This is a genomic window from Rhodococcus sp. UNC363MFTsu5.1, from assembly GCF_000686785.1.
GTDB lineage: Bacteria > Actinomycetota > Actinomycetes > Mycobacteriales > Mycobacteriaceae > Rhodococcus_G > Rhodococcus_G maanshanensis.
Window position 1 is genome coordinate 1 of sequence record NZ_JMLO01000019.1, and the last position, 101,042, is coordinate 101,042.

General features: G+C 69.3%; 91 protein-coding genes, 1 tRNA gene and 2 pseudogenes. 48 read left to right on the top strand and 46 right to left on the bottom strand.

What is annotated here, in order from left to right; all coding sequences use genetic code 11:
* Positions 1–488: Rieske 2Fe-2S domain-containing protein (locus BR31_RS0115915; RefSeq protein ID WP_027501913.1), on the bottom strand; the 488-nt coding region annotated here is incomplete at its 3' end.
* 246 nt (positions 489–734) lie between these two features.
* On the opposite strand from BR31_RS0115915, the pseudogene BR31_RS32275 reads away from it, so the two are divergent.
* A pseudogene (locus BR31_RS32275) lies at positions 735–830 on the top strand (thioesterase family protein); the annotation flags it as partial.
* Positions 831–883: 53 nt separating this feature from the next.
* Here the strand turns inward: BR31_RS32275 and BR31_RS0115920 are convergent.
* The 5 genes from BR31_RS0115920 to BR31_RS0115940 are packed head-to-tail and all read right to left on the bottom strand — an operon-like array spanning position 884 to position 3,809.
* A complete protein-coding gene (locus BR31_RS0115920; protein ID WP_027501830.1) occupies positions 884–1,390 on the bottom strand; it encodes a nuclear transport factor 2 family protein in 507 nt (168 codons plus the stop codon).
* The gene (locus BR31_RS0115925; RefSeq protein ID WP_027501831.1) at positions 1,387–2,178 is read right to left on the bottom strand and encodes an SDR family NAD(P)-dependent oxidoreductase; all 792 of its coding nucleotides are present in this window, start codon (positions 2,176–2,178) and stop codon (positions 1,387–1,389) included. The genes BR31_RS0115920 and BR31_RS0115925 overlap by 4 nt, the downstream gene beginning before the upstream one ends.
* Before the next feature lie 28 nt (positions 2,179–2,206).
* On the bottom strand, positions 2,207–2,434 hold the full coding sequence (locus tag BR31_RS0115930) for a hypothetical protein (protein WP_037176898.1): 228 nt from the start codon (positions 2,432–2,434) through the stop codon (positions 2,207–2,209).
* Positions 2,434–3,579: a 3-ketosteroid-9-alpha-monooxygenase, oxygenase component gene (locus BR31_RS0115935; RefSeq protein ID WP_027501833.1), complete on the bottom strand. Its 1,146-nt coding sequence runs from the start codon at positions 3,577–3,579 to the stop codon at positions 2,434–2,436. Before BR31_RS0115935 ends, BR31_RS0115930 begins: the two co-directional genes overlap by 1 nt.
* On the bottom strand, positions 3,576–3,809 hold the full coding sequence (locus BR31_RS0115940; protein WP_027501834.1) for a hypothetical protein: 234 nt from the start codon (positions 3,807–3,809) through the stop codon (positions 3,576–3,578). The genes BR31_RS0115935 and BR31_RS0115940 overlap by 4 nt, the downstream gene beginning before the upstream one ends.
* Positions 3,810–3,928: 119 nt before the next feature.
* On the opposite strand from BR31_RS0115940, the gene BR31_RS0115945 reads away from it, so the two are divergent.
* From BR31_RS0115945 to BR31_RS0115955, 3 genes are all read left to right on the top strand, one after another.
* Complete coding sequence (locus BR31_RS0115945) at positions 3,929–4,651, top strand: IclR family transcriptional regulator (protein ID WP_027501835.1); 723 nt, start codon at positions 3,929–3,931, stop codon at positions 4,649–4,651.
* A 67-nt stretch (positions 4,652–4,718) separates the two neighbouring features.
* Positions 4,719–5,234, top strand: a complete 516-nt coding sequence (locus tag BR31_RS32280) for a nuclear transport factor 2 family protein (protein WP_027501836.1) — start codon at positions 4,719–4,721, stop codon at positions 5,232–5,234.
* A gap of 56 nt (positions 5,235–5,290) precedes the next feature.
* Positions 5,291–6,349 (top strand): oxidoreductase, encoded by a 1,059-nt coding sequence (locus tag BR31_RS0115955; protein WP_231496515.1) that lies wholly within the window; start codon positions 5,291–5,293, stop codon positions 6,347–6,349.
* An 81-nt stretch (positions 6,350–6,430) separates the two neighbouring features.
* Here the strand turns inward: BR31_RS0115955 and hisG are convergent, their stop codons facing one another.
* The 4 genes from hisG to metH all read right to left on the bottom strand — a co-directional run bounded on the left by hisG (position 6,431) and on the right by metH (position 11,961).
* Positions 6,431–7,282 carry an ATP phosphoribosyltransferase gene (gene hisG, locus BR31_RS0115960; RefSeq protein WP_027501838.1) on the bottom strand — a complete coding sequence of 284 codons (852 nt, stop codon included), beginning with the start codon at positions 7,280–7,282 and terminating at the stop codon, positions 6,431–6,433.
* 67 nt (positions 7,283–7,349) lie between these two features.
* Positions 7,350–7,613 (bottom strand): phosphoribosyl-ATP diphosphatase, encoded by a 264-nt coding sequence (locus BR31_RS0115965; RefSeq protein ID WP_027501839.1) that lies wholly within the window; start codon positions 7,611–7,613, stop codon positions 7,350–7,352.
* Between the two features lie 72 nt (positions 7,614–7,685).
* Positions 7,686–8,369, bottom strand: a complete 684-nt coding sequence (locus tag BR31_RS0115970) for an HAD family hydrolase (protein WP_027501840.1) — start codon at positions 8,367–8,369, stop codon at positions 7,686–7,688.
* Positions 8,370–8,391: 22 nt separating this feature from the next.
* Complete coding sequence (gene metH / locus BR31_RS0115975) at positions 8,392–11,961, bottom strand: methionine synthase (protein WP_027501841.1); 3,570 nt, start codon at positions 11,959–11,961, stop codon at positions 8,392–8,394.
* 51 nt (positions 11,962–12,012) lie between these two features.
* Here metH and BR31_RS0115980 point away from each other — a divergent pair, with 51 nt between their 5' ends.
* From BR31_RS0115980 to BR31_RS0116030, 11 genes are all read left to right on the top strand, one after another.
* Positions 12,013–12,909, top strand: a complete 897-nt coding sequence (locus tag BR31_RS0115980; RefSeq protein ID WP_027501842.1) for a PAC2 family protein — start codon at positions 12,013–12,015, stop codon at positions 12,907–12,909.
* A 273-nt stretch (positions 12,910–13,182) separates the two neighbouring features.
* A complete protein-coding gene (nirB, locus tag BR31_RS0115985) occupies positions 13,183–15,660 on the top strand; it encodes a nitrite reductase large subunit NirB (protein ID WP_037176901.1) in 2,478 nt (825 codons plus the stop codon).
* Entirely contained in the window at positions 15,657–15,983 is a 327-nt protein-coding gene (locus tag BR31_RS0115990) for a Rieske (2Fe-2S) protein (protein ID WP_027501844.1), read from the top strand. Before nirB ends, BR31_RS0115990 begins: the two co-directional genes overlap by 4 nt.
* Before the next feature lie 75 nt (positions 15,984–16,058).
* Positions 16,059–19,772, top strand: coding sequence for a nitrate reductase subunit alpha (locus tag BR31_RS0115995; protein WP_027501845.1), 3,714 nt, complete (start codon positions 16,059–16,061; stop codon positions 19,770–19,772).
* Positions 19,773–19,780: 8 nt separating this feature from the next.
* Positions 19,781–21,406 (top strand): nitrate reductase subunit beta, encoded by a 1,626-nt coding sequence (gene narH / locus BR31_RS28920; protein ID WP_037176903.1) that lies wholly within the window; start codon positions 19,781–19,783, stop codon positions 21,404–21,406.
* Positions 21,406–22,104 carry a nitrate reductase molybdenum cofactor assembly chaperone gene (narJ, locus tag BR31_RS0116005; RefSeq protein ID WP_027501846.1) on the top strand — a complete coding sequence of 233 codons (699 nt, stop codon included), beginning with the start codon at positions 21,406–21,408 and terminating at the stop codon, positions 22,102–22,104. Before narH ends, narJ begins: the two co-directional genes overlap by 1 nt.
* Positions 22,101–22,835 carry a respiratory nitrate reductase subunit gamma gene (gene narI, locus BR31_RS0116010; RefSeq protein WP_027501847.1) on the top strand — a complete coding sequence of 245 codons (735 nt, stop codon included), beginning with the start codon at positions 22,101–22,103 and terminating at the stop codon, positions 22,833–22,835. The genes narJ and narI overlap by 4 nt, the downstream gene beginning before the upstream one ends.
* Before the next feature lie 222 nt (positions 22,836–23,057).
* On the top strand, positions 23,058–23,678 hold the full coding sequence (locus tag BR31_RS0116015) for an MspA family porin (RefSeq protein ID WP_027501848.1): 621 nt from the start codon (positions 23,058–23,060) through the stop codon (positions 23,676–23,678).
* 141 nt (positions 23,679–23,819) lie between these two features.
* Entirely contained in the window at positions 23,820–25,313 is a 1,494-nt protein-coding gene (locus tag BR31_RS0116020; protein ID WP_037176905.1) for a TIGR02677 family protein, read from the top strand.
* The gene (locus tag BR31_RS0116025) at positions 25,310–26,719 is read left to right on the top strand and encodes a TIGR02678 family protein (RefSeq protein WP_027501850.1); all 1,410 of its coding nucleotides are present in this window, start codon (positions 25,310–25,312) and stop codon (positions 26,717–26,719) included. The genes BR31_RS0116020 and BR31_RS0116025 overlap by 4 nt, the downstream gene beginning before the upstream one ends.
* 13 nt (positions 26,720–26,732) lie before the next feature.
* Complete coding sequence (locus tag BR31_RS0116030; RefSeq protein WP_027501851.1) at positions 26,733–30,911, top strand: TIGR02680 family protein; 4,179 nt, start codon at positions 26,733–26,735, stop codon at positions 30,909–30,911.
* 96 nt (positions 30,912–31,007) lie between these two features.
* Here BR31_RS0116030 and BR31_RS0116035 read toward each other — a convergent pair whose 3' ends face one another.
* From BR31_RS0116035 to BR31_RS0116065, 7 genes are all read right to left on the bottom strand, one after another.
* Entirely contained in the window at positions 31,008–31,769 is a 762-nt protein-coding gene (locus BR31_RS0116035) for a hypothetical protein (RefSeq protein WP_027501852.1), read from the bottom strand.
* A 240-nt stretch (positions 31,770–32,009) separates the two neighbouring features.
* A complete protein-coding gene (locus BR31_RS0116040; RefSeq protein WP_027501853.1) occupies positions 32,010–32,570 on the bottom strand; it encodes a sugar O-acetyltransferase in 561 nt (186 codons plus the stop codon).
* Between the two features lie 33 nt (positions 32,571–32,603).
* Positions 32,604–33,845: a cysteine--1-D-myo-inosityl 2-amino-2-deoxy-alpha-D-glucopyranoside ligase gene (gene mshC / locus BR31_RS0116045; RefSeq protein WP_027501854.1), complete on the bottom strand. Its 1,242-nt coding sequence runs from the start codon at positions 33,843–33,845 to the stop codon at positions 32,604–32,606.
* Positions 33,846–33,893: 48 nt separating this feature from the next.
* Positions 33,894–34,712: an SCO1664 family protein gene (locus BR31_RS0116050; RefSeq protein WP_051637481.1), complete on the bottom strand. Its 819-nt coding sequence runs from the start codon at positions 34,710–34,712 to the stop codon at positions 33,894–33,896.
* 3 nt (positions 34,713–34,715) lie between these two features.
* Positions 34,716–35,309, bottom strand: coding sequence for a DUF3090 domain-containing protein (locus tag BR31_RS0116055; RefSeq protein WP_027501856.1), 594 nt, complete (start codon positions 35,307–35,309; stop codon positions 34,716–34,718).
* Positions 35,310–35,424: 115 nt separating this feature from the next.
* Positions 35,425–36,117, bottom strand: a complete 693-nt coding sequence (locus BR31_RS0116060) for a histidine phosphatase family protein (RefSeq protein WP_027501857.1) — start codon at positions 36,115–36,117, stop codon at positions 35,425–35,427.
* A gap of 9 nt (positions 36,118–36,126) precedes the next feature.
* Positions 36,127–36,972: an undecaprenyl-diphosphate phosphatase gene (locus tag BR31_RS0116065; protein WP_197023635.1), complete on the bottom strand. Its 846-nt coding sequence runs from the start codon at positions 36,970–36,972 to the stop codon at positions 36,127–36,129.
* 127 nt (positions 36,973–37,099) lie between these two features.
* Between BR31_RS0116065 and BR31_RS0116070 the strand changes: the two genes are divergently transcribed.
* Genes BR31_RS0116070 through BR31_RS0116095 form a run of 6 tightly spaced genes read left to right on the top strand, consistent with a single transcriptional unit; the run spans position 37,100 to position 42,180 of the window.
* Positions 37,100–38,020: an aldo/keto reductase gene (locus BR31_RS0116070; protein ID WP_027501859.1), complete on the top strand. Its 921-nt coding sequence runs from the start codon at positions 37,100–37,102 to the stop codon at positions 38,018–38,020.
* 54 nt (positions 38,021–38,074) lie between these two features.
* Positions 38,075–38,509, top strand: coding sequence for a TIGR03668 family PPOX class F420-dependent oxidoreductase (locus tag BR31_RS0116075; RefSeq protein ID WP_027501860.1), 435 nt, complete (start codon positions 38,075–38,077; stop codon positions 38,507–38,509).
* A 41-nt stretch (positions 38,510–38,550) separates the two neighbouring features.
* Positions 38,551–39,237, top strand: a complete 687-nt coding sequence (locus BR31_RS0116080) for a biliverdin-producing heme oxygenase (RefSeq protein WP_027501861.1) — start codon at positions 38,551–38,553, stop codon at positions 39,235–39,237.
* On the top strand, positions 39,234–40,262 hold the full coding sequence (locus tag BR31_RS0116085; protein ID WP_027501862.1) for a heme/hemin ABC transporter substrate-binding protein: 1,029 nt from the start codon (positions 39,234–39,236) through the stop codon (positions 40,260–40,262). Before BR31_RS0116080 ends, BR31_RS0116085 begins: the two co-directional genes overlap by 4 nt.
* Entirely contained in the window at positions 40,259–41,335 is a 1,077-nt protein-coding gene (locus BR31_RS0116090) for a FecCD family ABC transporter permease (protein ID WP_027501863.1), read from the top strand. The genes BR31_RS0116085 and BR31_RS0116090 overlap by 4 nt, the downstream gene beginning before the upstream one ends.
* The gene (locus BR31_RS0116095; protein WP_027501864.1) at positions 41,335–42,180 is read left to right on the top strand and encodes a heme ABC transporter ATP-binding protein; all 846 of its coding nucleotides are present in this window, start codon (positions 41,335–41,337) and stop codon (positions 42,178–42,180) included. The genes BR31_RS0116090 and BR31_RS0116095 overlap by 1 nt, the downstream gene beginning before the upstream one ends.
* A gap of 66 nt (positions 42,181–42,246) precedes the next feature.
* Here BR31_RS0116095 and BR31_RS0116100 read toward each other — a convergent pair whose 3' ends face one another.
* Positions 42,247–42,600, bottom strand: a complete 354-nt coding sequence (locus tag BR31_RS0116100; protein ID WP_027501865.1) for an SDR family oxidoreductase — start codon at positions 42,598–42,600, stop codon at positions 42,247–42,249.
* 219 nt (positions 42,601–42,819) lie between these two features.
* On the opposite strand from BR31_RS0116100, the gene BR31_RS0116105 reads away from it, so the two are divergent.
* From BR31_RS0116105 to BR31_RS0116115, 3 genes are read left to right on the top strand one after another with little or no spacing between them, the layout of a single operon-like run.
* Entirely contained in the window at positions 42,820–43,833 is a 1,014-nt protein-coding gene (locus tag BR31_RS0116105; protein ID WP_027501866.1) for a YncE family protein, read from the top strand.
* Positions 43,834–43,880: 47 nt separating this feature from the next.
* Entirely contained in the window at positions 43,881–44,951 is a 1,071-nt protein-coding gene (locus BR31_RS0116110) for a quinone-dependent dihydroorotate dehydrogenase (RefSeq protein WP_027501867.1), read from the top strand.
* 9 nt (positions 44,952–44,960) lie between these two features.
* Positions 44,961–45,197 carry a hypothetical protein gene (locus tag BR31_RS0116115; protein ID WP_027501868.1) on the top strand — a complete coding sequence of 79 codons (237 nt, stop codon included), beginning with the start codon at positions 44,961–44,963 and terminating at the stop codon, positions 45,195–45,197.
* Positions 45,198–45,218: 21 nt separating this feature from the next.
* Here the strand turns inward: BR31_RS0116115 and BR31_RS0116120 are convergent.
* Positions 45,219–47,081, bottom strand: a pseudogene (locus BR31_RS0116120) (thioesterase domain-containing protein); the annotation flags it as partial.
* Positions 47,082–47,281: 200 nt separating this feature from the next.
* Between BR31_RS0116120 and BR31_RS0116125 the strand changes: the two are divergent.
* Together BR31_RS0116125 and BR31_RS31560 are read left to right on the top strand one after the other, a co-directional pair.
* Complete coding sequence (locus BR31_RS0116125) at positions 47,282–48,667, top strand: decaprenylphosphoryl-beta-D-ribose oxidase (RefSeq protein WP_197023633.1); 1,386 nt, start codon at positions 47,282–47,284, stop codon at positions 48,665–48,667.
* A gap of 206 nt (positions 48,668–48,873) precedes the next feature.
* Positions 48,874–49,818 carry a hypothetical protein gene (locus BR31_RS31560; protein ID WP_156042512.1) on the top strand — a complete coding sequence of 315 codons (945 nt, stop codon included), beginning with the start codon at positions 48,874–48,876 and terminating at the stop codon, positions 49,816–49,818.
* On the opposite strand, the gene BR31_RS31565 is transcribed toward BR31_RS31560, so the two are convergent.
* The 3 genes from BR31_RS31565 to BR31_RS0116145 form a co-directional block, all read right to left on the bottom strand.
* Positions 49,815–50,525: a hypothetical protein gene (locus BR31_RS31565; RefSeq protein ID WP_156042513.1), complete on the bottom strand. Its 711-nt coding sequence runs from the start codon at positions 50,523–50,525 to the stop codon at positions 49,815–49,817. The genes BR31_RS31560 and BR31_RS31565 overlap by 4 nt on opposite strands.
* Before the next feature lie 284 nt (positions 50,526–50,809).
* Positions 50,810–51,199: a hypothetical protein gene (locus BR31_RS0116140; RefSeq protein WP_231496511.1), complete on the bottom strand. Its 390-nt coding sequence runs from the start codon at positions 51,197–51,199 to the stop codon at positions 50,810–50,812.
* A gap of 36 nt (positions 51,200–51,235) precedes the next feature.
* Positions 51,236–51,499: a histidine phosphatase family protein gene (locus BR31_RS0116145; protein WP_081830520.1), complete on the bottom strand. Its 264-nt coding sequence runs from the start codon at positions 51,497–51,499 to the stop codon at positions 51,236–51,238.
* Between the two features lie 114 nt (positions 51,500–51,613).
* Here BR31_RS0116145 and BR31_RS0116150 point away from each other — a divergent pair, with 114 nt between their 5' ends.
* On the top strand, positions 51,614–51,898 hold the full coding sequence (locus tag BR31_RS0116150) for a hypothetical protein (protein ID WP_027501873.1): 285 nt from the start codon (positions 51,614–51,616) through the stop codon (positions 51,896–51,898).
* A 10-nt stretch (positions 51,899–51,908) separates the two neighbouring features.
* On the opposite strand, the gene BR31_RS0116155 is transcribed toward BR31_RS0116150, so the two are convergent.
* The 3 genes from BR31_RS0116155 to BR31_RS0116165 form a co-directional block, all read right to left on the bottom strand.
* Complete coding sequence (locus tag BR31_RS0116155; protein ID WP_027501874.1) at positions 51,909–52,226, bottom strand: hypothetical protein; 318 nt, start codon at positions 52,224–52,226, stop codon at positions 51,909–51,911.
* Between the two features lie 85 nt (positions 52,227–52,311).
* Positions 52,312–52,845, bottom strand: a complete 534-nt coding sequence (locus tag BR31_RS0116160) for a YbhB/YbcL family Raf kinase inhibitor-like protein (RefSeq protein WP_027501875.1) — start codon at positions 52,843–52,845, stop codon at positions 52,312–52,314.
* Between the two features lie 60 nt (positions 52,846–52,905).
* Positions 52,906–54,243: a M20/M25/M40 family metallo-hydrolase gene (locus BR31_RS0116165; protein WP_027501876.1), complete on the bottom strand. Its 1,338-nt coding sequence runs from the start codon at positions 54,241–54,243 to the stop codon at positions 52,906–52,908.
* Positions 54,244–54,407: 164 nt separating this feature from the next.
* On the opposite strand from BR31_RS0116165, the gene BR31_RS0116170 reads away from it, so the two are divergent.
* Positions 54,408–54,493, top strand: a tRNA-Leu gene (locus tag BR31_RS0116170).
* Between the two features lie 83 nt (positions 54,494–54,576).
* Here the strand turns inward: BR31_RS0116170 and BR31_RS28935 are convergent.
* Complete coding sequence (locus BR31_RS28935; RefSeq protein WP_051637485.1) at positions 54,577–55,788, bottom strand: S8 family peptidase; 1,212 nt, start codon at positions 55,786–55,788, stop codon at positions 54,577–54,579.
* A gap of 186 nt (positions 55,789–55,974) precedes the next feature.
* Between BR31_RS28935 and BR31_RS0116180 the strand changes: the two genes are divergently transcribed.
* The 3 genes from BR31_RS0116180 (at position 55,975) to BR31_RS0116190 (ending at position 60,311) form a co-directional block, all read left to right on the top strand.
* Entirely contained in the window at positions 55,975–57,414 is a 1,440-nt protein-coding gene (locus BR31_RS0116180; protein WP_027501877.1) for an SDR family NAD(P)-dependent oxidoreductase, read from the top strand.
* Positions 57,415–57,529: 115 nt separating this feature from the next.
* Positions 57,530–59,026, top strand: coding sequence for a glutamate-cysteine ligase family protein (locus BR31_RS0116185; protein ID WP_027501878.1), 1,497 nt, complete (start codon positions 57,530–57,532; stop codon positions 59,024–59,026).
* 43 nt (positions 59,027–59,069) lie between these two features.
* The gene (locus BR31_RS0116190; RefSeq protein WP_027501879.1) at positions 59,070–60,311 is read left to right on the top strand and encodes a saccharopine dehydrogenase family protein; all 1,242 of its coding nucleotides are present in this window, start codon (positions 59,070–59,072) and stop codon (positions 60,309–60,311) included.
* Here the strand turns inward: BR31_RS0116190 and BR31_RS0116195 are convergent.
* Positions 60,292–60,996 carry a lysoplasmalogenase family protein gene (locus BR31_RS0116195; protein WP_037176912.1) on the bottom strand — a complete coding sequence of 235 codons (705 nt, stop codon included), beginning with the start codon at positions 60,994–60,996 and terminating at the stop codon, positions 60,292–60,294. The genes BR31_RS0116190 and BR31_RS0116195 overlap by 20 nt on opposite strands.
* Positions 60,997–61,028: 32 nt before the next feature.
* On the opposite strand from BR31_RS0116195, the gene BR31_RS0116200 reads away from it, so the two are divergent.
* From BR31_RS0116200 to BR31_RS28945, 8 genes are all read left to right on the top strand, one after another.
* Positions 61,029–62,360 (top strand): CoA transferase, encoded by a 1,332-nt coding sequence (locus BR31_RS0116200; protein ID WP_081830521.1) that lies wholly within the window; start codon positions 61,029–61,031, stop codon positions 62,358–62,360.
* Between the two features lie 54 nt (positions 62,361–62,414).
* Positions 62,415–62,885 carry an OsmC family protein gene (locus tag BR31_RS0116205; RefSeq protein WP_027501882.1) on the top strand — a complete coding sequence of 157 codons (471 nt, stop codon included), beginning with the start codon at positions 62,415–62,417 and terminating at the stop codon, positions 62,883–62,885.
* A 1-nt stretch (position 62,886) separates the two neighbouring features.
* A complete protein-coding gene (locus tag BR31_RS0116210; RefSeq protein WP_027501883.1) occupies positions 62,887–63,939 on the top strand; it encodes a nucleoside hydrolase in 1,053 nt (350 codons plus the stop codon).
* A gap of 89 nt (positions 63,940–64,028) precedes the next feature.
* A complete protein-coding gene (locus BR31_RS32285) occupies positions 64,029–65,132 on the top strand; it encodes a BPL-N domain-containing protein (RefSeq protein WP_231496512.1) in 1,104 nt (367 codons plus the stop codon).
* 499 nt (positions 65,133–65,631) lie between these two features.
* Positions 65,632–69,549: a Pls/PosA family non-ribosomal peptide synthetase gene (locus tag BR31_RS0116220; RefSeq protein ID WP_037176914.1), complete on the top strand. Its 3,918-nt coding sequence runs from the start codon at positions 65,632–65,634 to the stop codon at positions 69,547–69,549.
* The gene (locus BR31_RS0116225; protein WP_027501885.1) at positions 69,546–70,229 is read left to right on the top strand and encodes a BPL-N domain-containing protein; all 684 of its coding nucleotides are present in this window, start codon (positions 69,546–69,548) and stop codon (positions 70,227–70,229) included. Before BR31_RS0116220 ends, BR31_RS0116225 begins: the two co-directional genes overlap by 4 nt.
* Position 70,230: 1 nt before the next feature.
* Positions 70,231–71,445: a heparan-alpha-glucosaminide N-acetyltransferase domain-containing protein gene (locus tag BR31_RS0116230; protein WP_027501886.1), complete on the top strand. Its 1,215-nt coding sequence runs from the start codon at positions 70,231–70,233 to the stop codon at positions 71,443–71,445.
* Complete coding sequence (locus tag BR31_RS28945) at positions 71,442–72,227, top strand: BPL-N domain-containing protein (RefSeq protein WP_231496513.1); 786 nt, start codon at positions 71,442–71,444, stop codon at positions 72,225–72,227. The genes BR31_RS0116230 and BR31_RS28945 overlap by 4 nt, the downstream gene beginning before the upstream one ends.
* Positions 72,228–72,235: 8 nt before the next feature.
* Here the strand turns inward: BR31_RS28945 and BR31_RS0116240 are convergent, their stop codons facing one another.
* The 4 genes from BR31_RS0116240 to BR31_RS0116255 form a co-directional block, all read right to left on the bottom strand.
* Positions 72,236–72,706: a C40 family peptidase gene (locus tag BR31_RS0116240; protein ID WP_051637491.1), complete on the bottom strand. Its 471-nt coding sequence runs from the start codon at positions 72,704–72,706 to the stop codon at positions 72,236–72,238.
* A gap of 258 nt (positions 72,707–72,964) precedes the next feature.
* Positions 72,965–73,957 carry a methylmalonyl Co-A mutase-associated GTPase MeaB gene (gene meaB, locus BR31_RS0116245; protein WP_027501888.1) on the bottom strand — a complete coding sequence of 331 codons (993 nt, stop codon included), beginning with the start codon at positions 73,955–73,957 and terminating at the stop codon, positions 72,965–72,967.
* Entirely contained in the window at positions 73,947–76,205 is a 2,259-nt protein-coding gene (gene scpA / locus BR31_RS0116250) for a methylmalonyl-CoA mutase (protein WP_027501889.1), read from the bottom strand. The genes meaB and scpA overlap by 11 nt, the downstream gene beginning before the upstream one ends.
* Positions 76,202–78,085: a methylmalonyl-CoA mutase family protein gene (locus BR31_RS0116255; protein ID WP_027501890.1), complete on the bottom strand. Its 1,884-nt coding sequence runs from the start codon at positions 78,083–78,085 to the stop codon at positions 76,202–76,204. Before BR31_RS0116255 ends, scpA begins: the two co-directional genes overlap by 4 nt.
* A 125-nt stretch (positions 78,086–78,210) precedes the next feature.
* On the opposite strand from BR31_RS0116255, the gene BR31_RS28950 reads away from it, so the two are divergent.
* Genes BR31_RS28950 through BR31_RS0116275 form a run of 4 tightly spaced genes read left to right on the top strand, consistent with a single transcriptional unit; the run spans position 78,211 to position 80,886 of the window.
* On the top strand, positions 78,211–79,080 hold the full coding sequence (locus tag BR31_RS28950) for a PaaI family thioesterase (RefSeq protein WP_081830522.1): 870 nt from the start codon (positions 78,211–78,213) through the stop codon (positions 79,078–79,080).
* Positions 79,061–79,738, top strand: coding sequence for a TVP38/TMEM64 family protein (locus tag BR31_RS0116265; RefSeq protein WP_027501891.1), 678 nt, complete (start codon positions 79,061–79,063; stop codon positions 79,736–79,738). Before BR31_RS28950 ends, BR31_RS0116265 begins: the two co-directional genes overlap by 20 nt.
* A 60-nt stretch (positions 79,739–79,798) precedes the next feature.
* Positions 79,799–80,380 (top strand): helix-turn-helix transcriptional regulator, encoded by a 582-nt coding sequence (locus BR31_RS0116270; protein ID WP_027501892.1) that lies wholly within the window; start codon positions 79,799–79,801, stop codon positions 80,378–80,380.
* On the top strand, positions 80,377–80,886 hold the full coding sequence (locus tag BR31_RS0116275) for a hypothetical protein (protein ID WP_027501893.1): 510 nt from the start codon (positions 80,377–80,379) through the stop codon (positions 80,884–80,886). Before BR31_RS0116270 ends, BR31_RS0116275 begins: the two co-directional genes overlap by 4 nt.
* On the opposite strand, the gene BR31_RS0116280 is transcribed toward BR31_RS0116275, so the two are convergent.
* Entirely contained in the window at positions 80,883–81,857 is a 975-nt protein-coding gene (locus BR31_RS0116280) for a quinone oxidoreductase family protein (RefSeq protein ID WP_156042514.1), read from the bottom strand. The genes BR31_RS0116275 and BR31_RS0116280 overlap by 4 nt on opposite strands.
* A 103-nt stretch (positions 81,858–81,960) precedes the next feature.
* On the opposite strand from BR31_RS0116280, the gene BR31_RS0116285 reads away from it, so the two are divergent.
* On the top strand, positions 81,961–82,548 hold the full coding sequence (locus BR31_RS0116285; RefSeq protein ID WP_027501895.1) for a TetR/AcrR family transcriptional regulator: 588 nt from the start codon (positions 81,961–81,963) through the stop codon (positions 82,546–82,548).
* Between the two features lie 14 nt (positions 82,549–82,562).
* On the opposite strand, the gene BR31_RS0116290 is transcribed toward BR31_RS0116285, so the two are convergent.
* The 3 genes from BR31_RS0116290 to BR31_RS0116300 form a co-directional block, all read right to left on the bottom strand.
* Complete coding sequence (locus BR31_RS0116290; protein WP_027501896.1) at positions 82,563–83,753, bottom strand: SPFH domain-containing protein; 1,191 nt, start codon at positions 83,751–83,753, stop codon at positions 82,563–82,565.
* Positions 83,754–84,185 carry an NfeD family protein gene (locus tag BR31_RS0116295; protein WP_027501897.1) on the bottom strand — a complete coding sequence of 144 codons (432 nt, stop codon included), beginning with the start codon at positions 84,183–84,185 and terminating at the stop codon, positions 83,754–83,756. It abuts the gene before it with no gap.
* Positions 84,186–84,255: 70 nt separating this feature from the next.
* A complete protein-coding gene (locus BR31_RS0116300; protein ID WP_037176917.1) occupies positions 84,256–85,071 on the bottom strand; it encodes a DUF3097 domain-containing protein in 816 nt (271 codons plus the stop codon).
* Between the two features lie 82 nt (positions 85,072–85,153).
* On the opposite strand from BR31_RS0116300, the gene BR31_RS0116305 reads away from it, so the two are divergent.
* On the top strand, positions 85,154–85,966 hold the full coding sequence (locus BR31_RS0116305) for a hypothetical protein (protein WP_027501899.1): 813 nt from the start codon (positions 85,154–85,156) through the stop codon (positions 85,964–85,966).
* 7 nt (positions 85,967–85,973) lie between these two features.
* Here the strand turns inward: BR31_RS0116305 and BR31_RS0116310 are convergent, their stop codons facing one another.
* Complete coding sequence (locus BR31_RS0116310) at positions 85,974–86,864, bottom strand: class I SAM-dependent methyltransferase (protein WP_027501900.1); 891 nt, start codon at positions 86,862–86,864, stop codon at positions 85,974–85,976.
* A 135-nt stretch (positions 86,865–86,999) separates the two neighbouring features.
* Here BR31_RS0116310 and BR31_RS0116315 point away from each other — a divergent pair, with 135 nt between their 5' ends.
* The gene (locus tag BR31_RS0116315; protein ID WP_027501901.1) at positions 87,000–87,380 is read left to right on the top strand and encodes a glyoxalase superfamily protein; all 381 of its coding nucleotides are present in this window, start codon (positions 87,000–87,002) and stop codon (positions 87,378–87,380) included.
* 9 nt (positions 87,381–87,389) lie between these two features.
* Here the strand turns inward: BR31_RS0116315 and BR31_RS0116320 are convergent, their stop codons facing one another.
* The 8 genes from BR31_RS0116320 to BR31_RS0116355 form a co-directional block, all read right to left on the bottom strand.
* A complete protein-coding gene (locus tag BR31_RS0116320; protein ID WP_027501902.1) occupies positions 87,390–88,442 on the bottom strand; it encodes a ferrochelatase in 1,053 nt (350 codons plus the stop codon).
* A gap of 7 nt (positions 88,443–88,449) precedes the next feature.
* Positions 88,450–89,280: an NADH-dependent enoyl-ACP reductase InhA gene (inhA, locus tag BR31_RS0116325; RefSeq protein WP_027501903.1), complete on the bottom strand. Its 831-nt coding sequence runs from the start codon at positions 89,278–89,280 to the stop codon at positions 88,450–88,452.
* A gap of 52 nt (positions 89,281–89,332) precedes the next feature.
* Positions 89,333–90,055, bottom strand: coding sequence for a 3-oxoacyl-ACP reductase FabG1 (fabG1, locus tag BR31_RS0116330; protein ID WP_027501904.1), 723 nt, complete (start codon positions 90,053–90,055; stop codon positions 89,333–89,335).
* 71 nt (positions 90,056–90,126) lie between these two features.
* Positions 90,127–91,107: a VWA domain-containing protein gene (locus tag BR31_RS0116335; protein ID WP_027501905.1), complete on the bottom strand. Its 981-nt coding sequence runs from the start codon at positions 91,105–91,107 to the stop codon at positions 90,127–90,129.
* Entirely contained in the window at positions 91,104–92,072 is a 969-nt protein-coding gene (locus tag BR31_RS0116340) for a DUF58 domain-containing protein (RefSeq protein WP_027501906.1), read from the bottom strand. Before BR31_RS0116340 ends, BR31_RS0116335 begins: the two co-directional genes overlap by 4 nt.
* Positions 92,069–93,187, bottom strand: a complete 1,119-nt coding sequence (locus tag BR31_RS28955; protein WP_442970217.1) for a chaperone MoxR1 — start codon at positions 93,185–93,187, stop codon at positions 92,069–92,071. Before BR31_RS28955 ends, BR31_RS0116340 begins: the two co-directional genes overlap by 4 nt.
* 67 nt (positions 93,188–93,254) lie before the next feature.
* Positions 93,255–94,754: an NlpC/P60 family protein gene (locus tag BR31_RS0116350; protein ID WP_081830523.1), complete on the bottom strand. Its 1,500-nt coding sequence runs from the start codon at positions 94,752–94,754 to the stop codon at positions 93,255–93,257.
* 421 nt (positions 94,755–95,175) lie between these two features.
* Positions 95,176–95,703 carry an Rv1476 family membrane protein gene (locus tag BR31_RS0116355; protein WP_027501908.1) on the bottom strand — a complete coding sequence of 176 codons (528 nt, stop codon included), beginning with the start codon at positions 95,701–95,703 and terminating at the stop codon, positions 95,176–95,178.
* A 321-nt stretch (positions 95,704–96,024) separates the two neighbouring features.
* On the opposite strand from BR31_RS0116355, the gene BR31_RS0116360 reads away from it, so the two are divergent.
* Positions 96,025–98,847: an aconitate hydratase gene (locus BR31_RS0116360; RefSeq protein ID WP_197023634.1), complete on the top strand. Its 2,823-nt coding sequence runs from the start codon at positions 96,025–96,027 to the stop codon at positions 98,845–98,847.
* 208 nt (positions 98,848–99,055) lie between these two features.
* A complete protein-coding gene (locus BR31_RS0116365) occupies positions 99,056–99,622 on the top strand; it encodes a TetR/AcrR family transcriptional regulator (RefSeq protein WP_027501910.1) in 567 nt (188 codons plus the stop codon).
* A 21-nt stretch (positions 99,623–99,643) separates the two neighbouring features.
* Here the strand turns inward: BR31_RS0116365 and BR31_RS0116370 are convergent, their stop codons facing one another.
* Entirely contained in the window at positions 99,644–99,868 is a 225-nt protein-coding gene (locus tag BR31_RS0116370; RefSeq protein ID WP_027501911.1) for a helix-turn-helix domain-containing protein, read from the bottom strand.
* Positions 99,869–99,983: 115 nt separating this feature from the next.
* Positions 99,984–101,042, bottom strand: a 1,059-nt coding sequence (locus BR31_RS0116375; RefSeq protein WP_027501912.1) for an ABC-F family ATP-binding cassette domain-containing protein, incomplete at its 5' end; no start/stop codon positions are given.

A 101,042-nucleotide genomic window follows, 5' to 3' on the forward strand; every position in this document is an offset into this window, starting at 1 on the left:
TCGATGACGATCGACTTCCATTGCCACTCGGTCCACTCGGCATCATCGGACCGCGCGGCGGGGATCGCGACCTCCGGCGGCGGCGGGTTGCCCTCCGGGTCGTGCCAGACAAAGAGCAGCTCGTCCTGCTCCATGGTCTGCCAGGTGCGGGTGCGGGCCAGCGGGGGAACCCGGCGGGCGTAAGGGATGCCGGAGCACTTGCCGTTGCCGCCCCAGCGCCAGTCGTGGAACGGGCACGCGATCGAATCGCCCTTGACGGTGCCCTGACTCAGGTCGCCGCCCATGTGCCTGCAGTAGGCGTCGAGGATCTTGATGTCACCGTTGCTGTCGGCGAACACCACGAGCTTGGTCCCGAACGCCTCCACGGAATGCGGTGCGCCGTCCCGGAACTCCTCCAGCAGCCCCAGGCAATGCCACCCCCGAGCGAAGCGGGCGGGGGCGGTGCCCTCCTCGATGATGCGAACCTCGTCGGATTCCCCGATGTCCACAGTGGTCCTTTCGCTGCCTGGCGCATTCGAGATGTCAGCCCGGCTTTGTTCGATGTGAGCACGATCATGGCGAGAGGCGGCCGGCAGCCGAAAACCCGTGGCGCGCCGTCGGATTCCCCCCGGGATCAGAATAGACCAGTTGGTCTGAAACATCCCACTGAGCGGAAGCCCCCCTGGCCTCGCGCCTCGCCCCGCGGTTGGATCACGGTGCCTCGCCCGCCCGGAGGTCCGTCGGCGACCTAGTACGGCCCAGACGGCGTCGGCATGTGCGCTGGCGTGCTGCACGACGAGTCCGGTCCGGACGGACGGGTCAACCAGACGGTGCAGGTCCGGCCCCGATAGCCGGCGAGGCGGGTAGGCCGCGCGGCCTACCCGTCTCGCTGCAGCAGGACTCCCTACGCGTGTCGGAAGGCGCTCGCGAGGATCGCTCGCGATTCCTCCTGCCCGTCGAGAATTCGGCTGGTCCGCGTCGTGACCCGCCACCCGTCCGGAGTGCGCTTCAGCTCCCATCTGTTGGCCGTGACCCGGCTGACCTGATAACCGTTGCCGTCGAGCTGCCGGAGAATCAGCTGGGTGTGACACACCGCGACGGCGGTGTCGCCCTCGACGGTGATGTGTGCGGGACTCATGATGTGCCCGCACCCTTGCTGGATGAAGCCCTGGTGCGGGTGTGTCCGGACCATGGACTCGATCTCGCCTCGGCCGTCCATCCGCCCGGTGTCGACGTCGTAGACGCCGTCTTCGGTCCAGAGGCCACCGACCACGCCGGCGAGGCCGCTGTCGACGCTCGGGCCGTAGGAGTACATGAGCCGCATGATCGCGTTGTGGTCCTCGAGCAGCCGAAGGCGTTGCTCGAGCACGAGCAACCGAGACTCGAATCCCGGGTCTGCCATCTCCGTCATCGGCGCCCCATCATCGCGCGGGCCTCGTCGGAGGCCGCCCTGACGATCTCACCGCGCGGGAATCCTGCACGGTTGGAAGCCAGTTCGTAGTTCCCGCCCGCAACCCAGATCGGTCCGTCGGTGAGATGCCCGAGTCCCTCTCGGGCAACGTCGTACGGGTCCGATGCGTTGAGGCCGGGCAGGTCGAAGTCGAGCCCGGCACGTTCCATGGCCGGTGTCCGGGTGACGCCGAGGACGAGCTCGAGCACGTCGACGCCGTGTTCGGTCATCTCGAGCCAGAGTCCCTCGGCGAAGACGCGGCTGAATGCCTTGGCTGCCGCATAGATGCTCATGTGCTCGGCGCCGACGAATCCGGCCAGCGAGCCGAGCAGGATGATGCCGCCGCGGCCGCGCCCGCGCATCGGCGCACCGAAGATCTGGGAGAGCTCGAGTTGGCGATCGATGTTGAGCGTGAGCACCTTTCGACAGGCGTCGAGATCACCGGTGACGAACTCGTGGCCGTAGGTGTTGGCACCGGCGTTGAATATCAGCAGTCCCACTTCGAGATCCGCTGTTGCCCGCTGGATCTGGTAGACAGCGTCCTCGGCCAGGAGGTCGACGGTGAGGGTGCGCACCTCGACTCCGTGAGCTCGCGCCTTGGCCGCGGTCGCCTCGAGCGGGCCGGGCTTGCGGGCCAACAGCACGAGATTCAGTCCGGCCTTTGCCAATTCCTCGGCGAACCCGGCGCCGACGCCTTCCGAGCCGCCTGCGACGAAGGCCCAGGGTCCGTATCGGTCTTTGTCGATCATCGTTGTCTCACTTCTTTCTGTTCGGTGGTCACTCGGAGACGGGGATACGTCCGTCGACGGCGGCCGCGGCGATCGACTCGCGCAGTGCGGCGCAGCGCCCCACCCGTGCGCCGCGCAGCGTCAGCGACGGATCGTTCCGGTACTCGTGGCAGACCGCGTCGGGGCGGGCGGTGTTCCACTGGACGCTGGTGTGCTGCCAGCTGTTCTTCTCGGCAAGGACCTCGACCCCGCACCGCGCACAGTCGACGTGCCGCATCAGACCGACATCTCCTCGGCAGCGCGGCGCGCCAGAATGTCGGCGACTTCCTGCCTCCACGCCTCGACCGGCTTGGTGGTGTCGAGTTCGAACTCGAAGCGGTCCACCATGTCCGGGGTGATGTCGGCGACGTCGACGTAGAACTGCTCGTACCAGCGGCGTAGCTGATAGACCGGTCCGTCCTCAGTGGTCAGCAGGGGGTTGTCGATCCGGGTCTTGTTCTTCCAGATCTCGATGTCCTGCTCGAACCCGACCCCGATGTAACCGATCATCGCGTCCACCAGTTGATCGGCGATCTCGGCCGGGATCTGCTCGGTCTTCTTCACCGAGATGCCGTACATGAGCACGAACCTGTCCGGCGAGATCGGGTAGTGGCAATTGATCAGGACGGACTCAACGTTGTACTTGTCGTACTCGTAGACGAGGTCGTCGATCATGAACGACGGCCCGTGGTACGCCGCGATCGAGCGGTGGCCGACCAGCTTCGGTACGTCGGGATCGGTCCACTCGGTGATGTCCTCGCGACCCACGCCCGCCTGTTCCTGGATCGCGACGTGGCCCTCGAAGATGTTCTTGAAATAGGTGGGGAACGAGTAGTGCACGTAGAAGAAGTGCGCCATGTCGACGACGTTGTCGATGATCTCGCGACAGTTGGTCTCGATGACGATCGACTTCCATTGCCACTCGGTCCACTCGGCATCCGCGGACCGCACGGCGGGAATCGCGACCTCCGGCGGCGGCGGGTTGCCCTCCGGGTCGTTCCACACGAACAGCAGTTCGTCCTGCTCCATGGTCTGCCAGGTGCGGGTGCGAGCCAACGGGGGGACCCGGCGTGCATAGGGGATGCCGGTGCACTTGCCATTGCCACCCCAGCGCCAGTCGTGGAACGGGCAGGCCACCGCGTCACCCTTGACGGTGCCCTGGCTCAGGTCGCCGCCCATGTGCCTGCAGTAGGCGTCGAGAATCTTGATGTCACCGTTGCTGTCGGCGAACACCACGAGCTTGGTCCCGAACGCCTCCACGGAATGCGGTGCGCCGTCCCGGAACTCCTCCACCAACCCGAGGCAGTGCCAACCTCGTGCGAAGCGAGCGGGCGGGGTGCCCTCGTCGATGATGCGGATCTCGTCGGATTCCTCGATGGTCACGGTTGGTCCTTTCGTTTGCCTGGTGCATTCGCGATGTCAGCCGCGGCGAGGTCGATGTGATCACGATCACGGCGCGAGGTGACCTTCCCAACCTTGGGAACCTGTCTCAATTCGGGCACCCGCTGACCGGAATAGGCGCTGGTCAGAAAGCTCTCGCACCCCGGCGACGAGACCAGCAGCGCCTGGATCGGTTCTCCGGGACGGATCAGGAAATGGGTGACCCGCCCCATCTCACTGAGCGGACGCACCCCTGGCCTCGCGCCTCGCCCCGCGGTGAGATGACGGTGCCTGCACCCGCCCGGTGGTCCGTCTGCGACGCAGCCGCGAGGTCGCACGGGAGGAGATACGAATGTCGATCGGAGACGGCTCGGGGACGAGCCTGCCCACCTCCGGCCTCGATCGGCTGGCCCTGATCCTGGACAGCTTTCGCAGCGCGTCGCGGCTCAGTCTGACGGAGCTGTCCCGCAGTACCGGCATACCCCGAACGAGCACCCTCCGGATGCTCGACCAACTGGTCCGGATGGGATGGCTCCGCCGCACGGGTGTCGAGTACGAACTCGGAGACACCCTTGCCGAACTCGGGGCCTTGTCGCTGTACCGGGGCAGTGTCGACCGGGTGGTGACGCCGCTACTGCGCGAACTCCACCTGGTGACCGGCCACGTCGTGCATCTCGGCATTCTCGACGGCAAGGACGTCCTCTACCTCGAGAAGGTGGGCGGTGCGGCGGCGCCCCAGTTGCAGACGCGGGTCGGGGCGCGCATACCCGCACAGTCGTCGACGATAGGCAAGGCGCTGCTCGCGGCCACACCCCTGCCCGACCGGGCGGCGCCCGACGGCCACGACGAGCGGAACCGACGCCGGACCGGTGTCTCCTTCGGCACCTGTGCCGCCGGGTTCGGTTGCATCGGAGCGCGTGTCGGCTCGCTCGGCGGCGCGGAGGTCGGCCTGTCGGTCAGCGGACCGATGAACCGGCTGAAGTTCGACCATCGGCATGCGGCGCCCGTACGGATGGCGGCCGCGGCGATCGCACACTACTTCGACCTCACCGGAGCGACGCGGCCCGGGCCCTGACCTGGCCTCAGTCCGCTCATCGGAAGGATGAATTGCCCGCGCGAGAAACCGCTGACAGCGTGTTGCCATGAAATCCGAGCTCACACTCTCAGTTCCCGAACAACTCCTGGCGATCGAGCAGATCAAGCGCACCTTCGCGGCGCGCCTGCGCTGCATGGACACCAAGCAATGGGACATCTACCCGACGCTGCACACCGACGACGTGGTCTCCGAGACGTGGGGCGGCCTGCCGGGAGACAAGCAGCCGCAGACCGAGGGCACCTCGAACCGCGTGGTGGGCAAGGACAAACTGACCCGCGCGATCAGCACGCTGCTCGGCGGGCCGACCGCGGTCACCACCGTGCACCACGGCCACACCCCCGAGATCGAGCTGACCTCCGACCAGACGGCCCGCGGGATCTGGGCGATGGAGGACAAGCTGTGGTGGACCAACGGCGACCACGAGGAGCATCTGCACGGCTACGGGCACTACCACGAGGAGTACCGGAAGGTGAACGGCCGCTGGCTGATCAGCTACCGGAAGCTCACCCGCCTGCGCGAGGACGTGACCGAGGGCTTCTTCGACTACCTGCAGGCGCTGTGAACCCGCTCTTCGTCCCGCTGCAGGTCCGGTCGCTGGCGTTGCCGAACCGAATCGTCATGTCCCCCATGACACGAGAGCATTCGCCGGACGGGGTTCCCGGCCCCGACGTGGCCGCCTACTACCGCAGGCGTGCCGAGGGCGGCACCGGCCTGCTGATCACCGAGGGCGTGGCGATCGACCACCCGACCGCAGTCGACAGCCCCAGAGTCCCCCGCCTGCACGGTGAATCGGCCCTGACGGGGTGGCGCACCGTGATCGAGGATGTGCACGCGGCAGGCGGCCGGATCATTCCCCAGCTGTGGCATGTCGGTCCGCTGTGGGGCGCCATGAGTGCGGTGGATCCGGCATCGACGCCGATGCGCCCCTCCGGGCTGTGGGGGCAGGTCGGGAAGACCGTCTATCCGGACGACTACATCGCGCGGGCGAGCACGCCGACCCCGGCGATGACCGAGCACGACATCGCGGACGTCATCGACGCCTACGTGCGCTCGGCCCGCAACGCGGTCGACGTCGGGTTCGACGGGATCGCGATCCACGCCGGGCACGGCTACCTGCTGGACGCCTTCCTGTGGGAGTCGACGAACCGGCGCAACGACAGCTGGGGCGGCGACCTGCGTCGGCGCGCGCAGTTCCCGGTCGAGGTGGTACGGGCGATCCGGCGCGAGATCGGTCCCGATCTGCCGATCTTCTACCGGTTCTCGCAGCACAAGCAGCAGGACTACGGGGCGCGTATCGCGAACACCCCCGACGAGCTCGGTCTCGTCCTGAACGCGCTGGTCGAGGCCGGTGTGGACGTGCTCGACGCGAGCATCCGACGGTTCGACGTCCCCGCGTTCGAGGGCAGCGAGCTGACGCTGGCCGGTTGGGCCAAGAAGCTGACCGGCGCGATCAGCATGGCTGTCGGCAGCGTCGGCCTCGACAGGTCCCTCCGCGACGCGGGCACGCCGGGGCCGGCCGATCTCGACGGGCTCATGCGGCGGTTCGAGGACGAGGAGTTCGACCTGGTCGCGATCGGGCGACTGCACCTGACCGAGCCTGCCATCGCGACGATCCTCCGCGACGGCGGGCCCATCCCGGCGTTCGACCGCGCGCTGCACGAGGGCCGGTTGTACTGACCGCGGAACGCGACGGCCCCGGTCACACGCGGGTGTGACCGGGGCCGTTCGGGTCTCCTCCAAGCGGACGACGCGCGGGCGTCAGAAGGCCCGGCAGGACCGGATGTCGGAGGCCAGGATCGCCTTGGCGCCGATCTCGGCGAGCTGATCCATCACGTCGTTGCTGACCTTGCGCGGCACGAGCGCGCGGATCGCGACCCATCCCTCGTCGGCCAGCGGCGAGATCGTCGGCGACTCGAGGCCGGGGGTGATCCGCAGCGCCTCGTCGAGCAGTCCGCGCGGGCAGTCGTAGTCGAGCATCAGGTACTGCTGTGCGAAGACGACGCCCTGCACGCGGGCGATCAGCTGGTTGCGGGCCTTGTCGGTGCCGTCCGAGCCCTCGCGCTGGATCAGCACGCCCTCGGAGTCGCAGAGGGATTCGCCGAAGGCAACCAGGTTGTGCTGACGCAGGGTGCGGCCGGAACCGACGACGTCGGCGATGGCGTCCGCGACACCGAGCTGGATCGAGATCTCCACGGCGCCGTCGAGACGGATGACGGTGGCCTCGATGCCGCGGGCGGCGAGGTCCCGCCGGACCAGGTTCGGGTACGAGGTGGCAATCCGCAGGCCGGCCAGGTCGGCGGGCGACCAGTCCTTGCCCGCGGGGGCCGCGTAGCGGAAGCTCGAACGACCGAATCCAAGGGACAGCCGCTCGGAGACCGGGGCTCCGGAGTCGAGGGCGAGGTCGCGACCGGTGATGCCGAGGTCGAGTTCGCCCGACCCGACGTAGATCGCGATGTCCTTGGGACGGAGGAAGAAGAACTCGACCTGGTTCGACGGGTCGAGGACGGTCAGATCGCGAGAGTCGGTGCGGCGGCGGTAGCCGGCCTCGTCGAGGATCTCGGCGGCGGACTCGGACAGCGAGCCCTTGTTGGGTACTGCGACGCGCAGCATGGGGTGTTCCTTCCGGAAGTGGCGAGAGGGTGGCCAGAGGACGTGTGGAGTCGGTGCGGAGCGCGACTCACAGATGTCGGTAGACGTCCTCGAGCTTGAGCCCACGCCCGACCATCAGCACCTGCACCCAATAGAGCAGCTGGGAGATCTCCTCGGACAGCGACTCGTCACTCTCGTGCTCGGCGGCGATCCACACCTCACCCGCCTCCTCGAGCACCTTCTTGCCCTGCGCATGGACGCCCGCGTCCAACGCGGCCACGGTGCCGGAGCCCTCGGGACGGGTGGCGGCACGGTCGGTCAGCTCGGCGAACAGCGAATCGAAGGTCTTCACGGGTCACGATTCTTTCACGGGCGTGAAGGGACTCCCCACTCGGCCAGCAGATCGAGGAGCTCGAGCCCGCCCTCAGGCGTGCACGGTCCGCCACACCGCGGCGAACCCCGACTCCCCTATCCCCTCGAGACTCTCCCGGTGCACCCGGCGCGGTCCGATCGGCACCGCGACCTCGCACGGCACCACCAGCACCGCGCAGCCCGCCGCCTCAGCGGCCGCCGAACCGGTCGGCGAGTCCTCGACCGCCAGGCAGTGCTCGGGAGCGATGCCGAGCAGCTCCGCCGCGCGCAGGTACGGATCCGGCTCGGGCTTGCCGCGGGGAACCTCGTCGCCGCAGACGGTGACGTCGAAGTGCGCCCGCCCCAACGTGTCCAGAGCCTGCTCGGCCAGCACCCGCTCGGTGTTGGTCACCAGCGCGGTGCACAGCCCGCTCTCGCGCACGATGCGCAGTGCGTCCTGCGCGCCCGGCCGCCACGGGATGCCGAGCGAGAACAGCTCGGTGACACGGGCGTTCATCCACGCCGCGGCATCCGCGAGGGCGGCGGCCGTCGGGTCGAGCTCGAGTGCACCGAAGATGGTCGCCAGCGCATCGGGCCCGGAGGCGCCGATGATGGCCTGCCGGGTGCTCGCCGTCATCACCCCGCCCAGTTCGGCCGCGAGCTCGTGCATGGCGACGTCCCAGAGCTTCTCGGAGTCGAGCAGGGTGCCGTCCATGTCCCAGAGCACGGCCTTGAGGTCTGGACCCGATACCGACATCGACACCTCGAACGTCGAGGCCTCAGACATTGAAGTACTTGGCCTCGGGGTGGTGCAGCACGAACGCGTCCGTCGACTGCTCGGGATGCAGCTGCAGCTCCTCGGACAGCACCACGCCGATCCGCTCCGGCTCGAGCAGGGCCACCATCTTTGCGCGATCCTCGAGGTCGGGGCAGGCGCCGTAGCCGAACGAGTAACGGGCGCCCCGGTAGCCGAGCTTGAAGTACTCCTCGACGTCCTCCGGATCCTGCTCGGCGAGGTTGTGTCCACCCGCCAGCACCAGCTCCTCGCGAACGCGGCGGTGCCAGTATTCAGCGAGCGCCTCGGTGAGCTGCACACCGATGCCGTGCACCTCCAGGTAGTCCCGGTACGAGTTCGCGGCGAACAGCTCGTTCGCGAAGTCCGCGATCGGCTGGCCCATCGTCACCAGGTTCAGCGGCAGCACGTCGACCTGGCCGGTGCGGCGCGCCTCCTCGCGCGAACGCACGAAGTCGGCGATGCACAGGAACCGGTCCCGGTGCTGACGCGGGAAGGTGAATCGGAACCGCTCCGGCGCATCGGGAGTCGGCTCGGAGAGCACCACCACGTCGTCGCCCTCGGAGACCGCAGGGAAGTAGCCGTACACCACCGCGGCGTGCGCGAGGATGCCGTCGGTGCTGAGCCGGTCCAGCCAGTAGCGCAGCCGCGGCTTGCCCTCGGTCTCCACCAGCTCCTCGTAGGTCGGCCCGTCACCGGCCCGCTGCCCGCGCAGGCCCCACTGGCCCAGGAACAGCGCCCGCTCGTCGAGCAGTCCGGAGTAGTCCGCCAGCGAGATGCCCTTGACGATGCGGCTGCCCCAGAACGGCGGCGTCGGGACCCCGATGTCGGTGGCGACATCGGACCGTTCCGGCACCTCGACAGGGACCTCGGCGGCCTTGCGCGCCTCGGCGATTCGCTTGGACCGCTCGTGCCGCGCCTTGCGTTCCGCGGCCTTCTCCTTGGCTGCCAACGCCTCCGGGCTGTCCGGGTCCGGTCCCCCGCCGCGCTTGGTGGTCATGATGGTGTCCATCAGCCGCAGGCCCTCGAAGGCATCGCGCGCGTAGGAGACCTCGCCCTCGTAGATCTCGGCGAGGTCGTTCTCGACATAGGTCCGCGTGAGTGCCGCGCCGCCGAGCAGGACCGGGAACTGCTCGGAGACGCCCTTGGCGTTGAGCTCCTGCAGGTTCTCCTTCATCACCACGGTGGACTTCACCAGCAGCCCGGACATGCCGATCACGTCGGCCTTCTTGTCGATCGCGGCATCGAGAATGGTCGCGATCGGCTGCTTGATGCCGAGGTTGACCACCTCGTAGCCGTTGTTGCTCAGGATGATGTCGACCAGGTTCTTGCCGATGTCGTGCACGTCGCCCTTGACGGTTGCCAGCACGATCCGGCCCTTGCCGTCCTCGTCGGTGGCCTCCATGTGCGGCTCGAGGTACGCGACGGCCGCCTTCATCACCTCGGCGGACTGCAGCACGAAGGGCAGCTGCATCTGTCCGGAACCGAACAGCTCGCCGACGGTCTTCATGCCGTTCAGCAGCGTGTCGTTGATGATCTCCAGCGGGGGCTTCTCGGTCATCGCCTCGTCGAGGTCGGCCTCGAGTCCGTTGCGCTCGCCGTCGACGATGCGCCGCTCGAGCCGCTCGAACAGCGGCAGTCCGGCGAGCTCCTGTGCCCGGGTCTCGCGGGCCGAGGCCGCGGACACGCCCTCGAACAGCTCCATCAGCTTCTGCAGCGGGTCGTAGCCCTCGCTCCTGCGGTCGTAGACCAGGTCGAGCGCGACCTGACGCTGCTCCTCCGGGATCCGCGCCATCGGCAGGATCTTGGAGGCGTGCACGATCGCGGTGTCCAGGCCCGCCTCCGTGCACTCGTGCAGGAACACCGAGTTGAGCACCTGTCGGGCGGCGGCGTTGAGGCCGAACGAGATGTTCGAGATGCCGAGAGTGAAGTGGATGCGGGGGTGCGCCGCCTTCAGCTGCCGGATCGCCTCGATCGTCTCGATCCCGTCCTTACGCACCTCCTCCTGACCGGTGGAGATCGGGAAGGTCAGCGCGTCGATGATGATGTCGGACTCGTCGAGGCCCCAGTTGACGGTGATGTCCTCGATCAGCCGCTCCGCGATCCGCACCTTGTGCTCGGCGGTACGCGCCTGGCCCTCCTCGTCGATGGTCAGCGCGACGACGGCGGCGCCGTGCTCCTTGACCAGCCGCATGATCTTCTGGAACCGCGAGTCCGGCCCGGTGCCGTCCTCGTAGTTCACCGAGTTGACCGCGGACCGTCCACCGAGGTGCTCGAGGCCGGCCCGGATCACGTCCGGTTCCGTCGAGTCGATCATGATCGGCAGCGTTGAGGCGGTCGCGAGCCTGCTCGCGAGTTCGGTCATGTCGGCGGCGCCGTCGCGCCCGACATAGTCGACGTTGAGGTCGAGCATGTGCGCGCCGTCGCGGGTCTGGTCCTTCGCGATGTCGATGCACCGTTCGAAGTCCCCGGAGATCATCGCGTCACGGAAGGCCTTGGAGCCGTTGGAGTTCGTGCGCTCACCGATCACCAGGATGCTGGCGTCCTGCTCGAACGGGACCGCGGCGTACAGCGACGAGGTGCCGCCCTCGGGAACCGGGTTGCGCGTGGCCTTCTCGACCGTCCGCACCGCCTCGGCGACCTGACGGATGTGCTCGGGGGTGGTTCCGCAGCAACCGCCGACCATGCCGAGCCCGAACTCGGAGACGAAGCCGCTCAGCGCATCCGCGAGTTCCGGTGCGGTGAGCGGGTATTCGGCGCCGTTCGCGCCGAGCACCGGGAGTCCGGCGTTCGGCATCACCGACACCGGCAGCGTCGAGTGCTTGGACAGGTGCCGCAGGTGCTCGCTCATCTCCGCGGGCCCGGTGGCGCAGTTGAGACCGATCATGTCGATGCCGAGCGGTTCGAGCGCGGTCAGCGCGGCGCCGATCTCGCTGCCGAGCAGCATGGTTCCCGTTGTCTCGACGGTGACGTGGGTGATGATCGGGATCCGGCGGCCGAGCTTCTCCATGGCGTGCTGGCTGCCGATGATCGCCGCCTTGACCTGAAGCAGGTCCTGGCAGGTCTCGACGAGGATGGCGTCGGCGCCCGCCTCGATCATGCCGAGGGCGGACTCGGTGTACGCGTCGCGGAGCACCGCGAACGGCGCGTGCCCGAGGGTGGGGAGCTTGGTACCCGGCCCCATCGAGCCGAGCACGAACCGCGCCATGCCGTCCCGGCCGGGGCCCATCTCGTCGGCGACCTCACGCGCGATCCGGGTGCCGCGCTCGGACAGATCGCGGATCCGGTGCGAGATGTCGTAGTCGGCGAGGTTGGGCAGGTTGCAGCCAAAGGTGTTGGTCTCGACGGCGTCGGCACCGGCCTCGAAGTAGGCGCGGTGGATGTCCGCGAGCACGTCGGGGCGGGTTTCGTTCAGGATCTCGTTGCAGCCCTCGAGGCCGAGGAAGTCGTCGAGAGTGAGATCCGCGTCCTGCAACATGGTTCCCATTGCACCGTCGCCGATGACAACGCGCTGCGAGAGCGCATCCAACAGGGCGGAGTGAAATGGGGCAGACATGCCGTCCAGAGTAGTGGGCCCCTTGAAGGACCCTGGTCGTAGGCTGGTCGGGTGAGTCCAAGCGAACCCGAAGTCACGTCCGAGCACGACGCGCCCGCGCTGCGTGACCCCATCCTCGTCGCCGCCTTCGAGGGGTGGAACGACGCGGGCGACGCCGCCAGTGGCGCCGTCGAGCACCTGGAACTCATCTGGGATGCGCGACCGCTTGCCGAGCTCGACTCCGAGGACTACTACGACTACCAGGTCAATCGTCCGACGGTTCGCCAGGTCGACGGGGTCACCAGGGAGATCGAGTGGCCGGCAACCCGGGTCTCGGTGTGCTCACCGCCCGGCAGCGAACGGGACGTGCTGATCCTGCGCGGCATCGAGCCGAACATGCGCTGGCGCAGTTTCTGCGACGACCTGCTCGAGATCATCGAGGACTTGGGCGTCACCACCGTGGTCATCCTCGGAGCCCTGCTCGCCGACACCCCGCACACCCGGCCGGTGCCGGTCACCGGCACTGCGTACAGCACGGAGTCGGCCGAGCGGTTCAACCTGGAACAGACCCGCTACGAGGGTCCGACCGGGATCACCGGGGTACTCCAGGACGAATGCGTCAAGGCCGGGGTGCCCGCGATCTCGTTCTGGGCCGCCGTCCCCCATTACGTGTCGCAGCCGCCGAATCCGAAGGCCACCGTCGCGCTCCTGCAGCGCGTGGAGGAGGTGCTCGACGTGGAGGTGCCGCTCGGCGAGCTGCCCGCCCAGGCCGAGGAGTGGGAGCAGTCGGTCACCGAGATGACCAAGGACGACGAGGAGATCACCGAGTACGTGCGCTCACTGGAGGAGCGCGGCGACGCGGAGGTCGACATCTCGGAGGTCATCTCCAAGATCGACGGTGACGCCATCGCGGCCGAGTTCGAGCGCTACCTGCGCAGGCGTGGACCAGGCAGCTTCGGCGGCCTGTGAGATTCGTCTCTCCCGGTCACCGGGAGGCGTTTCGGTGGCGTCGGTCCCGCCCCTCGGGGCCGATCCCACCAGATCACTGGCCTGATATTCATGTCCTGACATGTGCTGGATCGGACCGGTGAGTTCTTCCTGATTCCCACGTAACCTCTGCGCAGCCACTTCGTCACCGGAGCGCAGCACCCTCGGATCCATGGCGAGCACACGGCGGTACCTGCGCAGCGTGGACAGGTGCACCGACGGGGCCGTCACGGACCTCGGACAGGTGGTGCTCTGATGCGACGACTGGTTGTGATCGGCAACGGGATGGCGGGCGCCCGCACGGTGGAGGAGATCCTCGCCAGGGGCGGCGGCGACCAGTTCGACATCACGATGATCGGCGACGAGCCATACGGCAACTACAACCGGATCATGCTCTCGCACGTGCTGGCCGGCGAGTCCAGCACCGACGACGAGGACCTGATCCTCAACCCGATGAGCTGGTATCGGGAGAACGGCGTGAAGCTGTATGCGGGCGATCGCGCGATCCGGCTCGACCGGTTCGCGAAGACCGTGACCTGCGAGAGCGACCGCGAGGTCGACTACGACGTCCTGATCGTGGCGACAGGCAGCAACACCTTCTTCCCGAACATGGACGGTCTGCGTGAGGCCGACGGACGGCTCGCACGCGGCGTGTTCGGATTCCGCACCATCGCCGACACGAACGGCATGCTGCAGATGGCACAGGCCGAGGACGATGTCTCCGCGGTGGTCATCGGCGGCGGACTGCTCGGACTCGAGGCGGCCTACGGACTGCGCACCCAGGGGCTGACGGTGAACGTCGTGCACTCCCCCGGCCACCTGATGAACCAGCAGCTCGACGAGCGCGGCGGATCGGTGCTGCGCGCCAAGATCGAGGCGCTCGGCGTCGGTGTGCACACCTCGGTCCGGACCAACGCGGTGTTGCGGGACGAGCAGGGGCGGGTGACCGGCGTCTCCTTCACCGACGGCAGCTCCCTCGCGGCCGACATGGTCGTCGTCACCGCGGGAATCCGTCCGAACACCGAGCTCGCCCGCGCGGGTGGACTGGTGATCGAACGCGGCATCGTCGTCGACGACCAGATGCGCTGCGAGGACGAGGGTTCGGTGTACGCGGTCGGCGAGTGCGCACAGCATCGCGGCGAGCTGTACGGGCTCGTCGCCCCGGTGTGGGAGCAGGCCGTGGTGCTGGCCGAACACCTGACCGGCTCGAATCCCGAAGCCGCCTATGAGGGTTCACGCTCGACCACCAAGCTGAAGGTCGCGGGCGTCGACGTCGCGGCGATGGGTGTCAAGGGCCCCGAACTCGACGACGACGAGTTCCTCCAGTTCTACGATTCGCGCAACGGTACCTACAAGAACGTCGTGGTGCGCGACGGCAAGCTGATCGGGGCGACCCTGATGGGCGAGGTCGGCAAGGCGGGGATGCTCACCCAGGCGTTCGACGGCAAGATCGAGCTCCCCGAGGATCGCCTCAGCCTGTTGTTCGACCTCGCCGACGGCGGCGCGGGGTCAAGCGCGGCCGACCTGCCGGACGACACCCAGGTCTGCAACTGCAACGGGGTCAGCAAGGGCGACATCGTGTCCTGTGTGCACGCGGGTGCATCCTCGCTCGGCGAGGTCATCGCGAAGACAAGGGCGGGCAAGGGCTGCGGCTCCTGCAAGGGGCTCGTGGCCGACATCGTCGCCTGCGCGGCGGGTGGCGCACTGGTGCCGGATCCGTCCGCCGACTGGTACGTCCCCTGCATCCCGATGACCAAGGCCGAGCTGATCGCCGTGATCCGGGAGCAGGACCTGCGCGCGGTCTCCCAGGTGTTCACCGCGCTCGCCGCCGACGGTGCCGAGGACGCGGGATCCAAGATGCCGCTGGCCTCGCTGCTGCGCACCATCTGGGGGCCGGACTGGGTCGACGAGCGCGGCGCGCTGTTCATCAACGACCGGGTACACGCGAACATCCAGCGGGACGGCACCTTCTCGGTGGTACCGCAGATGAAGGGTGGGGTGACCACGCCGGATCAACTGCGCCGCATCGCCGACGTCGCCGACAAGTACCAGGTGCCGCTGGTGAAGGTCACCGGCGGCCAGCGCATCGACCTGCTCGGGATCCGCAAGGAGGACCTGCCCAAGGTGTGGGGCGATCTGGACATGCCGTCGGGCTACGCATACGGCAAGAGCATGCGCACGGTGAAAACCTGTGTCGGCAGCGACTTCTGCCGGTACGGTCTGGGCGATTCGACCGCGTTGGGGATCGCACTCGAGGAACGGTTCCAAGGGCTCGAGACGCCTGCCAAGCTCAAGCTGGCCGTCGCGGGGTGCCCGCGGAACTGTTCCGAGGCGCTGTGCAAGGACTTCGGCGTGGTCTCGGTTGGCGAGGACCGATGGGAGATCTACGTCGGCGGCGCGGCCGGTGCCCACATCCGCAAGGGTGATCTGCTCGCGACGGTCGAATCCTCGGACGCCGTGCTCGAACTGGCCGGCCGCTTCATCCAGTACTACCGCGAGGACGCGAAGTGGCTGGAACGCACATATACCTGGGTTCCGCGAGTGGGACTGGAACACTTGCAGGCCATACTGATCCGCGACGAGGAGGGGGCCGTGGCCGGTCTGGACGAGCGCATGGCGGTCGCGGTCGCGGGGTACCGCGACCCGTGGCAGGAACGCACCGAGCCGAAGTCGCCCGCACAGTTCGTGCCGTCGCTTCCGCTGCTCCCGCTCCCCCAGGTGCCGGTCCGATGACCGCGATCGCCGAAGGCGCGACGCCGACGACGCTCGGCGCGGTCACCGACCTGACCCCGGGTGAGGGCAGGGCGTACGTCGTCCGTGGTCTCCAGTTGGCGGTGTTCCTGTTGTCGGACGGCACGATCCGCGCGATGGACGCGGTGTGCCCGCACAAGGGCGGACCGCTCGCCGACGGACAGATCGACGGCGGCGTCGTGATGTGTCCGCTGCACCAGTACGCGTTCTCCTTCGACACGGGCGCGTGCACCTCGGAGGGCGTCGGTGCGGCGCAGACCTACCCGGCCCGGGTCGTCGACGGAATGGTGATGGTCGACATCTAGGCACCCGGCACACAAACGCAGCTCAACAAGTGGGGCCCGCCTGCGGCGGGCCCGAAGATCCTCGGAGAGGTACCGATGCCAAGCTCAACCAAGCCCGGCAGCACAACAGGAGTCGCGGGAACCGACCTCGCCGATTCCCTGCTCAAGTTCGGCAGACACTTCCAGCGCGGCGAGGCCTCCGAGGACCTGCGCACGCTGTACCAGATCGGCGGCCGGTCGTCCGACGACTTCTACCGCGATCGGATGTCCTACGACAAGGTGGTCCGGTCGACCCACGGCGTGAACTGCACCGGATCCTGCTCATGGAAGATCTACGTCAAGGACGGGATCATCACCTGGGAGGCCCAGCAGACCGACTACCCGTCGATCGGCCCGGACAAGCCCGAGTACGAGCCGCGCGGCTGCCCCCGCGGCGCCTCGTTCTCCTGGTACACCTACTCGCCCGCGCGGGTCCGCTACCCGTATGTCCGCGGCGTGCTGCTGGAGATGTACCGGGATGCCAAGGAACGCCTCAAGGATCCCGTGCTCGCGTGGGAGGACATCGCGTCCGACCCCGAGAAGTCCAAGCGCTACAAGTCCGCCCGCGGCAAGGGCGGATTCGTCCGGGCCGAGTGGTGGGAGGCCGCCGAGATCGTGGCCGCCGCGCACGTGCACACCATCAAGAAGTACGGTCCGGATCGCGTCGCCGGGTTCTCCCCGATCCCGGCCATGTCGATGGTCAGCCACGCGGTCGGCACCCGGTTCATCTCGCTGATCGGCGGCGCGATGCTGTCCTTCTACGACTGGTACGCCGACCTGCCCGAGGCCTCGCCCCAGGTGTTCGGTGACCAGACCGACGTGCCCGAGTCGGCCGACTGGTTCGACGCCGGCTACCTGATCATGTGGGGCTCCAATGTCCCGGTCACCCGAACCCCGGACGCGCACTACATGACCGAGGCCCGCTATCGCGGCCAGAAGGTCGTGGTGGTCTCGCCCGACTACGCCGACAACACGAAGTTCGCGGACCAGTGGCTGCCGGCGCGCCCCGGCACCGACGGCGCCCTCGCCATGGCGATGGGTCACGTGATCCTCAAGGAGTTCTTCGTCGAGAAGGACACCGAGCGGTTCACCGACTACGTCAAGAAATACACCGACCTGCCGTACCTGATCACGCTGGAGGACCGCGGCGACGGATATGTGCCCGGAAAGTTCCTCACCGCAGCCGATCTCGGTGACACCACCGAGGGCGCCGAGCACAAGACGGTGCTGCTGAACGCGGAGACCGGCGAGACCGTGGTCCCAGGCGGCTCCCTCGGCCATCGGTTCACCGAATCCGGCAAGGGCCACTGGAACCTCGACCTGCACGGCATCGACCCGCTGATGACCATGCACGAGGATCCGGACATGGCGGCCAACGCGGTCGCCGTGGATTTCCCCCGCTACGACACCTCCACACCCGGGGTGCTGCGGCGCGGTGTGCCCACCCGGATGGTGGCGGGCAGGCGGGTGACCACCGTGTTCGACCTCATGCTCGCCCAGTACGGCGTCGGCCGTCCCGACCTGCCCGGCAACTGGCCGACCGGCTACGACGACACCGAGGAGCCGTACACCCCGGCGTGGCAGGAGGGCATCACCGGTGTGTCCGCGGCCGCCGCGGCGCGGGTCGCCCGCGAGTTCGCCGACAACGCCGACCGGTCCGGCGGCCGCTCGATGATCCTGATGGGTGCGGGCACCAACCACTGGTTCCACTCCGATCAGATCTACCGGTCCTTCCTGACCCTGACCATGCTCACGGGCTGCCAGGGCGTGAACGGCGGCGGCTGGGCCCACTACGTCGGGCAGGAGAAGTGCCGCCCCGTCACCGGTTGGGCGACGCTCGCATTCGGCTCGGACTGGTCCCGGCCTGCCCGGCAGATGCAGGGCACCATCTTCTGGTACCTGGCCACCGACCAGTGGCGCTACGACCCCTTCACCGCCGAGGTGATGTCCTCGCCGCTGGCGAACGGCACGTTCGCGGGCCGCACCGCCGCGGACAACATCGCGCTCGCCACCCGCCTCGGCTGGATGCCGAGCTACCCGACCTTCAACCGCAATCCCCTCGACCTGGCGGACGAGGCGGACCGGCTGGGCAAGAACGCCGCCGAGCACGTGGTGGACGGCCTCAAGACCGGTCACCTGCAGTTCGCCGTCGAGGACCCGGACGCGCCCGAGAACTTCCCGCGCTGCCTGACGGTGTGGCGCTCGAACCTGCTCGGCTCGTCCGCGAAGGGCAACGAGTACTTCCTCAAGCACCTGCTCGGCGCCGACTCGAACCTCAATGCCCGTGACTCCGAGGGCATCCGGCCCGAGGAGCTGATCTGGCGGGACGAGGCCCCCGCGGGCAAGCTCGACCTGCTCACCACGCTGGACTTCCGGATGACGAGCACCACGCTGTTCTCCGACGTCGTGCTGCCGGCCGCCACCTGGTACGAGAAGCACGACCTGTCCAGCACGGACATGCACCCGTTCGTGCACGCCTTCTCCCCCGCGATCTCGCCGCCATGGGAGACCAAGACCGACTTCGAGGCGTTCCACCGCATCGCCCGCGGCTTCAGCTGGCTGGCCGAGAAGCACCTCGGCACCCGGCGCGACATCGTCGCGGTGCCGCTGACCCACGATTCCAACGACGCCACCGCGCAGCCGGGTGGGCGGGTGCTGGACTGGAAACGCGGTGAATGCGAGCCGATCCCGGGCAAGACGATGCCGAAGCTCGTGGTCGTCGAGCGGGACTACTCGGCGATCGCGGAGAAGCTCGGCGCGCTCGGGCCGCTGGTCGAGGAGCTCGGGCTGACGACAAAGGGCGTCACCACCCACCCGACCGAGGAGGTCGAGTACCTGCGCGGCGTCAACGGAACGGTGCAGACCGGCGTCGCGGCCGGACGGCCCTCGCTGGCAAAGGACAAGCACGCCTGCGAGGCGATCCTCGCACTGTCGGGTACCACCAACGGACGGCTCGCAACACAGGGCTTCGAGCACCTGCAGGAGCGCACGGGAACCGAGCTGGTCGACCTGGCCGCCGAGAACGAGGGCACCCGAATCCGGTTCGCCGACACCCAGGCCAGGCCGGTGCCGGTGATCACCTCGCCGGAATGGTCGGGATCGGAGACCGGCGGCAGGCGGTACTCACCGTTCACCATCAACACCGAACGGCTCAAACCTTGGCACACGCTGACCGGCAGGCAGCATTTCTACCTCGACCACGACTGGATGGCGGAGCTCGGTGAGCAGCTGCCGATCTTCCGTCCGCCGCTCGACATGACGGCACTGTTCAGCGAGCCCGCGGTGGGCGAGACCCACGGCAACGGGGTCGGCGGCACCGTCACCGTCCGGTACCTGACCCCGCACTCGAAGTGGTCGATCCACTCGGCGTACCAGGACAACCTGCACATGCTCACGCTCTCGCGCGGCGGTCAGTCCATCTGGATGTCCGACGTGGACGCCGCCAAGATCGGTGTGGCGGACAACGACTGGATCGAGGCGAGCAACCGCAACGGCATCGTGGTCGCCCGCGCGATCGTCAGCCACCGGATGCCCGAGGGCACCGTCTTCATGTACCACGCCCAGGACCGCGCGGTCGACGTGCCGCGCACCGAGCGCACCGGCAAGCGCGGCGGCATCCACAACGCGTTGACCCGGCTGATGATCAAGCCCTCGCACCTGATCGGCGGCTACGCCCAGCAGTCCTTCGCGATGAACTACCACGGCCCGACCGGCAATCAGCGCGACGAGGTCACCACGATCCGCCGCCGCGACCAGGAAGTGACGTACTGATGAGAGTTATGGCGCAGATGGCCATGGTCATGAACCTGGACAAGTGCATCGGCTGCCACACCTGCAGCGTCACGTGCAAGCAGGCGTGGACCAACCGCGGCGGCGTCGAGTACGCCTGGTTCAACAATGTGGAAACCCGCCCGGGACAGGGCTATCCGCGGCAGTACCAGGACCAGGAGAAGTGGAAGGGCGGCTGGACGCTCAACAAGCGCGGCAAACTGACGCTGCGCACCGGCTCCCGGCTCAAGCGGCTGCTCAACATCTTCGCCAACCCCGACCTGCCGACGGTTTCGGACTACTACGAGCCCTGGACCTACGACTACGAGAACCTGCTGGCCTCGCCCGCCATGGACACGGTCCCGGTCGCGCGCCCGAAGTCGCTGCTGACCGGAGAGGACACCAAGGTCACCTGGGGCGCCAACTGGGACGACGACCTCGGCAGCGGACCCGAGCAGGTCGGCAAGGACCCGTTGCTGGCCAAGGTCTCCGACAAGGTCAAGCTCGAGTTCGAGCAGACCTTCATGTTCTATCTGCCGCGCATCTGCGAGCACTGCCTGAACCCGGCCTGCGCGGCGTCGTGCCCGTCAGGAGCGATCTACAAGCGCTCCGAGGACGGCATCGTGCTCGTCGACCAGGACAAGTGCCGCGGCTGGCGGCAATGCGTCACCGGCTGCCCCTACAAGAAGATCTACTTCAACCACAAGACCGGCAAGGCCGAGAAGTGCACGTTCTGCTACCCCCGGATCGAGGTCGGCATCCCGACCATCTGCTCGGAGACGTGCGTCGGCCGACTGCGGTACATCGGCGTGATGCTCTACGACGCCGACGCCGTCCTCGAGGCCGCGTCGGTCACCGACGACAAAGATCTCTACCCGTCGCAGCTGGGTGTGTTCCTCAACCCGCACGACCCGAGGGTGGTCGCCGAGGCCGAGCGGGCGGGTATCTCCGCCGAGTTCATCGAGGCCGCGCAGAACTCCCCCGTGTACAAGCTGATCGTCGACTACCAGGTGGCGTTGCCGCTGCACCCGGAATACCGCACCATGCCGATGGTCTGGTACATCCCGCCGCTCTCCCCGGTCGTCGAGGCCCTGTCGGACACCGGCCACGACGGCGAGGAGGCCGACAACCTGTTCGGCGCCATCGACTCGCTCCGTATCCCGGTCGAGTACCTGGCCGAACTCTTCACCGCGGGCGAGATCGGTCCCGTGCGCGCCTCCCTGCAGCGACTGGCGGCGATGCGTGCGCACATGCGCCGGGTCAACCTGGGTGAGCCGACCCGACCCGAGGTCGCGGACGCGGTCCGGTTGACCGAGACCGAGCTCGAGTCGATGTACCGACTGCTCGCCATCGCGAAGTACGAGGACCGGTATGTCATCCCGAACGGGGCAGGCTCGGACGCGCACCGGCTCGACGCCCTCGCCACCGGGTGCAGCCTCGAGGACGACGGCGGACCTGGCATGACCGCGTTCGACGTGATGGCCGACAAGTTCCACCTCACCGAGCAGGTCGTCGACACCAATTCCGATGCGGCCCCGGAGAACAAGTCCGGCCGGATCAACCTGCTCAACTGGGACGGCAAGAGCACCGCGGGCCTGATCCCCGCCGCGGCCGCCTCCAACCGGGACGGCGCCTGATGGTCGCGCTCGGATTGCGCCGCAAGGTGTCCAACAAGTTCCGGCCGGGGGCGGAGGCGACCCTGTCCGAGCGGGACCAGCGGGTCGTGTGGCGGATCGCCGCCCTCCTGCTGGACTACCCGACAGAGCAGACGCTCGGGATGCTCGGCGACCTGCGCGGGGCGGCCGAGACGGTGCCCGGACCGGCGGGGGCGAACCTGGTTGCGTGCGTGGACTTCATGCAGCGCACGCCCCGGATCGAGCTCTCCTCTCTGTACGTCGAGACGTTCGACCTGCGCAGGCGCAGCAGCCTGCACCTGTCCTACTACGCGTACGGCGACACCCGCAATCGTGGAATGGCGCTGCTGCGCTTCAAGAATGCCTACCGCAACGGCGGCGTGACGCTCGGTGACCACGAGCTGCCCGACTATCTGCCCGTGGTCCTCGAGTTCGCGGCGACGACCGATGCCGCGCGCGGGTGGCGGCTGCTGGTCGAGCACCGCGCCGTGGTGGAGGTGCTCCGGCTGTCCCTGCGCGACAGCGAGTCCCCCTTCGCTCCCGTCCTGGATGCGCTGTGCGCGACGCTGCCGGAGCTCGACACCGACGACAGGCAGAAGGTGGCGAAGATGGCCGCCGAGGGGCCGCCCGAGGAAGCGGTCGGCCTCGACACGTACGCGCTCGACCCCGCATTGCACCCCGAGATGGGAGAACGACGGTGACCACGCTGATGTGGCTGACCCTGCCCTATATCGCCCTCACCTCATTCGTGGTGGGGCATGTGTGGCGCTACCGCAAGGACCAGTTCGGCTGGACAACCCGCTCCTCCCAGATGTACGAGAGCCGGTTGCTGCGGCTCGGCAGCCCGCTGTTCCACTTCGGCATCCTGGCCATGCTCGCGGGGCACATCGGCGGCGTGTTGATCCCGGCCAGTTGGACGGAGGCGCTCGGCATCTCCGATCACACTTATCACCTGCTCGCGGTGGGATTGGGTGTGCCCGCGGGAATCGCGACCGTCGTCGGCCTGGCCATTCTCGTGTACCGGCGGATCAGTGTGCCTGCCGTGCGTCAGTCCAGCAGCACCAGCGACAAGATCATGTACGTGCTGTTCATCGCAGTCATCGCGACCGGGATGTTCAACACCCTCGGCGAGAACCTCATCCTCGGCGATTACGACTACCGCTCGACGGTGTCGCCGTGGTTCCGGAGCCTGTTCACGCTGAACCCGCAGCCGGACCTGATGGTCGGCGTCCCGCTCAGCTTCCAACTGCACGGCCTGACCGTGCTGGCGCTCCTGGCGATCTGGCCGTACACCCGCCTGGTGCACGTGTTCAGCGCACCGATCGGATACCTGGGCAGGCCGTATGTGGTCTACCGCAGCAAGGACGTCAAACGACCCGGTGGAAACCGTTACGACAAGGCCTGGGAGACCGCAAACCGAAACCGCGCGTGAACACCTGTCGCCACACTGCCGAAAATGTCGCGGCAGCCAGCGCTATCAACTAGCGTTCGAGAAGCATCGGGGATCTGTGTTGATTTGGGCCAATCGCGAGTACGCGAGAGGAAACTCGACCGAACGGATGTGGAATTCATGGCAAGAATTCGTGGACCTCGGCGCCACCGCGGAACTGGGCCTGGTCGGGCGGCTGCGGTTGCCGCCCTCGCGGTCGCGGGAATGATCCTGGGCAACGGCACCTCGGCGGCGGTGGTCAACAATGCGAACAGTCTCATCGATTACCAGGGCAATCGGATCGAGGTCTCGCAGGGCGACACCAACATCAACGCCGTGCCGCCGCTCGACAGTTCGCCGCTGAGTCGGGAGTTCTTCCACAACGGCTACGCCCAGGTCACCATCGACGGCCCGACGGCAGCTAGTTTCACCGGCACCAAGCTGTCCTTCGGCTACCAGATCGGCTACCCGGTCGCGCTCACGGGCGCGTCGGTGCAGCTGAACACCCCCGGCCTCGGCTTCGAGCTCGAGGGCACCAACGGCATCGTCTTGGGCGACTTCTTGGGCGATCCCGACGTGCAACTGGGCTTCGAGAACCGCGGCATGCTGGTAGGCGACATCATCCCGCAACAGAATCTGATCGTCGACCTCGAACCCGGCGGGATCACCGATGTCCCGCTGGTCAAGGAGAAGGAGTTCGACGGACCTGGGGCACGGATCCGGCTCGCGGGCGTGCACGGCAGCATCTCGGGAGCCCTCGGACAGGTCACGCTCCGGCCGTATGCCCGGGTCGAGACGGCGTCCGGCGACATCGCGATGACCTACGGCGCGCCGGTGCCGCTGTAGTCCCCGGAACAGCACAGACGAGGGCCGGGGGACGCGGGGTCGCGTCCCCCGGCCCTCGTCTGTTCGGCCGGCGACGGGTTGCGAAACGCCGATCCGAACACCCGCTAGGTACCGTCCGGCCGCTCCCCTACCCTGTTCACGATGAGTGATTCCGGAACGCCCGCCGCGGGCCCGCGTGATGACCGGCTGCGGCTGTTCGCCTTCACCAGCGCGGAGAAGCGCGGGGAGTACCTGTGGGTACTGCGGGCGTTCGACCACGCAAGGGCGAACTACGTGGTCCTGCTGCACGCGGGCGAGATCGCGGAGATCCTGGGCCGGATCGCGGGCGACGACCAGGCAGGCCGGCTGGCGGGCGCCGAGATCACGCCGTTGCTCGAGCAGCTGCACCTGTGGGGCGTGCTCGAACGCAGCTACGACGGCACAAGGGCGGCCACCCTCGCGGAGTACCGCAACCGTCACTTCGTCTACCAGTTCAGCCAGGCCGGCTATCAGGCTTTCCTGGCAGTCGAGGACGTGCTCGGGGCACGCCTCGAGGACGCCTCGCTCTCCCGCCTCGCGCTGCCCGACCTGCTGGCCGACATGCGGGAGCTTGCCGAGGCGAACCGGGACGCCGACAGCGACCTGATCTACCGCAAGCTCAGCAGGCTCGATTCCACGCTGTCGGACATGGCGACAAGGGCGGCCCAGTTCTACCTCACCCTCGGCGACCTGGTGCGCACCACCGAGATCACCCCCGAGTCGTTCCTCGCGCACAAGGACGCGCTGCTGACCCACATGCGCGAGTTCAGCTCCGACCTCGCCCGATACGCGCCCAAGCTCGCGGAGGCGATCGCGGCCGTCGAGGACACCGGGATCGACCGGCTCGTGGCCAGGGCCGCGGCCAGCGACGAGCGGGTGTTCCTGACCCTGCACGAACGCGAGGACGACTGGCGGTCGCGCTGGTCGGGGCTCAAGCACTGGTTCGTCGCCGACGCGGGGGTCAGCGAATCGGACCGGCTGAGGGAGGGCACCATGAGTGCCATCGCCGCGGTGCTCTCGCTGCTGCGCCGCGTCACCGAGACGCGCCGGGGCGGCGTGAGCCGGGAGAGCCAGTTGCGGCACCTGGCCGGCTGGTTCGCGGCGACCCCGACCGAGGACGCCGCGCACGCGCTGTACCAGGCCGTGTTCGATCTCGGCAGGCCGCGGCACCTGTCGATGCTGCACCCCGACGCCGACATCATCCCCGAGTCGCGGTCCTGGTGGGACGCCCCACCGGTGGAGATCTCGCGCACCCTCGCCGAGACCGGCCGCACGCCGTCTCCCGGTCTGCCCGGCCGGGTGCAACGCAACGACGCCAGCATCCGCCGACTGCGCGAGGGGCAGCTCGCAGCGCAGCGTGCCCGCGCCACCGCGGCGAAGTCGCTGGCCGGTGGGGGTGTCTACGACCGGGTGCTCGACGAGCAGGAGACCGAGGTGCTGCTGAGCCTGCTCAACGCCGCCCTGACCGCGCGGGTGCCGGTGAGCGGTCGGGTCGGCAGCTCGACCGGCGCCGAGAACGGGGTCCGGCTGACGCTGCGCCCGCACGACGAGTCCACGACGGTCCGGACCGCACGCGGCACGCTGCACCTCGACCGGCTGCAGGTGAGCGTGCAGTGAGGGCGCGCGAGATCCCACCGCTGGCCCTGGACAGCTACCAGCGCGCGGCCCGCATTATCCTCTCCAATCACCTTGTCACACAGAACTATCCGGACCGGATCGCGCTGCCGCTGCTGCGCAGGTGGGCCACCGAGCTGCGCGAGGACCTGCTCGAGCTCTTCGGCTACCGGCTCGAGGTCACCGAGACGACGGCACGGCTGTTCACGGTGACCGACCGGCTGGACCCGACGGCGGCGGCCAGGACCGGTACCGACCGCACCTTCGACCGGCACCGCTACGCCTACCTCGCCCTGTGCCTCGCCGCGCTGGGCCGAGCCGGGAACCAGATCACCCTCTCGGAGCTGGCGGACCACGTCGCGGCCGACGCCACCCAGGTGGACGGCGTGGAACTGTCCACCGAGCGGGCCGCCGACCGGGACGCGTTCGTCGACGCGGTCGGCTGGCTCGCGGCCAGGGGCGCCATCGCGCTCGCGGACGGCGACGCGGGCGGCTGGGCGGCCAATCCCAGCGCGGGCGAGGCGCTGTACGACATCGACCGGTCCGTCGTGGTGGCGCTGTTCCGGCCGCCGCGAGCCCTCCAGCACCTCACCTCGATCAGGGGTCTGCTGGCGGGGCAGGAGGTCCAGGCCGCCGACGAGGACGGGCTCGTGCCCGACCGGCCCGCCGACCCGAGGGAGACCGCGCGGCGGGTACGCCGGGCTCTGGTGGAACGCCCGGTGGTCTACGCGGACGAGCTCGACGACGACGAGCGCCTGCAGCTGGCGCTGCCGCGGACGGCTGCGGACGTCGAGTCCCTCACCGGGCTGGTCGCCGAGCGGCGGGCCGAAGGCATCGCGCTCATCGACACCTCGGGCCGCATGTCGGACGTGCGCTTCCCGAGCACGGGCACCGTCGCCCAGGTGGCCCTGCTCCTGGCGGGCGAGATCGCGGACCTGGTGCTGGACCCGGACGCGGGCGAGCTCGTCCGGGTTCCCGCAGGCCCGACCCGCACCGCCGCGCTGATCGACGCGCTCGACGGCGCCATCCCCGCGGCAGGTGTCTTCCACGGCCTCGCCGAGGAGCCTGCCGTCGACACGGCACCGGACGCCGAGCCCGGCCCCGAGCCCGCGCTGTTCCCGCTCATCGCCGATGCCTGGATCGCATCAGCGGTGGCGGACCTGGTCCGCCGGTTCGGCCGGACCTTCGCGGCGCAGTGGCAGGCCGACCACGACGGGTTGCGAGAGCAGGCCGTCGCGCTGCTGGACAAGCAGCGACTGGTCCGCCGCACCGAGGGCGGCGTGCTCGTGTTGCCTGCGCTGGCGCGCTACCGCGGCGTCGTCGTGAACGTCCGCGACCGGGCGAGCCAGCCCGAGTTGTTCGGTGACAACCCCGATCCCGCAACCCCGTCCGAACCAGTAGAGAAGTAGAGGCAGAACTCGCATGGCAAGCGCGCGCTTTCGCCCGACCCGGGCCGGGATCATCAACCTCTGGGACTACCGCGACCAGGAGTTCTCCTTCGCCGACGGTCGCCTCGTGCTGCGCGGGCCCAACGGCTCCGGCAAGACCAAGGCCCTCGAGGTGCTCTTCCCGTTCGTGCTCGACGGCCGCATCGAGCCCCGTCGCCTGAACCCGTTCGCAGGCGAAGAGCGCACCATGAAGTCGAACCTGCTCTACCGCGGCCAGGACTCCGCGCACTCCTACGTCTGGATGGAGTTCGCCCGCGGATCCCATGCGGACCCCGAGGCGGTCACCGTCGGCATCGGGATGCGCGCCACCAGGCAGAACGACAAGGTCACCCGATGGCATTTCGTCGCCGACGGGCGGGTTGGGGTCGATTTCTCCCTGCTCGGCGACGACGACCGCCCGCTGACGAAGCGCCAGCTGGCCGACCAGATCGGCACCGACGCGATCACCGACCGGCCCACCGACTACCGGGCCGCGATCGACGCCCGGCTCTTCGGGCTCGGCGCCGAACGCTACGACCAGCTGATCAACCTGATCCTGACCCTGCGCCGACCTCAGCTGGCGAAGAACCTCGACCCGAAGGGCCTGTCCCAGGCGCTGACCGACGGCCTGCGCCCCCTCGACGAGCAGTTGGTGCTCGAAGCGGCCCGCTCCTTCAGCGACATGGAGGAGGTCGGCCGCGCGCTCGAGGGCCTTGCCGCCGCCGATCAGGCCGCGCAGGGCTTCGTCGGGGTCTACACCAAGTACCTCCGCCAGCAGGCCAGAGCGGACGTCGAGCAGGTGTCGCGGCGACTCGAGTCCGTCGAGCACGGCGTCGTCGCGCTGGCCGAGGCTGCGGAGCTGCGGACCCTCCGCCAGCAGGAGCGGATCGCCGCGGAGGAACGGTTCAATGCCGCGGAGCGCGCGCTCGAACAGGGTCGATCCGACCTCGAGACGCTACAACGGTCCGGCGCGTACGAGGGCAAGCAGCAGCTCGACGACCTGGCCGCCGTTGTCGCCCAGCTCAAACTCTCGACCGAGCAGCAGCTCGACAAGGCCCAGAAGGCGCAGGCCGGTCTCGAGCAGCGCGCCGACGAGGCCGCGAGGTCCGCGAGTGCGGTGACCCGCGCGGCGGCGGCACTGACCAGGGCCGAGGACGAACTGCAGTCGGCGGCCGAGGACGCCGGGATCGCCTGGACCCCGTTGCCCGCGACCGCCCGTCCCGACCAGTTCGCGGCGACGCTGCGGGGCCACGCGGAGGAGCGCGACGGCGATGTGCGCGCGGTACGGGCCGCGCTCGACACCGTCGAGAAGGCTGCGACCGAGCGGACCCGCGCCGACCGGGCCAACACCCGCGGGAGCGAGTTGCTCGAGAGGTCGAGGGCCGCCGTCGCCGAGGCCGAGGCCGCCACGGCGCTCGCCCGCGCCGAATGCGCGGCGGCGCTGCGGTCCTGGTGGACCGACCATTCGGCCCTGTTCGCCTCCATCGGGGTCGGCAACGCCCTGTTCGACGCGCTCGACTCCGCCGTGGCGAGCGCGGGCGACGACGAATCACCGAGTCTGGCAACGGTGTTCGGCGAGCACACCGAGGCAGGCCTCGACACGGTGCGGGCCACCCGGGCACAGGCGGAGCTGCAAGCCGGCCAGTCGGCCGCGCTCATCGCCGAACTGTCCGCCGATCGGCATCGGATCTCCGCGGAAACCGACGATGCACCACCGCCCTTCGCTGCCAGGGCCGGGTCTCGCGAGAATCTGGCCGGGGCCCCGCTGTGGCGCCTCGTCCGCTTCGCCGACACGGTGAGCCGGGAGACGGCCGCGGGGGTCGAATCCGCGCTGCAGGCCGCGAACCTCCTCGACGGGTGGGTGTACGGCGGCGACGGCCCTGCCCCGACAACCGATTCGGAGCAGTACCTGGTCGCCCTGCCCGAGTCGGACCGACCCGGCGGCCCGACGCTCGCCGACGTACTGACCGTCGAGGCCGACACCGGGGTGCCCGAGGCGAGGGTGCAGGCGATCCTCGCCTCGATCGCTCTGCACGCCGAGCGCACCGAACCGGACACCGCGGTCGGCGTCGGGGTCGACGGACGCTTCTGGCAGGGCGTGCAGCAGGGCAGGCACAGCAAGCCCGACGCCGAGTACATCGGCGCAACCGCGCGGGCCCGGCGACGCGAGCTGCGGCTGGCCGAACTCGACGATGCCATCGCGGAGGCCGAGCGGTCCCGCACCGAAGCCCTTGCCGCGCAACACGAGGCGGGCGAGCTCGCCGGACGGCTCACGGCCGCGTCGAAGGCCCTGCCCCGCACCACGCCGGTGCTCGCCGCGCTCAAATCGGTCACCGAGGCGGCCGGGGCCCTGCGCACCCGCTCGGAATCGACCTCCGTCACCCAGCGCGAGCTGGACCAGGCCATCGCGGACCTCGGCGCGAAGGAAAAGCAACTGCGCGCGGCAGCGGTCGCGCACCGGACCCCGCACGGGGGCCGGGAACTGGACTCGCTCGCGGCCGCGATCCGGCACTTCGAGAAGCAGGGCGACCTGGTGCAGCGCTGCAGGCGCGAACACGACAAGGAGATCGAGCACCACCGCGAGTCGGATGACCGGCACAGCGAGGCCCGTGCGATCGCCGAGGAGTTCGCCGAGGAATCGGCGATCGCCGAGGAGAACTACGCCACACAGGTGCAACGGCTGGAGATGCTGCGCGACAACCTCGGTGCGAGCGCCGAGCAGATCGACGCGGACCTGGAGAAGGTCCGCGCCCGGATCGAGGACCTCAAGTCCGAGCAGCGGGCGGCCCGCAAGGCCAACGAGTCCGCGGTCGAGCAGATCGGCAAGGCGGAGGGTGCCCACAGCGCGGCGGTCGAGGCGCTACGCAGTGCTCTCACCGAGGCGAGGGCCGACGCGGACCGGTTGGCGCCCTACGCCCGCCGCGACCTGCTCGAACTGTTGGGGATCGCCGAGAACCACTCCTGGCCCGCGAGCCCGGCGGCGTGGCTGACCGCCGACCAGATCGTCTACCGGATCCAGAACGAGGACGGGGCAGGCGCCGATGCGTCGGTGCTCCCGGACGAGGTGGACGCGCTCCATCGCGCGCTGGCGGAGGCGACGGAATCCGTGCGGGTCAGCGACGGGGCCCGCAAGTCCACCAGGACCGCACTGACCACGGCGCTGCAGGACTTCGATGCGCAGCTCGCGGCGGCCGGTCAGGACTACCGACTGCAGTGGGACGCCCCGGACGGGCTCACCACGGTCCGCGTGCAGGACGAGCAGGGCTACTCCTCGATCGGTGAGTTCGCGGGCCGCATCGCCGTCGCCCGCCAGGATCAGGAACAGCTGCTCACCGAGTCCGAGCGGAGGATCCTCGAGGACGCGCTGCTGACCGGTCTCGCGCAGCAGATCCACGAACGCACCGTCGACGCGCGGGCACTCATCGCGCAGATGGGCACCGAGATGCGCGAGCGGCGGATGTCCTCGGGCAACACCATCGGCGTGCACTGGGTGCTGGCCGACAACCTCGACGAGAGCTCGCGGGCGATCTCGAAGCTGCTCGACCGCGATGCCTCCGCGCTCGGAGCCGACGAACTGGCCACCATGCGAGCACATTTCGCGGCCCAGATCCGGTCGTCGCGGGCGGCGCACCCGGAGCGGTCGTACCCGGAGATCCTGGCGACTGCCCTCGACTACCGGCGCTGGCGGGTCTTCTCCTTCACCCTGATCGGCGGCGACGGCAGCGAGGATCGGCTGACCGTGGCCCGGCACGGCGCCCTCTCGGGCGGTGAGCAGTCGGTGTCGCTGCACCTGCCGCTGTTCGCGGCCGCACACGTCATGCTGTCCTCGGCGGACCCGCACTCACCTCGGCTGCTCGGCCTCGACGAGGCATTCGCCGGTGTCGACGACAACGGCCGTAGCGAATTGCTCGGCCTGAGTGTGCAATTCGATCTGGACCTGTTCATGACCGGATACGACCTCTGGGTGACGTACGCGGGCGTGCCTGGGTGCGCGCACTACGACCTCGCGCATTCGACCGCGGAACAGTCCGTGAGCGCCGCCCTGCTGGTGTGGACGGACGGGGAGCTGCTCGCCGAGCACGACGGCAGCGACCTGGCGGCCGCTCTCGGCTCGCCGCTGCGCCGCCGGGTCCTCGCCGCGGCGGAGGGCGGCCTGGAGTTCGCACAGGTGTGAGGGCGGACGCTGCCGCCGGGGTCGACCTACCGGTCGGCAGGATCATGGCGGCGGTATCGGCGTCCGGCACGGATCCGGACGCCGATACCGGTCACGTCAGTCCGAAGCCGCGTCGGCGGCCCGGCCGAGGTGACGGGCGAAGAACCGGGCCGAGCTGTCGCGCTCGTACTCGGGCACCTGGTTGTGCCTGCCCGGGTGGGCGTGCAGCGTCTTGTCCTTCGATGCGAAGGCGTCGAACAACGCGATCGCAGTGGTGTGGTCGATTTCGTCCTCGTCCCACGGAATCCGGTACTCGACAGGGACGGTGATCTTTCTCGCCGCCTCGATCAGAGCGTCGTGCACATAGACCCCACCGAAGCTCACGGCAGCGATCCGGGATTCGACCGCCGTCAGCATCAGTCCGGTCACGACACCCAACGTCATTCCGCCGTAGCCGATCGGCGCTTCGGCGCCGATCTCGGGCAGCGCCTGCAGGGCGTCCAGGGTCGCCTGCCATTCCGGCACCGCACGCTCCGCCAGCGACATGTTGTAGTCGATGACGATCGGGGCGATCGGAGCCATCGCCGCCCTGGCCTGATGGATCGCCTCGGCCCACCGTTGATCCTGACGGTTCCGCGGCCGGTCACCGTGTCCGGGCGCATCGATGGCGGCGACGGTGTACCCATAGGTGGTCACGCAGTGGAGCGCGCTGGCTACCAGCCCCGGCGCCTTCTTGTGCATGCCGCCGGCGTGCCCCGACAGCAGCAGCGGTGCGCCAACGGTTCCTGATGTGGGCGACCAGAGCACGCCGGTGATCTCATCCAGGGTGAATGTACGTACGATGACACCGTTCGACGATGTCTCAGAGGTGAAATGCATGGTGTTGCCTTTCGGGATGGCCTTGTTGTCGAGGCGCTCCCGGCGACACCTACGTCGATCGCCGAACCGTGGACACGAGTGGGAGCACCCACATGGTTGCTGCGTTCATGGGTCCCACCTCCTCGCGTGATGTCACGGTCTCGCGCACGCTATCAACCTGAACCGAATCCCGTCCAACCTTTTTCCCCCTCGCCATGGGCCCGTTGCACGCGCAGGGGAAATGCCTCGAATCCCGACCGGCTACGGCAGTTCCCGGATCACCCGGCACGGGTTGCCCGCCGCGAACACCCGCGACGGCACGTCCTTGGTCACCACGGAGCCCGCGCCGATCACCGTGTCGTCCCCGATGCTCACGCCGGGACAGACGATCACTCCCCCGCCGAGCCACACGTTGTCACCGATCACGACCGGCGCCGCCGACTCCCACCGCTGCCGCCGCGCCTCGTGGTCGGCCATCGGATGCAGCGCGGTGAGCAACTGGGCACGGGGTCCGATCGAGACGTCGTCGCCGATCGTGATCGGCGCGCAGTCCATCAGGATCGCGTCGTAGTTCAGGAAGCTGTTCGAACCGATCGTGATCAGCGATCCGTAGTCGCACTGGAACCGCGGCATGATCCAGGAACCCTCGCCGATCGAGCCCAGGAGCCGCTTCAACAGGTCGAGGCGCAACGAATCCTCGTCCGCCCCGGTGGCATTGAACTGGTCGAGCAGTCGCTGGCAGGCCTTCCGCTCCGCGACCAGGTCGGCATCGTTGTCGCGATAGAGCTCGCCGAGCAGCATTCGATCTCGTTGTTCCCCCATACCGCCGACCCTAGTCGACGGCATGGGCACCGGTCAGCGCAGCGAGACCCCGAGCAGTCCGTCGACGGCGTCCGCGAGCGCTCCCGGTGCCGACGGGTCCGAGCCGCCGTGATCCACGGCCCACCTGGCCCAGGCGTCGACGGCGTCGATCGCCTTCGGGGTGTCCAGGTCGTCCGCCAGGTGCTGGCGCAGTCGGCCGATGGTGTCCTCCGCGGACTGCGCCGATCCGAGCGCGGCGGCGCGGCGCCACAGCGCGAGGCGCTCCTCGGCCGCGGCGAGCACGTCGCCCGTCCAGGCCCGGTCGGTGCGGTAGTGCCCGGACAGCAGACCCAGCCGGATCGCCATCGGGTCGACGCCCTCACCGCGCAGCTTCGACACGAACACCAGATTGCCGCGGCTCTTCGACATCTTCTCGCCGTCGAGCCCGATCATCCCGGTGTGCACGTAGTGCCGCGCGAATCGGCGGTCCAGCACAAGGGATTCGGCGTGCGCGGCCGAGAACTCGTGGTGCGGGAAGATCAGGTCGCTACCGCCACCCTGCACATCGAAGCCCGAACCGATCCGGTTCAACGCGATCGCGGAGCACTCGATGTGCCACCCCGGCCTGCCCGGACCGAACGGCGACGGCCAGGACGGCTCACCCGGTCGCTCGGCGCGCCACACCAGTGCATCGAGCCGGTCCTGCTTCCCGGCCCGCTCGGGGTCTCCCCCGCGCTCGGCGAAGAAGCGCTCCATGGTGTCGCGGTCGTATCCGGACTCGTAGCCGAACTGCTCGGTCGCGTTCGCCCGGAAATAGACGTCCGGGTACTCCTCGTCGTCGACCACGTACGCGGCGCCCGCGGCGAGCAGCTTCTCCACCATCTCGACGACCTCGTTCACCGATTCGACGGCGCCGATGTAGTCGCGTGGCGGCAGCACCCGCAGCGCCTCCATGTCCTCGCGGAACAGCGCCGTCTCGCGCATGCCGAGCACGACCCAGTCCTCGCCGTCCCTGGCCGCACGCTCGAAGAGCGGGTCGTCGACGTCGGTCACGTTCTGCACGTAGTGCACGTTGTGCCCGGCGTCGCGCCAGAGGCGGTTGACGAGGTCGAACGTCAGATAGGTGGCGGCGTGCCCGAGGTGCGTGGCGTCGTAGGGGGTGATCCCGCACACGTACATGGTGGCGGTCTCGCCCGGGGTGACGGGCCGGACCCGGCGGTCCGCGGTGTCGAAGAGCCGCAGCGGCGGCCCCTGACCGGGAACGGAGGGAACGGCTGTGTCGGACCAGGACTGCATACGGACGAGCCTATCGGAGGGCCCGAAGTCGGCCGGAATGCGTTCCCGCTAGAAGGCGGGCCACGGGATCGGCCGGTGATTTCCCGGCAGTGGCATCACGGGGTCCGCGAGCATGGCGTCGGTCCGCGCCACCAGCGCGTCGACCTCGTCCCCGGTGATGTGCTGGAGCAGTTGATCGGCCAGCGGGCCCCGCAGGCGCTCGGCGAGGGCCTCGACGTCGACGAGCAGTGCGCCGTGGACCGGCTGGCCGGCCCAGCCCCACAACACGGTGCGCAGCTTGTCCTCGCGGTGCAGGCAGATGCCGTGATCGACGCCGTACACCGAACCGTCGATGCCCTCGAGCGCATGGCCACCCTTGCGGTCCGCGTTGTTGAGCAGCACGTCGAGTACGGCCATCCGCTGCAGGCGGGGGTCGTCGGCGTGGACCAGCGCCACCTGCTCGCCGTCCCCGTCGTACGCGAGCAGCACCTCGAACCACCCGGCAGGCACCTGGTCCGGCGGGCAGATGTCGACCAGCGCCATCCGCTCACCCAGCTCGCCGGTCGGTTCCGGCGTCTCCACCCAGCGTTGCACCATGCCGGGGCCGTACGGCCCGTCCCGCAAGATCGTCTCCGGGATCACGCCCCATCCGAGCGCCTCGGAGATCAGATAGGACGCGACCTCGCGACCGGCGAGGGTGCCGTCCGGAAAGTCCCACAACGGGCGCTCACCGCGGATCGGCTTGTACACACATCGGACGCTCTGCCCGTTACTCGTGGCCTCGCAGACCAGCGTGGCGTTGCTGGCGCTGACGATCCGACCCAGCACTGACAGTTCGCCGGTGTGCAGCAACTCGGACTCCTCGTCCACGACGTGGTCGGCGGTCAACGGCTACTCCTCTTCGGGTAGTTCGTCGATGCGCTCGAAGTTCGCGCCACGCCGGTAGCCGTTGGTGCGGATACAGACGTGCCCCTCAGGGGCCAGCGGCTCGCCGCACAACGGGCACGGTGCGCGCCCTGCCGCGATCACCCGCTCGGACCGCAACGCGAACGCCCTGGCCTGCTCCGGCGTCAGGAAGACCCGGACCGCGTCCGGCCCGTCCTCCGCGTCGTCGAGGACCACGGACTCGTCGAACTCCGACTCGCTGACCGCGAGCAACTCGACGACAACCGAGCCTGCGTCCGCGTCCCACCCGAGGCCCATCGTGCCGACCCGGAACTCGGCGTCGATCGGCGTCATCAACGGGCTGAGGTCCTCGAGCTCGACGTCCTGCGGCGGCACGGCCGTGCCGAACCGGCGGTGCACCTCGTCGAGCAGCAGTCCCATCCGGTCGGCAAGCACCTGTACCTGCTGCTTCTCCAGCAGCACGGTGATCACCCGGGACTCGTGGATCGCCTGGAGATAAAAGGCACGGTCACCCGGCTCGCCGACGGTGCCGGCGATGAATCGATCAGGGGTGCGGAAAACGTGTATTGCTCGGGACATCAGCACCTCCGTCTGGTCGAGCGGTCGATATCTGTAATCGTGGTCGGGCGGAATCGCCGCGCAGGTCGCGTCCACGACGGGACTCGGGCCGCGTCTCTCATTATCCGCCCACCCCCTACCTTCCCACCTCGCCGCCGGGAACGGCATCCGACGATCCGACACCCGCGGGCTTGGCCGGCGCGCTGCCGTTGAGTCCCGTCAGGTCGCCCGTGTCGTTCATCCGCAGCACGAACGGTCGGGTCGCGGTGTAGCGCACCACGCTCACCGATGCCGGATCGGCGACGATCCGCTGGAACCCGTCCAGATGGGTCCCGAGTGCATCGGCGAGCACCGACTTGATCACATCACCGTGCGTGCAGGCGAGCCACAGCACGTCCCCGCCGTGTTCCTCGGCGAGCCTCGCGTCGTGCGCGCGGACCGCGGCGACCGCCCTGGCCTGCACCTGCGCCAGGCCCTCGCCGTCGGGGAACACCGCAGCGGACGGGTGCTGCTGCACCACCTTCCACAGCGGTTCCTCCAGCAGGTCCTTGATCGCCTGTCCGGTCCACGTGCCGTAGTCCACCTCGATCAACCGGTCGTCGGCGACCGGGTCCAGGTCCCGATCCCGCGCCAACGGCTCGACGGTCCGTTCGCAGCGCAGCAGCGGGGAACGCACGATCGCCGCCAGCGGCACGCCGGCGAGCCGATCCACCACCGCGCGGGACTGCTCCCGGCCGCGGTCGTCGAGATCGATGCCCGGCGACCGGCCGGCGAGCATGCCCGAGGTGTTGGACGTCGATCGCCCGTGCCGCAGCAGGATCACTGTCATGGGACCAGACTAGGTCGCCGAGATCACGCCCGTGCCAAGCAACCCGAACACCAGCAGACCCAGGATGATGCGGTAGCCGACGAACCAGTACATCGAGTGGTCGACCACGAACCGCAGCAACCACGCGATGGTGACGTACCCGATCACGAACGCGATCAGGGTCGCCACGATCAACTGGGCCCCGCTGGCGTTGAGTCCCTCGCCCGCTGGCGCGAATGCGTCGGGGAGGCTGAACAATCCGGCCGCGGTGACCGCGGGGATCGCCAACAGGAACGAATACCGGGCGGCGGCCTCACGGGTGAGACCGAGGAACAGGCCCGCGCTGATGGTGCCGCCGGACCGCGACACACCGGGGATCAGGGCCAGCGCCTGAGCGGAGCCCATGATCACGCCGTCCTTGAGCGTGAGCTGTTCGATCGGCCTGCGCTTGCGCCCGTAGTACTCGGCCGCGGCGATCACCAGCGCGAAGACGATGAGCATCGTCGCGACCAGCCACAGGTTGCGCGCCCCGGTGCGGACCTGGTCCTTGAACAGGAACCCGAGGACGCCGACCGGGATGGTGCCGACGATGACGTACCAGCCCATCTTGTAGTCGTGGTCGCCGCGCTTGTCCGGGTCGAACAGGCCACGGAACCAGGCCACCGCTATCCGCCAGATGTCCCTGGCGAAGTAGACGAGCACCGCGGCCTCGGTGCCGAGTTGGGTCACCGCGGTGAAGGAGGCGCCCGCGTCGGTGTCCCAGAACAATTCCGACACGATACGAAGGTGGCCGGAGGAGGAGATCGGGAGGAACTCGGTCAGCCCCTGGACCACTCCGAGGACGATGGCCTGCAGCCACGTCATCGATTCCACGATCACTGGCTGACTCCCGGGGACACGTTAACGCGGCAAAGAAGATTCACGGGAGCGACCGTACCCGGCGCGCCCCCTGGGCGCGCGCCGCGCGGCACCACTACGCTCCCCTTCTTGTGGTGATCGAATTATGAGGCAGCGCGCGGTCGGAGACAGCGGACTCCGGGTGTCCCGCATCGGGCTCGGCACGCTCGGGTGGGGTCGGGACACGGACGGCGTCGAGGCCGCGGCCCAGCTGATGGGCTTCGCGGAATCCGGTGGCACCCTTGTCGATTCGGCGCCATTTTACGGCGACGGCGTGTCACAACGGATCCTTGCCGAGCTGCTCGACGACGTGGTGCCACGCAGCCAGCTCGTGCTCAGCAGCAGCTCGGGCATCCATCCGGGCCGCGAACGCCTCGACTGCTCCCGCCGCGCGCTGATCGGTCAGCTCGATGCGACCCTCAAGGAGCTGGGCACCGACCACCTCGACCTGTGGCAGGTCGCGACCTGGGATCCGTTCACCCCAGCCGAGGAAGTGGCCTCGGCGCTCGAGTTCGCGGTCGCGACGGGACGCGCCCGATACGTCGGCGCGCGCGGCCACCTGGGCTGGCAGCTGGCCACCGCCGCGGCAGGCACCAAGCTCATCGCCACCCAGGCCGAGTACTCGCTGCTCGCCCGCGGGGTGGAGGACGAACTGATCCCGGCCGCCGACCATCACGGGATCGGCCTGCTCGCCGCCGTTCCGTTGGCGGGCGGCGTACTCACCGGCAAGTATCGCGACGGCATCCCCGCCGACTCCCGCGGGGCGACCGAGTCCGGCGCGGACCTGGTCGTCGGGTACCTGAACGACGACCACACCGCCCGGGTCGTCGAGGCCGTCGTCACGGCGGCCGACGGGCTCGGGGCCTCCCCGCTGGCCGTGGCGCTGGCGTGGGTGTGCGACCGGCCCGGGGTGGCCAGCGCCATCGTCGGAGCAAGGGACTACGCCCAGCACACCGGCGTGCTCGCGGCCGAGGACCTGGAGTTGCCCGCCGCGATCGCCGCGGCCCTCGACGACGTCAGCGCCTGACGGCCCACCTCCGGCCGGCTCGCGACCTACGCTGGGGGGGTGCCTTCCACGTCGATGCCGCAGGCCGAGCTTCGCAGCCGGGTCGCCCACGCACGGGTCGCGCGGCTGGCCACGGTCGGCGCCGACGGGCTGCCACACCTGGTGCCGGTGGTCTTCGCGATGGCGGGCGGGGTGATCTACACGGCGGTCGACGACAAACCCAAGTCGACGCGGCGGCTGCGACGACTCGACAACATCACGGCCACCGGGCGGGTCAGCCTGTTGGTCGACGAGTACGCCGAGGACTGGACGCAACTCTGGTGGATCCGCGTCGACGGCGCGGCACGGGTGCTCGACGACGAGGCACAGAGCCGGATCGGCATCGACGCGCTCGTGCGGAAGTACGTGCAGTACACGACCTCTCCGCCCGGGGGTCCGGTGGTCGCGATCGATCCGGCGCGATGGGTCTCCTGGTCCGCCCTGGACACTCGATCTACTAGGGCAGGCTAACCTTGTATCGATTGCACTTCCGAGGAGCTACAGGAGAAACGATGACAGTGCTCGATTCCGGTGTCGACGCCGCGGATGATGCGACCGGATTGGCCGAGCGGATCAGGGCGCAGACCGATGCGGCACACCGCCAGACCGAGCAGTCGCGCTTCGTCGGAGAACTCCTCGCGGGCAAGCTGACCAGCGCCGGATACGCGGCACTGCTCGGCCAGACCTACCTGGTGTACCTCGCGCTCGAGGAGGCGGGCCGGGCCCAGGCGTCGGACCCGATCGCGTCGGCGTTCCTCGGCGACGAACTCCTGCGCACCGAGGCGCTCGAGGCCGACCTGGAGTTCCTGCTCGGCGCGAACTGGCGCGACGAGGTCACCGCGCTGCCCGCCACCACCCGGTACGTCGACCGGCTCAACGAGGTCGCGTTCGACTGGCCCGCCGGATTCGTCGCCCACCACTACATCCGCTACATGGGCGACCTCTCGGGCGGCCAGATCATCCGCCGGATGCTCGAGCGTGCGTACGGCTACACGACCGACGGGCTGCGGTTCTACATCTTCGATCAGATCGAGAAGCCCAAGCTCTACAAGGACGCCTACCGGGGCAAGCTCGACGCCGCGCCGCTGTCCGCCGACGAGCAGCAGCGCCTGATCGACGAGGTGAACCTGGCCTACCGGCTCAACGGCGACCTGTTCGCCGACCTCGAGGCCGAGATCGAGAGCTACCTCGTCAAATGAGCCGATTGCTCGGCGCTCGGGGTTCGCGACTGCTGGCCATCGCGCTGGCGGCCGCGGCGATGACCACCGCCTGCGCGACCGGCGGCGACGCGCCGACCGGCGCGCAGACCGGTAGGACCACCGCGACCCTCGAGAGTCTCGACCCCGAACCGATCGCCGAGCACCCGGCCTCGAGCCTGCCGGTGACCGTCAAGAGCGCGGATGGCGTCGACGTGACGATCACGGACACCAGCCGGATCGTCGCGGCCGATCAGTACGGCACCCTCACCGAGACCGTCTATGCGCTCGGTTTCGGCGACCGCCTCGTCGGCCGGGACATCGCGGCGAAGTTTCCCGCCGTCGAGGCGGTCCCGAACGTCACCCCCAGCGGCCGCCAGCTCTCCGCCGAGGCCATCTTGAACCTGCACCCCACCGTGGTGCTCACCGATGCCAGCATCGGACCGCGGGCCGTGCAGGACCAGCTGCGTGCGGCGGGCATCCCGGTCGTCTTCTTCGACCCCGCCCGCTCACTGACGAGCGTCCCGGACCAGATCCAGGCCGTCGCCGACGCGCTCGGGGTGCCGGCCGAGGGCACCGCGCTGCGGGAGCGGACCGCCGCCGAGATCGCCGACGCCACCGCACTCGTGCCGTCGAACGCCGACCCGCTGACCATCGCGTTCCTCTACATGCGTGGCCCAGCGATCACCATGCTGGCCGGCCCCGGATCGGGTGCCGACTCGCTGATCGAGGGGCTGGGGGCCACCGACGCGGGGACCGCGGCCGGGCTCACCAAGGACTTCACGCCGATCACCAGCGAGGCGATGATCGCGGCGGCGCCCGACGTGTTCCTCATGATGACGGGCGGCCTCGAATCCATCGGTGGCGTCGAGGGTCTGACCGCCATCCCGGGCATCGCGCAGACCCCCGCGGGCCGCGATCAGCGGATCGTGGACATGCAGGACGGCGCCCTGCTCAGCTTCGGACCGCGCACCGGCGCCGTCCTGAAGGCACTGGCGACGGCCGTCTACGGCCCACCCGCCCAGTGACCGCCACGACGGCCACCCCCGCGGCCGCGCCGCCGCGCAGGCGGCTCAGGGGCGGGGCGGTCCTGGCCGCGCTGGCCATCGCGCTCGTCGTGCTGGCGTTGGTCTCCGCCTGCGTCGGGCAGGTGCCGACCGCGCCGATGGAGGTCATCGGCAGCGTCCTGCATCGCATCGGTCTCGACCTCGGCCCCATGCCCGCGCACCCCAGCGGCGAGGTCACCCTCTGGCAGGTCCGGTTCCCGCGGGTCGCGCTGGCCATCGTGGTCGGCGCCGGACTCGCCTGTGCGGGCGCGCTCCTCCAGGGCGTGTTCGCGAACCCGCTGGCCGAGCCAGGCGTCATCGGCGTCTCCGCGGGCGCGGCGGTTGGCGCGAGCGCCGTGATCGTCACCGGCGGCGCGTTCGTCGCCGGTCCTTCCGTTGCGGCAGCCGCCTTCGTCGCGGGTCTCATCACCACGGCCCTGGTCTACCTGCTGGCGCGGTCCGAGGGCCGCACCGAGGTGGTGACCCTGGTCCTGACCGGCATCGCGATCAATGCGTTCGCGGGTGGCCTGATCGCGTACTTCACGTTCGCCGCCTCCCCCGCCGCCCGCGACCAGATCGTGTTCTGGCAGCTCGGCAGCCTCAACGGCGCCACATGGAGCTCGGTCGCGATCGTCGCGCCGATGGCGGCCGTCGGCATCGCGGTGACCATGGCGATGGCGACCAAGCTGGACCTGCTGGCCCTCGGCGAGAGCGCGGCCGCGCATCTCGGTGTGAACGTGGAGCGGGTGCGTCAGCTCGCGGTCGTGGTCGTCGCGCTGCTCGTCGCCTCCTCGGTGGCGTTCACCGGCATCATCCTGTTCGTCGGCCTCGTGGTGCCGCACCTGATGCGGATGATCGTCGGACCGGGCCATCGCCTGCTGATCCCGGCCAGCGCGCTGGGCGGGGCGATCCTGCTGCTCGCCGCGGATCTCGGCGCCCGCACCCTGGTGCCCAACGCCGACCTGCCGCTCGGCATGCTCACCTCGCTGGTCGGCGGCCCGTTCTTCTTCTGGCTGCTGCGCCGGACCCGTCGTCAGCAGGGTGGGTGGGCCTGATGGCGACACTGGCAGCGCAGCTGCGGAATCTGTTCGCGCGTGAGCTCGAGGTGCCGGAGCGTCGGGAGGCGGGCGCGGTGAGCATGCGCGCGGTCGGCGTCAGCGTGGACCGCGGGCAGCGCAGGGTGCTGGAGTCCGTCTCGCTCGACGTGCGCGTCGGCGAGGTGCTCGCCCTCGTCGGACCGAACGGCGCGGGCAAGTCGACGCTGCTGGCGGCGATGGCGGGCGACCAGGCCATCGCCGAGGGCCACGTCGAGCTCGACGGCAGGCCGCTGGAGCACTGGACGGGCACCGACATGGCCCAGCGGCGGGCGGTACTCCCACAGCAGCACACCGTCGGGTTCTCGTTCACCTCCCTCGAGGTGGTCCGGATGGGCCGGGCGCCGTGGACGCGTACCGCCTGCAGGGACGAGGACGCCGACGCGGTGCGGGAGGCCATGGAGGCGTGCGATGTCGCCGCGTTCGCGGAGCGGCCGTTCGCCGCGCTGTCCGGCGGCGAACGCTCACGAGTTGCCCTGGCCCGGGTGTTCGCCCAGCGCACCGAGACGCTGCTGCTGGACGAGCCGACCGCGGCACTCGACCTCGGCCATCAGGAGGCGGTGATGTCGCTGGTGCGTGAGCGCGCGCGGGCGGGCACCGCGGTCGTGGTGGTGCTGCACGACCTCGCGCTTGCCGCGGCGTATGCGGACACCGTCGCCGTCCTGGAGGCCGGCGCGCTGGCCGCGTACGGCAGCCCGCGCGAGGTGCTCACCGAGGACCTGCTCAGCCGCGTGTACGGCCACCCCGTCGAGGTGATCGCGCATCCGCGCTCGGGCGCGCAGTTGGTGTTGCCGCAGCGGGGCTGAGCCGAGTGTGGAGCTACCGGTGCGTCGGTCGAGTGCAGGCGACGGCAGCTGCACACTCGGCGGGACTCAGCGCCGGTCGAGCACCGAGCTGAGCCGGCCCAGCAGCGCGCGGAGCGTGGTGCCGGTGGCCGTTCCCGGGTTGACCGGGTCCGCCGACGCGACGGCGTCGCGCACCGCGGCGGCGATGCTGCGCTCGTCGGTCAGGTCGACGGTGATCATCGAGCGCTCGGCGGTCGCGACCACGTCCGACTTGTCCGGGACCGTCGACTCGAGGTCCGCGCGGTACACCTCGACATAGAGGGTGCTGCGGCGGACACGGAAGGCGAAGGCCTGCCCCTCCGCGTTCGTGCCGAATCCGTGTGCGTACGGACCGACGCTCAGGTCCTCCAACGCGAACCCGGGGGTTCTGCCTGAGTCCACCCCGCCCCCTCCCCACCGCGGTCGACGACTGCGCCGGACGCCGGCCCAGGTGCATTCACGGTAGACCCGATCCGGCCCGCGGGCCCGAGTCGGATTATTCGGACGAGACGCGATCAGGGATGCTAGGGGGCGGACACGGTGAACATCGGGCGACGGGTCGGCGGCGGGGCACGCCGCGACCTCGAACACCGGCACCGAAGAGCGACTGAGGAGACGTACATGCGGGTACCGGCGGGACGCACCACCACGGTCTTGGCGGGTGCGCTGTTATTGCTGGTCACCGGCTGTTCCTCGAAGGACGAGGGGGAGAACCTCAAGACCATCGAGCCCGCGACGGCGGCGGTCTCCCCCGCGACTATCGCCCCGCCCGCGGGCACCGTGCGGCCGCTCCCCGGCGCTGTCGAGACGGCGACGTTCGACCCGAAGACCGGGACCGTGGCCTTGCTCACACCCGACGCGGACCGCCTGCTCCTGCTCCCCGCCGCCGAACCGGGCGCTGCCCCGCGTGAGGTCCAATTGCCCGGCGGCGTGGCGAATCTCGGCGCGCCGCGCGACGGCGTGTTGCTGGTGCCCGCCGGCCGCGCCGTGGTCCGGGTCGACCTGGCCTCCGGTCAGACGACCACCGTCGACGTCGACGGCGACGTCAGCTCCGCCGCCCTCCTCCAGTCCGGCGCGACGGCGGTCGGCACCGCCGACGGCTCGGTCCTCGTCCTCGACGCGAGCGGCAAGGAAACCGAACGCATCTCGGGACTGGCGTCCGTCGACGCGCTCGGCGTCACCGGCGAGCAACTGACCGCGCTCGATCGCAAGCAGACCTCCGTCACCGAGATCGACATCCCGGACAAGCACCTCGGGCGAGCCCTGCGAGCAGGCGAGGGTGCCACCAACCTGACCACCGACCACTTCGGCCGGGTCCTCGTCACCGACACCCGTGGCGGCGAACTGATCGCCCTGACCACCGATCCGCTGATGATGCGCCAGCGCTACCCGGTCCCGAACTCCCCGTACGGCATTGCCTACGACGACACTGCCAACCTGGTCTGGGTCACGCTGACCGGCAGCAACGAGGTGGTCGGCTACGACCTCTCGAGCGGTATCCCGGTCGAGAAGCGGCGCTTCCCCACCGTCCGCCAGCCCAACGCGGTGGCCGTCGACCCCGGCACCGGAACGCTGTTCGTCGGCTCGGCGTCCGGCGACGGCCTGCAGTCGATCGACACCAAGGCACAGTCATGACGGTTGTCACCGCCGACGATCGCACGACCGGAATCTAGGGAGATTCGTTGTACAGCTTGCTGCTTCGCCTGATGTTCCGGCTCCAGCCGGAACGAATCCACCACATCGCGTTCCGCGCCATGCGGCTGGTCACCGCCGTCGGGCTGGTGCGCGCACTGGTCGCCAAGGTGCTCACCGTCTCCGATCCGGTGCTGCGCACCCGCGTGTTCGGGGTGGACTTCCCGGCTCCGCTCGGTCTGGCCGCCGGGTTCGACAAGGACGCGACCGGCGTGAACGCCTGGGGGCCGCTCGGGTTCGGCTTCGCGGAGGTCGGCACCGTCACCGCGCAGGCACAGCCGGGCAACCCGGCGCCGCGCCTGTTCCGGCTGCCCGCCGACCGCGCGCTGATCAACCGGATGGGCTTCAACAACCACGGCGCGGGCCACGCGGCGAACCAGCTGCGCCAGCGGCGAAACGGGGTGCCGATCGGCGCGAACATCGGCAAGACCAAGGTCGTGCCCGCGGCCGAGGCCGACGCCGACTACACCGCCAGCGCCCGGTTGCTCGGCCCGCTCGCCGATTTCATCGTCGTCAACGTCAGCTCGCCCAACACCCCGGGGCTGCGCGACCTGCAGGCCGTCGAGTCGCTGCGTCCGCTGCTGGGCGCGGTACTGAGCGCGGTGGACGTCCCGGTACTGGTGAAGATCGCGCCGGACCTGTCCGACGAGGACGTCGACGCCGTCGCCGACCTCGCGGTCGAGCTCGGCCTGGCCGGCATCGTGGCCACCAACACGACCATCAGCCGGAGCGGCCTGCGCACGCCGGAGTCCGAGGTCGCCGCGATCGGCGCGGGCGGCCTGTCCGGCCCGCCCGTCGCGGACCGTTCGCTGGAGGTCCTGCGCCGCCTGTACACGCGGGTCGGTGACAAGCTGGCCCTGATCTCCGTCGGCGGCATCGAGACCGCCGACCAGGCGTGGGAGCGAATCCTCGCAGGCGCCAGCCTGGTTCAGGGCTATACGGGATTCATCTACGGCGGCCCGTTCTGGATGCGCCGGATCCACAAGGGCCTGGCGCAGCGGGTCCGAGCGGCCGGGTATTCCTCGCTGTCCGAGGCGGTCGGGGCCGAGCACCGGGCCTGAGCCGCTGACGTGAGGCGCCTCCTGCCCGTCGTCGCCGGTTGCCTGCTGAGCTGGGTGCTCGGCGCGGTCGTCGTCCGCCTGGGTCTGGACTGGGCGGACACCTTTCCGTACAGCGAGGCGTCCGAGCGGCGCTATCTCGGCGTCGCGGGCGCCGCCCTGCTCGTGGCGATCGGCGGTTCGGTCGCCACGCTGCTCGTCGCACGCCACCGGCACCGCCGGGCACGAGACACATCCGACGCCAGCTGAGCCCAGCCGGCCCGGGTGGGCCTACTGGTCCACCTCGATCAGGGCGAGCTTCTTCGTCAGATCCTCGGCCACCTCCCCGACGCGCGGCTCGTCGATGATCTGGATGTGATCGCCACCGACGTGGATGATCTCGAGGTTCCTCACCGCCTCGCCCCAGCCCCCGTCGGGCTGACGAGTCCGGAATGTCGGCTCGATGATCATCAGGTCGTCCTGGTAGCTGTCGGTCATGTACAGCACGACGTCCCCGTCGTACGCCGCGAGGTCCGCGGTCTGGATGGCGCGGTACTCGAGCCAGGACGTGCGCTGGTGTTCGATGATGCCGCCGGGAATCTTGGTGCCGCTCATCGTGAGGAGGTCCATCAGGATCTGGATCTGGGCCTCGTCGGTCTCGGCCGCAGCGAGCTTGTCGTAGGGCAGCGGGTAGTCGAGGTTGTACGTCTTTTTCGCGAACGCCGCGTACCGCTCCCAGCGTTTGCGGATCTCCTCGGGTGTGTCCTCGACCTTCTCGCCGGGCATGACCGTGTCGATGAGACCGACGATGCGCACGTCCGCGCCTTCGTTGCGGAGCAGCTTTGCGACCGCGTAGGCGAGGGCCCCGCCGAACGACCATCCGTACAGCACGTACGGGCCGTCGCCCTGGATCGCGCGGACCAGCGGGAGATACGCCTTCGCCCGTGCGTCGAGCGAGCCCTCGGTGCGCTCGAGACCGTACATCGGGGTGCCCGCCGGCAGCCGCTTGAGCAGCGGCTCGTAGGCGACCGTCGAGCCGCCGGCCGGGTGGAACACGAACACCGGCACCGCGGACGACCCTTCGGGACGGGCGCGCAGGGTGCGCACCAGCCCGTCGATCTTGACTCCGTCCTCGAGGTGCTCGCGCACCTTCTCGGCGAGCTGCTCGATGGTCTCCGAGTCGAGGATGTCGTCGAAGTTCACCTCCCCGCCCGCGCGCTCGGACAGGCGCGCGGCCAGCTTCTCCGCGGTGTCATCGTCGAGCACCGGCAGGGTGTTGAAGATGCCCTTCGCCGACTTCCCGGTGACGACCGCCCAGCTCGCGAAGGTCAGCCGCTCGGCCGCATCACGCGGGGGCACATCGACATCGGAGCGCTCGGCGGGCGCAGGCCGCGGCACCTCGGCGGGGGCGTCGGTCTCGGCGGGAAGAGCCGTAGGCGCGGGAACCGACTCCTTCTCGAGCCGCTGCCTCTCGGCGAGCGCCTCCACCTCCTCGCGGTTGTCGATCGCGTAGCGCAGGTATTTCTCCACCTCGCGCAGGCTCGCGTCGCGGACCGCCTGCAGCTGCAGCTGCGGGATGTCGAACTCATACTCGACGCGGTTCTTGATCCGCACCGCCATCAGCGAATCCAGGCCCAGCTCGATGAGCGGGATCTCGGCGGGCAGGTCCTCGACCGCGTAACCCATGGACTCGGCGACGATCAGACCGAGCCGCTCCTCCAGGCTCTGGCCACTGCCGGAATCCCACTTGCCTCCGAAGGATTCGACGATCTCGGGCAACTCCTCCATCGGCGAACCGGACCGCCCCGGCGGCGCGGTGACAACCGGCTCGGGCAGGACCGCACCGGTCGAGACGACCGCCTCGAACAGCAGCGTGAATCCCGCCGCACCCGCCTGGCGAAAGACCTGCACCGATCCCCCACCCAGATGCGGCACCAGGGTCACCGTCAGGCTCCCGTCCGACGGCAGCTCCCCGTGCGTGACGGTGGCACATAGGACGGAGTCCGGCAGAACCTGGGCGGTCACCACCGTGACGAGTGCACCGAGATCGGGCGCAGACGACACCGGGACCTCCCACGCGTGCCTGCCGTCCGGCAGCGGAACATACGCACCGACAGCGCAATTGGTCTCGCTCGACATGTGAAGTCTCCCCTCCTCGCGACGCGCACCGGTCTTGCGGCACAGCGCCCAGATCCCATTCGTGCGACACGCGGGTCCCGCGCCCCGATCCCCCCGGCGCGTAGACCCAAACGCAGTGATCATGACACGTCGGGCCGCCTCGAACCGCCGTATCGCACCTCGGCGCGCTTGTTTCTCACGACGACGCGCGGCTCGATGTGGCTATCGTGGAGCCGGTGACTGTGACGACCGAGTTCAGAACCGAACGGCGTTCTCTGAGCGGGTGGGGTAGGCGTGCAGCGACACCGGCCGACGTGCTGTCGACCCCCGACCTCGAGACCATCGCCCGAGCCGTGAGCCAAGCCGGACCGCGCGGGGTCATCGCGCGCGGTCTCGGCCGCAGCTACGGCGACCCCGCGCAGAACGCGGGCGGACTGGTGATCGACATGACCGCCCTCGACCGGATCCACCGCATCGACCCCGACTCCGGAGTCGTCGACCTCGATGCCGGGGTCAGCCTCGACGCGCTGATGCGCGCCGTCCTCCCCCATGGCCTGTGGGTTCCCGTCCTGCCGGGAACCAGGCAGGTCACGGTGGGCGGAGCCATCGGAGCCGACATCCACGGCAAGAACCACCACTCACACGGCAGTTTCGGCAACCACGTCGAGTCGCTCGACCTACTGACCGCGGATGGAAGCGTCCACACCATCTCCCCGACCGGCGACGAGAAGGCCCTATTCTGGGCCACCGTCGGGGGAATGGGGCTGACCGGCATCGTCGTCCGCGCGCGTGTGCGGATGAAGCACACCGAGACGGCCTATTTCATCGCCGATCACGACCGCACCGCCAACCTCGACGAGACGATGGAACTGCTGACCGGCGGCTCCGACGAGGGCTACGACTACTCGATGTCGGTGCCCGACACCATCTCCACCGGCCCGAAGCTCGGCCGAGCCGGATTCACCCGCGGATCACTCGCGACCCTTGACCAGCTGCCGCCGAAGCTGCGCCGGGATCCCCTGCGGTTCAATGCTCCTCAGCTACTCACAGTTCCGGATGTCTTCCCGAGCGGGTTGGTCAACCGCCTCACGACGCGAATCGCCGCGGAGGCCGCACACCGGATGTATCCGAAGCACGGCCGGGGCACCGTCCAGAATCTGACGCAGTTCTACCACCCGCTCGACCTCCTCGGAGAGTGGAACCGCGCCTACGGCCCACAGGGTTTCATGCAGTATCAGTTCTCCATTCCGTTCGGCGCCGAGCAGCAACTCGCCGACATCGTGCGCGCGATCGCCGAGTCCGGGCACCGATCATTCCTCAACGTTTTCAAGCGGATGGGTGACGGCAATCCCGCGCCGCTCTCGTGGCCGCATCCGGGATTCATGCTGAGCCTCGACTTCCCGATCCGCGCCGGGCTCGGTCGATTCTGTGACGAGCTCGACGAACAGGTGTTGGCCGCAGGCGGCCGCCTCTACTTCGCCAAGGACTCGCGCACGACGCCCGAGCGCATCGCCCGGATGTACCCGCGGCTCGACGAATGGCGAGCTGTTCGGGACAGCGTTGACCCCGATCGCGTCTTCGCCTCCGATCTGGCTCGGCGCCTTCGACTGGTATCTGGCTAACCGGATCGTGGTGCCACCCCGACGATCCGAACGGTGCGATCGTGTTTGGCGGCGACGCTGTGCCAGCTTGCGCCCACTCGGGACTCGATGCCCGGCATGAGCTTCCGCAGCGTCGGCGCCCAGTCGGCGTGGCGGGCGAGGAAGAGGGCGTGTCTGGCAACGTCTTGGTCCAGTCGATGACCGCCGGTGCTCGATACAGTGATCGAATGCTCATTTCCGCTGACGTGATCGACGTCCTGGACCCGATGTCGGGTCTCGTTCTTGCCGGCGAGGCGGGCGGGCGTCTGACTTTCGCGCTCTGGCGAGACGGTGCAGTTCGTCTCCTCGACGACAGACTCGCCGAGAACTCGCAGCGAGAGCTCCCTCTGGAGGATGACGCCCGCGTCCTTGCGGCGTCCAGCCTCGACCTGCTCGTACTCGCCTCCGCCGGCGGGCTCGTCATCGCCGGAGAAGACTTGGTCACGGTGCCCGGAATATCCGCCGACGCGGCTGCGCTCCTTGGCGATCTGGTTGTCGCCGCTGTCCCGGACGGCGAGAGACACCGGCTGCTCGTGCTCGATTCCGCGACCGGGGCGGTCCTCGACGACCAGGCGATCGACGCCGATGATGCTCGCGCATTCCTGCATCCTCATCCTGCCGAGGACACGGCGATTCTCGAGCTCGCCATGGGGCAGGATGGCGTCATCGCCTTCCGCGTCGATGTCGAGGGATCGCGCCTACATCTGACCGAGATCCTCGCAGGAGATGATCCCGTGATCGCGGGCTTCAGTCCGTCGGGCGCGAGGCTACTTGTCACCCCGTATCCAAGCGATCCGCAGACCGTACGGATGCTGTCGTGGCCGGATCTGAAGGAGATCTCACGGCTCGACGCGAGTGACGTCGACGCCGAGTACGGTTTCGGGCTCGCCGGATGCTGGATCAACGACGACCGAGCCGCCGTGTACGCGACCGAAGACGCAATGATCGTCACCGACGAGAACCTCGACTCGTCCGAACGCATCGTCCTGCCAATCGACTTCGGCGACGAGGGCGAGATCGAGAGGCTCACGCATTTGGGTTCGGGGAACGTCGCCGTCGGTGCGTGGACGCCAGCAGGTCGACTCACCGTCGTCGTGCGCCTCATCGAAGCACCCGCAACCTTTGCGCCCTAGCTCGGCGGTGCTGGCAGCGGGTTTATCTTGTCTGTGTCCCACGTCAGCTTCTGATCGGGCGAGACCCTGTACGCCTCCAGATCCTCGGACTCGAGGATCCTGGCCGCGATGTCTTCTGATGCGCCGATCACCGTTGAATTCAAGTCGATATCCGTTGACACGCACCAGTGTCCAGCGGGGCTCCAACAGAGATTCAGATAGTCACGCATGGTGTCCTGAGGGGAGGCGGGAAGAAACTTCGCTGTCTCACCCGAGTAGGCAAGCATCTCGCGGCCTGTCGCGTTGAACCGGCAGACCGGTCCTTCCAGATCCGGCCACTCGGTGTCCCACCCCTCCCAGGTACCAGCCCAGACGACTCCTGAGTCGGCTCCCACATGTCTGAGTACCTTGGCTAGGCCGCGCGCGACGGACTCGGTCAAGGCACCACTGTCAGGGCTCTCCTCCCATGCGGGCGGCTGCGCATCTACAGACCACGATCCTGTTATCGATCCCCACTCGACCTCGGGATGCATCCGCCGCCCGTTGGCCCGCGCCACCACGTCCCAACGGACATCAACGCAGGTCCCTCCTTCTACGCGCCCCGCCGGATGGAGGATCCGAACATAGACCGGGAGATCGACGCCAACGAGGTCGGCAACAGTTCGCGGAGCTCGCACCGAACTACTGCCGAGCCACTCGACCGCCGTGAGATCGGGAACCTCACTCACGAGAACCACCGACGTTTTCGATAACCAGCAACGCCAAGCTCGTCGGACTCGTGCATCGGGGGTGTCATTTCGCGACCTTCCGGGAACGTACGAGTAGAAGTGGCTTTCATCGAGATCGACCACAGCCGCTCCGAACAGGCTGCCAGGTACGGACTCTGGTTGAGGATCTAATTGTCCCCTGCCGGCGCAAACACCGGGCGACGGCGAAGGTTCAGGACCCGTACGGGTCTTCAAGTACTGTGACCGCGTCGGGGTCGGCGTTTCCGGGGTTTCCAGGTGGGTGCTCACTCAGCACGGCTGGTTTTCCCGTCACCTCCGCGCCGTCGATTCTTGCCATGATTGATGTGCAGCCGAACACCGTCATACTCCACGGTGTAGGGCACATTCTCGTCGTTGTCCGGATCGCCGGAATCCGAAGGATCCGGCAGCTCCGCCATCTCCTCGATGACGACCTGTGCGCGCGCCCCACCGGGATCGAACATCTCCTGAAACGGCCCGACGAATGCTCCCCCGAGCCCGCGGTGCTTCGCACGAATAGCCGCCCACCCGAACAGCGTCAGCGGTCCGATCGTAACGAGCAGTAGCAACAAGTCCCCACCCATGCCCGCGAGCGTACCGATGAGTTTCTCGGCTCCGCCTGGAAGAGTGGTTGGGCGTTCGGCGAACAGCGACACCGGGTGTGCAATTTGGCCTGTCCTGTTTGACGATCGCTAGCCGGGACCGACGACCGGCAGAAACACCGGATCGAGGTTGAACAGTTCCGCGATGGGACGGGCGGCCTGGACGGTGCGCCTGAGATCCAACGAGTACCGCGACGGAACGGCACCGGGTGGAATGAGCTCGCGCGGACGCGCCGCGATCACCTTCGCGTCAGAGCGACCTAGCGCGGTGAGCTCAGAGTCGCACCAGCCGCCGACGAGGTCATCGATGTGGTGAGTGGCCTCGGGATGGGTGACCACATAGATCCATCTCATACGCTCCCCTCCAACCTTCCGAGTGGCGGGAATCCTGACACGGACGTAACACTTCGGGCTTTTCCGTCGACGGTGCAAGAGAAAGCACTCTCCATCGTCAACCGAGGAGCAATCGTGCAAACGAAGACGACCAGGCGCACCGCGACGATCGTCGGCCTGCTGGCCGCACCTGTCGTCCTCGGGGCCACGCTCGGCACGGCAACAGCGAGCGCGGAACCATGGGAGTTCGGTCCGCTCTACCGGTCGGAGTCCTCCGGCGAGGGAGCCCAGTACCTGTGCAGCAAGGCCGAAATGCTCGAACGCACGTCGCGCGCCATCGTCATCGTCCCGTGCACGCAGGATCCCGTCACGGGCAACTGGTATCGAGTGGTGTTCAACCCGCTCGGCCACGGCAGCTGACCGACGAAAGTCACCGTCGGGACAGATCGGGCCAAGGTGGACGGCGGAGGACGGCCAGCGTGGCCAACACCGCCGACGCCAGGCCGATGGACAAGGCCATCAACACTATTCGGGTCTCGTCGACGGCGGGCTTCCAGGTGACCTCACCGTCGTGGATGACGAACACACCGACGGGCACCGCCACGACGCCGCTGGTGCCGATGCGGCGACCACCGAGCCTGGCAACGGTGATGATCGTGGCGCCGTTGGCGGTCTCGTACGGCTCCCCGTAGACACCCACGCCACCGGCACCGGGCGGCAGCCGATCCGCGACCTTCCGAATCTCCATGGTCACTCCCCCGTTCCGGCCGATACCGAGGCGCGCCGGGGCCCTCACCCGGTCGGTTCGAGGGCCCCGCGCGCCGATCCGTCCGCTACTGCTCGTACGTCCCGGTCAGCGTCGCGCGCGCGATCGCGTGGCTGAAGAGGTTGAACCCGAGACGCCCCGGGCTGACCGACGCGTCCACGTCCAGCTTCTCCACCCCGACCGCGTGCACCGCGACGATGTACCGGTGCGGGCCGTGCCCGGCAGGCGGCGCGGCACCGAGGTACCCGTACAGGCCGCCGTCGTTGAGCAGCTGCACCGCACCCTCGGGCAGCCCGGACCCATCCGCAGTACCCGCACCGGACGCCAGCGACGTCACCGTCACCGGGATGTTCGCGACCGCCCAGTGCCAGAAGCCGGAGGCGGTGGGGGCGTCCGGATCGAACACCGTCACCGCGAAGCTCTTCGTCTCCGCGGGGAACCCGGACCACGACAGCTGCGGCGAGATGTCCTGGCCGCCTGCCCCGAAGATCCCGCTCACCTGGGCGTTGGCCAGGACCTGGCCGTCCTCGATGTCCGTCGAGGTCACGGTGAACGACGGGAGCTCGGGAAGCGCGTCGTAGGGATTGTGCGAGGAAGCCATGGTGGGACCTTTCAGCGGTGAGGGGGCGGAACCGGAGCGATCACTCGATGGATGCTGGCACTAGCAATTATGGAGAAAGTGCTCGAGAACTCGGGTACCGAACTCCAGCGCGTCGACGGGCACCCGCTCGTCGACGCCGTGGAAGAGAGCGGTGAAGTCGAGTTCGGGCGGCAACTGCAGCGGAGCGAACCCGAAGCAGCGGATTCCCAGCTTCGCGAACGCCTTCGCGTCCGTGCCGCCGGACAGCATGTACGGCACCGTCCTGCCGTTCTCGTCGTGCGCCAGGATCGCGGCGTTCATCGCGTCAACCAGGTGCCCGTCGAAGGTGGTCTCGTAGGAGTCCAGCTTGGTGATCCACTCGCGGGTGACGTCCGGCCCGATCAGCTCGTCCACCTCCCGTTCGAAGGCGGCCTGCCTGCCGGGGAGCACGCGGCAGTCGACCACCGCCTCGGCGGTCTGCGGGATCACGTTCGCCTTGTATCCGGCGCTGAGCATGGTCGGGTTCGCGGTGTCACGCAGCGTCGCCCCGATGATCCGCGAGATCGTCCCGAGCTTCTCGAGCGTGCCGTCGATGTCCGGGGAGGCCGGGTCGAACTCGACCCCCGTCTCCGCGCTCACCGCGCCGAGGAACTCGGCGACCGAGTCGGGCACCACCAGCGGGAAGGTGTGCCTGCCCAGCCGCGCGACCGCCTCGGCCAGGATCGTGACGGCGTTGTCCTCGTGCAGGAAGGACCCGTGTCCGGCGCGGGCCTTGGCCGTCAGCCGCATCCAGCCCAACCCCTTCTCCGCCGTCTCCACCAGGTACAGCCGGGCCTCGCTGCCGTCGGGGCGCGGCACGCTCAGCGAGAAGCCGCCGACCTCGCCGACCGCCTCGGTGACGCCGTCGAACAGATCCGGGCGGTGCTCGACCAGCCACTGCGACCCGTACTTGCCGCCAGCCTCCTCGTCGGCGAGGAACGCGAACACCAGATCGCGCGGCGGGACGGTGCCCTCCGCCTTGAACTGGCGGGCCAGCGCGAGGGTCATCCCGACCATGTCCTTCATGTCGATCGCCCCGCGGCCCCACACGTAACCGTCCTCGACCGCCCCGGAGAAGGGGTGCACGCTCCAATCGGCCGGCTCGGCGGGCACGACGTCGAGGTGACCGTGGATCAGCAGCGCGCCGCGCGACGGGTCGGCGCCCCGCAGCCTGGCGAACACATTCCCGCGGCCCGGCGCGCCGGATTCGACGTACTCGGTCTCGTAGCCGACCTCCTCGAGCCGGGCGGCCACCCACTGGGCGCACTCCCGCTCCCCCTTGGTGGTGGCGAGCTCACCGGTGTTGGAGGTGTCGAATCGGATCAGCGCGCTGACCAGATCGACGACTTCGGCCTCGGCTCGGCCGCGATCGGAGTTGATCGCCGCGGCGGGGCCGTGAGTGTTCTCTGCGTCTGACACCCCACTTTCCTACCACCGAACACCCCCTCCTAGCAGCGCAGACGCGCTGATTTTGGTGTGGGGCCCTGCATCAGCTAATCTTTCCCAGCACGCAGAAAACGGCGGGCAAACAACAAAGTGTGCAAGCGCGAGTGGCGGAATGGCAGACGCGCTAGCTTGAGGTGCTAGTGTCCTACTAATGGACGTGGGGGTTCAAGTCCCCCCTCGCGCACTCTGAGTTGAGACAGACGCGAAAGGCCCCGGATCACGATCCGGGGCCTTTCGCGTTTCTCCGAAACATCCTGTCCGACATCATCATCGGCCCATCGCCGCCTCCGTCCTCGCATGCTCGGCCGCAGTCAGCTCGCGCATCGCGAGATCCTTCGCGCACGCGAGCAGCGAGCCGACCGCGCTGACCCTCGGGAAGGACAGCCCGGTGTGCCCGACGTTGTCGTGCTCGTCGTCGCCGTCGTAGATGACGGTGGCGCCGCGCACCAGCCACCGCTTCACATCGGCGACCGACGGCAGTTCACCCCTTGTCCGCAGGTAGAACGACTGCAACAGCAAAACGACGCCCGTCGCGACCGGCGTCGCCTGACTCGTCCCGAACTGGAGGGACTCACCGGTGTCGTTGAGGATGCCCGCCGACGTCACCGGCGACCCCGGCGCGAAGATGTCCGTCGCGCACGGCCCGCCGATCTTGCGGTGCAACCGCTGCGAGAACGGCGTCATCCGATCGGCCGCCGTCTCGAACGCCTTCGCCCCGTCCCGGTAGCGGAAGCTGCCCTCGTCGGCGTCGTAGACCGACCCGACACTGATCGTCTGCCTGAAGATCGCCGGGTAACTCATCCCCTGCATGCCGCCGTGCGCGTAGTAGTCGTTGCCCGCCGACACGCAGCAGCAGACGCCCTCGTCCGTCAGTTCCTGGAGCAGGGCACCGATGCCGTCGCCCGGCATGTCGGTGTCGGTCGTCCGGTTGTCCGAGGCGCCAAGCGCCATGCAGACGGCGGAGATGCCAAGCGACGACCGACGCTCGAGCACCCAGTCCAGTCCGTCTCGAATGTCCGTGAAACTCCCGCCTCCGCCGTCGTCCAGGACCTTGACCGGAACGATGCGTGCGTTCGGGGCGACACCCGTGTGGATCCGCGCTGCGCACGCGATTCCCGCCACGCTCGTGCCGTGGCCGTGCCCGTCCGTGACGTCAGCGGGGTCGCCCCCGTTGTCCCGGGTGAAGTTGCGTCCGGGCACCACCCGACCCGCGAAATCCACGTGTGTGGTGCGTAATCCGGTGTCGAGCACGGCGACGGTGACACCGGAACCACCGACGTTGAACTCACGGCGGGCGTCCGCCGCCCGGACGAGGAGGTCGACCTCCGTCAGTTCCGGCAGGAACGGTCCGTCCTTCTGCACCGGGGCCTCGACGGGGACCACCGACTCGACGTGCAGCAGCGAATTCGGACGCGCCATGTCGTCGGTCACTGCTGTCGGGAACCGGGGCGGATCCGTGGAACCATTCAACTCATTCATGATCTCGGCCTTTCGGTGATCGGCATCGACTGCCGACGAATCCCCCGATACCGAAAATCCTCCTCGGGCTTGTGAGCGATGTCACCACCTGAGTCGGTGGAAACTGCGATGGTCTCGGCACATCCCCCGACTCGCTAGAATCCGACCTCGACCGGCACTTCGAGATCAGAACTGAGCGACCTACCGATGGCACAACCAATGACGGGCATCGATCCCGCCGACCTGGAGATCTGCCTGCGCGTGCTGTCCGAGGCCGGCAGCCTCGACGCCGACCACCCGGATTCGATGGTCCTCCAGCGCGCCAGCGGCAAGATGTTCAAGCAGCTCAAGCGGCGCCGCCGGGTTGAGGCGCGCGACGCCGTCTCCGAGGCCGACCGCCAGGTCGTGGCCGCGACCGCCACCGGTTCGCCCGAGCGCATCGACGACGAGACCGCGGGCGTGCTGCTCACCTCGAACGCACCCGGCGCGAGCGCGGGCACCCTGATCCGTCCGCGGCCCTGCTACATCTGCAAGCAGCGCTACACGGTCGTCGACGCGTTCTACCACCAGCTCTGCCCCGAGTGCGCGGCCAGCAGCCACGCCAAGCGCGACGCCAGCACCGACCTGACCGGCAGGCGGGCGCTGCTCACCGGCGGCCGGGCCAAGATCGGCATGTACATCGCGCTGCGGCTCCTGCGCGACGGCGCGCACCTCACCATCACCACCCGCTTCCCCAACGACGCGATCCGTCGGTTCAAGGCGATGGAGGACAGCGGCGACTGGATCCACCGGCTGCGGGTGGTCGGCATCGACCTGCGTGACCCCGCCCAGGTCGTCTCGCTCGCCGACTCGGTGGCCGAGCAGGGGCCGCTCGACATCCTCATCAACAACGCGGCACAGACCGTCCGACGCTCCCCCGGCGCCTACTCCGCGCTCGCGGAGGCCGAGTCCGGGCCGCTGCCCGCGGGCGAACTCCCTGACGTGCTGACCTTCGGCAAGACCAGCGACGCGCACCCGGCCTCGCTGGCGAGCTCGCTTCCGACGGCCGAGTCGGTGATCCATCAGGTCAGCGAGCTCGCACTGGTCGCAGGCTCTGCCTCGCTCGAACGCATCGAGCAGGGCATCGCGATCGACGCGGGCGGCCTGGTTCCCGACCTCGCGCACACCAACAGCTGGGTCCAGACCGTTGCGGAGGTCGATCCGATCGAGCTGCTCGAGGTGCAGCTGTGCAACTCGGTGGCGCCGTTCATCCTGGTGTCCCGACTGCGCCCCGCCATGGCGGCCGCGGCGGCACGCCGCAAGTACGTCGTCAACGTCTCCGCCATGGAGGGCCAGTTCAGCCGCGCGTACAAGGGCCCGGGACACCCGCACACCAACATGGCCAAGGCCGCGCTGAACATGCTCACCCGCACCAGCGCCAAGGAGATGCTCGACCAGGACGGCATCCTGATGACCGCCGTCGACACCGGCTGGATCACCGACGAACGCCCGCACTACACCAAGGTCCGCCTCGCCGACGAGGGCTTCCACGCCCCGCTCGACCTGGTCGACGGCGCGGCCCGGGTGTACGACCCGATCGTGCAGGGTGAGCAGGGCGTCGACCTGTACGGCTGCTTCCTCAAGGACTACAAGCCGTCCCCTTGGTGATGCGCTGATACTTCCGAGCGACCTGCTAGCAGTCGCTACGCCTCCGGCAGCTGCGATGCGGTGCCCGAAGCGGGGATACTGAGTCCAGGGCGTCAGCACCGGCCGAGGAGTATCCATGGGCCACGAGGTGACACGGCTGAAGTTCTCGCACCGGGACCGGCAGGACTTCCGCGAGAAGGTGCAGACCTGTCTCGATGCCCTGGCCACCGTCCTCGAGAAGGCCGTGGCCGAGATCCCCAACCCGAAGATGGGCATGGAGATCGAGCTGAACCTCGTCGACGAGAACTGCGACCCCGCCATGGTGAACGCCGCGGTGCTCGCCGACCTCGCAGGCCCGAACTATCAGTCCGAGCTCGCTCAGTTCAATATCGAGATCAATGTCGAGCCGAGGCACCTGGCCGGCGCGAATCTCGCCGAACTCGATGACGACCTGCGCGCCTCGCTCGACCTCGCGGATGCCCGCGCCCGCGAGTCCGGTGGCAGGCTCGCGATGATCGGCATCCTGCCGACACTGCGTGAGGAGCACTTCGAGCAGAAATGGATGTCGGCCGACACCAGGTACACCGTCCTCGAGGAACAGATCCTCGCCGCAAGGGGCGAGGACATCGAGCTGAGCATCGCGGGGGTGCCGCTGCCCGGCCGCTCCAGCGCCGAACGACTGACCACCGTCGCCCAAACGATTCTCCCCGAGGCCGCGTGCACCTCGGTCCAGCTGCACCTGCAGGTGGGCCCCGGCGACTTCGCCGCGTACTGGAATGCCGCCCAGATACTGGCCGCGGCGCAGGTGGTGCTCGCAGCCAACTCGCCGTTCTTCGCCGGGAGGGCGCTGTGGAACGAGACCCGGCTCCCGCTGTTCGAGCAGGCCACCGACACCCGGCCGCGAGAGCTCAGGAACCAGGGGGTCCGCCCGCGGGTGTGGTTCGGCGAGCGCTGGATCACGTCGATCTTCGACCTGTTCGAGGAGAACTCGCGCTACTTCCCCGCGCTCCTGCCGGATTGCACGCCCGAGGACCCCATCGCGGTGGTCGCGGGCGGCGGCACGCCCGCGCTCGCCGAGCTGACGATGCACAACGGAACCATCTACCGGTGGAATCGGCCGGTCTACGACCCGACGGACGCCCGAGCGCCGCTGCGCCTGGAGAACCGCGTGCTGCCCGCGGGCCCGACCATCGTCGACACCCTCGCCGATGCCGCGTTCTACTACGGCACGGTGTGCTCGCTCGCCCGTTCCGATCGACCGGTGTGGACGCAGATGCCGTTCACCGCGGCGGAGGAGAACCTGCGGGTCGGCGCGATGAACGGCTTCGACTCCGTCCTGCAGTGGCCCGGGATCGGCGCGGTGAGCCCACAGGATCTGGTGCAGCGCACCCTGCTGCCGATGGCGGAGGTCGGCCTCGAGGCACTGGGGGTCGACGCCGCCCTTCGCGACAAGTACCTGGGCGTGATCGAGGGCCGCGCCCGCGCGGCCCGCAGCGGATCGGTGTGGCAGCGCGAGTGCGTCGCCGCGCGGGAACGTGCCGGTCAGTCGCGCGACGATGCCCTCAGGGCCATGCTGTGCGAGTACCTCGAGCGGATGCACTCGGGCGAGCCGGTCCACACGTGGAGCTGGTAGCTCCGCGGTCGTGAACGGTGCGTTCCGCGTAGGGTCCTGATACATGACCCGCACTCGCGATCTCGACATCGTCGTCTACGGCGCCACCGGATTCGTCGGCAAGCTCACCGCGGAGTACCTGGCCAGGAGCGCCCCGCGCCGCGCGCGGATCGGCCTCGCCGGACGGTCCACGGCCAAGCTGGAGAAGGTGCGGGCCCAGCTCGACCCGTCCGCCGCGCAGTGGCCGATCATCGTCGCCGACGCGGACGATCCCGCCTCCCTCACCGCGCTCGCCGAGTCCGCCCACGTCGTGATCAGCACCGTCGGCCCGTACGCCAAGTACGGCATCGACCTGGTCCGCGCCTGCGCCGAGGCGGGCACCGACTACGTCGACCTCAGCGGCGAGGTGCTGTTCGGCCGCGAGAGCATCGACAGGTTCCACGAGGTCGCGGTCGCCTCCGGGGCCCGGATCGTGCATTCCTGCGGATTCGACTCCATCCCCTCCGACATCGGCGTGCACGTCCTGCACAAGCAGGTAGCGGCCGATGGCGAGGGCGACCTCACCGACACCACGCTGGTGGTCACCTCGATGCGCGGCGGCATCAGCGGCGGCACCATCGACTCGATACGCAACCTCGTCGACACCGTCAGGGCCGACAAGTCCGCGCGCCGCATCGCGGTGAACCCGTACTCGCTGAGCCCGGACCTCGCGTCCGAACCCGACCTCGGCCGCCAGTCCGACGTCGAGATGCTCAAGGGATCGGACATCGCGCCCGGCCTCGGCGGGCGGACCGCGCCGTTCCTGATGGGCTCGACCAACACCAGGGTCGTGCGCAGGAGCAATGCGCTGCGCAAGTGGGAGTACGGCCGCGCGTTCCGGTACCGCGAGGTGATGAGCGTCGGGCAGTCCGCCCTCTCGCCCGTCTTCGCCGCGGGAGTGTCCACAGGCCTCGGCGCCCTGATGGCGGGACTCGCCTTCGGCCCGACCCGGTACGTCCTCGACCGGGTACTGCCCAAGCCCGGTGAGGGACCGAACGAGAAGTCCAGGGCCTCGGGCCATTTCACGACCGATACTTACACGACCACCAGCACCGGCGCCCGGTACGTCGCCCGGATGCGGGCGAAGGGCGACCCGGGCTACGCCGCGACCGCGGTGATGCTGGGCGAATCGGCGCTTGCCCTCGCGCTCGACCGGGATGCCCTGCCCGACGCGGCGGGCGTGTTGACGCCAGCGACGGCGATCGGCGACGCGCTCGTCGACCGGCTGCGTACCGCGGGCTTCGAGATCAGCGCGCGACGGAACTAGTCGCCACGGCGGTGCTGGCGGTCGCGCGTGCGGCCGCCAGCACGCCAGCCGTGAGAAGCAGCTGACCGACGATGTAGGTCGACATGATCAGGAATCCGGACGCGGGCGGGTCGAACCAGTCCGCGAAGGCGCCGAGGGCGATCATCGAATCCGAGACGAGGAACAGCGCGCCGCCGACGGCCGCCACGGCGCCCAGCCCGGTGGACAGCGCGGCCATGGTGCCGAGGCAGATCCCGTAGATCAGCGCCGGGACCAGCAGCGCGCCCGCACCCGCCGCACACACCGCGACCAGGCCCGCCACCGCCACCCCATAGCCGAGCACCGCCGAACGACTCACCGCGCCGCGGTACGGCCAGAACGCGGCGATGTAGGCGAGCTGGGCGAGCAGGAAGAACCCGATCATCACCAGGAACGCCGCGTCGCCGTCGGTCAGATCGGGCGCCGAGTCACCGAGCCAGGAGAATCCGAGCGCGATCAGCGTCAACGTGACCAGCCGCGGCCGCGGAGCAGGAGCCGCCAGCAGCAGGACGACCGCCAGCAGCGGCATGAGGAACCACTGGCTCGCGTTCGCGGCCCCGTCGGCGCCCGCCAGCTGCGCGACCAGGTGCACGACGGACACCGCGGCGAAACCGCCGAGCGCGACGAGGGCCGGTCGACTCAGAGTTGATGCGGCGGCACGAATCATCGCGTCATCGTAGTCTTCGGTACCGTTGCGCCATGGGGCCTCACGAGGAACTGCGGCACGACTACGAACGCGAGTGCCGCCTGACCGCGGGGCCCGCCGCGATCGACTGCGAGCCCGACACCGGGTTCCTCACCGCCCGGTTGCCGGTGCCCTCGCTCGCCTTCGGCTCCGTCGCCACCTTCGCCTCGGCGGTGAACCGGCTACTGGCCGTGGGCGGCCTGCCGCCGCAGGACCGCAGGTTGGACCCCGAGCGCATCGCGGCCTCGTTCGCGGGCGACAAGGCGATGCGGATCGACGGGGCGCCCGTCTCGGGGTTCGCGCCGCTGTCCGGCTTCTTCGCCGCCGCGGACGGCTGGGTCCGCACGCACGCGAACTACCCGCACCACCACGCGAGACTGCTACGTGCCCTCGACCTTTCGACCGATGCCGACCCGGGCCTGGTCTCCACACGGATCGGAGAGCTCCCGAAACAAGAGGTCGAGGACCGCGCGGCCGAGGAGGGCGCCATCGCGGCCGCGGTGCGCACGGACGCGGAATGGCGCGCCGGCCCGCAGGCCACCGCCAGCCCGCTGGTCCGAATGACCACCGGCGGTGCGGGCACCGCAGGCGAGCGCGGTGCGCCACCAACCGATCCGCACCGCCCGCTGGCTGGGGTCCGGGTTCTCGACCTCACCAGGGTGCTGGCCGGGCCCGTCGCCGGCCGTGCGCTGGCGCTGCTCGGCGCGCAGGTGCTGCGGATCGACCCCCCGCACCTGCACGAGATCGACTGGCAGCACCGGGACACCGGGCAGGGAAAGCGGTCCGCACTGCTCGATCTCGGCAGCACGGAGGGTGCGGCCACCATGCGCGACCTGCTCGACACCGCGGACGTCCTGCTCACGGGATACCGCCCGGGCGCGCTCGACCGGTTCGGGCTCGCCCAGGACCGGCCCGGCCTGATCCGCGGAAGCGTCAGCGCGTGGGGAACGGAGGGACCGTGGGCGGATCGCCGTGGCTTCGACTCGATCGTGCAGGCCGCCAGCGGGATCGCGCTGATCGAGGGCGACGAGCACCCCGGCGCGCTGCCGGTGCAGGCGCTCGACCACGGCAGCGGGTACCTGCTCGCGGCCGGGGTCGTCGATGCGCTCGCGATGCGCACGGGGGACGGCATCGGCCGGACCGTCTCGGTGTCGCTGGCCCGCACCGCCCGCTGGCTGCTCGAGGCACCCGGCCGAACCGAAGCGCCATCGGCACCAAGGCTTCCCGGACCGTCTACCGTGGTCACCCACGGCTCGACGACCGCGGCCCGGCCACCGCTGGCCGAGTACGACCAGTACCCGTATCCGGCCCACGACTGGGGCGCGGATGCGCCGCACTGGATCTGACCGGACCGGCGAAACAACGGCCCGTCGTCCCCCCTTCCCGAGAGGATCCGCCCCGTGCGCGAGCACCACTACGAACTGACCGTCACCTGGACCGGCAACCACGGGGCGGGCACGACCGACCCGCGCTCCTACGGCCGCGAGCACCTGGTCACCGCGGAGGGCAAGCCGGACCTGACGGGCAGCTCGGATCCCGCGTTCCGGGGCGACCCGACACGGTGGAACCCGGAGGAACTGCTGGTCGCCGCCCTGTCGCAGTGCCACATGCTCTGGTTCCTGAACCTCGCCGCCCTCGCGGGCGTCGTGGTGACGGACTACCTCGACCGCCCGACCGGGACGATGACCGAAGAGCGGGGCGGGGCAGGACAGTTCACGGAGGTCGTGCTGCGGCCGGAGGTCACGGTTGCGGCGGCCGACATGCTCCCGAAGCTGGCCGAGTTGCACACGGCCTCGCACGAGAAGTGCTTCATCGCCCGCTCGGTGAACTTCCCCGTGCAGCACCGGCCCACCGCCCTCGTGGGGGCCTGAGATGTCCGGTACCGAGCCCGCCGCCGTGCCCCTGTTCGTCGACGTCGACACCGGCATCGACGATTCGCTCGCGCTGCTCTACCTGCTCGCCAGTCCCGAGGCGGAGATCCTCACGATCGCCAGCACCGGCGGCAACGTGCCCGTCGCACAGGTCGCGGCGAACAACCTGGCGTGGCTGGACCTGTGCGGCAGGCCGGACATCGAGGTCACCCTCGGTTCGCCTGCGCCGCTGACCGATCCACTGCGCACCACCGAGGACACCCACGGCCCACAGGGCGTCGGCTACGCGGAGCTCCCTGCGTCGACCAGGTCGGTGTCGGCGCGCAGCTCGGCGCAGGCCTGGGTCGACGTCGCACGCTCCCGCCCCGGCGAGGTCGTCGGCCTGGTCACCGGCCCCCTGACCAACCTGGCCCTGGCGCTGCGGATCGAGCCCGCCCTGCCGACCCTGCTGCACAGGATCATCGTGATGGGCGGCGCCTTTCACCATCCGGGCAACACGACACCGAAGGCGGAGTGGAACATCTCCGTCGACCCCGAGGCCGCCCGCGAGGTCTTCGATGCGTTCTCCGCCGCCCCCGCCGGCCGCAGGCCGGTGATCTGCCCACTCGACGTGACCGAGACCATCGAGATGCGACCCGAGCACCTGCGCCGGCTCGCCTCGGTCGCGGGCAGCACTCCCGACGAGGTGATATCCGAGTCGGACCCGGCCGGAACCCGCTCGCACGCATCGAATCCGATGGTCCGGCACCTGTCCGACGCAATCCGTTTCTACTTGGAGTTCCACCGCGACCACGGTCAGGGATTCCTCGCGCACATGCACGACCCCTTCGCGGCGGCCGTCGCCCTCGGAACCGTCGACTATCGTGCCCGGTCGGCCACCGTGGATGTCGAGTTGACCGGAACACTCACTCGCGCCTGCACTGTCGCCGACTACTACGGAATGTGGGGACGTCCGTTCAACGCGGACATCGTGGTGGAAACCGATCCCGACGAGTTCTTCTCCTCCCTGGTGGACCGAATCGGACACTATGCGCGTCGGACTCCGTTCAGCTGACCGCATTTCTGTAATGTCTTGTCCCCGGGGGCGAACGAGAGCGAGGCGCGGTGCGAAACCACCAGAGAATCTTGGTTGTCCTGTGGCTCGTGCTCGCGCTTGTCGGGATGCCCGTCGTCGCAGCGGCGCAGCCGAACTCGAACGCCCCGTCGAGCGGACCACTGGCGCTCGTCTATCGCGGCCCCGCCTCGTGCCAAGGGTGCCCCGAGTCGGTCGCGGTGATGCTGCGCAATTCACCGTCGCACTTCCGCACCGAGTACGTCGGGCCGAACGACACACCCATCACAGCTGAGACGCTGTCCCGCGCCAGCGTGTTCGCTCAGCCGGGCGGGCCCAGCCTGAGCAAGGCGTGGAAGGCGATGAAGCCCTACTCCGGCATGATCCGCGACTGGATCCGCAACGGCGGCAACTACCTGGGCTTCTGCGTCGGCGGATATCTGGCCGGGGCAACTCCGGGCTACGACCTGCTGCCAGGAGACACCTCGCAGTACAGCGCCAAACCGGGTGCGACGGTGTGGGACACCCAACCGCACCGCTCCACAGTCGTGTGGCGCGGCCAGGAGAAGACCGTTTACTTCCAGGACCCGCCCGCGTTCGATCTGGAGCCCGGACACGACGCGACCATCCTCGGCACCTACAAGGGCGGCGAGATCGCCGCGCTTGCGGTCGATTTCGGGAAGGGACGGGTCGGCGTCACCGGACCCCACGTCGAAGCTGATGCGAGCTGGTTCATCGACGACGGACTCTCTGCTCAGGACGCGGTGCACATGGACTTGGCGCACGACCTGGTGGAGACGACGGTGCACCGCGGCGCCGGAGCGGGAACGTCGAGTGCGACCACGCTGGTGGCGACACCCGTGCCCGGGCCCCTGCCGGTCCCCGTGCCCGCGGAGACACCCGCTCCCGCGCCCACCGTCACGGCGGAGCCCGCACCCGCGGAAGCGCCTGCACCGTCGACCATTCCGGCGCCGGTCGAGGCCACACCGCCGACGACGGCCGCACCTGAGGTCACCGAAGCGACACCGCCGACCGGCACTCCCCCTGCGAGCACGCCCCCGGTCGCCACACCCGCCGCACCACAGCGTCCGCCGCTGCCGTGGCCACTGAACCGGCTCGCGGAGGATCCGTTCTTCGGCCAGTTCTTCCCTGGTGCGGCCCCGACCGGTCAACCGTCGGCGCGTCCGCACTCCTGAAAGTCGGGAGCGACATCCCCCGGTCTGGTCACCGGTCGAGGTTCGCGCGAGGGCGAAGCATCGAGCGGACGCTGAACGGGTGTCGACATCCCGGTGAACGGGAGGAATCGACGGGATGATCGAGGGCCACCCGGCACCTGCGATCGGGTGGCGCGTGCTCTGGTAGCCTCCCTCCTCGTCCGGTCCGCCGGACGCCCGGATGCATGCCGTGCACCACCTCGTGGCCAGCTCGATGGCCTACTCAGATGGCCATGGCGACACCGGAATCGACGCGCCCGGTCCGAACATGGCCATGCCGCGACGCGACCCGGACCCACCCCTCCGATCCCGCGCAGCGCCCCGCGTCCACGCCGCCGTCGACCCCCCATCGAGATGCCCGGACGTGCTCACTCAGCGCGCCGAGGATTCCGCGTTTCCCGCGGCTCACCACCACGAGGAAGCCATGTCCAGTGCTCAAACTCAGCCATTTCTGTCCGGTCGGGCAGGGCTCGACGCACCCATGCGACGTCTCGAGCAGGTCTTCGAGGCCTCCGTCGCACGCGTGCCGCACGCCGTCGCGGTCGAGTGCGACAACCACTACCTGACCTACGCCGACCTCGAACAACGCGCGAACCAGATGGCCCACCATCTGATCGGCCTCGGCCTCGGCATCGGTGCGCGCGTCGCGATCCTGCTCGAGCGTTCCCCGGAGACATACGTCGCCCTGCTCGCGGTGCTCAAGGCCGGAGCAGCCTTCGTCCCGATCGATCCCTCGTCGCCCGCCGACCGCATCGCCTACATCACGGCGGACGCCGACGTCGACCTCGTACTCACGAGCTCGGCGTTCTCGGACATCCTCGGCAGCCTGCAGCTGCCGTGGACCGAAGTCGACAGTGAGTCCGACTTCATCGCCGGGCAGCCGACCACCCGCCCGAGCTTCACGGTGACACACCGCGATCCAGCGGCGTACATCATCTACACATCGGGCTCGACCGGACGGCCCAAGGGCGTCGAGATCGCTCAGTCGAGCATCTGCAACTTTCTCGACATCGTCCCCACTGTCTACGACGTGCAACCGACCGACCGGGTGTACCAGGGCATGACCATCTCGTTCGACTTCTCCATCGAGGAGATCTGGCCGACGTGGGCCGTTGGTGCCACTCTCGTCCCCGGACCAACCGGAGCGGGTCGGCTCGGCGGCGAACTCGCGGACTTCCTCGAGTCGCGGGCCATCACCGTCATGTACTGCGTGCCGACGCTGCTCGCCACGATCCCCCGCGAGCTTCCACTGTTGCGCAGCATCCTCGTCGGCGGCGAGGCCTGCCCCCGCGAACTGGTCGAGCGATGGGGCCGACCGGGCAGACGCATCCTCAACACCTACGGACCGACCGAGGCAACCGTGACCGCGACGTGGTGCGAGCTCGTGCCGGGTCGCCCGGTGACAATCGGTGTCCCGCTTCCCACCTACTCGGTGGTGATCCTCGACGAGAATCGCGAGCCGGTCCCCCACGGTGGCGTCGGCGAGATCTGCATCGGCGGACCAGGCGTCGCCCGCGGATACGTCGGCCGCCCCGACCTGACCGCCGACCGGTTCCTCGACCTGCCGATCCCGGGCATCCGTGGCCGAATCTACCGCACGGGCGACCTCGGCCGGATCACCGAGAACGGCGAAGTCGAGTACCTCGGTCGAGCCGACAGCGAGATCAAGATCCGAGGGCACCGCGTCGATCTCGGTGAGATCGAGAGCGTTCTGCTCGTCGACGACGACGTCGCCAGCGCGGTCGTCTCGAAGGTCACGGTCGCCGACGTCGAGCAGCTCGCCTCGTGGGTGGTGCTCATGCCCGGCGCAGCCGCAGGCGGCGCCGCGATAGCCGCACTGATCGCCCGCGTGCACGACGAGCTGCAGAGACGGCTCCCGGACTACATGGTGCCGACCTTCCTCGACGTCGTCGACGAACTGCCGATGATGCCGAGCGGCAAGGTCGACCGACCCCGACTGCCCGCTCCCACCGGTCGACGGCTGTCCGGGCCGACCGGCCCCGTCGTCGCGGCGGCCAACGCGGTCGAGCACGACCTGCGCCGATTGTGGGCCGGCCTGCTCGGCCTGCCCGACGACGAGGTGTCGGTCGAGGCCGACTTCTTCACCGAGCTCGGAGGCCACTCCCTCGCCGCGGCCCAGCTGGTGACGCGGTTGCGCGAGAGCGGGATGCACCCGACTGCAGGCATCCGGGACGTGTACGCCCAGCCGACCGTTCGTGCGATGGCCGCGACACTGATCGGAATCGGCGGCGCCCTCCCCCCTGTCCCGCCGACATACCGCACCGTTGGCGAACCGATCGGCAGTACGGCCGTGCGACGCGCCGGGGCGCTGCAGGCCCTGTTCGTCCTCCTCGTCCTGCTCGTGGTGACGATCCCGGTCTCGATCGTGTACGTCCGCCACGGCGGTCAGCCGTCGTTCGACGCCCTCGTCGACCTGCTGATCGCCACCGTTCCGTCGTACCTGGTGGTGCGGTGGGTGGTCCCGGTCGTCGCGATCCGGCCGCTGTCCGCAGGGATCGGCCCCGGCCGCTACCGACTCTGGGGCGCAACGTATCTACGTCTGTGGATGGTCGACCACCTCATGCTGCTGGCGCCGATGCCGGTACTCAGCGGATCGCCGCTGATGGCTCCGTTCCTGCGGGCCCTCGGCGCCCGGGTGGGCGCGGGTGCCCACATCGGCACCTCGACCGTTTCGTTCCCCGCGCTGGTCACCGTCGGCACCGGGGCCTCGATCGGCACGAACACCGACGTGCGGCCGTGGCGGGTGGTCGGCCGCCAGGTCGTGGTGGCGCCGATCGTCGTCGGTGCGCACGCATACGTCGCCTCGAACTGCGCACTCGAACCGGGCGCCGTCGTCGGCGACGGCGCGATGCTCGGCGACCAGTCCGTGCTCGCGGAGGGCGCGACGATCCCCGCGCACAGCCGCTGGTCCGGCTCGCCGCCGCGCCAGGTGCGCACCCTCGACCCGCGCATCGAAACGATGGCCGCGGACGAGCCGGCACCCGAGTGGACCCCGAAGTTGCTGATGTTCACCGCATTCGGTGTGCTCACCCTCGAGGCACTGACGATCGCGACCATCGTGCCGAGCCTGGTGCTGGTGTGGGCGGTGCTGCTCGAGTACGGGATGATCGCCTCGTTGCTGGCGACGCTGGCTTCCGGAGCCGTCTACGTTGCCAGCGTGTGTGCCGTCGTCGCGCTCGGCAAGAAGCTGATCCTGCCGTCGCTGCCGACCGGTACCTTCCCCGAGGCGTCCGCGCTCGGCGTCAGGAAATGGGCCACCGACAAGCTCTTCGAGATGAGCCTGCTCTACACGAACACCCTCTACGCGACCCTCTACACGGTGCCGTGGCTGCGCCTGCTCGGCGCCGAGGTCGGCCGCGGCGCCGAGGTCTCGACCGTCTCTCACATCGACCCCGACCTGCTGACCATCGGCGAGGAGAGCTTCGTCGCCGACATGGCAAGCCTCGGCGGCAGCACGTTCTGCAACGGCAGGATGACGTTCGCCCCCACCGAGATCGGTACCAGGGCGTTCATCGGCAACGCCGCGGTACTGCCGAGTGGAATGCGCACCGGCGACGGTTCACTGGTCGGCGTGCTCACCGTCCCGCCTGCCGAGGGCGTTCCGCCCGACACCTCGTGGCTCGGCAATCCGGCGTTCTACCTGCCCGCCCGCCAGGACAGCGGTCAGTTCGACGAGACGGAGACGTTCGCACCGAGCCGAGCGGTGGTCGCCCACCGCTGGTGGATCGAGTTCTTCCGGATCGTGCTGCCGCCGACGGTGATCGGGGTGAGCCTGTACTTCTATCTGCTCGGGCTCTCGCTGATAGCCCGTGCCAGCACCCTCACCTGGACGATCCTCTCTGCTCCGCTGCTCGCACTGGCAACGGCGCTCGGGGTGGTCCTGTTCTCCGCGGCGGTGAAGAAGAACCTGGTCGGCACCTACCGGCCGCGAGTCGAGCCGCTGTGGGCCAAGTTCGTACGACGGTCCGAGTTCGCCACCGGCATGTACGAGTCCGCGGCCGTCCCGGTACTGCTGGGGCAGCTCACCGGAACCCCGTTCCTGCCGATGATCCTGCGCTGGTTCGGCGCAGGCATGGGCAGGCGGGTCTGGATGGGTACCACCTATCTCACGGAGTTCGACCTGGTGCAGGTCGGCGACGATGCGGTGATCGGGGCCGGGGTGTCGCTGCAGACGCACCTGTTCGAGGACCGGGTGATGAAGATGTCGACGGTGACCGTCGGCGCGGGCGCGACCGTCGGCACCCGTGCAGTGGTGCTCTACGACGCGGTCGTCGGTGAGCACGCCGAACTCGGCGCCCTGTCCCTGCTGATGAAGGGCGACGAACTGCCGGCCAACACCCGGTGGGAAGGCGTCCCGGCGCAGGCGGTGCATGCGTGAGGCACTCGTACCACCGCCCCCTCGCCCTGGTGTACCGCGGTGGCGGCGCAACACTGCCCGGTTGCGCTGAGTCCGTGGCCGCACTGCTCGCGCGCAGCCGGTGGAACTTCGACATCCGCTACGTGGGCCCCGGCGAGGACCTGCCGCTCGCACCCGACGTCCTGCGGTCCGCGGCCGTCTACGCCCAACCGGGCGGTGACGAACTGCTCCCCGCCTGGCGGCGGATGCGTCGACATCGGGACACGGTCCGCGAGTACGTCGCAGGCGGCGGTCGCTACCTGGGGTTCTGTCTCGGCGGGTACCTCGCAGGCGCCACGCCCGGCTTCGATCTCCTCCCAGGAGACGCCGACCGTTACATCTCCACCGAGCGATCCGAGGTCGCCGGACCCGAGGCCACCGTCGTCGATGTGCGGTGGCGGGGCCGTCCGCAGCCGATGTACTTCCAGGACGGCCCGACCTTCGAACTGCCGCAGTACTTTCCGCCCGGCATGTACGTGCTGGCCGCGTACGCGAACGGCCAGGTCGCCGCGCTCACCGCCCGCTTCGGTGCAGGGCGTGTCGGGGTCGTCGGCCCGCACCCGGAAGCCGACGCCGATTGGTTCGCCGATTCCGGACTGCCCACCCCGGCCGGCGTCGGCACCGTCGCCGGCCTCGACCTGATCGACGCGGTGATGAGCTGACATGACGACACTGACCGACACTCCCGTTGCCGCCACCCCCGCACGGCGGCGGATCCGCCTGCGCGGCATCGATCTGGCCCGCAGCCTGGCCGTGCTCGGCATGATCGCTGTGCACTCACTGGACGACTACGACGCCGACGGCAACCCGACCATGTCGTACAGCCTCTCGGCCGGACACGCATCGGCGATGTTCGCGGTGCTGGCCGGAGTCGCGATCGCCTTTCTGTCCGGTCGTCGCCGCCTGCCGCGCGGGCCGCAGTCTCGCGGCACCGCCGCGTCGCTGGTCGCCCGCGCCGGGATGCTCGGGCTGATCGGGTTGTCGTTGGGATACACCGAGATCGACTACGGGGTGGTGATCCTTCCCTACTACGCCGTCATGTTCCTGCTCGCTGTGCCCCTGGTGTATCTGGGCACCCGCACACTGGCGGTGCTGGCCGTGGCGTCCGCCGCGCTGATGCCCGCGCTCAGCCAGCTCGTGCGCCCTCACCTCCCCGAGCCGTTCACCCGGCAGTTGTCCTGGGAGACAGTGCTGGTCAAGCCGATCGAGTCGCTGGCCAATCTGCTCTTCACCGGTGAGTTCCCGGTGGTCGTGTGGATGACCTACGTGCTGGTGGGCATCGTGGTGGGACGGCTCGACCTCTCGTCTCTCCGGATCAACGCCTGGCTCACCGGTTTCGGCGCGCTGCTCGTCTCTCTATCCGCCACCCTGTCCTGGATGGTGCTACACCCGTTCGACGGCCTGAACCGACTCGAGGCGATCACCGATCCCGACACCCTCGCGGAAGTCCTCGCGTTCGGCTCCGACGGCACCGTGCCCACCGACACCTGGTGGTGGCTGGGGGTCAACGGCCCGCACACCGGCACCTCGCTGGACCTGATGAACACCATTGGCAGCTCGCTCCTGGTCCTCGGCCTGTGCCTGCTGCTGTTCCGGATCGGCCGGCCGCCCCTGGCTCGTGCCGTCAACATCGTCACCGCGCCACTGGTTGCCGTCGGCACGATGTCACTGACCGTCTACGTCGGCCACATCATGTTCATCAACTCCGACTTCGACATGTACGACGCCACGGAGGGCTACCTGCGGCAGGTCCTGGTGATCTGCGTCGTGGCACTCGCCTGGCGCGCGACCGCCGGTCGCGGCCCCCTCGAGGGTCTCGTCACCGCCGTGACCACCCGGGTCCGCCGGGCCGTCGAGTCCAGGGGAGGCCGCAGGTGAGCCGAACCGCGGGCCGGGTGACGCGGCGGCGTTTCCTGATCGGAGCGGCCGGTGCCGGCGCAATCGGCGCGGCCGCCGCCGTCGGCCTTCCGCGGCTGCTCGGGGACGACCGCCCCGTCGCACTCGTGTACCGCGGTCCCGCGACGTGTGCCGGATGCGCCGAGTCCGTGGCTCGCTTGCTCGAGTCGGCCCCGACACCGTTGCGTCCGGTGTATTGCGGTCCCGACGAAGAGGTCGATGTCACACCCGAATCCCTCGCGGGCGCAACGCTCTACGCACAACCGGGCGGCGGCACCCTCGACCCCGCGTGGCGCCGCGTGCGGGGCTACGCGCCACACCTGCGTGAGTGGGTGGCGTCGGGCGGCACCTACCTCGGCTTCTGCCTCGGCGCCTATCTCGCGGGCGCCGACCCGGGCTACAACCTGTTCCCTGGGCGGGTACGGCAGTACATCGGAACCGACGAGGCCACCGTCGACGACACCGAGGACACCGTCGTGGAGGTGACGTGGCGCGATGAGCGACGTCACCTGTTCTTCCAGGACGGCGCGGTGTTCAGGGTGCCCGGTGACGACTGGGGCGCGATCGGTGCCACGGTGCTCGCCCGGTACCCGAACGACACCGTCGCTGCCGTCGTCAGCCCCTACGGCAGTGGCCGCGTCGGCCTGGTCGGCCCCCACCCGGAGGCCGACGAATCCTGGTACAGCGGACCGGGCCTGGTGAACCCGGACGGCATCCGATACGACCTCGGACACGATCTCGTCGCGTCAGCGCTGCAGCGCTGACGCGTAGCTCAGAAGCGTTGCACGTTGTGGATGGGTGGCAGGTCGGCGAGCCCGGTCAAGCCGATCGGGACATCCTCGTCGTATGCGTTGAACACCTGCCCGAAACCCGCGTAGATGCCAACGTGGTCGGCGGCATTACGGAAGGTGATCACGTCGCCGGGAGCCATCGCCTCGACCGGAATCGGTTCGCCTGCCAGCGCCTGATCCTCGCTCACCCGCGGCAGATCCACTCCGGCCTGCCCGAATGCCCACTGCACGAGGCCCGAACAGTCCCACGCGTCGGGCCCGGTTCCGCCCCATCGATACGGCTTGCCTGCCTGTGTGTAGGCGGCGGCGAGTGCCATCAGGCCGGCAGAACTCCCCACACCCTCGGGGAAGGTGATCTCCGAGGATGCGGCGGATTCCTCGACTTCGTCCGATTCGGACAACCGGTCGAGCTGATCGGCGGTCGAGTGCGCAAGCAACGGCGGCACCACCATTGCGCTTGCGACCGCGGCGAGCAGCCCGGTCGTGGCGAGCGCGGTTCTGAATCGGGTCCGACCACCGCGTGACGCGGCCGCGTCGGCATCGCCCCGCGATGTCACAACGGACGAGTCCACTGCCAATCCTTCTGTGCCACACAAACTCCGTTCAGCAAACCGCAGAGGCACCGACATGGTACAGACAGGTGACAACCCGGGTCGCGACAGGCACGACCCGGGTTGTCAGCCAGGATTCGACGATGCGGGCCGCACCGCCTAACTGTCGAAGGCGTCCAGGATCTGATGCGCGGCCAGCGCCGCGGTCAGCGAGCCGTCCCGCACCTGCTGCTCGACATCGTGGCGGATCGCCTTGACCTCGGCGTCGGTCTCGAGCCGGCGCAGCAGCTGGTCGTGCACCATCGACCAGGTCCAGTCCACCTGCTGCTGGTGACGCTTGGCCTCGAGCTCCCCCGCATCGCCCAGCACCTTCCGATGCCGGAGCACGGTGTCCCAGAACTTGTCCACGCCAACGTTTTCCAGCGCGCTCATGGTCAGCACCGGCGGCTTCCACAGCGCGTCGTGCGGGTAGATCAACCGCAGGGCCCCAGCGAGTTCGCGCGCCGCGGCCTTGGCCTCGATCGCGTGTTTGCCGTCGGCCTTGTTCACCGTCACGATGTCGGCCAGCTCCAGCACGCCCTTCTTGATGCCCTGGAGCTGATCGCCCGTTCTGGCGAGCGTGAGGAAGGTGAACGTGTCGACCATGTTCGCCACGGTCACCTCGGACTGCCCGACGCCGACGGTCTCGACCAGGATCACGTCGTAGCCGGCGGCCTCGAGCAGCACCATCGTCTCGCGGGTGGCCTTGGCGACACCGCCGAGCGTGCCCGAGGTCGGGGACGGCCGGATGTACGCATTCGGCTGCACCGACAGGTTCTGCATCCGGGTCTTGTCGCCAAGGATCGAGCCGCCGGTCCTGGTCGACGACGGGTCGACCGCGAGCACCGCCACCTTGTGACCGAGCTCGAGCAGGTGCATGCCGAGCGCCTCGATGGTGGTCGACTTGCCCACCCCCGGGACACCGGTGATGCCGACCCGGATCGCGCCGCCCGCGTGCGGGAGCAGGCGCAGCAGCAGCTGCTGCGCCTGCTCCCGGTGGTCGGCCCTGGTCGATTCGACCAGCGTGATGGCCTTCGCGAGCTGTGCGCGCTTGTTCGCGAGCACGGCATCGCCGAGGGCCGTCAGATCGAGGGCAGGCCTGTCAGCTGGCACTCAGATCGTGCCCCAACTGTTCCGACAGCTTCTGCAGCAGACCGATCGCGGCGTCCGCGAGGACCGTGCCGGGCGGGAAGATCGCCGCGGCGCCGGCCTCGTACAGCTCGTCGAAGTCGCCGGGCGGGATGACGCCGCCGACCACGATCATGATGTCGGAGCGACCGACCGCGGCGAGGGCCTCCCGCAGCGCAGGCACCAGGGTGAGGTGTCCGGCGGCGAGGGAGGACACACCGACGATGTGGACGTCGGCGTCGGCCGCCTGCTGGGCGACCTCCTCGGGGGTCTGGAACAGCGGTCCCACGTCGACGTCGAATCCGATGTCCGCGAAGCCGGTGGAGATCACCTTCTGGCCGCGGTCGTGGCCGTCCTGGCCCATCTTCACGACGACGATACGCGGGCGGCGACCCTCGGCCTCCGCGAACTTCTCGACGAGTTCCGTTGCGGTGGAAATGTTCTCCGCCTTTCCGGCCTCGTCCCGGTACACACCACTGATGGTCCGGATCTCGGCCTGATGACGCCCGTACACCTTCTCCAGCGCGTCGGAGATCTCGCCGACGGTGGCCTTGGCGCGGGCCGCGTTCACGGCGAGGGCCAGCAGGTTGTTCTCCATGCCACCCTCGGTGGAGGAGGCAGCCCTGGTCAGCTCGGCGAGCGCGGCCTGCGTGGCCGCCTCGTCGCGCTCGGCGCGCAGGCGCTCGAGCTTGGCGAGCTGCTCGGCACGCACCTTCGTGTTGTCGACCTTGAGCACCTCGATGCTGTCCGGCTCGTCGGGCACGTACTTGTTGACGCCGATCAGCGGCTGCCTGCCCGAGTCGATGCGGGCCTGCGTGCGGGCCGCGGCCTCCTCGATGCGGAGCTTCGGGATGCCCTCGCCGATGGCCTGCGCCATGCCGCCTGCCGCCTCGACCTCGGCGATGTGCGCGCGGGCGCGGTTCGCGAGCTCGTGGGTGAGCCACTCGACATAGTTCGAGCCGCCCCACGGGTCGATCGGGCGCGTGGTGCCCGACTCCTGCTGCAGCAGCAGCTGGGTGTTGCGGGCGATACGGGCCGAGAAGTCGGTCGGCAGCGCGATGGCCTCGTCGAGCGCGTTGGTGTGCAGCGACTGGGTGTGGCCCTGGGTCGCCGCCATCGCCTCGACGCAGGTACGCGCGACGTTGTTGAACACGTCCTGCGCGGTGAGCGACCACCCGGAGGTCTGCGAGTGGGTGCGCAGCGACAGCGACTTGCTCGACTTCGGGTCGAACTTCGCGACCAGCTCGCTCCACAGCAGGCGGCCCGCGCGCAGCTTGGCGACCTCCATGAAGAAGTTCATGCCGATGGCCCAGAAGAACGACAGGCGAGGCGCGAACGCGTCGATGTCCATGCCCGCGTCGAGGCCGGCCCGGATGTACTCGACGCCGTCGGCGAGGGTGTACGCCAGCTCCAGGTCGGCGGTCGCCCCGGCTTCCTGGATGTGGTAACCGGAGATGGAGATCGAGTTGAACTTCGGCATCTTCGCGCTGGTGAAGGCGAAGATGTCGGAGATGATCCGCATCGACGGCTTCGGCGGGTAGATGTAGGTGTTACGGACCATGAACTCCTTCAGAATGTCGTTCTGAATGGTTCCGGCCAGCTGGTCGGGCGTGACGCCCTGCTCCTCCGCTGCCACCACGTAGAGCGCGAGGATCGGCAGCACCGCGCCGTTCATCGTCATCGACACCGACACCTGCGAGAGGTCGATGCCGTCGAAGAGCTGACGCATGTCGAGGATGGAATCGATGGCCACACCGGCCATTCCGACGTCGCCCTGCACGCGCGGGTGATCGGAGTCGTAGCCGCGGTGGGTCGCGAGGTCGAAGGCGACCGACAGGCCCTTCTGCCCGGAGGCCAGGTTGCGGCGGTAGAAGGCGTTGGACTCGGCCGCGGTGGAGAACCCGGCGTACTGGCGGATGGTCCAGGGCTGGTTGACGTACATCGTCGGGTACGGCCCGCGCAGGAACGGGGCCGCGCCGGGGAAGCTGTCGAGGGGGTAGCCCTCGGACTGGGCCTCGTCGCGGTCCGCCCTCGTGTACACCGGCTTGACGTCGATGCCCTCGGGCGTTGACCACACCACCTCGTCGGCGGTGTAGTTGTTGGCGGCCGCCGCCTCGGCGACGTGCGCGGCGACCTGGTCGGCGGTCGGCGCCTGCGGCGCGGGGAAATCCGGGTCCGTCAGCGGCACGTCGGCGAAGCTGCCGATCACGTGCTTGACCTCGCGGGTGGTCATTTCACTCCCAGGGTGTCGAGCAGGTCGGCGAGCGCCGACACCGCATCAATGCGGGCGGTGAGGAATCCGTCGGGACGGTCCTGGCCTTCCGCCTCGGCAAAGGTCTTCTCCGGGCCGGCCAGCAGCACGGTGGTGATCCCGGCCGCGCGCAGCGCGTCCACCGCGGGGACGCCGTCGGCGACGTACCGCTTGTCGGTGCCGCAGAGCACCGCGACGGTGGTGCCTGCCTCGCGCACGATGCCTGCCACGGTGGCCAGGTCGAGGGTGCCCGGGTTCACGGCCTCGATGCCGCCCGAGGCGAGCAGGTTCGAGGCGAAGGTGGTGCGACCGTTGTGCTCGGCCACCGGGCCGAGCGCGGCGAGGAACACCTTCGGCCGGGATCCGTTGTCCGCCAGGTACTTGTCCGACCGGTCCCGCAGCGCCTCGAAGGCGGCTCCGTACCGGGCGACCTCGGCGAGCGGCGACTGCGCGTCAAGCGGCAGCGGCTTCTCGTCGAGATTCGGGAACTCGTTGACCCCGGTCACCGCGGTCTTGCGGTGCGCGATGTCCGACTCACGGGCGGCGCGGGTGGCCGCGATCCGGTCCGCGATCAGACCGGACTCGAGCGCGGCCGCGTAGCCGCCGTCGGCCTCGATCTGCTGGAAGAACTCCCACGAACCCGCCGCGATGGCGGCGGTGAGGTCCTCGACGTACCAGGACCCGGCACCGGGGTCGAGCACCCGGCCGAGGTGGGACTCCTCGAGCAGCAGCAGCTGGGTGTTGCGGGCGATGCGGGCCCCGAACGACTTCGACGTCTCGAGCGTGCCCTCGGGCACCGCGGCGTCGAAGGGCAGCACGGTCACCGCGTCGGCCCCACCGACGCCGGCGCCGAAGGCCGCGAGGGTGGTGCGGAGCATGTTCACCCACGGGTCACGCTGGGTCATCATCGCCGCCGAGGTGACCGCGTGCTGCGGCGCACCGCCGAACTCGGAGGCCCCGCAGACCTGCGCGATACGGGCCCAGAGCTGCCGAGCCGCACGGAACTTCGCGATCGTCTGGAACTGGTCGTCGGTGGCGGAGAACCGGCACTCGATCTGGCCGAGGGCCGCCGAGATCGTGACGCCCGCACCCGTGAGCGCGCGCAGGTACTCCAGTCCGGCCGCGATCGCCGCACCCAGTTCCTCGGCGTCGCTCGCGCCCGCGTTGTGGAACGCGGTGCCGTCGACGGTGATGGCGCGGACCGTCTCGGCCCGGCCCGCCGCGGCCTGCGCCAGGGCGACGGTTGCGGCCAGGTCGATGTCGCCGCGACCCGAGAAGGCACTGGTCAGCGGTGCGGCACCGAAACCGACCGTGACCGCCGAGCGATCCGTCACGCCGTCGCCTGCGGCCGCGCGCTCGTCGAGCAGCGTCAGCACCGCCTCCGCGGCGGCGGCCGTCTCGGCGCCGGCGTCGAGGGTCAGCGGCGCCAGATCGAGCAGCACCCCGTCCAGGGCCTGCGCCACCGCGGCCGCGGGCACGTCGCCGCCGCCCGCGCTGAGCCAGATCGCGCTGATGCCGTTCTCGAGCCCGTCCAGGATCGCCTGGTTGACGACCTTCGGATCAGCCTCTCCCGCACCGAATCCAGCGCTGACGAGCCAGCCGCGATTCACGTCGCGGTGGGCGTCCCGGCCTCGGATGAAGGGGAACTCCCCCGGGAGGGTGGTTTCGGGGGTCTCGTCGCGGCGCGTGTACAGCGGCGCAACGGTCACACCGTCGTATGTGGTGGTGTCGAGCAGCCGCTCGGGCTCGGCGGGCATGTCAGCCACATCGACCTTGCGGGCCTTCGCCAGCACCGCGGCCACAGCCTTCTGCCACTTCGCGTAGTCGCGTGCAGCGTCCTCGGCCTGTGAAGCGTGTGACACAGGAGCTTGTGACACGGTGTCTGCTTCCTCTCCATATTCGGACACAGTCATTGTTTCTGTGATGCTAGCCGCACCCTTTCGGCCACTATCGCCTGGATCACCTATCCTTCGGTAACCTCCACCCAATGAGCATTGCGAACCTCAGGACGGGCGCCGAGCGGAGGACGCCGCAGGCCCTGTTCCGGGTCAGCCCTGCCACCCGCGCAGGCGAGGTGAACCGGATGACGATGGACCTGGGCGCGCCCGAATCGCACGGCGAGACCGCCTCGCTCGGGGTGCTCCTCGACGACTGCCTTGGTTTCACCATGTACGAGCGACGCGGCGATCGGGCGGGACTGGTCAGCGCAGACCTGTCAGTCGACTTCGTCCGGCCGACCGGCTGGACCGGGTCGCACCTGACCGCCGAGGGCAGGCTCGAGACCCGCGGCGAGGACGGCGCGATGGCTTCGGTTCGGGTGTTCGACGCCACCGGCGAACTGGTCGCCACCGGCACGGCCTGGGGCAACTTCATCGACGGCGTCCAGCAATCCCGCGACGACCGCCCGCTCGAACCGGCAAGCAATTCCGTGCCGACCTCGACGACGCCGCTGAAGGCGATCGGCGGCACCCTCGAACGGACCGACCGCGGCGCGCGGCTGACCGTGCCACCGAACCGGTCGCTCGCGAACGCGCTCGGTGTCATGCACGGCGGCGTGCAGGCCTGCGCCTACGATCTCGCGGGCAACGCGGCGGCGGCCGGGTCGGCGGGCGCCATGGACACCAGTTCCCTGCGGATCAACTTCTTCCGGACCGTGCCGCTCGACCGCCCGGCCGTCTTCGAGGCCGAGGTGCTGCGGGCCGGGCGCCGGGTGGTCGTCAGCCGGGTCACGTGCACGGACGCCGACGGCCGCGAATGCGGGGTCGCGACGGTCACCTGCCGCCGCGCCACGCCGGGAGACCGGGCACCGCGTACGGCCGCGGGTACTCTTGGCGAACGTGACCAGGCACCTTCGTGATCCGAAGCTGATCGCGGGGCTGCTGGTCGCCGCCGCGCTGCTGATCGCCGCGCTGATCGTCCCGCATCCGTCCATCGAGCAGGTTCGGGAGTGGTCGCGCTCCATCGGCCCCGCCTTCCCGCTGGTGTTCTTCGCCGTGCACGCCCTCGTCACGGTCGCCCCGGTCCCGCGCACCGTCTTCACCCTCAGCGCCGGGGTGCTGTTCGGCGCCGCGACCGGGATCCTGATCGCTGTCGCCGCGACCACCGTCAGCGCCGTGCTGGCGCTGTTGCTCGTGCGCGCCGTCGGACGTGACGCGTTCGCGTCGCGGATGACCCACCCGGCGATCCAGGCGATCGACGATCGGCTCGCCCGGCGGGGCTGGCTGGCCGTGGGGTCGCTGCGGCTGATCGCCGCGGTTCCGTTCTCGGTGATCAACTACTGCAGCGGCGTGTCGTCGGTCCGGCTCCTGCCCTACATGCTCGCCACCCTTGCCGGGGTGCTGCCCGGCACCATCGGTGTCGTGGTGCTCGGCAACGCCCTCGGCGGCGACACCAACCCGGCGCTGCTCGCCTTCTCCGCTGCCTGCATCGCCGTCGGCGTCATCGGCCTGGTGCTGGACGCCCGAATGGGCGTGCCGACCCCGAGCGACAGCACCGAGGTCAAGCCCGCGCGCTAGACCACGACTCGTCAAGTGAAGAACCTTGACTTCATAAAATCTAGTTCCTAGCCTTGACAGATGTTCGTCATGACGGTCGACCAGCGCGGCAGCCGCCGCGACGTGGACCGCGTCGATCCGCTCCTGCACGAGTTCGCGGACGCACCGTTGCTGCGTCCCTTCGAGCGAACCGCGGGCGACGAGGTGCAGGCCGTGGCGGACCGGGCCGACCTGGTCGTCGACCTCGCACTCGAACTGGCGGCACGCGGGTACTGGAGCGTGGGGATCGGCATCGGCCCCGTCGAGAGCCCCCTGCCCGCCAGCACCCGAGCCGGCCGCGGGCCTGCCTACGAGGCCGCGAGGGACGCGGTCGATCGGGCCAAGAACCTGCCCGGCTCGATCGCCGTCACCGGCCCCGACACCGCGTCCGCCGCCGACGCGGAAGCCGCGCTCATGCTGGTGTCGGCGCTCATGTCGAGGCGGTCCGAGCCGGGCCGGGACGCGGTCGCCGCGATGAGGGAGGGACTCACCCAGGCCGAGGCCGCGGAGCGACTCGGCATCAGCAAGCAGGCCGTCTCGCAGCGGTTGGCCGTGGCCGGATGGCAGGCGGAGTGCGCCGGACGCACCCTCGCCGGGCGACTACTCCAGGAGGCGGCCCGATGACCACGCTCGCCCTGGTCCTGCTCGGCCTCGCCGCGCTGTGCCCTGTGGTGCTCGCCGGCGGCCGGATCCGGCCGTGGATCAGCCCGACCGTCACGACGCTCGCCCTCGGCGGCGCCGCACTCGCCGCAACGGCGACCCGGCCCGTCACCGGATTCGCACTCGGCGCCACCCTGGTGCTCGCGGTGCTTGCGGCCGCCACCGGCGGAGCGCCGTTGGTACGCGCGGCATTTCGCATCGCCAAGCGCCAGGAGGACGCGGGACCGACGCCCGAGAAGGGTCCGCTCTACGGCGGCCGGATCATCGGTGTACTCGAGCGCACCGCCGTCGCGGTGGCCATCCTGGCCGGCTGGCCCGAGGGCCTCGCGATCGTGCTCGCGGTCAAGGGCCTCGCGCGCTACCCCGAACTGCGCGAACCCCACGCGTCCGAACAGTTCATCATCGGCACCTTCACCAGCGTGCTGTGGGCGGTGGCGGTGTGCGGGGTCGCCAAGGGGCTCATCACTTAATCGCTGGAGCACCTGACGGTCGGCGCCAGGATCACCTTCCCCGTCGCGACCCGCTTCTCGATCTTCTCGTGCGCCAGCGCGGCGTCGCCGAGGGGAAGAACCGAGTCGACAACGGGCGTGACGGTTCCAGCGGCCGCACGCTCGAGGATCTCTGCTCTGGCCGCCGCGACACGCCCCAGCCACGCGGGCCCGCTGCAGCCCGTGAGCGTGAGCCCTCGCTGCATCAGGTCCACTGGCCCCACGGCGGCAGGCCGGCCACTCAGCAACCCGTAGCACAGCATTCGGCCCTCCAGCGGGGTCATCAGATCCAGGAGCTGGGCCGCGGACTCGCCGCCGACCGACTCGAAGACGACGTCGAGGGTCGCACCACCGAGGACCTCCCGCACGCGGCCCGGCCAATCCGGTCCGGAATGATCGACCACGTCGTCGGCGCCGAACGAGCGCGCCCGTTCGCGCTTGTCGCCGGTGCCCGCGGTGGCGAGGACCCGCGCCGCACCGAACTCTCCTGCCAACTGGGTCAGGTAGGCGCCGACGCCCGACGCGGCGGCCTCCACGAGCACCACTTCCCCACCCCGCAGGCCAGCAGCACGCAGCAGCGTCAACGCCACCGCACCCGGCACCGCCACCGCCACCGCGTCCGCCAACGAAAGCCCGTCGGGAACCAAGACCGTCGCGGCGGCCGCGGCCACCACGCGCTCGGCGTAGGCGCCCGTGCCATCGGTCATCGCGATCACCCGTGTGCCGATCATGCCCCGGTCGACGCCCTCACCCACCTCGACGACCGTTCCCGCCGCCTCGCCCCCGAAAACGAACGGGGGGACGATCGGCGACGGGAAGATGCCTGAGCGGAGCTGCGTTTCGGCGAAATGGACCCCGATCGCCTCGGCTCGGATCACCACCTCCCCGACCGCAGGCTCCGGCGCGGGCACGTCCCGCTCGACGAGCACGTCGGGTCCCCCAACCGATGTCATTACTATTGCCCGCATCGACTCCCCCTAATTTGACCGCCGGTCCAGTTACCGGACAACGGTCACGTTATGGACCGTCGGTCAACTTGTCAATGGAGGTACACGGGTGGGTAACGAATCAACACGGGAGCGCAGCGACGCCGTCCGTAACCGTCGCGCGATCCTCGAGGCGACCGATGCCCTCCTCAGCGAGTTCGGCGCCGAGAATGTCTCGATCGAGCAGATCGCGGCAGCGGCAGGTGTCGGCAAGGGAACCGTCTTCCACCGGTTCGGCAACCGCGCCGGACTGATGCGGGCCCTTGTTGTCGAGCGCGCGCACCACCTTCGCGACGCCGTCATCAGCGGCGAGCCGCCGCTCGGCCCCGGCGCGCCAGCAGACGACAGGCTGCTCGCATATTTCGACGCGATGTTCCGGCTGGTCGTGGACAACGTCGAGCTGATGATCGCCTTCGACAACGCGACCGCCGACGCGCAGACCGAGGCGATTCACGAATTCTGGTACGGGCACATCGCCGCGCTGCTCGCGGAGGCCCGACCCGATCTCGACGCCGAGATGCTGGCCAGGGTCATGCTGGCCAGCATCAACCCCGACATGGTGCTGCACTGCATCCGGACCGACCAGACCGAGCGTCTCGCGGCATCCGTCCTCGCCGTGGTCGCATCGGTCGTCGGTCGGCCCGCGCACACCCCCTGAGCGAGCGCCTACGACTACGCGGGCGGCAGCTGCCCGCCCGGATCCGCCGGGCCGGCAGGCAGCTCGCTCGCCTCGTGGCGCTCGAGCTGGTGCTCGGGCACCAGCGAGGTGTCGACGGGTTGGCGCGCAACGGCTTCCGCCGCCGCGACCGCGCGCGCGACGGTCGGGTCCGACTTCGTCTCGAACCAGTCGGCGACCTCCGCCGAGTCGTCCTCCGGCTTCGGCAGATCCTCCTGAGCCTGGCTGGGCTCGTACCGGAAAACCCCGTCCTCCCCTGGCGCCCCGAGGGTCCGCGCGAAGCCCTTCAGCGCATCCCCGAAGTCGCTCGGCACCAGCCACACCTTGTTCGCATCACCCTGCGCCATCTGCGGCAGGGTCTGAAGGTACTGGTACGCAAGCAGTTCCGGCGTAGGCTTACCCGCCTTGATGGCCGCGAACACCTTCTCGATCGCCTTCGCCTGACCCTGTGCCTGCAGGTACTTCGCGGCCCGCTCGCCCTGCGCACGCAGGATCCGGGACTGCCGCTCGCCCTCCGCGCTGAGGATCGACGCCTGCTTGGCGCCCTCCGCCGCGAGGATCCGCGACTGCTTGTCGCCCTCCGCCGTCTTGATGGCGGATTCGCGGTGGCCCTCGGCCGTGAGGATCATCGCCCGCTTCTCGCGGTCCGCCTTCATCTGCTTCTCCATCGACTCCTGGATCGACGGCGGCGGATCGATGCTCTTGAGCTCGACGCGGGCCACGCGCAGCCCCCAGCGGCCGGTGGCCTCGTCCAGCACCCCCCTGAGCTGCCCGTTGATCGAATCGCGCGAGGTCAGTGTCTCCTCGAGGGTCATGCCGCCGACCACGTTGCGCAGCGTCGTGGTGGTCAGCTGCTCCACGCCGACGATGTAGTTGTTGATCTCGTACACCGCGGCCTGCGGGTTGGTGACCTGAAAGTAGACGACGGTGTCGATGTTCAGGGTCAGGTTGTCCTGGGTGATCACCGGCTGCGGCGGGAAGGACACCACTCGCTCGCGCAGGTCGACCTTGGCCCGGATCCGGTCGACGAACGGCACCAGGAAGGTCAGCTGGCCGGACACCGTCCTCGCGTAGCGGCCGAGCCGCTCGATGACTGCCGCCTCCGCCTGCGGGACCAGGGCGACCGACTTCGCCACCACGATCACCACCAGCAGCACGATGACGGCAAGAACGATCAATGCGGCCATTTACGGTCCCCTCCATACGACGGCGGTCGCGCCGTCAATCTCCATCACGGTCACGGTCGTCCCCGGCGGATACACATCGGAGCTGTCGAGCGGGCGGGCGGTCCACACCTCGCCCCCGAGCTTGATCTGGCCGGCGTGCTCGGCAACCTCCTCGAGCACCAGCGCGTGCTTGCCCGTCAGCGCCTCGACGTTGGTCGGCAGCAGCGGCGGCTTCGCGAAGCGGCGCAGCAACGCGGGCCGCACCCCGACCACGAGCGCGAGCGACACCACGCCGAACACCACCGCGTCGATCCACACCGGCCAGTCGGTCACCGCACTGACCCCGGCCGCGGCAAAGGCGCCGCCTGCCAACATCAGCAGGAAGAAATCCCCCGACAATGCCTCCGCGGCGGCCAGCAAAACCCCTGCTATCAGCCAGACAAGTGCTGCCACAACACCATCTAACCAGAGTTCCCCTCGAGTGCAGCCCGGGAAACGACGGCGGGGTCAGTCCGCGGCGGGGTCAGTCCGCGGCGGTGACGAAGTCGACCAGCCGCTCCACCGCGCCGATCAGCGGCGACTCCAGGTCGCGGAAGCTGGACACGGCACCGTAGACGCGGCGCCACCCGTCCTGCGGGGTCCCCCAGCCCAGCTCCCGGCAGATTCCCGTCTTCCAGTCCTGGCCGCGAGGGATCTTCGGCCACGCGGCGATGCCGACCGCCTTGGGCCGCACCGCCTCCCACACGTCGATGTACGGATGCCCGGTGACCAGCACGTGCGGTCCGACGTTCTGCGTCATCCGGGACTCCTTCGAGCCCTCCACCAGATGGTCGGCGAGCACGCCCACCCTGCGGCCCGGTCCCGGCCGGAACTCGGCCAGCCGGTCGGCCAGGTTGTCGAGTCCCTCCAGGTGCTCGACGACGACGCCCTCCACCCGCAGGTCATGGCCCCAGACCCGCTCGACGAGCGCGGCGTCGTGGATGCCCTCCACCCAGATCCGGCTGGGTAGGGCGGTGCGCGCCTTGAGCCCCTCCACCCGGGTCGAACCGGACGCGGACCGGGTGGCCGCGGCCGGCTTCTTCGCAGCGGTCGGCCGCACCAGGGTCACCGGCTTGCCGTCGATCAGGAAGGCCGCCTCACGCATCGCGAACAGTCGCGTCTGGCGTCGCGCGTCCTCGAGACGGACGTAATCGCCGTCGTACGTCTTCTCCATGCCGACCACGGCGCCGCAATAGCCGGTCGCCGAGTCCTCGACCACGAGCCCCTTGTCCGCGGGGACCTTCGGGTACTCCGGTCGTCGGCTACGGGTGTGGCCGGAGAAGATGTTTCCGCCGTACATGTCGCGTGAACTCACGGTCGCCAACGCTAGGACACCGATTCGGTTGGTCGCCGCCCGCCACGCCGACCTATGCTGGAATACCGTGTCCTGTCCCAGCACCACCTTCACCGTGTGGGCCGCCGCCTGGCTCGCCGGCACCAGCTCCCCGGACGACGTCATCGACGCCGTCCAGTCCTGGGCGCCCATGCACCTGGTGGGGGCGGGCGATGCCGAGGTGGCACTGCGCCTTGACCTGCCATGGCCGCAACTCCAGGACAACGGACCGATCGTGCTGATGCGGATCGCCCGCAGGCTCGGCACCGAGGATCCCGACACCCAGCTCACCCTCGTGTTGCCTGCACCTGGCGATGTCCGCGGACTGCCGACCGGCACCGAATTCGCCGCTGCAGCCATCCACGCCGAGGAAGGCATCCTGGTCGGCGCGCCCGGCAGGCAGGGGATCGGCATCGTTCCGACCGTGGAGGGGCCGGATGTGCTGCGCTGGACGGTGTTCCCGGTGCCGACCATCCCGCAGCCCGTCGAACAGATGGGGCTGGGTGAGGCCGAGTTCGAGATGCGCCGCGCCGTCCGCGAGGCCGCCGACACGCTCGCGTCGATGCGCGGCGGTTTCGCGGGCGACGACCGCGACCCTCGCGCCCGCGTCGCCGAGGCGGTCGAGGAATTCTCGCACCACAGCTACCCCGACTCCACTCCCGATCGCGCGCTGCGCATCTTCGACACCGCCGACCAGGTCGCCGCGATCCTCACCGTCGCGGGCGAGACCGGGGTCCGGGCGCAGACCGCCGCAGGCGTTGCGGCGCGCGAGGAGACCCTCCGGCCGCTCTGGTCGACCATCCGGGCGGCCCGTCTCGGGGCGGTCGCCGCGACCGTACGAGCGGCCCGGCCGCGGGTGTGACCCGTCGCTATTTCGTGGCCGTCAGGTACGCGGGTGTCTGCGCCAGTTCCACGAGGTCGTCGGGTAGATCCGGGACCTCGACACCGTAGGCCGTGGTGAGTTCGACCGGACTGAACCGCCGCACGGTCCATCCGTGCTCGGTCAGCCACTGCGCCGGGTCGGCCCGTTCGTCGTCGTAGAACAACGCCTCGACGTCGACGTCTCCGAAGGGCTTGCCCCCGAAGTACTTGTCCCGCAACGCAAGGAACCGTCGCACGTCCGTCGCATTTCCGAATCCGTCGAGCGCGATCCGGCTGCCGGGGGCCGAGAGACCGTCGATCCGCTCGAACAGCGCGTCGTGCGCTGCGCCCGGCAGGTATGGCAACAGACCCTCGGCCGACCAGGCGCACTGCCTGCCCGGGTCGAAGCCCGCCGCCTCCAGCGCGGCAGGCCAGTCCTCGCGAAGGTCGACCGCGACGGGCAGGCGAGCGACCTTCGGCCGGGCACCGTGCGCGTCGAGCACGCCGGACTTGAAGTCCAGTACCTTCGGCTGGTCGACCTCGAAGACCGTCACGTCCGGCGGCCAGTCCAGGCGGTACGCCCGCGCGTCCAGTCCGGCTGCCACGATCACCGCCTGCCCCACCCCTTCGCCCGTGGCCGCGGTGAAGTACTCGTCGAAGAACCTGGTCCGCACGCCCATGAAACCAGGGAAGAAGAACGGCATCGCCTCGAGTGGGGACGGGTCGGCCAGCAGGCCGGTGAAGTGCTCGTCTCCGGCCGCCTCGACGAACCAGCGAGCGAACCCGTCCGTGATCAGCGGGTCGGGGCGCTCCGATTCCAGCGCCCGGAAGGTCGCCACCCCCAACGCGGTGCGGCCCACGCTACTCACGATGTCCCAGGTGTCTCCGTCGGTACGCATCAGCACCATCGCCTCTCCAGGTTCCGACGGTCCGAACACTACGCCGGTGCGCGCATGCCTGACACCGTCGTCATCGGAGGAGGATCCTCGGTGACCGTTCCCGACCCACACACACCCAGGAGAGGGCAGACAACCGTGGACCTGAGACTCCAACTCGTACCGCTTCCCGTCGCCGACGTCGAGCGTGCGAAGTCCTTCTACGTCGACAAGGCGGGCTTCACGCTCGACCACGACCACAGCGCGGGTGATCAGTTCCGCGTCGTGCAGCTGACCCCGCCCGGGTCAGCCTGCTCCATCTGTTTCGGCATCGGCATCGTCGACACCACTCCCGGTTCGGTGAAGGGCCTGCACCTGGTCGTCGACGACATCCACGGTGCACGTGCCGAACTCGCGGGCCGCGGCGTGGAGATGGGTGAGGTCGAGGAGATGGGCGCGCCTGGCAAGCCGACCGTCTCCTACGCGGCCTTCACCGACCCGGACGGGAACAGCTGGACCCTGCAACAGATCTCCGGCTGATACGAGCGGTCAGCGCCCCGGCCTGCGCGGCGGCTCACAGCACGCCACCGCGCACAGGGCGCCGTTCGTGCCGGCCCCGTACAGCGGTTCCGAGCCCAGCCGCTGCGGGTTGCCGCCGTCCGTCAACTCCCGCACCAGCGCCGAAACCAGCTGCGCGAAACGGGGATCGGTGCCGGGCGTGCCGACCCGGACGTAGCCCAATCCGAGCTCGGCGGCCCTGTCCCTTGCCTCGGTGTCCAGGTCCCAGATCACCTCGAGGTGGTCGGAGACGAAGCCAACCGGGCACACGATGACGGCCTCGGAACCCGCCGCGGCGAGCGCGTCCAGGTGATCACAGATGTCCGGCTCGAGCCACGGGATCTGCGGCGGGCCCGACCGCGACTGCCAGACCAGGTCGTATTCGTCGACGCCGACCGAGTCGGCACACAGCCGCGCCGCCTCGGCGACCTGACGACTGTAGAGCCGGCCACCGTCGGCAGGCGGGCCTGCGGAGGCGTCCGCGGAGACCGGAATGGAGTGCGCGGTGAACACGAGCCTTGCCCCGGCACGCTGGTGCGCCGGGAGTTGCTCACGGGCCGCGCCGATGGCCTCGGCGAACGCGGCGATGAGCAGTGGGTGGTCGTAGTACTGACGCAGCTTCACCAGCGTGGGAGCACCGTCTCCGACCGCGGTCCTCGCCCGCACGATGTCCTCGTGGTACTGCCTGCAACCCGAATAGCCGCCCCACGCCGAGGTGGGGAACACCAGCGCCGAGCGGACACCGTCGTCGCGCATGCGAGCGACGGTGTCCTCGACCATCGGATGCCAGTTGCGGTTGCCGAAGTAGATCGGCAACTCGATTCCCGCATCGGCGAACTCGGCCTCGACCGCGGCAATGATGTCGCGGTTGAGCCGATTGATCGGCGACACCCCACCGAAGTGCAGGTAGTGCTCGACCACCTCGTCGAGGCGCTCGGGCGGCACTCCCCTGCCCCTGGTCACGTTCTCCAGGAACGGGCGGACGTCGTCGGGCTTCTCGGGTCCGCCGAAGGAGAGCAGCAGCAGGGCGTCGTACTCGGTCATCGGCGTGTCAGCCCGCGAAACCCTCCGGGAACCACATGTTGTGGCTGGCCCCGCCGTCGACGTAGATGATCGAGCCGGTCGTCGCAGGCAACCAGTCCGAGAGCACCGCGCAGATCGACTTCGCGACCGCGGTCGGATCCCCGACGTCCCAGCCGATCGGCGACGCGCCGTCCCAGTAGGACTGGAGCTGGTTCAGCTGCTTCGCGTCGTCGGTCGCGGTGCCCGCGATCGCCTTCGCCGCGAGGGTCTTGATCGGACCGGCTGCGACCAGGTTCGAGCGGATCCTCTTCGCCTCGCCGACCTCCCGCGCCACGTACCGGTTGACCGACTCGAGCGCGGCCTTCGCGACGCCCATCCAGTTGTAGTACGGCATCGCCGTGCGCGGGTCGAAGTCCATGCCGACGATCGAGCCACCCTCGTTCATGACGGGGAGCACGGCGCGGGCGAGGGCCGCGTAGCTCCACGCCGAGATCTCGAACGACTTGGCCGCGTCGGGTCCCGGGCCGTCGAGGAACGGCTTGGCGTCGGGCCCCATCAGCGTCCGGGGTGCGAAGGCGATCGAGTGCAGGACACCGTCGACACCCTCCGGCGCCACCTCGCGGACCCGGTCGGCGAGCGCGCTCAGGTGCTCCTCGTTGGTGGCGTCCAGCTCGATCGCGGGCGGCACCGGCTGCGGCAGGCGCTGCGCGATGCGGTCGATCAGCCGCAGCCGGTCGAAGCCGGTGATGATGACCTTCGCGCCCTGTTCCTGCGCCACCTTCGCCGCGTGGAACGCGATCGACGAATCGGTGATGATGCCGGTGACGAGAATCGTCTTGCCTTCGAGCAATCCGCCCATGCTTGTACTCCTGTAGGTGAAAGTCTGTGTGTTGGTTGCGCTTCGAGCGGGACTAGTGGCCCATGCCCATGCCGCCGTCCACCGGGATGACCGCACCGGAGACGTACGCGGAGTCCTCCGACGCGAGGAAGCTGACCACGGCCGCGACGTCCTCCGCCTTGCCGACTCGCTGCAGCGGGATGAACTTCTTCGCCATCTCCTTCATGTCCTCCGGCAGGTCGGCGGTCATGTCGGTCTCGATGAAGCCGGGTGCGACGACGTTCGCGGTGATCGACCGCGAACCCAGCTCGCGGGTCACCGAGCGCGCCAGGCCGATGACACCGGCCTTGGAGGCTGCGTAGTTGATCTGCCCGGCCTGACCGGCCATGCCCACCACCGAACCGAGGAAGATCATCCGGCCCCAGCGCCCCCGCAGCATGCCCCGGTTGGCCCGCTTGGCGCAGCGGAAGGCACCGGTGAGGTTCGCGTCGATGACGTTCGTGAACTGCTCCTCGGTCATCCGCATGAGCAGCGTGTCGTCGGTGATGCCCGCGTTGGCGACCAGCACCTCGACCGGACCCTGGTGCTCCTCGACCTCGGTGAACGCGCGGTCGACCGACTCCGCGTCGGTGACGTCGCACTTCACACCGAACAGGCCCTCGGGAACCCCGGAACCACGGTGCGTGACCGCCACCTTGTGGCCGTCCGCCGCGAGACGCTGGGCCACCGCGAGGCCGATGCCGCGGTTGCCTCCGGTCACGAGCACGGAACGAGACGGAGAGGGGGTGTTCGACATGCGATCAACCTATCTGTTCGGGTACGCCGCGTTGGCGTCGGTCGGTGAAATTGTGACGGGTCATGGACCCGTCAGGGCAGGCGTTGGCGCAGAACCAAGGCCAGGGCGAGCCCCGCTGCGGTGCACAGCACCCCGAGCACGAGCCACGGCCTGCTGGCGTCGCCCCTGGTCGTCTCGAACCCGATCTGTTCCTCGAGGGTGTCGTAGACCTTGCGCAGTTCCTCGAGGCTGGACGCCGTGAAGAAGCTACCGCCGGAGAGGTTCGCGATCTCCCGGAGCGACGGATCGTCGACCGGGACCGGGATCCGCTCGTCCTCGATGTCGACGGTGCCGTAGGTGGTGCCGAACGAGATCGTCGAGATCGGCACGCCTTTCTCCTTCGCCTCCCTTGCCGCGGTGTAGCCGCCGCGCGGGGCGTCGGGATCGTCGGGGACGGTCTGCTTCCCGTCGGAGAGGAGCACGATCCGCGCGGGCGGCGCCTGATCCCCGCCGCCGAGGACCGCGCCGAGCGTCTCGATCGACTGCAGCGAGGTGAAGATGGCCTCGCCGGTCGCCGTTCGTTCGCTCAGCTTGAGGTGATCGATCGCGGTCTTGGTCTCCTCGCGATTGATGGTCGGCGAGACCAGGACCGAGGCGGTCCCCGCGAACGCGACCAGCCCGAGGTTGATCCCGGGCGTCAGCCCGTCCGCGAAGTCTTTCGCGGCGGCCTTGGCGGCGTCGAACCGGGTCGGCTCCACGTCGGTGGCCTTCATCGACAGGGATACGTCGATCACCATGATCACGGTGGCACGGTTCCTCGGCACCCGCTTCTCCGACGTCGGGCCCGCGAGCGCCACCGTGAGCAGCAACAGTCCGCACAGCACCAGTGCGGTCGGCACGTGCCGATAGCGCCCCGGCCGCGACGGGGCGACCTTCTCGAGGAGCTCGAGGTTGGAGAACCGGAGCAGGTGCTTGTGCCTGGTCCGCTGGACGAGGACGTAGGCGACGGCGAGGGCCGCCACCACCACCAGGAACGCCAACCACATGGGGGACGCGAAATCAGCGAAGCTCACTGGCGCGGCACCCGATTCACCCGAGCACCATAACTGTGCCGGCGCGACGCCACGAAGCGAACGACATCAGCGATCCAGTCCCGGTCGGTGCGCAGCGCAAGGACGGGCGCCCCGCACCCGCGCAGCGTGTGCTCGACCGCGCGACGGTGCGCCTGCGCGGCCGCGGCGAAGTCCGCGCGCAGCGCAGGGCTGGTGTGGAACTCCCGGGTCCGACCCGTCTCCGGATCGTGCAGCACGACGTCGCCAACGTCCGGCAGCTCCAGGTCGCGGGGATCGAGCACCTCGATGCCGAGCAGGTCATGCCGACCGGACACCGCACGCATCGACCGCTCCCAGTCGATCGGACCGAGGAAGTCACTGATCACCACGGCGAGACCGCGCCTGCGCTGGGGCCTGCGCAGCGACTCGATCGCGCCGCGCAGGTCACCGCGCACCCCGTCCGGGGCGTGCGGGGTGGTCGCGATCTTGCGGAGCATCGCCTGCGCGTGCAGCCTGCCGCCGCGCGCGGGGATGCGCACGGTCCGCTCGCCGGTCGCCACGATGGCGCCGATCCGGTTGCCGCCCCCGCTGGTGAGGTGGGTGACGGCGGCCGCGGCGGCCACCGCGAGGTCGCGCTTCTCGGCCCCGGTCGTCCCGAAGTCCAGGCTCGCGGACAGGTCGACGACCAGCCACGTCTCGAGCTCGCGGTCGGCGACGGATTCCCGCACGTGCGGATGGGTCGTCCTCGCGGTCACCGACCAGTCCATCTGCCGGACGTCGTCGCCGGGCTGGTACTCGCGGGCGTCGCCCGATTCGGTGCCCGGCCCCGGGATCAGCCCGAGGTGCTCGCCGTGCAGGACGCCGTCGAGCCGCCTGCGAACCGTCAGTTCCAGGGTGCGCAGTGCCGCGGACAGCTCCGGGTTGCGCAGTTCGCCCGAACGGAACGAGGGCAGCGCGCCGCCGTCACGATGAGCCGGAGCGCTCACCGCTGCTGGCCACCGACCGACGCGGTCGGGTCGGCGACAGCCTGTTGCTGCGGCGTGCCGTTCGACTGCGGAGCCACCTGCGGGGCGACCGCCCCGTTCTGGGCCTGCACGGGCGGGGCGACCGGCTGGGCCGCGACCTGCGGGAGACCGACGCTCTGCAAGACCCTGGTGATGACGTCGTCGGGCGAGACATCGTCCGCGAGGGCATCGTAGGAGAGCACCAGGCGATGGCGGAGCACGTCCGGGATCACCTCGAGCACGTCCTGCGGCACCACATAGTCGCGGCCGCGCATCAGCGCGAGCGCGCGTGAGGCGGCGATGATCCCGAGCGTCGCGCGCGGCGAGGCACCGTAGGCGATCCACCCGGCCACGTCGGTCATGCCGAGGTCGGCAGGGGTGCGGGTGGCCGCGATGACGCGAACCACATAGTCCACGAGGGCGTGGTGCACGAAGACGGCGCTTGCCGCCTTCTGCAGGCGGATCAGCTCGGCCGGATCCAGGATCGGCTTCGGCTCGGGAGCCGCGACACCCATCCGGTAGACGATCTCGCGCTCCTCCTCGACGGACGGGTAGTCCACGAGGACCTTGAACAGGAAGCGGTCGCGCTGCGCCTCGGGCAGCTGGTAGACGCCCTCGCTCTCGATCGGGTTCTGGGTCGCCATCACCAGGAACGGCTCGGGCATGGGGAACGTCTTGCCGCCGATGGTGACGTGCCGCTCGGCCATCACCTCGAGCAGGGCGGACTGGACCTTCGCGGGCGCCCGGTTGATCTCGTCGGCGAGCACGAAGTTCGCGACAACGGGACCGAGCTCGGTGTCGAACTCCTCCCGGCCCTGCCGATAGATCCGGGTACCGACCAGGTCGGTCGGCACCAGGTCCGGGGTGAACTGCACCCGGGAGAACGAACCGCCGACGACGGTGGCGAAGGTCTCCACCGCCAGCGTCTTGGCGACACCCGGCACGCCCTCGAGCAGCACGTGCCCCTTCGCGAGGAGCCCCACCAGAATGCGCTCGACCAGCCGGTCCTGCCCGACAATGACCCGCTTGACCTCGTAGATCACCTTCTCGAGGATCTGCACGTCCGTACTGCCGGTCGCCCCGTCAGCTGAGGTCACCAAGAATCCACCGCTTTCACATCGATCGCCTCGATCCGCCTCCGTGTCCCGGAAGGCGGTCAGGTCGCTACACCATTCGGACCACGTACGGGGTCATGCCGTCCCAGCGCACCGGCGACACCTTGACGATGGAACCGGACTGCGGCGCCTCCAGCATCTCCCCATTGCCAAGGTACAGCGCAACGTGCTGACTGGCGTTCGGTCCATAGAAGATCATGTCGCCGCGTCGCATCTCCGAGGACGGCACCTGCTCACCGGCGGTGTACTGGTAGCCGGTGTAGTGCGGCAGCGAGACTCCGATGCCCGCGAACGCGTAGATCATCAGGCCCGAGCAGTCGAAACCGACCTTGTTGAAGTCGCCGTAGCTGTCTGCCACGCCACCGTCGCGGATACCGAGGGTCGGTCCGTTCTCGTCCCCGCCGCCCCATGCGTAGGTGACACCGAGCTGAGACATGCCGCGGTCGATCACGGTCTCGACGGCTGCGCTGCCGGTGACGGCCGGTTTGGGCTTGCTCGGCTTCGGCTTCGGCTTGACCGGCTTCGTGGTGACCGGCGGCGACTCCTCGGACGCCTCCGACTCCTCGGCCTCCGACTCCTCGGTGCCCGATTCGACGGTGCCCGACTCCTCGGTTCCGTAGTCGGTCGTCGCGTCGTCCTCGATCTGGGTGTGCGGGCGCTGTCCCGTTGCGAGCTCGCGGGCCCGGTCCTTCGCCGCCTGGTTCGCGGCGACACGGGCCGCGGCCGCGGCGGCGACCTCCCGTGCGGCGGCAGCGGCGGCGGCGATCGCGGCCTGCTCGGCGGCGCGCTGGGTGTCCCAGTTGACGAATGCCTGCCGCTGGCTCTGCAGCCCCGAGACGTTCTCCCTCGCCGCCGCGAGCGCGGACTCCGCCGACGACTTCTGCGCCTCGATCGCGGCCTTCTTGCCGGACTGTTCCGCCAAGGCGGACCTCGCGACCGAGATGGCGTTCTCCGCGTCCGACTTACGGGACTCGGCCGCGCTGGCTGCGGCGTCCGCCTGCTGCTTCGCCTCGCGGGTCGACGAATCCTTGTTCGCCTGTTCGGTTCTCGCGCGTTGCAGCGCGTCCATCACCGAATTCTTGTTGGTGGCGAGGATCTTCATCACCTGGGCGCGGTCGAGCACGTCGCCCGGTCCCTGCGATCCCAGGAACGACGCGAACGACGCGATGCCGGTGCCCTGCTTGTACGTTCTGGCCGCGAACTCGTCGAACCTGGTCTGCGCCAACTCGATCTGGGCGCCCGCATCGCGCAGGGCCTGCTGGCTGATTCCGACCGCACCCGCGGCCGCGGCGGCAGCATCACGGGACATCTGCAGGTCGACCAGCGCCTTGTTCACCTGCTCACGCTTGATCGCGACCTCGTCGTCGAGCGCGCGCAGTTGCTGGTCGGCCGCGGCCACCTCGTTGATGAGGGCGCTGACCTGACCGACACGTTCCTCGACACCCTGGCCGGCCTGTTGCAGTTCGGATTCGCTCGGATTCGGCGGCGGTGGCGGCACCGCGGCGACCAGCCCGGGGGTTCCCGTGACCAACGAGGCCACGATCGCCATTCCGATCAGCAGCTGTGCACTACGAGTCCTCGTGCGCGGTGCCCTTCGCCTCACAGGTCTCTCCCTCGGTTCTCCACCGAGCCAGACGGATCAGCGCTCAGCTCGGTCGTACCCGCACAGGGAAGACGCGCAAGCCAGGCAGCACTCGGCGATCAGCAGAAATCGCCGAAATCGCGCCACTTCCGTGGCCATGCTGCTCAAAGCGACACTTCTTCCCCATAAGTGCCAAAAGTATCGTACGACACAATGCCCACTAGTGGAACTCTAGTCACAAGAAAAACACTGGTCTGTTCACCCACGAGACGCCGTGAGCTGCAGGTTTGCCGAATCGGTTGCGAAAGATATTCGCGGAGTTGGGATTTCTCGCCAATGGACGGATTGATCGGCGAGGTGGCGCGTCCGGCCACCCTAATGAGCCGCCCTATGGGGCGTCGATCTTGCCGTCGACAGTGGCCGCGGAACGTCGCGAGCGCACCCAAAAGCCCACCGCGGCAACGCCGCCGACCAGCACCACCAGGGCCGCCGTGATGAGCCCGTACGGCGGGTCCGGTTGCGTGATCGCACCGAGGAAGTTGTCCGCAGAGGCCACCGCGTTCCCGGTGTACGCCTTGTCCTGCGCGTCCTCGACGGTGACCCGACTGAGGGTGTCGCTGTAGGTACCGACCCAGCTCGGGCTCAACACCAGGACGGTGCCACCCTCCTGATGTCCCACCTCGGTCGCGATGTCGCGCAGTTGGGAATCGCGCGCCGGGTTCTCCGCGAGCGCCACGACACTCAACTGGATCCCGTCGCGCTCGGCCCGGTCCACCACGCTCCTGAGCCCGTCCACATCGCTCGCGGGTGCCGACACCCCGTCGTCCCCGACGTCGACCAGGATCGCGCCGATGCCGATATCGGGGGGAACGTCAGCCAGGACCGGACGAAACGCAGAGGTGAGAGCAGCAGGCATCTTTCATCCGGATCGGGTCGAGGGGAATGCAGCGCTTACGGAAACGACAGTATCGAGACCATCGCTGCCGACCCGAAGCACATTACGTGACGCAGGTCGCGGCGCGGCGAAACCCGCGATTGCCGCGTTGCGGACGCCGGTGCCGTCGACAAGAATCGACAGGTGTCGGATCGGGCGCGACGCGCCCTCCACACCTGCCCGAAATTCTCACAGGACAAGCGTACTGTTAGACTTGCCGCGATGCGCCCGGCGTGACCGTTCGGTCCGCCGCGATGCGCTTCGCTTCAGCCGTCGGCACAGCCCCGTCGACGGCGAACCTCAATGACGAGTGGAGCTGACGTGAGCACCAGTATTGATTCGTTCGGCGCCAAGGGAACCCTCGAGGTCGGAGAGAACTCATACGAGATCTTCCGCCTCAACGCCGTTCCCGGCACCGAGAAGCTGCCCTACGCGCTGAAGGTTCTCGCCGAGAACCTGCTGCGCACCGAGGACGGCGCCAACATCACCGCCGACCACATCCGTGCCATCGCGAACTGGGATCCGTCGGCCCAGCCGAACGTCGAGATCCAGTTCACCCCCGCCCGCGTGATCATGCAGGACTTCACCGGCGTGCCCTGTGTCGTCGACCTCGCGACCATGCGTGAGGCCGTCGCCACCCTCGGCGGCGACCCGAACAAGGTCAACCCGCTCTCCCCCGCCGACATGGTCATCGACCACTCGGTCATCCTCGACGTCTTCGGCCGGGCCGACGCCCTCGAGCGCAACGTCGACCTCGAGTACCAGCGCAACGGCGAGCGTTACCAGTTCCTGCGCTGGGGCCAGGGCGCGTTCGACGACTTCAAGGTCGTCCCCCCGGGCATGGGCATCGTGCACCAGGTCAACATCGAGTACCTGGCGCCCACCGTCATGACCCGCAACGGCCAGGCGTACCCCGACACCTGCGTCGGCACCGACTCGCACACCACGATGGTCAACGGCCTCGGCGTGCTTGGCTGGGGCGTCGGCGGCATCGAGGCCGAGGCCGCGATGCTCGGCCAGCCGGTCTCCATGCTGATCCCGCGCGTCGTCGGCTTCAAGCTGACCGGTGAGATCAAGCCGGGCGTGACCGCGACCGACGTCGTCCTCACCGTCACCGACATGCTGCGCAAGCACGGCGTCGTCGGCAAGTTCGTCGAGTTCTACGGCAAGGGCGTCGCCGAGGTGCCGCTGGCCAACCGCGCCACCCTCGGCAACATGAGCCCCGAGTTCGGCTCCACCGCCGCGATCTTCCCGATCGACGAGGAGACCGTCAACTACCTGCGCCTGACCGGCCGCAGCGAGGAGCAGCTCGCGCTCGTCGAGGCGTACGCCAAGGAACAGGGCATGTGGCACGACGCGGACGTCGAGCCCAACTACTCCGAGTACCTCGAGCTGGACCTCGGCTCCGTTGTGCCGTCCATCGCCGGCCCGAAGCGCCCGCAGGACCGCATCCTGCTCTCGGACTCGAAGAACGCGTTCCGTCGCGACATCCACACCTACGTGGAGGATCACGCCGACGCCGACCACAGCCAGCTGGACGAGGCCGTCGAGGAGTCCTTCCCCGCGTCCGATCCCGCCGCGCTCTCCTTCGCCGACGACGCCGCGGGCGCCGTGGCGTCGGCCGCAAACGGCGCCGAGGGCCGCCCCTCCAAGCCGGTGCGCGTCACCACGCCGGAGCAGGGCGAGTTCGTGCTCGACCACGGCGCGGTCGTGGTCGCGGGCATCACCTCCTGCACCAACACCTCGAACCCGTCGGTGATGCTGGGCGCCGCCCTGCTGGCCCGCAACGCGGTCGAGAAGGGCCTGTCCACCAAGCCGTGGGTCAAGACCAACATGGCGCCGGGCTCGCAGGTCGTCAACGACTACTACGAGAAGGCCGGCCTCTGGCCGTACCTCGAGAAGCTCGGCTACTACCTGGGTGGCTACGGCTGCACCACCTGCATCGGCAACACCGGTCCGCTGCCGGAGAACATCTCCAAGGCGATCAACGACAACGACCTGTCGGTCACCGCGGTGCTGTCCGGTAACCGCAACTTCGAGGGACGCATCTCCCCCGACGTGAAGATGAACTACCTGGCCTCCCCGCCGCTGGTCATCGCCTACGGCCTCGCGGGCACCATGGACTTCGACTTCGAGACCGACGCCCTCGGACAGGACACGGACGGCAACGACGTGTTCCTGAAGGACATCTGGCCCTCGACGAAGGAGATCGAGGAGACCATCGCCTCCTCGATCGACCAGGACATGTTCGTCAACTCCTACGCCAACGTCTTCAAGGGCGACGAGCGCTGGCAGAACCTGTCCACCCCGGAGGGCGACACCTTCGCGTGGGACGAGAAGTCGACCTACGTCCGCAAGGCACCGTACTTCGACGGCATGCCGAAGGACCCGACGCCGGTCACCGACATCACCGGCGCCCGCGTGCTCGCGCTGCTCGGCGACTCGGTCACCACCGACCACATCAGCCCGGCTGGCCCGATCAAGCCCGGCACGCCTGCCGCGCAGTACCTGGACGCCAACGGTGTCGAGCGCAAGGACTACAACTCCCTCGGCTCGCGTCGCGGCAACCACGAGGTGATGATCCGCGGCACGTTCGCGAACATCCGTCTGCGCAACCAGCTCCTCGACGACGTCTCGGGCGGCTACACCCGCGACTTCACCCTCGAGGGCGGCCCGCAGTCGTTCATCTACGACGCCTCGCAGAACTACCAGGCCGCCGGCATCCCGCTGGTCGTCCTGGGCGGCAAGGAGTACGGCTCCGGCTCCTCGCGTGACTGGGCTGCCAAGGGCACCAGCCTGCTCGGCGTCAAGGCCGTCATCACCGAGTCGTTCGAGCGCATCCACCGCTCCAACCTCATCGGCATGGGCGTTGTCCCGCTGCAGTTCCCGGCGGGCGAGTCCGCCGCGTCGCTGGGCCTGGACGGCACCGAGACCTTCGACATCGTCGGCATCACCAAGCTCAACGAGGGTGTCACCCCGAAGACGATGAAGGTCACGGCCACCAAGACGGATGGCGCCAAGGTGGAGTTCGACGCGGTCGTCCGCATCGACACCCCCGGTGAGGCGGACTACTACCGCAACGGCGGCATCCTGCAGTACGTGCTGCGCAACATGATCAAGGGCTAGGCACGCACCGCCCGAGCGGGCCTTCGGCTTGCTCGGGCGCTACGCGCCTGTGAGTGTTTTCGGCCCAGACGGGCACAAAGCGCGCACGACCACCGTTGCCGGTCGGTGACGTTCGCTGGAAGTGGTCGTGCGCGCTTTGTGCATTGGGTGACCTGTGTCGCGAAGGGCCGAAAACACTCACAGGCACAATGCCGACGAAGGAGGCAGTTTGCCTAAGGTCAGTGAAGACCACCTCGCGGCGCGGCGGAGCGAGATCCTCGACGGCGCTCGCCGGTGCTTCGCGGAGTACGGCTACGACGGTGCCACCGTGCGCCGCCTCGAGGAGACCACCGGTCTCTCACGGGGAGCGATTTTCCACCACTTCAAGGACAAGGACGGCCTGTTCCTCGCGCTCGCGCACGAGGACGCCATGCGGATGGCCGACGTCGCCGCGAACCAGGGCCTGGTCCAGGTCATGCGGGACATGCTGGCGCAGCCCGACCAGTTCAACTGGCTCGGCACCCGGCTCGAGATCGCACGCCGGCTCCGAACCGACCCCGAGTTCGCACGGGCGTGGTCGCAGCGCAGTGCGGAACTGACCGAGGCGACGATCAACCGGCTCGAACGACAGAAGTCCGCGGGCCGGCTGCGCGACGACCTCCCGACCGAGGTGCTGGTCGGCTACCTCGATCTGGTCCTCGACGGGCTCATCGCCCGGATCGCGTCCGGCCACGCGGGCGAGAACCTGTCCGCCGTGCTCGACCTGGTCGAGGAATCGGTCCGCCGCAGGGACTGAGGCGACCGACGACCGCGGTGACTAGTGCGAGAGGCGGCCGCGGCGGTTCGCGCCGCCGCGGCCCCGCAGCGTCACCCCGGCCTCGGTGAGCAGAGCCCGGATGAATCCGTACGAGCGGCCGGTGGCGTCCGCGAGAGTTCGGATGCTGGTGCCCGACTGATAGCGCGCGCGCAGCTCGGTCTGCAGGGCCTCCCGCGCACCCCCAGACACCCGGGCGCCCTTGGGTAGTCGCGTGAGCTCGGCCATGGCTGACCTCCGTACAGGAGTGCGCACGAATCCCTCGCGCGCGGCGCGTGCCGTCATTCGGCGGACTTGAGCGAACACTCTCAGGCTAGCCACCCGCGCCGCGCCGCGGCAACGATCAGGCCAGCTGGATCAGTTCCAGGTACTCCTGCGACCAGTGGTCCTCCTGGCCGTCCGGCAGCAGGATGACCCGCTCCGGGTTCAGCGCCTCCGCGGCACCGGGGTCGTGGGTGACCAGCACGACCGCCCCCTTGTAGCTGCGCAGCGCGTCGAGGACCTGCTCGCGCGAGATCGGGTCCAGGTTGTTGGTCGGCTCGTCGAGCAGCAGCACGTTGGCCGCCGAGGACACCAGCCCGGCCAGCGCCAGACGCGTCTTCTCACCACCGGAGAGGGTGCCCGCCGGCTGCTCGAGCTGCGGGCCGGTGAACATGAACGCACCCAGCAGCGACCGCAGCTCCTGCTCGCCGGTGTCCGGTGCGGCGTGCCGGATGTTCTCCCACACGGTCGCCTCGTCGTCGAGGGTGTCGTGCTCCTGCGCGAAGTAGCCCACCTTCATCCCGTGACCGGGCACCAACTCGCCTGCGTTGGCCTGCTCGGTGCCTGCCAGGATCCGCAGCAACGTGGTCTTGCCCGCACCGTTCAGGCCGAGCACGACGACGCGGCTGCCGCGGTCGATCGCCAGGTCGACGCCGGCGAAGATCTCCAGCGACCCGTACATCTTGGTCAGGTTCTTCGCCATCAGCGGCGTCTTGCCGCACGCCGCGGGCTCCGGGAACCGGATGTGCGCGACCTTGTCCGAGACCCGGACCTCGTCGAGGGCGGCCATCAGCTTGTCCGCCCGCTTGGCCATGTTCTGCGCCGCGGTCGCCTTCGTCGCCTTCGCACCGAGCTTGGCGGCCTGCACCCGCAACGCGCCCGCCTTCTTCTCCGCGTTCGCGCGCTCACGGCGGCGGCGCTGCTCGTCGGTGGCGCGGGCGTCGAGGTACTTCTTCCAGCCCATGTTGTAGATGTCGGCCTCCCCGCGGACCGCGTCGAGGAACCACACCCGGTTCACCACGTCGCCGAGGAGCTCGACGTCGTGGCTGATCACGATCAGCCCGCCGTCGTGGTTCTGCAGGAACCCACGCAGCCAGGTGATCGAGTCCGCGTCGAGGTGGTTGGTGGGCTCGTCGAGCAG

Bases quoted from the DNA above. Each gene is read 5' to 3' on its own strand.
- BR31_RS0115920 (WP_027501830.1), bottom strand. From the start codon at position 1,390: ATGACGGAGATGGCAGACCCGGGATTCGAGTCTCGGTTGCTCGTGCTC.
- BR31_RS0115925 (WP_027501831.1), bottom strand. From the start codon at position 2,178: ATGATCGACAAAGACCGATACGGACCCTGGGCCTTCGTCGCAGGCGGC.
- BR31_RS0115930 (WP_037176898.1), bottom strand. From the start codon at position 2,434: ATGCGGCACGTCGACTGTGCGCGGTGCGGGGTCGAGGTCCTTGCCGAG.
- BR31_RS0115940 (WP_027501834.1), bottom strand. From the start codon at position 3,809: ATGGGGCGGGTCACCCATTTCCTGATCCGTCCCGGAGAACCGATCCAG.
- BR31_RS0115945 (WP_027501835.1), top strand. From the start codon at position 3,929: ATGTCGATCGGAGACGGCTCGGGGACGAGCCTGCCCACCTCCGGCCTC.
- BR31_RS32280 (WP_027501836.1), top strand. From the start codon at position 4,719: ATGAAATCCGAGCTCACACTCTCAGTTCCCGAACAACTCCTGGCGATC.
- BR31_RS0115955 (WP_231496515.1), top strand. From the start codon at position 5,291: ATGTCCCCCATGACACGAGAGCATTCGCCGGACGGGGTTCCCGGCCCC.
- hisG (WP_027501838.1), bottom strand. From the start codon at position 7,282: ATGCTGCGCGTCGCAGTACCCAACAAGGGCTCGCTGTCCGAGTCCGCC.
- BR31_RS0115970 (WP_027501840.1), bottom strand. From the start codon at position 8,369: ATGTCGGTATCGGGTCCAGACCTCAAGGCCGTGCTCTGGGACATGGAC.
- metH (WP_027501841.1), bottom strand. From the start codon at position 11,961: ATGTCTGCCCCATTTCACTCCGCCCTGTTGGATGCGCTCTCGCAGCGC.
- nirB (WP_037176901.1), top strand. From the start codon at position 13,183: ATGCGACGACTGGTTGTGATCGGCAACGGGATGGCGGGCGCCCGCACG.
- BR31_RS0115990 (WP_027501844.1), top strand. From the start codon at position 15,657: ATGACCGCGATCGCCGAAGGCGCGACGCCGACGACGCTCGGCGCGGTC.
- BR31_RS0115995 (WP_027501845.1), top strand. From the start codon at position 16,059: ATGCCAAGCTCAACCAAGCCCGGCAGCACAACAGGAGTCGCGGGAACC.
- narH (WP_037176903.1), top strand. From the start codon at position 19,781: ATGGCGCAGATGGCCATGGTCATGAACCTGGACAAGTGCATCGGCTGC.
- narJ (WP_027501846.1), top strand. From the start codon at position 21,406: ATGGTCGCGCTCGGATTGCGCCGCAAGGTGTCCAACAAGTTCCGGCCG.
- BR31_RS0116015 (WP_027501848.1), top strand. From the start codon at position 23,058: ATGATCCTGGGCAACGGCACCTCGGCGGCGGTGGTCAACAATGCGAAC.
- BR31_RS0116020 (WP_037176905.1), top strand. From the start codon at position 23,820: ATGAGTGATTCCGGAACGCCCGCCGCGGGCCCGCGTGATGACCGGCTG.
- BR31_RS0116030 (WP_027501851.1), top strand. From the start codon at position 26,733: ATGGCAAGCGCGCGCTTTCGCCCGACCCGGGCCGGGATCATCAACCTC.
- BR31_RS0116035 (WP_027501852.1), bottom strand. From the start codon at position 31,769: ATGCATTTCACCTCTGAGACATCGTCGAACGGTGTCATCGTACGTACA.
- BR31_RS0116040 (WP_027501853.1), bottom strand. From the start codon at position 32,570: ATGGGGGAACAACGAGATCGAATGCTGCTCGGCGAGCTCTATCGCGAC.
- mshC (WP_027501854.1), bottom strand. From the start codon at position 33,845: ATGCAGTCCTGGTCCGACACAGCCGTTCCCTCCGTTCCCGGTCAGGGG.
- BR31_RS0116055 (WP_027501856.1), bottom strand. From the start codon at position 35,309: ATGTCCCGAGCAATACACGTTTTCCGCACCCCTGATCGATTCATCGCC.
- BR31_RS0116060 (WP_027501857.1), bottom strand. From the start codon at position 36,117: ATGACAGTGATCCTGCTGCGGCACGGGCGATCGACGTCCAACACCTCG.
- BR31_RS0116070 (WP_027501859.1), top strand. From the start codon at position 37,100: ATGAGGCAGCGCGCGGTCGGAGACAGCGGACTCCGGGTGTCCCGCATC.
- BR31_RS0116075 (WP_027501860.1), top strand. From the start codon at position 38,075: ATGCCGCAGGCCGAGCTTCGCAGCCGGGTCGCCCACGCACGGGTCGCG.
- BR31_RS0116080 (WP_027501861.1), top strand. From the start codon at position 38,551: ATGACAGTGCTCGATTCCGGTGTCGACGCCGCGGATGATGCGACCGGA.
- BR31_RS0116085 (WP_027501862.1), top strand. From the start codon at position 39,234: ATGAGCCGATTGCTCGGCGCTCGGGGTTCGCGACTGCTGGCCATCGCG.
- BR31_RS0116095 (WP_027501864.1), top strand. From the start codon at position 41,335: ATGGCGACACTGGCAGCGCAGCTGCGGAATCTGTTCGCGCGTGAGCTC.
- BR31_RS0116105 (WP_027501866.1), top strand. From the start codon at position 42,820: ATGCGGGTACCGGCGGGACGCACCACCACGGTCTTGGCGGGTGCGCTG.
- BR31_RS31560 (WP_156042512.1), top strand. From the start codon at position 48,874: ATGCTCATTTCCGCTGACGTGATCGACGTCCTGGACCCGATGTCGGGT.
- BR31_RS0116145 (WP_081830520.1), bottom strand. From the start codon at position 51,499: ATGAGATGGATCTATGTGGTCACCCATCCCGAGGCCACTCACCACATC.
- BR31_RS0116155 (WP_027501874.1), bottom strand. From the start codon at position 52,226: ATGGAGATTCGGAAGGTCGCGGATCGGCTGCCGCCCGGTGCCGGTGGC.
- BR31_RS0116160 (WP_027501875.1), bottom strand. From the start codon at position 52,845: ATGGCTTCCTCGCACAATCCCTACGACGCGCTTCCCGAGCTCCCGTCG.
- BR31_RS28935 (WP_051637485.1), bottom strand. From the start codon at position 55,788: ATGAATGAGTTGAATGGTTCCACGGATCCGCCCCGGTTCCCGACAGCA.
- BR31_RS0116180 (WP_027501877.1), top strand. From the start codon at position 55,975: ATGGCACAACCAATGACGGGCATCGATCCCGCCGACCTGGAGATCTGC.
- BR31_RS0116185 (WP_027501878.1), top strand. From the start codon at position 57,530: ATGGGCCACGAGGTGACACGGCTGAAGTTCTCGCACCGGGACCGGCAG.
- BR31_RS0116190 (WP_027501879.1), top strand. From the start codon at position 59,070: ATGACCCGCACTCGCGATCTCGACATCGTCGTCTACGGCGCCACCGGA.
- BR31_RS0116195 (WP_037176912.1), bottom strand. From the start codon at position 60,996: ATGATTCGTGCCGCCGCATCAACTCTGAGTCGACCGGCCCTCGTCGCG.
- BR31_RS0116200 (WP_081830521.1), top strand. From the start codon at position 61,029: ATGGGGCCTCACGAGGAACTGCGGCACGACTACGAACGCGAGTGCCGC.
- BR31_RS0116210 (WP_027501883.1), top strand. From the start codon at position 62,887: ATGTCCGGTACCGAGCCCGCCGCCGTGCCCCTGTTCGTCGACGTCGAC.
- BR31_RS0116220 (WP_037176914.1), top strand. From the start codon at position 65,632: ATGCGACGTCTCGAGCAGGTCTTCGAGGCCTCCGTCGCACGCGTGCCG.
- BR31_RS0116230 (WP_027501886.1), top strand. From the start codon at position 70,231: ATGACGACACTGACCGACACTCCCGTTGCCGCCACCCCCGCACGGCGG.
- BR31_RS0116240 (WP_051637491.1), bottom strand. From the start codon at position 72,706: ATGGTGGTGCCGCCGTTGCTTGCGCACTCGACCGCCGATCAGCTCGAC.
- scpA (WP_027501889.1), bottom strand. From the start codon at position 76,205: ATGACCACCCGCGAGGTCAAGCACGTGATCGGCAGCTTCGCCGACGTG.
- BR31_RS28950 (WP_081830522.1), top strand. From the start codon at position 78,211: ATGAGCATTGCGAACCTCAGGACGGGCGCCGAGCGGAGGACGCCGCAG.
- BR31_RS0116270 (WP_027501892.1), top strand. From the start codon at position 79,799: ATGTTCGTCATGACGGTCGACCAGCGCGGCAGCCGCCGCGACGTGGAC.
- BR31_RS0116275 (WP_027501893.1), top strand. From the start codon at position 80,377: ATGACCACGCTCGCCCTGGTCCTGCTCGGCCTCGCCGCGCTGTGCCCT.
- BR31_RS0116280 (WP_156042514.1), bottom strand. From the start codon at position 81,857: ATGACATCGGTTGGGGGACCCGACGTGCTCGTCGAGCGGGACGTGCCC.
- BR31_RS0116290 (WP_027501896.1), bottom strand. From the start codon at position 83,753: ATGGCCGCATTGATCGTTCTTGCCGTCATCGTGCTGCTGGTGGTGATC.
- BR31_RS0116300 (WP_037176917.1), bottom strand. From the start codon at position 85,071: ATGTACGGCGGAAACATCTTCTCCGGCCACACCCGTAGCCGACGACCG.
- BR31_RS0116310 (WP_027501900.1), bottom strand. From the start codon at position 86,864: ATGCGTACCGACGGAGACACCTGGGACATCGTGAGTAGCGTGGGCCGC.
- BR31_RS0116320 (WP_027501902.1), bottom strand. From the start codon at position 88,442: ATGACCGAGTACGACGCCCTGCTGCTGCTCTCCTTCGGCGGACCCGAG.
- inhA (WP_027501903.1), bottom strand. From the start codon at position 89,280: ATGGGCGGATTGCTCGAAGGCAAGACGATTCTCGTCACCGGCATCATC.
- fabG1 (WP_027501904.1), bottom strand. From the start codon at position 90,055: ATGTCGAACACCCCCTCTCCGTCTCGTTCCGTGCTCGTGACCGGAGGC.
- BR31_RS0116350 (WP_081830523.1), bottom strand. From the start codon at position 94,754: ATGGCGATCGTGGCCTCGTTGGTCACGGGAACCCCCGGGCTGGTCGCC.
- BR31_RS0116355 (WP_027501908.1), bottom strand. From the start codon at position 95,703: ATGCCTGCTGCTCTCACCTCTGCGTTTCGTCCGGTCCTGGCTGACGTT.
- BR31_RS0116360 (WP_197023634.1), top strand. From the start codon at position 96,025: ATGACGAGTGGAGCTGACGTGAGCACCAGTATTGATTCGTTCGGCGCC.
- BR31_RS0116370 (WP_027501911.1), bottom strand. From the start codon at position 99,868: ATGGCCGAGCTCACGCGACTACCCAAGGGCGCCCGGGTGTCTGGGGGT.